Source organism: Sinomonas halotolerans, from assembly GCF_039615075.1.
Lineage (GTDB): Bacteria > Actinomycetota > Actinomycetes > Actinomycetales > Micrococcaceae > Sinomonas > Sinomonas halotolerans.
The window spans coordinates 1-86,318 of record NZ_JBDFRB010000012.1 but is presented as its reverse complement, the minus strand read 5'-3'; the positions used below and the strand labels follow the sequence as shown (position 1 = coordinate 86,318).

The 86,318-nt window shown below is 72.1% G+C and carries 74 protein-coding genes, 1 tRNA gene and 1 pseudogene; 49 read left to right on the top strand and 27 right to left on the bottom strand.

Annotation, left to right across the window (positions count from 1 at the left end):
• Window positions 1–39: 39 nt before the first annotated feature.
• The 3 genes from ABCQ75_RS12900 to ABCQ75_RS12890 all read right to left on the bottom strand — a co-directional run bounded on the left by ABCQ75_RS12900 (window position 40) and on the right by ABCQ75_RS12890 (window position 1,946).
• Entirely contained in the window at window positions 40–894 is an 855-nt protein-coding gene (locus ABCQ75_RS12900) for an IS3 family transposase (RefSeq protein ID WP_345883780.1), read from the bottom strand.
• A complete protein-coding gene (locus ABCQ75_RS12895) occupies window positions 891–1,220 on the bottom strand; it encodes a helix-turn-helix domain-containing protein (RefSeq protein ID WP_345883781.1) in 330 nt (109 codons plus the stop codon). The genes ABCQ75_RS12900 and ABCQ75_RS12895 overlap by 4 nt, the downstream gene beginning before the upstream one ends.
• 462 nt (window positions 1,221–1,682) lie before the next feature.
• A complete protein-coding gene (locus ABCQ75_RS12890; protein ID WP_345885786.1) occupies window positions 1,683–1,946 on the bottom strand; it encodes a GlsB/YeaQ/YmgE family stress response membrane protein in 264 nt (87 codons plus the stop codon).
• A gap of 180 nt (window positions 1,947–2,126) precedes the next feature.
• Between ABCQ75_RS12890 and ABCQ75_RS12885 the strand changes: the two genes are divergently transcribed.
• On the top strand, window positions 2,127–3,029 hold the full coding sequence (locus ABCQ75_RS12885; protein WP_345885784.1) for a diacylglycerol/lipid kinase family protein: 903 nt from the start codon (window positions 2,127–2,129) through the stop codon (window positions 3,027–3,029).
• A 120-nt stretch (window positions 3,030–3,149) separates the two neighbouring features.
• Here the strand turns inward: ABCQ75_RS12885 and ABCQ75_RS12880 are convergent, their stop codons facing one another.
• Window positions 3,150–3,458 carry a PLD nuclease N-terminal domain-containing protein gene (locus ABCQ75_RS12880; RefSeq protein ID WP_345885781.1) on the bottom strand — a complete coding sequence of 103 codons (309 nt, stop codon included), beginning with the start codon at window positions 3,456–3,458 and terminating at the stop codon, window positions 3,150–3,152.
• Between the two features lie 97 nt (window positions 3,459–3,555).
• On the opposite strand from ABCQ75_RS12880, the gene ABCQ75_RS12875 reads away from it, so the two are divergent.
• Window positions 3,556–4,641 carry an inositol-3-phosphate synthase gene (locus ABCQ75_RS12875; protein WP_345885780.1) on the top strand — a complete coding sequence of 362 codons (1,086 nt, stop codon included), beginning with the start codon at window positions 3,556–3,558 and terminating at the stop codon, window positions 4,639–4,641.
• A gap of 231 nt (window positions 4,642–4,872) precedes the next feature.
• On the opposite strand, the gene ABCQ75_RS12870 is transcribed toward ABCQ75_RS12875, so the two are convergent.
• Both ABCQ75_RS12870 and mshA read right to left on the bottom strand, forming a co-directional pair.
• Window positions 4,873–6,588 (bottom strand): formate--tetrahydrofolate ligase, encoded by a 1,716-nt coding sequence (locus ABCQ75_RS12870; RefSeq protein WP_345885778.1) that lies wholly within the window; start codon window positions 6,586–6,588, stop codon window positions 4,873–4,875.
• Window positions 6,589–6,597: 9 nt separating this feature from the next.
• The gene (gene mshA / locus ABCQ75_RS12865) at window positions 6,598–7,890 is read right to left on the bottom strand and encodes a D-inositol-3-phosphate glycosyltransferase (protein WP_345885777.1); all 1,293 of its coding nucleotides are present in this window, start codon (window positions 7,888–7,890) and stop codon (window positions 6,598–6,600) included.
• A gap of 74 nt (window positions 7,891–7,964) precedes the next feature.
• Between mshA and ABCQ75_RS12860 the strand changes: the two genes are divergently transcribed.
• The 7 genes from ABCQ75_RS12860 (at window position 7,965) to ABCQ75_RS12830 (ending at window position 14,178) form a co-directional block, all read left to right on the top strand.
• Window positions 7,965–8,720: a nuclear transport factor 2 family protein gene (locus ABCQ75_RS12860; protein ID WP_345885775.1), complete on the top strand. Its 756-nt coding sequence runs from the start codon at window positions 7,965–7,967 to the stop codon at window positions 8,718–8,720.
• A 51-nt stretch (window positions 8,721–8,771) separates the two neighbouring features.
• Window positions 8,772–9,950, top strand: coding sequence for an alanine racemase (gene alr, locus ABCQ75_RS12855; protein ID WP_345885772.1), 1,179 nt, complete (start codon window positions 8,772–8,774; stop codon window positions 9,948–9,950).
• Window positions 9,951–10,027: 77 nt separating this feature from the next.
• Window positions 10,028–10,729 (top strand): tRNA (adenosine(37)-N6)-threonylcarbamoyltransferase complex ATPase subunit type 1 TsaE, encoded by a 702-nt coding sequence (gene tsaE / locus ABCQ75_RS12850; protein WP_427916100.1) that lies wholly within the window; start codon window positions 10,028–10,030, stop codon window positions 10,727–10,729.
• Window positions 10,726–11,499: a tRNA (adenosine(37)-N6)-threonylcarbamoyltransferase complex dimerization subunit type 1 TsaB gene (tsaB, locus tag ABCQ75_RS12845; RefSeq protein ID WP_345885771.1), complete on the top strand. Its 774-nt coding sequence runs from the start codon at window positions 10,726–10,728 to the stop codon at window positions 11,497–11,499. The genes tsaE and tsaB overlap by 4 nt, the downstream gene beginning before the upstream one ends.
• A 44-nt stretch (window positions 11,500–11,543) precedes the next feature.
• Window positions 11,544–12,008: a ribosomal protein S18-alanine N-acetyltransferase gene (gene rimI / locus ABCQ75_RS12840; protein WP_345885791.1), complete on the top strand. Its 465-nt coding sequence runs from the start codon at window positions 11,544–11,546 to the stop codon at window positions 12,006–12,008.
• The gene (tsaD, locus tag ABCQ75_RS12835) at window positions 12,005–13,084 is read left to right on the top strand and encodes a tRNA (adenosine(37)-N6)-threonylcarbamoyltransferase complex transferase subunit TsaD (RefSeq protein ID WP_345885769.1); all 1,080 of its coding nucleotides are present in this window, start codon (window positions 12,005–12,007) and stop codon (window positions 13,082–13,084) included. Before rimI ends, tsaD begins: the two co-directional genes overlap by 4 nt.
• Window positions 13,085–13,269: 185 nt before the next feature.
• On the top strand, window positions 13,270–14,178 hold the full coding sequence (locus ABCQ75_RS12830) for a DUF559 domain-containing protein (protein ID WP_345885767.1): 909 nt from the start codon (window positions 13,270–13,272) through the stop codon (window positions 14,176–14,178).
• A 29-nt stretch (window positions 14,179–14,207) separates the two neighbouring features.
• On the opposite strand, the gene ABCQ75_RS12825 is transcribed toward ABCQ75_RS12830, so the two are convergent.
• Complete coding sequence (locus ABCQ75_RS12825) at window positions 14,208–14,504, bottom strand: hypothetical protein (protein ID WP_345885765.1); 297 nt, start codon at window positions 14,502–14,504, stop codon at window positions 14,208–14,210.
• A complete protein-coding gene (locus ABCQ75_RS12820; RefSeq protein WP_345885790.1) occupies window positions 14,501–15,646 on the bottom strand; it encodes a glutamate--cysteine ligase in 1,146 nt (381 codons plus the stop codon). The genes ABCQ75_RS12825 and ABCQ75_RS12820 overlap by 4 nt, the downstream gene beginning before the upstream one ends.
• 120 nt (window positions 15,647–15,766) lie before the next feature.
• Here ABCQ75_RS12820 and ABCQ75_RS12815 point away from each other — a divergent pair, with 120 nt between their 5' ends.
• From ABCQ75_RS12815 to ABCQ75_RS12805, 3 genes are all read left to right on the top strand, one after another.
• The gene (locus ABCQ75_RS12815) at window positions 15,767–16,876 is read left to right on the top strand and encodes a GTP-binding protein (protein ID WP_345885763.1); all 1,110 of its coding nucleotides are present in this window, start codon (window positions 15,767–15,769) and stop codon (window positions 16,874–16,876) included.
• Between the two features lie 40 nt (window positions 16,877–16,916).
• The gene (ykgO, locus tag ABCQ75_RS12810; RefSeq protein WP_345885761.1) at window positions 16,917–17,039 is read left to right on the top strand and encodes a type B 50S ribosomal protein L36; all 123 of its coding nucleotides are present in this window, start codon (window positions 16,917–16,919) and stop codon (window positions 17,037–17,039) included.
• 71 nt (window positions 17,040–17,110) lie between these two features.
• Entirely contained in the window at window positions 17,111–17,962 is an 852-nt protein-coding gene (locus ABCQ75_RS12805; RefSeq protein ID WP_345885760.1) for a shikimate 5-dehydrogenase, read from the top strand.
• A gap of 229 nt (window positions 17,963–18,191) precedes the next feature.
• On the opposite strand, the gene ABCQ75_RS12800 is transcribed toward ABCQ75_RS12805, so the two are convergent.
• The gene (locus ABCQ75_RS12800) at window positions 18,192–19,466 is read right to left on the bottom strand and encodes a class I SAM-dependent methyltransferase (protein ID WP_345885759.1); all 1,275 of its coding nucleotides are present in this window, start codon (window positions 19,464–19,466) and stop codon (window positions 18,192–18,194) included.
• Between the two features lie 78 nt (window positions 19,467–19,544).
• Between ABCQ75_RS12800 and ABCQ75_RS12795 the strand changes: the two genes are divergently transcribed.
• From ABCQ75_RS12795 to guaB, 5 genes and pseudogenes are all read left to right on the top strand, one after another.
• Window positions 19,545–19,973: a hypothetical protein gene (locus ABCQ75_RS12795; RefSeq protein ID WP_345885757.1), complete on the top strand. Its 429-nt coding sequence runs from the start codon at window positions 19,545–19,547 to the stop codon at window positions 19,971–19,973.
• 200 nt (window positions 19,974–20,173) lie between these two features.
• Window positions 20,174–20,470: a co-chaperone GroES gene (gene groES, locus ABCQ75_RS12790; RefSeq protein WP_208709675.1), complete on the top strand. Its 297-nt coding sequence runs from the start codon at window positions 20,174–20,176 to the stop codon at window positions 20,468–20,470.
• Between the two features lie 67 nt (window positions 20,471–20,537).
• On the top strand, window positions 20,538–22,151 hold the full coding sequence (gene groL / locus ABCQ75_RS12785) for a chaperonin GroEL (protein WP_345885755.1): 1,614 nt from the start codon (window positions 20,538–20,540) through the stop codon (window positions 22,149–22,151).
• A gap of 152 nt (window positions 22,152–22,303) precedes the next feature.
• Window positions 22,304–24,404, top strand: a pseudogene (locus ABCQ75_RS12780) (acyltransferase family protein).
• A 248-nt stretch (window positions 24,405–24,652) separates the two neighbouring features.
• Complete coding sequence (gene guaB, locus ABCQ75_RS12775; RefSeq protein WP_345885753.1) at window positions 24,653–26,170, top strand: IMP dehydrogenase; 1,518 nt, start codon at window positions 24,653–24,655, stop codon at window positions 26,168–26,170.
• A gap of 287 nt (window positions 26,171–26,457) precedes the next feature.
• On the opposite strand, the gene ABCQ75_RS12770 is transcribed toward guaB, so the two are convergent.
• Entirely contained in the window at window positions 26,458–27,465 is a 1,008-nt protein-coding gene (locus ABCQ75_RS12770; protein WP_345885752.1) for an ABC transporter substrate-binding protein, read from the bottom strand.
• A gap of 151 nt (window positions 27,466–27,616) precedes the next feature.
• On the opposite strand from ABCQ75_RS12770, the gene ABCQ75_RS12765 reads away from it, so the two are divergent.
• The 4 genes from ABCQ75_RS12765 (at window position 27,617) to ABCQ75_RS12750 (ending at window position 33,044) form a co-directional block, all read left to right on the top strand.
• Window positions 27,617–28,699, top strand: coding sequence for a FecCD family ABC transporter permease (locus tag ABCQ75_RS12765; RefSeq protein WP_345885751.1), 1,083 nt, complete (start codon window positions 27,617–27,619; stop codon window positions 28,697–28,699).
• Window positions 28,696–29,895, top strand: a complete 1,200-nt coding sequence (locus tag ABCQ75_RS12760; RefSeq protein ID WP_345885750.1) for a FecCD family ABC transporter permease — start codon at window positions 28,696–28,698, stop codon at window positions 29,893–29,895. Before ABCQ75_RS12765 ends, ABCQ75_RS12760 begins: the two co-directional genes overlap by 4 nt.
• Window positions 29,892–30,773 (top strand): ABC transporter ATP-binding protein, encoded by an 882-nt coding sequence (locus ABCQ75_RS12755; RefSeq protein WP_345885749.1) that lies wholly within the window; start codon window positions 29,892–29,894, stop codon window positions 30,771–30,773. The genes ABCQ75_RS12760 and ABCQ75_RS12755 overlap by 4 nt, the downstream gene beginning before the upstream one ends.
• A gap of 120 nt (window positions 30,774–30,893) precedes the next feature.
• Window positions 30,894–33,044 carry an acyltransferase family protein gene (locus ABCQ75_RS12750; protein WP_345885748.1) on the top strand — a complete coding sequence of 717 codons (2,151 nt, stop codon included), beginning with the start codon at window positions 30,894–30,896 and terminating at the stop codon, window positions 33,042–33,044.
• A gap of 100 nt (window positions 33,045–33,144) precedes the next feature.
• Here the strand turns inward: ABCQ75_RS12750 and ABCQ75_RS12745 are convergent, their stop codons facing one another.
• Window positions 33,145–35,046 carry a S8 family serine peptidase gene (locus ABCQ75_RS12745; RefSeq protein WP_345885747.1) on the bottom strand — a complete coding sequence of 634 codons (1,902 nt, stop codon included), beginning with the start codon at window positions 35,044–35,046 and terminating at the stop codon, window positions 33,145–33,147.
• A 240-nt stretch (window positions 35,047–35,286) separates the two neighbouring features.
• On the opposite strand from ABCQ75_RS12745, the gene ABCQ75_RS12740 reads away from it, so the two are divergent.
• From ABCQ75_RS12740 to ABCQ75_RS12710, 7 genes are all read left to right on the top strand, one after another.
• Window positions 35,287–36,423, top strand: a complete 1,137-nt coding sequence (locus ABCQ75_RS12740; protein WP_345885746.1) for a GuaB3 family IMP dehydrogenase-related protein — start codon at window positions 35,287–35,289, stop codon at window positions 36,421–36,423.
• A 260-nt stretch (window positions 36,424–36,683) separates the two neighbouring features.
• A complete protein-coding gene (locus ABCQ75_RS12735; protein ID WP_345885745.1) occupies window positions 36,684–38,405 on the top strand; it encodes a glycerol-3-phosphate dehydrogenase/oxidase in 1,722 nt (573 codons plus the stop codon).
• A 4-nt stretch (window positions 38,406–38,409) separates the two neighbouring features.
• Window positions 38,410–38,904 (top strand): PTS sugar transporter subunit IIA, encoded by a 495-nt coding sequence (locus ABCQ75_RS12730; protein ID WP_345885744.1) that lies wholly within the window; start codon window positions 38,410–38,412, stop codon window positions 38,902–38,904.
• A gap of 135 nt (window positions 38,905–39,039) precedes the next feature.
• Window positions 39,040–39,930 carry an SURF1 family protein gene (locus tag ABCQ75_RS12725; RefSeq protein WP_345885743.1) on the top strand — a complete coding sequence of 297 codons (891 nt, stop codon included), beginning with the start codon at window positions 39,040–39,042 and terminating at the stop codon, window positions 39,928–39,930.
• Window positions 39,927–40,415, top strand: a complete 489-nt coding sequence (locus ABCQ75_RS12720; protein WP_345885742.1) for a DUF3817 domain-containing protein — start codon at window positions 39,927–39,929, stop codon at window positions 40,413–40,415. Before ABCQ75_RS12725 ends, ABCQ75_RS12720 begins: the two co-directional genes overlap by 4 nt.
• A gap of 146 nt (window positions 40,416–40,561) precedes the next feature.
• Entirely contained in the window at window positions 40,562–42,172 is a 1,611-nt protein-coding gene (gene guaA, locus ABCQ75_RS12715) for a glutamine-hydrolyzing GMP synthase (protein WP_345885741.1), read from the top strand.
• Window positions 42,173–42,298: 126 nt separating this feature from the next.
• Window positions 42,299–46,681 (top strand): DUF4011 domain-containing protein, encoded by a 4,383-nt coding sequence (locus tag ABCQ75_RS12710; protein WP_427916099.1) that lies wholly within the window; start codon window positions 42,299–42,301, stop codon window positions 46,679–46,681.
• Here ABCQ75_RS12710 and ABCQ75_RS12705 read toward each other — a convergent pair.
• From ABCQ75_RS12705 to ABCQ75_RS12695, 3 genes are all read right to left on the bottom strand, one after another.
• Complete coding sequence (locus ABCQ75_RS12705; protein ID WP_345885740.1) at window positions 46,650–47,405, bottom strand: SAF domain-containing protein; 756 nt, start codon at window positions 47,403–47,405, stop codon at window positions 46,650–46,652. The genes ABCQ75_RS12710 and ABCQ75_RS12705 overlap by 32 nt on opposite strands.
• A gap of 164 nt (window positions 47,406–47,569) precedes the next feature.
• The gene (locus tag ABCQ75_RS12700) at window positions 47,570–47,860 is read right to left on the bottom strand and encodes an FmdB family zinc ribbon protein (RefSeq protein ID WP_345885739.1); all 291 of its coding nucleotides are present in this window, start codon (window positions 47,858–47,860) and stop codon (window positions 47,570–47,572) included.
• Between the two features lie 176 nt (window positions 47,861–48,036).
• A complete protein-coding gene (locus ABCQ75_RS12695; RefSeq protein WP_345885738.1) occupies window positions 48,037–48,678 on the bottom strand; it encodes a 5-formyltetrahydrofolate cyclo-ligase in 642 nt (213 codons plus the stop codon).
• 61 nt (window positions 48,679–48,739) lie between these two features.
• Here ABCQ75_RS12695 and galU point away from each other — a divergent pair, with 61 nt between their 5' ends.
• The 4 genes from galU to ABCQ75_RS12675 all read left to right on the top strand — a co-directional run bounded on the left by galU (window position 48,740) and on the right by ABCQ75_RS12675 (window position 51,482).
• On the top strand, window positions 48,740–49,660 hold the full coding sequence (galU, locus tag ABCQ75_RS12690; RefSeq protein WP_345885737.1) for a UTP--glucose-1-phosphate uridylyltransferase GalU: 921 nt from the start codon (window positions 48,740–48,742) through the stop codon (window positions 49,658–49,660).
• An 8-nt stretch (window positions 49,661–49,668) separates the two neighbouring features.
• Window positions 49,669–50,289, top strand: a complete 621-nt coding sequence (locus tag ABCQ75_RS12685) for a GNAT family N-acetyltransferase (protein ID WP_345885736.1) — start codon at window positions 49,669–49,671, stop codon at window positions 50,287–50,289.
• Between the two features lie 90 nt (window positions 50,290–50,379).
• The gene (locus ABCQ75_RS12680; protein WP_345885735.1) at window positions 50,380–51,342 is read left to right on the top strand and encodes a hypothetical protein; all 963 of its coding nucleotides are present in this window, start codon (window positions 50,380–50,382) and stop codon (window positions 51,340–51,342) included.
• Window positions 51,343–51,409: 67 nt separating this feature from the next.
• Window positions 51,410–51,482: transfer RNA gene (locus ABCQ75_RS12675), tRNA-Ala, on the top strand.
• A gap of 78 nt (window positions 51,483–51,560) precedes the next feature.
• Here the strand turns inward: ABCQ75_RS12675 and ABCQ75_RS12670 are convergent.
• The 3 genes from ABCQ75_RS12670 to ABCQ75_RS12660 are packed head-to-tail and all read right to left on the bottom strand — an operon-like array spanning window position 51,561 to window position 53,620.
• Window positions 51,561–52,082 (bottom strand): hypothetical protein, encoded by a 522-nt coding sequence (locus ABCQ75_RS12670; protein WP_345885734.1) that lies wholly within the window; start codon window positions 52,080–52,082, stop codon window positions 51,561–51,563.
• Window positions 52,073–53,071: a magnesium/cobalt transporter CorA gene (gene corA / locus ABCQ75_RS12665; RefSeq protein ID WP_345885733.1), complete on the bottom strand. Its 999-nt coding sequence runs from the start codon at window positions 53,069–53,071 to the stop codon at window positions 52,073–52,075. Before corA ends, ABCQ75_RS12670 begins: the two co-directional genes overlap by 10 nt.
• Before the next feature lie 36 nt (window positions 53,072–53,107).
• Window positions 53,108–53,620, bottom strand: coding sequence for an Lrp/AsnC family transcriptional regulator (locus ABCQ75_RS12660; protein ID WP_345885732.1), 513 nt, complete (start codon window positions 53,618–53,620; stop codon window positions 53,108–53,110).
• A 103-nt stretch (window positions 53,621–53,723) separates the two neighbouring features.
• Here ABCQ75_RS12660 and ABCQ75_RS12655 point away from each other — a divergent pair, with 103 nt between their 5' ends.
• Window positions 53,724–55,016, top strand: a complete 1,293-nt coding sequence (locus tag ABCQ75_RS12655; RefSeq protein WP_345885731.1) for an MFS transporter — start codon at window positions 53,724–53,726, stop codon at window positions 55,014–55,016.
• A gap of 148 nt (window positions 55,017–55,164) precedes the next feature.
• On the opposite strand, the gene ABCQ75_RS12650 is transcribed toward ABCQ75_RS12655, so the two are convergent.
• The 3 genes from ABCQ75_RS12650 to ABCQ75_RS12640 all read right to left on the bottom strand — a co-directional run bounded on the left by ABCQ75_RS12650 (window position 55,165) and on the right by ABCQ75_RS12640 (window position 58,157).
• Window positions 55,165–55,680, bottom strand: a complete 516-nt coding sequence (locus ABCQ75_RS12650; RefSeq protein WP_345885730.1) for an Lrp/AsnC family transcriptional regulator — start codon at window positions 55,678–55,680, stop codon at window positions 55,165–55,167.
• Window positions 55,681–55,834: 154 nt separating this feature from the next.
• Entirely contained in the window at window positions 55,835–57,178 is a 1,344-nt protein-coding gene (locus ABCQ75_RS12645) for an MFS transporter (protein ID WP_345885729.1), read from the bottom strand.
• Window positions 57,153–58,157 (bottom strand): nitronate monooxygenase, encoded by a 1,005-nt coding sequence (locus ABCQ75_RS12640; RefSeq protein WP_345885728.1) that lies wholly within the window; start codon window positions 58,155–58,157, stop codon window positions 57,153–57,155. Before ABCQ75_RS12640 ends, ABCQ75_RS12645 begins: the two co-directional genes overlap by 26 nt.
• 94 nt (window positions 58,158–58,251) lie before the next feature.
• Here ABCQ75_RS12640 and ABCQ75_RS12635 point away from each other — a divergent pair, with 94 nt between their 5' ends.
• From ABCQ75_RS12635 to ABCQ75_RS12610, 6 genes are all read left to right on the top strand, one after another.
• Window positions 58,252–59,184, top strand: a complete 933-nt coding sequence (locus tag ABCQ75_RS12635; RefSeq protein WP_345885727.1) for an N-acetylglucosamine kinase — start codon at window positions 58,252–58,254, stop codon at window positions 59,182–59,184.
• 84 nt (window positions 59,185–59,268) lie between these two features.
• The gene (locus ABCQ75_RS12630) at window positions 59,269–60,210 is read left to right on the top strand and encodes an ABC transporter substrate-binding protein (RefSeq protein ID WP_345885726.1); all 942 of its coding nucleotides are present in this window, start codon (window positions 59,269–59,271) and stop codon (window positions 60,208–60,210) included.
• A 109-nt stretch (window positions 60,211–60,319) separates the two neighbouring features.
• Window positions 60,320–61,540, top strand: coding sequence for a pyridoxal phosphate-dependent aminotransferase (locus tag ABCQ75_RS12625; protein ID WP_345885725.1), 1,221 nt, complete (start codon window positions 60,320–60,322; stop codon window positions 61,538–61,540).
• Window positions 61,541–61,604: 64 nt separating this feature from the next.
• On the top strand, window positions 61,605–62,456 hold the full coding sequence (locus ABCQ75_RS12620) for a PPK2 family polyphosphate kinase (protein WP_345885724.1): 852 nt from the start codon (window positions 61,605–61,607) through the stop codon (window positions 62,454–62,456).
• A gap of 55 nt (window positions 62,457–62,511) precedes the next feature.
• Window positions 62,512–63,060 carry an LpqB family beta-propeller domain-containing protein gene (locus ABCQ75_RS12615; RefSeq protein WP_345885723.1) on the top strand — a complete coding sequence of 183 codons (549 nt, stop codon included), beginning with the start codon at window positions 62,512–62,514 and terminating at the stop codon, window positions 63,058–63,060.
• A complete protein-coding gene (locus ABCQ75_RS12610; protein ID WP_345885722.1) occupies window positions 63,057–64,718 on the top strand; it encodes a DUF5671 domain-containing protein in 1,662 nt (553 codons plus the stop codon). The genes ABCQ75_RS12615 and ABCQ75_RS12610 overlap by 4 nt, the downstream gene beginning before the upstream one ends.
• A gap of 2 nt (window positions 64,719–64,720) precedes the next feature.
• On the opposite strand, the gene ABCQ75_RS12605 is transcribed toward ABCQ75_RS12610, so the two are convergent.
• A complete protein-coding gene (locus tag ABCQ75_RS12605) occupies window positions 64,721–64,942 on the bottom strand; it encodes an exodeoxyribonuclease VII small subunit (protein ID WP_345885721.1) in 222 nt (73 codons plus the stop codon).
• Window positions 64,935–66,344: an exodeoxyribonuclease VII large subunit gene (xseA, locus tag ABCQ75_RS12600; RefSeq protein WP_345885720.1), complete on the bottom strand. Its 1,410-nt coding sequence runs from the start codon at window positions 66,342–66,344 to the stop codon at window positions 64,935–64,937. Before xseA ends, ABCQ75_RS12605 begins: the two co-directional genes overlap by 8 nt.
• 149 nt (window positions 66,345–66,493) lie before the next feature.
• On the opposite strand from xseA, the gene ABCQ75_RS12595 reads away from it, so the two are divergent.
• Window positions 66,494–67,348 (top strand): hypothetical protein, encoded by an 855-nt coding sequence (locus ABCQ75_RS12595; protein ID WP_345885719.1) that lies wholly within the window; start codon window positions 66,494–66,496, stop codon window positions 67,346–67,348.
• 9 nt (window positions 67,349–67,357) lie between these two features.
• Entirely contained in the window at window positions 67,358–68,443 is a 1,086-nt protein-coding gene (locus tag ABCQ75_RS12590) for a 4-hydroxy-3-methylbut-2-enyl diphosphate reductase (RefSeq protein WP_345885718.1), read from the top strand.
• A 121-nt stretch (window positions 68,444–68,564) separates the two neighbouring features.
• On the opposite strand, the gene ABCQ75_RS12585 is transcribed toward ABCQ75_RS12590, so the two are convergent.
• A complete protein-coding gene (locus ABCQ75_RS12585; RefSeq protein ID WP_345885717.1) occupies window positions 68,565–69,383 on the bottom strand; it encodes an alpha/beta hydrolase in 819 nt (272 codons plus the stop codon).
• Window positions 69,384–69,426: 43 nt separating this feature from the next.
• Window positions 69,427–70,689, bottom strand: a complete 1,263-nt coding sequence (locus ABCQ75_RS12580; RefSeq protein ID WP_345885716.1) for a DNA recombination protein RmuC — start codon at window positions 70,687–70,689, stop codon at window positions 69,427–69,429.
• A 78-nt stretch (window positions 70,690–70,767) separates the two neighbouring features.
• Between ABCQ75_RS12580 and ychF the strand changes: the two genes are divergently transcribed.
• Window positions 70,768–71,853 (top strand): redox-regulated ATPase YchF, encoded by a 1,086-nt coding sequence (gene ychF / locus ABCQ75_RS12575; RefSeq protein WP_345885715.1) that lies wholly within the window; start codon window positions 70,768–70,770, stop codon window positions 71,851–71,853.
• Window positions 71,854–71,926: 73 nt separating this feature from the next.
• Here the strand turns inward: ychF and ABCQ75_RS12570 are convergent, their stop codons facing one another.
• Window positions 71,927–72,727 carry an SDR family oxidoreductase gene (locus tag ABCQ75_RS12570; RefSeq protein WP_345885714.1) on the bottom strand — a complete coding sequence of 267 codons (801 nt, stop codon included), beginning with the start codon at window positions 72,725–72,727 and terminating at the stop codon, window positions 71,927–71,929.
• Window positions 72,728–72,983: 256 nt separating this feature from the next.
• Here ABCQ75_RS12570 and ABCQ75_RS12565 point away from each other — a divergent pair, with 256 nt between their 5' ends.
• Window positions 72,984–73,196 (top strand): hypothetical protein, encoded by a 213-nt coding sequence (locus tag ABCQ75_RS12565; RefSeq protein ID WP_345885713.1) that lies wholly within the window; start codon window positions 72,984–72,986, stop codon window positions 73,194–73,196.
• Between the two features lie 54 nt (window positions 73,197–73,250).
• Here the strand turns inward: ABCQ75_RS12565 and ABCQ75_RS12560 are convergent, their stop codons facing one another.
• Window positions 73,251–73,901: an HNH endonuclease family protein gene (locus ABCQ75_RS12560; RefSeq protein WP_345885712.1), complete on the bottom strand. Its 651-nt coding sequence runs from the start codon at window positions 73,899–73,901 to the stop codon at window positions 73,251–73,253.
• A gap of 271 nt (window positions 73,902–74,172) precedes the next feature.
• On the opposite strand from ABCQ75_RS12560, the gene ABCQ75_RS12555 reads away from it, so the two are divergent.
• The 4 genes from ABCQ75_RS12555 to ABCQ75_RS12540 all read left to right on the top strand — a co-directional run bounded on the left by ABCQ75_RS12555 (window position 74,173) and on the right by ABCQ75_RS12540 (window position 81,404).
• Window positions 74,173–76,629: a phosphoketolase family protein gene (locus ABCQ75_RS12555; RefSeq protein ID WP_345885711.1), complete on the top strand. Its 2,457-nt coding sequence runs from the start codon at window positions 74,173–74,175 to the stop codon at window positions 76,627–76,629.
• A gap of 288 nt (window positions 76,630–76,917) precedes the next feature.
• On the top strand, window positions 76,918–78,693 hold the full coding sequence (locus ABCQ75_RS12550; RefSeq protein WP_345885710.1) for an ABC transporter family substrate-binding protein: 1,776 nt from the start codon (window positions 76,918–76,920) through the stop codon (window positions 78,691–78,693).
• 109 nt (window positions 78,694–78,802) lie between these two features.
• Window positions 78,803–80,341, top strand: coding sequence for an ABC transporter permease (locus ABCQ75_RS12545; protein ID WP_345885709.1), 1,539 nt, complete (start codon window positions 78,803–78,805; stop codon window positions 80,339–80,341).
• Between the two features lies 1 nt (window position 80,342).
• Complete coding sequence (locus tag ABCQ75_RS12540) at window positions 80,343–81,404, top strand: ABC transporter permease (protein ID WP_345885708.1); 1,062 nt, start codon at window positions 80,343–80,345, stop codon at window positions 81,402–81,404.
• On the opposite strand, the gene ABCQ75_RS12535 is transcribed toward ABCQ75_RS12540, so the two are convergent.
• On the bottom strand, window positions 81,391–82,020 hold the full coding sequence (locus ABCQ75_RS12535) for a PH domain-containing protein (RefSeq protein WP_345885707.1): 630 nt from the start codon (window positions 82,018–82,020) through the stop codon (window positions 81,391–81,393). The genes ABCQ75_RS12540 and ABCQ75_RS12535 overlap by 14 nt on opposite strands.
• A gap of 74 nt (window positions 82,021–82,094) precedes the next feature.
• Here ABCQ75_RS12535 and ABCQ75_RS12530 point away from each other — a divergent pair, with 74 nt between their 5' ends.
• Entirely contained in the window at window positions 82,095–83,966 is a 1,872-nt protein-coding gene (locus tag ABCQ75_RS12530) for an ABC transporter ATP-binding protein (RefSeq protein WP_345885706.1), read from the top strand.
• 298 nt (window positions 83,967–84,264) lie between these two features.
• Window positions 84,265–86,190: a translational GTPase TypA gene (typA, locus tag ABCQ75_RS12525; protein ID WP_345885705.1), complete on the top strand. Its 1,926-nt coding sequence runs from the start codon at window positions 84,265–84,267 to the stop codon at window positions 86,188–86,190.
• Window positions 86,191–86,318 lie beyond the last annotated feature (128 nt).

Below are 86,318 nucleotides of genomic sequence, written 5' to 3'. Positions count from 1 at the left end.
TGAACTGGTCCCCGATAGTTGGACTGGTTTATTGAGATCCTAGGCGGGCAGGGCCTGTGCGCGGTATTCGACCGGGCTCAGGCCCTGGAGCCGTTGCGAGGTGCGTTCGTTGTTGTACCAGCGGATGTAGTCGTGCAGGGCGTGCTCGAGTGCCTCGATGCTGAGGTAGCGGACGTGGTGGAAGCACTCTTCCTTGAGGTGGCCGAAGAAGTTCTCGATCACGGCGTTGTCGAAGCAGTTGCCCTTGCGGGACATCGACTGTGTGGCGCCGGCGTCGGCGAGCAGCTTCCGCCAGGTGCGGTGCTGGTACTGGAACCCCTGGTCGGAGTGCACGACCGGATGTTCCCCGGGCCCTAGGGCGGTGAGTGCCTGGCGCAGTGACGAGGTGGCCAGCTGCAGGTTCGGTGATCGGCCGGTGGAGTAGGCGATGATCTCGCGGTTGAACAGGTCCATGACCGGGGACAGGTAGAGCTTGTCGTTGCCGACCCGGAACTCGGTCACGTCGGTGACCCACTTCTGGTTCGGGGACTCGGCGCTGAACTGGCGGTCCATGATGTTCTCTGCGACCGGGCCGGCCTCGCCCCGGTAGGAGGCGTAGCGGCGTTTCCGGCGGACGTGGCAGGCCAGGCCGAGCTGGCGCATGAGCTCCAGCACCGTCTTCTTGGCCACCTGCCAGCCGGCCTTGACGAGCTCCCGGTGCACCCTGCGGTGCCCGTAGCGTCCGCGCGCGGCCTCGAACGCCGCCCGGACCGCGTCCTTGAGGCCGGCCCGGGGGTCCGCCCGGTCGAGCCTGGCCTGATGGTAGAAGAACGTCGACCGGGCAAGCCCGGCCACCTCGAGCAGCACCGGCAGGCGGTGCTCGGCCTTGAGGGAGGCGACAGCGTGGGCCTTCACTGCCGTCCGTGCGCCCTCAAGGCCCGCAATTTTTTCAGGTAGGCGTTCTCAGCCTGCAGCCGCTCGTTCTCCGCCCGCAGCCGCTCCAGCTCGGTCAGCTCGCCCGCGGCGGCGCCGCCGGCCCGGGCCGGACGGCCCCTGGGCCGGGGCCGCAGCGCGTCCTCACCGCCGTCCCGGAACGCGCGTGCCCACGCCTCGACCAGCTTCCCGGAGGACAGGCCATGCTCCCTGGCCAAGGCCGCAGCAGAGCCCGCGCCCGCGAGGTAGCCCTTCACCACCGCCAGCTTCAGCTCGAACGAGTACGACCGCTTCGTCGTCTTGGCCACCAGCGCTCCTCTGCCACGGATCACCCAACGCCGATACAGCCGCTGCACCGGCCACCGGGACACCCCCAGCCGCGTCGCCGCGGCACGATCAGCGAGACCCTGCTCGAACAAAGCTACAGCCGCCGACCGCTGCCCCACGGACAACGAACTCTCCACACGCATGCACTGCTCCCCAGAAGACGGAACGGAATTTCACGGTCCAACTTCCCGGGAGCAGTTCATGTGGGGGACGCAGGGACCCCGTGTGGGGGTGGCAGGGACCCCGTGTGGGGGCGGCAGGGACCCCGTGTGGGGGTGGCAGGGACCCCGTGTGGGGGTGGCAGGGACCCCGTGTGGGGGTGGCAGGGACCCCGCAACGGGGAGGGCCCGCCCGGCAACTGCCGGACGGGCCCTCCAGCGGCGCCTGTGGCCCTCTCGCGACCGCTGTCCTGCGCGCTGTGGTGGCGCGCTGGGATCCGGGTGCTACGCGCGGCGCCTGGTGACAGCGCCCCAGATGAGCAGCACGATCAGCGAGCCGACGATCGCCGTGATCCAGGTGCGGATCTCGAAGAAGTTGCCCAGCGTGTTCCCGCCGAAGATGAGCCCGCCGATCCAGCCGCCGAGCAGGGCGCCCACCACGCCGATCAGAAGCGTGACGAGCCAGCCGCCGCCCTGCTTGCCAGGCAGGATCGCCTTGGCGATCGCGCCGGCGATGAGACCGAGGATGAGGAAACCGAGAAAGCCCATGTCTACTCCTTGTGGTTCGATCATGTTCAGTTGTCGCTTGCTCGCAAGGCCAAGCTGACACTTTCCTAGCACTGGGGCTACTGCCCCGCCACGGGGACGCGAAGAGTGTCACCGCATTTTTATAACGCCACGATTGGGTAACGTTGCGGGCAACGACTCCCGGCGAGAGGGGAAACGCAGGTGAAGAGCTGTGCGCTCGTCGTGAATCCGTCCAAGGCGCGGGCCGAAGAGATCGCGGAGGCCTTCCGCGGCCGCTGCGCCGAGGTCGGCGCCGAGCCGATCGTCCTGAGGACCACGGTCGAGGACCCAGGCGGCGGGATGGCCCATGAGGCCCTCGAGCGCGGTGTCGACCTCGTGGTGGTGGCCGGGGGCGACGGCACGGTGCGGGCCGCCGCCGGCGAGCTCACGGGCACCGAGGTGCCGCTCGGCGTCGTGCCCCTCGGGACCGGCAACCTCCTGGCGCGCAACCTGGGCCTGCCCATCGACGACACCGCCGCGGCCCTGGACATCGTGTTCGGGGCGGCGGAGCGGCGCATCGACGTGGCGTGGGCGCGGATCGACGGCGGCGAGGAGAAGGCCTTCGTGGTCATGGCCGGCATGGGCCTGGACGCGACAATCATGGCCAACACCGACGACGACCTCAAGGCCAAGGCCGGCTGGTTCGCCTACATCGCCTCCGCTGCGAAGACCGTGGTGGGGGAGTCCTGGCGGATGCGCGTGGACGTGGACGGCAAGCCTGCCATCGAGCGGCGCCAGCGCGGGGTCATGGTGGGCAACTGCGGCAAGATCCAAGGCGACGTGGAGGTGTTCCCGGGCGCGAAGATCGACGACGGCATCCTGGACGTGCTCGCTGTGGCGCCGAAGGGGGTGGTCGGCTGGCTCCGCGTGGCCACCGCCCTGCTGAGCAGGGTCCGCCGGCACTCGCCCCCGGACCTCGGGCACTTCACGGGCCGCATGGTGCGGATCGCGGCGGTCCGGCCCCACGACGTGCAGCTCGACGGCGACCACCTCGGCGAGGGCAGCACGATGACGTTCCGGGTGGACGACAAGGCCCTCCTCGTCCGGGCCGCTGCCGGGGACTGACCGGACACGCTGACCCGACGGGCTGGCCGGCCGCTGCCTGCAGCCCGCTGCCGACCCTGCGCGAGGCGAGCCGGACGTGAGGCGGCGCCGCCCGCGCGAGGCGGGCGGCGCCGTCGTGCATCAGGAGATGCGCTTGCCGATGTTGACGCCGAGCGCCGTCTTGAGCCCTGCCGAGGACGCGGTCTGGCCCGAGCCCGGCGTCCGCGCGACGTCATGCCGGCGGCCGAACAGGAAGTACGCGATCGGGCCGGCGCCGTTGACGAGCGAGGCGAGCGCCCACGCCGCCTTGGGGCCCTTGACCTGCTCGGCCGGGCGCTTCGCGAGGTCCCGCAGCGCCGCGCCCTGCAGGGCCAGCTGCGAGGCGACCCCGAGGATCATGCCGAAGCGCTGGCGTCCGTTGAGTTCACTCCACTTCTTCTTGCGTCCCATTGCGCCAGTCTAGGCAGGGCGGGGCCGCGCAGGGAGAGCCCGCGCCGATAGGATGGATCTGCTCTCCGCGAGCGGAGACCGAGACCCGAGGAGTGACGTGTCAGAGAAGAAGATCCGAGTCGCCATCGTGGGCGTGGGCAACTGCGCCGCCTCCCTCGTGCAGGGCGTGCACTACTACAAGGACGCCGACCCGGCCGATTCGGTCCCGGGCCTCATGCACGTCCAGTTCGGCGACTACCACGTGGGCGACCTCGAGTTCGTCGCCGCGTTCGACGTGGACGGCAAGAAGGTCGGCGTGGACCTCGCGGATGCCATCCTCTCGAGCGAGAACAACACCATCAAGATCGCCGACGTGCCCCCGACCGGCGTCACGGTGCAGCGCGGCCACACCTTGGACGGCCTCGGCAAGTACTACCGCGAGACCATCGAGGAGTCCACGGCGGAGCCCGTAGACGTCGTCGCCGCGCTCCGCGAGGCACAGGCCGACGTCCTGGTCTGCTACCTCCCCGTCGGCTCGCAGGACGCCGCGCTGTTCTACGCGCAGGCCGCGATCGACGCCGGGGTTGCGTTCGTGAACGCCCTGCCCGTGTTCATCGCCGGGACGCCCGAGTGGGCCGAGAAGTTCCGCGCCGCGGGGGTGCCGATCGTGGGCGACGACATCAAGAGCCAGATCGGCGCCACCATCACGCACCGCGTGCTCGCGAAGCTGTTCGAGGACCGCGGCGTGACCGTTGACCGCACGTACCAGCTCAACGTGGGCGGCAACATGGACTTCAAGAACATGCTCGAGCGGGACCGCCTCGAGTCGAAGAAGATCTCCAAGACGCAGGCCGTGACGTCCAACGTCGAGGCCGAGCTCGCCGAGCGGGACGTGCACATCGGCCCGTCCGACTACGTGCAGTGGCTCGACGACCGCAAGTGGGCGTTCGTGCGCCTCGAGGGCCGCAACTTCGGCGACGCGCCCGTTTCCCTCGAGTACAAGCTCGAGGTGTGGGACTCGCCCAACTCTGCAGGCGTGATCATCGACGCGGTCCGCGCCGCGAAGATCGGCCTGGACAGGGGGATCGGCGGGCCGCTGACCTCCCCGAGCGCCTACTTCATGAAGTCCCCGCCGCAGCAGATGAACGACGACGCCGCGCGCGAGGCCGTCGAGGCATACATCCGGGGCGAGCTCGAGCGGTAGGCCGGCCCGTCAGGATCGGCACAACTCGCGGCCCTTCTGCCCCGTTCCGGGGCGCGGGGGCCGCGAGTTGTGCCGTTCCTGGCCTGAGAGCGTCCCCAACCGCACAACTCAGGTCCGTCCGGGCCCTTGGAGGGGCCCTTCTCGGCCCGAGTTGTGCAGTTCGGGACGTTGTGCAGTTCGGGACGCTGTGCTGTGCAGTTCGGGACGCTGTGCAGTTCGGGACGCCCTGGGCTAGAAGAGCCCGGTGACCCGCCCCTGGTCGTCGAGGTCCATGCGCATCGCCGCCGGCTCCTTGGGCAGGCCGGGCATGGTCATGATCTGCCCGGTCACGGCCACGATGAACCCGGCCCCGGTCCGCGGCCACAGCTCGCGCACGTGCACGGTGAAGCCCTCCGGCGCCCCGAGCAGGGCCGGGTTGTCCGAGAACGAGTACTGCGTCTTCGCCATGCACACGGGCAGCCCGTTCCACCCGTTCTCGCGGATCTGGGCGAGGGTGCGCCGCGCCTGCTCGGAGTACTCGACCGCGGCCCCGCGGTACACCTCCCGCACGAGCGTGGCGATCTTCTCCTCCACTCCCAGTTCGAGCGGGTACAGCGGCCGGCACGTCCCGGGGGACTCGAGCGCGGCGAGCACCTCGCGCGCGAGCTCGTCGCCGCCGTCGCTCCCGCCGCCGCGGCCCCACACGTCCGCGATGGCGGCCCGGACGCCGGCCGACCGGGACAGGCGCAGCACTGTCTCGAGCTCCTCGGCCGTGTCGGTGCCGAAGCGGTTGAGCGCCACGACCGGCTCGAGCCCGAACTTGCGCACGTTCTCCACGTGCCGGACCAGGTTCTCGAACCCGCGCTCCACCGCCGCCGTGTCCGGCGCCGTGAGCTGGTCCTTCGGCACGCCGCCGTGCATCTTGAGCGCGCGCACGGTGGCCACGAGCACGACGGCGGCCGGCGCCACGTCCGCGTACCTCGCCTTGATGTCGATGAACTTCTCCGCGCCGAGGTCCGCCCCGAATCCGGCCTCGGTCACGACGACGTCGGCGAGCCGGCGCGCGGTCATGGTCGCCAGGGCGGAGTTGCAGCCGTGCGCGATGTTCGCGAACGGGCCGCCGTGCACGAGCGCCGGGGTGCCGGCGATGGTCTGGACGAGGTTGGGCTTGAAGGCGTCCTTGAGCAGCATGGCCATGACGCCGGCGGCGCCGAGGTCTGCCGCGGTGACGGGCTGACGGGCGTAGGTGTAGCCCACGGTGATGCGGCCCAGGCGCTCCCTGAGGTCCGCCACCGAGGACGCGAGGCAGAACACGGCCATGACCTCGGAGGCCACCGTGATGTCGAACCCGGTCTCGCGCGGCACGCCCTGCCCTGGCCCGCCGAGCCCGGTGACGATGTCCCGCAGCGAGCGGTCGTTCATGTCCATGACCCGCCGGACGGCGACCCGGCGCGGGTCGATCCCGAGGGCATTGCCCTGGAAGATGTGGTTGTCCACGAGCGCGCAGAGGGCGTTGTTGGCGGCCGTGATGGCGTGGAAGTCGCCGGTGAAGTGGAGGTTGATGTCCTCCATGGGCAGCACCTGCGAGTGGCCGCCGCCGGTGGCTCCGCCCTTCATGCCGAGGATGGGCCCGAGGCTGGGCTCCCGCAGGGCGATCATGGTGCGCTTCCCCGCGCGGGCGAGGGAGTCGGCGAGGCCCACCGTCAGGGTGGACTTGCCCTCGCCGGCAGGGGTCGGGGAGATCGCGGAGACCAGCACCACCTGGCCGAGCGGGCCGGGGGCCGGGAGGCGGCCCACGTCGATCTTCGCCTTGTAGCGCCCGTACAGCTCGAGGGCGTCGGCCGGGATCCCGGCGGAGGCGGCGATCTCGTCGATGGGCCGCAGGGTCGCTGCGCGCGCGATCTCGAGGTCTGACAGGACAGGAAAGCCCGACGCGTTGGCGCTGGGCGACGATGCCGTGGCGGTCATGCCGCCACCCTACCCCCGCGCGGCCGGGGCCAGCGGAAGCGGGTGGTGTTCCCGCAGCGCTCTCTGGTGCTCCCGCAGGGCCGCCCGGTACGCGGCGCGCGTGGCCTCGGCCGTCTGCTCCCATCCGAACCGCTCGGCGTAGATGGACGCGGCGCGGCCCAGGTCGTGCCGCGTCTCGGGGTCGTCGTGGAGCTGCTCGAGCACGGCCGCCCAGTCCGCGGGCTCGAGGCTGTCCACGAGGAACCCCGTCCGCCCGTCGCACACGGCACGCGTGAGGCCGCCCACCCGCGCGGCAACCACCGGCGTCCCGCACGCCTGCGCCTCGAGCGCCACGAGCCCGAAGGACTCCGAGGCACTCGGCATCGCCACGGCGTCGGCCGCGCGGTACCACTCGGCGAGCCCCTCGGCGGGGACGGGGGGCAGGCGGTGCACCACGGCGTCGAGCCCCTCCTGCTCCACGAGCACGTCCAGGTCCAGCCCTGCGGACCCGCTCGGCGCGCCCACGAGGGTGACCCGCAGGGGGATGTCGGGGCGGCGGCGCATCAGCTCCCCGGCGGCGGCCACGAGCACGTGCGGGCCCTTGAGCCGCTGGATCCGCCCCGCGAACAGCACATGGAACTCCTCCGGCCCGATCCCGCGCGCAGCCCGTGACCGCCCCCGGAACGCGGGCCGGAACACCGCCAGGTCCACGCCGGGGGAGACGATCTCGATCCGGTCCTCGTCCGCCCCGTAGTGCCGCACGAGCTCGTCCCGCTCCGCCGGCGTGTTGGCCGTGAGCCGCGCCGCCGTCAGGGTGAGGGCCTGCTCGCCGCGCTCGCGGTTGGTCGGCTCGGGGGTGTCGCCCTCGGGGAGGTGGTGGTTCTTGACCCGCGCCATGGTGTGCATGGTGTGCACGAGCGGCACCCCCAGCTCCCGCGCGACCTCGGCCCCCGCCATCCCCGAGACCCAGTAGTGGGAGTGCACGACGCCGGGCAGGTCGCCGCCCGCCGCCGCCTCGCCGCGGATGCGGGCCAGCATGGCGGCGGCGAACTCGGCCGCGAGCGGGGGCATCTGCTCCTTCGCGAGCCGGCGGCGTGGGCCGGCCTCGACGTGGTGGACGAGGACGCCCGGGGCGAGCTCCACGGTGTCCGGCTGGTCGGGGGCGGTGGCGCGCGTGTAGATGTCCACCGCGAGGCCCGCGGCGCCGAGGGCCCGCGCGAGGTGGGAGATGTAGACGTTCATGCCGCCGGCGTCCCCGGCCCCGGGCTGTTCGAGCGGGGACGTGTGGAGGGAGATCATCGCCACTCGGTCAAGGTGCTGCACGCAGTCAAGGCTACGCACCCGCCGGTAGTGCACGGAGTCTTGTGAACCCTCGCGGCCGGGCGGACCATGGCCGGATGAGCAAACTCGAGCACCTCCGCGCCGGCTTCCAGGCGGCCTTCATCGAGCGGGACCTCGACGCCGTCGACGAATACTGGGCGGAGGAGTACATCCAGCACTCGACCCTCGCGCCGGACGGCCGCGAGGGACTCAAACAGGCTCTGCGGCAGATGCCCGAGGGCTTCTCCTACACCCCTGTCAGGGCTCTCGAGGACGGCGACTTCGTGGCCCTGCACGGGATCTACGAGGGCTTCGGGCCCGTCCCGCTGGTCGCCTTCGACCTCATGCGGGTCGTCGACGGGAAGAACGCCGAGCACTGGGACGCGCTGACCCCCGTGGTCGAGAGCACGGCGAGCGGCCGGACGCAGACGGACGGGCCGACGGACCCCGAGGACCTCGGGCGCACCGAGGAGAACAAGGAGCGGGTGAGGGAGTTCCTCGAGAGGGTCCTGGTGGGCGGGGACCATCGGGCGCTGGCGGACTACATCTCCCCCGAGCAGTACGACCAGCACAATCCGGAGGTCCAGGACGGGATCGAGGGCCTGCGACGTGCCATGGCCGCCATGGCGGCCGCCGGGAGGGAGCTCGTGTACCGGAAGGTCCACCGGATCGTGGGACAGGGGAACTTCGTGCTGGCGGTGTCCGAGGGCGAGCTCGGGGGGCCCGTGGCGTTCTGGGACCTCTGGCGGCTCAAGGACGGCAGGCTCGTGGAGCACTGGGACGTGGTCCAGCCCATTCCCGAGGAGCTCCCGCACGGCAACGGGGTGTTCTGAGCCCGCCGGTGTCCCCGCGGGGCCAGCGGGCGCCGCGAGTAGACTTCTGGGGTGACTTCCCCAGCCCCCCAGATCCACCCCACCAGCGAGCCTGTGCGCCTGCCCGAGCGTGCCGCGATCGTGGACCTCGCCGCGATCCGCCACAACGTGGGCGTCCTCGCGAAGGTCGCCGCGCCGGCGCGCGTCATGGCCGTGGTGAAGGCGGACGGGTATGGGCACGGGGCCGTCCCGGTGGCGCGGGCGGCGCTCGCGGCGGGGGCCTCGTGGCTCGGCGTGGCGCACATCAGCGAGGGGCTCGCGCTGCGCGCGGCCGGGATCGAAGCGCCGATCCTCGCGTGGCTGCACACGCCGGACTCGAACTTCTCGGCCGCCGTGGCCGCGGGGATCGACCTGGGCTGCTCGGGCTGGGAGCTCGAGCGGATCGTGGCCGCTGCCCGCGAGCAGGAGCGGCCCGCCCGGGTGCACCTCAAGATCGACACCGGCCTGGGCCGCAACGGCGCCACGGCGGACCGCTGGGACTCGCTCGTGGGCGAGGCCGTCGAGTACCAGGACGAGGGCCTCCTGCGCGTGGTGGGCGTGTTCAGCCACCTCGCCGTCGCGGACGAGCCGCAGCGCCCCGAGACCGACGAGCAGCTCGCCGCCTTCCGCGACGCCGTGGCGCTCGCCGAGGACGCCGGCTGCGACCTCGAGGTGCGGCACATCGCCAACTCCCCGGCCGTGTTCTCCCGCCCCGACGCGCACTTCGACCTGGTCCGGACCGGCATCTCCGTGTACGGGCTCTCGCCGTTCGCGGGCCAGAGCGCCGCCGACCTCGGCCTGCGCCCGGCCATGACCCTGCGCGCCACCCTCTCCCAGGCCAAGCGTGTCCCGGCCGAGCACGGCGTGAGCTATGGGCTCCTGTACAAGACTCCGGGGGAGTCCACGCTGGGGCTCGTCCCGCTCGGGTACGCGGACGGCGTGCCGCGGGTCTCGGACCGGGGCCCGGTCCGGATTGCGGGGGAGACGTACCGCGTGGCCGGGCGCGTGGCCATGGACCAGATCGTGGTGGACCTCGGTCCGGACGCGGACCCGGACGCGTTCGCGGGCGCCGAGGCCGTGCTCTTCGGCTCCGGCGAGGAGGGCGGCCCGACCGCCGAGGACTGGGCCCGCGCCGCGCAGACCATCAGCTACGAGATCGTGACCCGGATCAGCCCCCGCGTCCCGCGCTTCTACGTGGGGGAGGACGCGTGAGCGCGCGTTCTGGCGGCCCTGCCGGCCCTGCCGGCGCTGCCGGCCCTGCCGGCCGTGGCGGTGGGGCCGGCGCCCCGGTGTGGGAGGCCGCCTTCGCTCCGACGACGGCGGAGCAGACCCAGGCGCTCGGCGCTGCCCTCGCCGAGGTGCTCCGGGCGGGGGACCTCCTCGTGCTCACGGGCGAGCTCGGCGCCGGGAAGACGACCTTCACCCAGGGCCTCGGCGAGGGCCTCGGCGTGCGGGCAGGGATCATCTCGCCCACGTTCGTGCTCGTGCGGATCCACCCGAACCTGCCGGACGGCCCGCGGCCGGGCGGCCCGGACCTCGTGCACGTGGACGCGTACCGGCTCTCCGGCGCGGGCGAGGTGGACGACCTGGACCTCGAGAACTGGGCCGACTCCGCCGTGACCGTGGTGGAGTGGGGCCGCGGCCGCGTGGAGCACCTGGCCGAGAGCTGGCTGGACATCGAGCTGCGCCGCGCCGGGGCCCCCGAGGCGGCGTTCGGGGACATGGCCGGCCCGGTCCTGGACTTCGACGCCGAGGACGACGACGAGCCCCGCCTCTTCGTGGTCCGCGCCTTCGGCCCCCGCTGGGCCGAGCACCCGCACATCCCCTGGCCCGCGGTGGACCGCGCCGAGATGGGGGACTTGACCGCCGAGATGGGGGACTTGACCGCCGAGATGGGGGGCCTGACCGCCGAGGTGGGGGGCCTGACCGCCGAGGTGGGGGCCCCGCGCCCGGCCGGCACAGACCCCGACGCCGAGAAGGAGGCCCCGTGATCATCCTCGCCATCGACACCTCGGCGATCGCCTCCGCAGCCCTCATCCGCTGCCACGGGACCGCCGAGTCGCCGGCAGCGGACGCCGCCGTGCTGGCCTCCTTCGCCACGGAGGACACCCGCTCCCACGCAGAGGTCCTCGCCCCCGGCATCCGCGCCCTCCTCGCGGAACAGGGGGTGACGGGCCAGGACATCGCCCGCATCGTGGTGGGCACCGGCCCCGGCCCGTTCACGGGCCTCCGCTCGGGCATCGCGACCGCCCGCGCGCTCGCCTTCGCCTGGCAGGCCCCGCTCAGCGGCGTCATGAGCCTGGACGCCCTCGCCTGGGACGTCCTCGCCTCGGCCGGCCGGGAGGGCACCCCGGCAGGAGGCACGACGACGGCGCCCGCCGGCCCTGCGGCGTCGTCCGCCACCGCGGCGGCAGGCCACGCGGACGGCTTCCTCGTCGCGACCGACGCCCGCCGCAAGGAGCTCTACTGGGCGAGGTACGGCGCCGACGGCACCCTCGCGGACGGTCCCCACGTGGGCGCGCCGGGCGAGCTGCCCGCGCTGCCCGTGTACGGTGCGGGCGCCTCGCTGTACCCGGAGCAGCTCGACGCGGCCGGGGCGCGCCCGGTCGAGGAGTTCGCGCAGGCGCAGCCCACGGCGGCCTCGCTCGGACTGGTCGCGGCCGCACGGCTCGCGGCGGGCACCGAGCTGGACGGCACCGCGCCGCGCTACCTCAGGGAGTCGGACGCCCAGGTGCCCGGCCCGCGGAAGAAGGCGCTGTGAGCGCGCCCCGGCGGGAGCTGCCGCCCGGCGTCGTGCTGCGGGACATGGCCGAGGCGGACGTGCCCGAAGTGCACGCCCTCGAGCGGCTGCTGTTCCCCGTGGACGCGTGGCCGGAGCACATGTTCCGCGAGGAGCTCGCGCAGCCGGAGACGCGGCGCTACATCGTGGCCGAGGAGCGCGCCGAGGAGGGGACGCGGATCGTCGCCTACGCCGGCCTCATGTGCGTGCCGCCGATCGCGGACGTGCAGACCATCGCGGTCGTGCCGGACCGCGAGGGGCGCGGGATCGGGTCGGTGGTGCTCGCCGAGCTGATCGAGGAGGCGCGCCGGCGCGGCGCGGCGGACGTGCTGCTCGAGGTGCGCGCGGACAACCCCCGCGCGCAGGAGCTCTACGGGCGCTTCGGGTTCGTGCAGATCCATGTGCGGCGGGGGTACTACCGCGACGGCGTGGACGCGCTCATCATGCAGCTCCCGCTCGCCGGGACCGGGGCACAGGAGGATGCCGAATGAACCGCACGGAGCCGCTGGTCCTCGGAATCGAGTCCTCGTGCGACGAGACCGGCGTGGGGATCGTGCGGGGCACGCGGCTGCTGGCCAACACCGTCTCCTCGTCGATGGACGAGCACGTGCGGTTCGGCGGGGTGATCCCTGAGATCGCCTCCCGGGCGCACCTCGACGCGCTCGTGCCGACCCTGCACGAGGCGCTCGAGACCGCGGGGGTGGCGCTCGAGGACGTGGACGCCCTCGCCGTCACGTCCGGGCCGGGGCTCGCCGGGGCGCTCATGGTGGGCGTGTGCGGGGCGAAGGCCCTAGCCGTGGCCACCGGGAAGCCGCTGTTCGCCGTCAACCACCTCGTGGCGCACGTGGGTGCGGGGCTCATGGACGACGGCGTGTACGGCGGCGCGCTGCCGGCCGACCTCGGGGCGCTGCTCGTCTCGGGCGGGCACACCGAGGTGCTGCGGGTGCGGAACATCGCCGGGGACGTGGAGCTGCTGGGGTCCACGATCGACGACGCCGCGGGCGAGGCGTACGACAAGGTGGCGCGGCTGCTCGGGCTCGGGTATCCCGGCGGGCCGGCGATCGACAGGATTGCGCGCGAGGGGAACCCGCGCGCCGTGCGGTTCCCCCGCGGCCTCACGCAGCCCAAGTACATGGGGACGGCGGAGGAGCCGGGGCCGCACCGCTACGACTGGTCCTTCTCGGGGCTCAAGACTGCCGTGGCGCGGTGCGTGGAGCAGTTCGAGGCCGCCGGGCAGGAGGTGCCCGTGGCGGACATCGCGGCGTCGTTCCAGGAGGCCGTGGTGGATGTCATCACGTCCAAGGCGGTGCTCGCGTGCCGGGAGCAGGGGATCCGGAACCTTCTCCTGGGCGGCGGGGTCGCGGCCAACTCGCGGCTGCGGGAGCTCACCCGCGCGCGCTGCGGGTCTGCGGGGATCTCCCTGGCCGTGCCGGAGTTCTCCCTGTGCACCGACAACGGGGCGATGGTTGCTGCGTTGGCGGCGCGGGTCATCATGGACGGCGGCGAGCCCAGCGATCTGGACTTCGCGCCCGAGTCCTCGCTTCCCGTGACCGCGGTGACGGTGTAGGCGCGCGGGCGGATCTTTCGGCGTCCCGAAGTGCACAACTCGGAGCCTGAAGGGGCCTCTGGGACCCTCCGGCGGCTGTGAGTTGTGCAGTTGGGGACTGCACTCCCTTCGCTGGACGAGGAAGGTTGTCCACAGCTCTCGTGGAACGGCCCACGAGGACTGCCCGCCGCGGCAGGATGGGCGGTGTGGACCACCTCATCGCCTACATGACCGGGCTGGGCGGAAGCGCCAGTGCCGCCCAGCTGCGCACCTACTTCACCAAGCGCCAGCTCTCCCGCGCGGTGGGTGCAGGGGCCGTGGTGCGCTCGGCGCGGGGAATCTACTCGCTCGGGGCCCTGGGGGATGCAGAAAGGCTCTCCCTGGAGGCGCGGGCGGCACTGTTCGGCCGCTCTGCTGCCCTGGCCCATGGTCTCGGAATCCTGCACCAGCCGCCCGCAGTCGAGCTTGCGGTTCCCCGTGGGCGCCGTGTGCGGCGTATTCCCGGAACAGCCATTGCCACGAGGCTCCTTCCGCCGGCTGATCTTGTGGGCGTCGGGGCTGTCCGTGCCACGTCTCCTGTGCGGACCGTGCTGGACTGCGCAGCCATGCTTCCGTTCGCCGAAGGACTTGCGATCGCTGATTCAGCGCTGCGCCAGGGGCTGGCGAACCGTGAGGAGCTGGAAGCCGGGGCGGGCCAGTGGGTGGGCCGCAACAAGGCGGCCCTTCGCCGGGTGCTGAGGCATATGGACCCGCGCGCGGCCAACGCCTTCGAATCGGGGCTGCGGGCAGCATGCCTGGAAGCGGGGGTGCATATGGAACCCCAGGCGACGATTCGGACTGCTCGTCGGGACTACCGTGTGGACCTTGCGAAGAAGCTCCGGCTGGTGGCTGAGGCCGACAGCTTCGAGTGGCATGGCGGCCGGGAGGCACTGCACCGCGACTGCACGCGATACAACGAGTTGGTCCGCGCCGGCTGCACGGTGCTCCGTTTCAGCTGGGAGCACGTCATGTATGAGCGAGAGTGGATCGGGGAGGTCGTCTCCGAGGTGGAGAGCCGGGCCGAAGTGCACAACTCACGGCTGGTACTGCCCAGATCACTGCCTCTGACGGCCTGAGTTGTGCACTTGGGGACCGGTCCCCGGTGCTAGCGCCGCGAGATGAGCCACTCGGCCCCCGCGTACACCCCCGCCGCGATGGCCACCCAGAGGGCCGCCGTCGGATGGGAGGTCACCGCGAGGACAATCGCGGCGAGCGCCAGGAGGAGGACGATCCGCGCCGGGGAGCGCCGCCGACGCCCGTGCTGCCGCGCGCCGGTGGGCCCGCGACCGGCCGGGGTCCCGCGACCGGCCGACTCCCCGTGACCGGCCGAGTCCCCGGAGCCGGCTCGGCGCCGGTGCTCGGCGTCCCGGGGCCCGTCCTCGCGTCCCGCGCCGCGGCTCACTCGCCGTATCCCTCGCGCATGAGCCGGGCCTCCTCGAGCACTACGGCCCTCAGGTCCCCGCCATGGGCCTCCGCGACCCGGCGCTGCCGCTGGTACCCGGCCCCGCGGCGGATGATCTCCTCGACCCTGAGCAGCTCCCGCTCGCAGCCCAGGTCCCGCGCGATCGGCGCGAGCCGCTCAAGGGTGCTGGCGAGGTGCTCGGTGACGAGCTGCTCGTTGCCCGCGGCGTCGAGGATGATGATGGCGTCCAGCCCGTACCGCGCTGCCCGCCACTTGTTCTCCTGCACGTGCCATGGCGGCATGGTCGGGATGGACTGGCCGGCGTCGAGGGCCCGCGAGGCCTCCTCGACGAGGCACTGCGTGAGCGCGGCGACCGCAGTGATCTCCTCAAGGGTCGAGAGGCCGTCGCACACCCTCATCTCGATGGTCCCGAGCCGGGGGACCGGCCGGATGTCCCACCGGATCTCGTTGATCGCGTCGATCACCCCGGTCGTGAGCATGTCCTGCACGTACCCCTCGAACTCGGCCCAGGAGGGGAACTGGAAGGGGAGCCCTGCCGTGGGCAGCTGCTGGAACATGAGGGCGCGCTGCGATGCGTAGCCGGTGTCCTCGCCGCCCCAGAAGGGGCTCGAGGCGGAGAGCGCCTGGAAGTGGGGGAAGTAGTTCACGAGGGCGTCGAGGACGGGCATGGCCTTGTCCCGCCGGTCCAGCCCGATGTGCACGTGCACGCCGTAGATGACCATCTGCCGGCCCCACCACTGCGTGCGGTCGATGAGCTTTGCGTACCGTTCCTTGTCCGTCACGGGCTGGAGCCGGGGCTGGCAGAAGGGGTGGCTCCCGGCGGAGAACAGCTCGATCCCGAGCCGGTCGGTCACGCTGCGCACCGCGGCGAGGGACTCGGCGAGGTCCGCGGCGGCGCCGCCCACCGTGCGGTGCACCCCGGAGACGATCTCCACGGTGTTGAGGAGGAGCTCCTGGTGGATGCGGGGGAGTTCGCCGAACAGCTCGGGGTGCTCGGCCTGCAGCCTCTCGAGCACCTGGGGGGCCATCGAGACGAGCTCGCCGCCGTGCTGGTCCACGAGCGCGAGCTCCCATTCGAGCCCGATCGTGGACTGCTGGGACTCGGCGAAGTCGATCTTCAGTGTCCACCCCCGGGTCAGGGCCGGCGTGGCCGCCGGCGGGTCCAATCGAGTCCCCCCAGTGTACGGTCCCGGCGGGCACCCCGAATCGCGGATGAGAACCATTCGCATTAGAATGGCGGCATGCATGTCTCCCTCCTGAGCTCCCTCGACCCGCACTCGCGCGAGGCCGCGGCGTCCCGGCTCGCCTCCGCGCACCCCGGCTCGGTCGTCGTCCAGCACGACCTCCTCGACGGCGGCGTCGTCCTCCGCACCACCCACGGCGCCGGCCGGGCCGCCGAGCGCTCGAGCACCACCCTCGAGCACGGGTGCCTCGCGTGCACGGTCCGCCTCGACGTGGTCCCCACCATCGAGCGCCACCTCGAGTCCGGCACAGCGCACCTCGTCGCGGCGCTGCCGGCGGGCGTGGGCACCGGGATGGTGCTCGCCGCCCTCGGGGAGGCGTTCGGCCTCGACGCGCGCGGCCGGGGGATCCACGCCCCACTGTGCATCGACACTGCGGCCTTCGCGGTGGACCCCGCCGCGCTCGAGGAGGCGATCTGGGACCGCAGCACCCTCTACGAGGCGCAGATTTCCGCCCATCCCGAGGACGACCGCACCCCCGGCGAGTTCGTCATCGCCGAGCTCGCCGCCGCGGACACCGCCTTCGCCGCACCGGGGCTCGGGGCGACGCTCCTCGCGCACGACGACGACGCGCACCCCGCCCGGGTGCGTGGCACCGAGCTGCTGGCCGAGCTCGCGCCGCATGCCGCCGTCGTCCGCCCCGGGGACCCGTACCGCCCCGGGTGCTTCGACGGGCCCGAGGCTGCGGCACGCTCGCGGCGCGGCGAGGTGCGCGTGCCGGCCGCGCGGGTGTCCGAGCGGTTCGCGACGCTGCACCACCGGCTCGAGCGCCCGCTGCACCCGGGGCGGTTCCGGGACGCGCTGCCGGAGCTCGCCGCGGGGAGCCATTGGCTGCGCGGACGCCTGTGGGTGGCCTCCGCGCCCGGTCGGCGGATAGCGCTCAGCGGCGTGGGGCCGCGGGTGTGGTTCGAGTCCACCGGGCCGTGGCCGGCGCTGCCGGAGGTCCCGGGCGCGCCGCGGCGCTGCACCGAGCTGGCCGTGACGGCGGACGCCGAGGACCTCGGCCCGAGCGCGTTCCGCGACCTCCTGGATGGCTGCCAGCTCACCGCGCAGGAGGCCGCGGCCGGGCCGGACGCCCTGGCCGACCCGTTCGACTTCGCCCACACGTGACCCACGGCCCCTCCCGACAGGCCCCAACGAAAGGAACACCATGAAGGTCCGCAACTCGCTGAGAGCGCTCAAGGAGATCCCGGGGGCGCAGGTCGTGCGCCGGCGCGGGAAGACGTTCGTGATCAACAGGAAGAACCCACGGTTCAAGGCGCGGCAGGGATAGCGGCCCGGCGGGCGACGTCCCGCCCGGCTTCACGCAGTGCACGGGGATCGGCACGGCACTAGCCTTGTGCCGTGCCGATCCTCAACAAAGACATGACGCTGTGCATCTCCCTCTCGGCCCGGCCGAGCAACAACGGGACGCGCTTCCACAACTTCCTCTACGAGGCCCTCGGGCTCAACTGGATCTACAAGGCCTTCGCACCCACGGACCTCGCGAACGCGATCGCCGGTGTGCGCGGCCTCGGGATCCGAGGCTGCGCGGTGTCGATGCCCTACAAGGAGGACGTGATCGCCCTCGTGGACCGCATGGACGCCTCGGCAGCGGCGATCGACTCGGTGAACACGATCGTCAACGATTCGGGCGTCCTCACGGCGTACAACACGGACTACACGGCGATCGCGCAGCTCATCGAGGGTGCGCGGCAGCAGGGCCGCATCGACCCGTCCTGGTCCGTACTGCTGCGCGGCTCCGGCGGCATGGCGAAGGCCACCGCCGCCGCGTTCCGGGACGCCGGGTTCGCCGACGTGACGGTCATCGCCCGCAACGAGGAGACTGGCCGGGCGCTCGCGGACCTGTACGGGTTCCGCTGGGAGCCCTCGGTCGAGGCCGCGCTGGCGGCTGCGGGCGAGCGCGGTGCGGACGTGCTCGTGAACGTCACTCCGATCGGCATGGCCGGCGGTCCTGAGGCGGACGCGCTGTCCTTCCCCCAGGAGGCGGTCGACGCCGCGCGGCTCGTGTTCGATGTCGTTGCCGTCCCCGCCGAGACCCCCCTCATCCGCGCGGGCCGGGGCGCGGGGAAGACCGTCATCACGGGCGCCGAGGTCATGACCATCCAGGCCCTCGAGCAGTTCGTGCTCTACACCGGCATCACGCCCACCCCGGAGCAGGTCCGAGAGGCGGAGGAGTTCATGCGGGCCCAGTGACCTCCTGTTGTGGGGTCGCGTCCCGCCTGTTGTGGGGTCGCGTCCCGCCCGTTGTGGGGTCGCGTCCCGCCTGTTGTGGGGTCCCGTCCCGCCCGTTGTGAGGTCCCGCCGCCCCCTGGGTCGGGACGGGACCCCGTATGGGTCGGGACGGGACCCCACAACGGGTTGGGGATGTGACCCCGCAATGGGGTCGCGGGGAGGTGACCCCGCAACGGGGTTTGGTGCGGGGTCAGACGGGCTCGACGACCGCGGCCACGCGGTCGTCCCCGATGCGCGTCAGGACGAGGGTCGCGTGCCCGGCAGCGCCCTTCTTCTGGCCCGCGAGCAGGAGCCTGCGGAGCTCCTCGGGCGTCACCGACGTTCCCCGCTTCTTGATGTCGAGCACCCCGATGCCCTGCTCCCGCACCCACGCGCGCAGCGCCTTGACGCTGTACGGCCGCACCTCGAGCACCCGGTAGGCCCGCGCGAACGCGGTGGGCACGTGCTCGTCGGCGCAGATGTAGGCGATGTGCGGGTCCACGAGGTGCCCGCCGAGCCGCTCCGCGAGCTCGGCGACGAGCCCCGCCCGGATCACGGCGCCGTCGGGCTCGTAGAGGTACCCCGCGAGCGGGCCGATGCGCGGCTCGGCGCCGTCCCCGAAGTCCGTCTCGGCCACGAGCTCCGCCGAGCCCCCGCCGCCGGCCCCGCCTGAACCTCCGGCTGGCCCGCCGGCACCGCCCGAGCCCCCGTCCAGCAGGAGCGCCGCGCGCCGCACGCTCGGCCGGCGCAGCGAGTTGAAGTACAGCGAGACCTCCGCCACATCCCCGTCGACGGACACCCACTGCGCCTCGCACCCGGCCGGAATCGACTCGTGCGGGATGCCGGGCCCGAGCTTGACCCCCACGGGCAGCCCGCGGGCGGCGAGCGCCTCCACGAAGGAGAGGGGCGGCGAGAACGCCTCCGGGTCCCAGATCCGCTCGGTGCCCGACGTGGAGGTGGTGCGGCGGGCGGGGTCCAGCCACACGCCGTCGACCTCGTCCAGCGGAACGGACTCCGCGTTGGCGTGCACCACGCGGGCGGAGGGGAACGGCATGAGGTTCACGGTCGCGCACGCGGCGGTCGTCTCGTCGAGCTCGACGGCGGTGACCTCCAGGTCGAGGGACGCGAGCGCGAGCGCGTCCGCGCCGAGGCCGCACCCGAGGTCTGCCACGCGCCGCACGCCGGCGTCCTTGAACCGGCCCGCGTGCCGCGCGGCGACCGAGAGCCGGGTGGCCTGCTCGAGACCCGCGCGCGTGAACAGCATGTGGGATGCGAACTCGCCGAACTTCGCCTGCGCCCTGGCCCGGAGCCTCGCCTGGCTGAGGACGGCGGAGACGAGCTCGGGGGAGTGGCCCTCCTTGCGAAGCCGCGTGCTGAGCGCGAGCGCGTCCTCTTCCCGGTACGGTCCCACCGCGTTGAGGAGGGCCCAGCCCTCGGGGGTCAACAGCTGCGCGAGCTGCTCCGGGGCGTTGTTCTCGTGGGCCATGCGCTCCAGCCTACCGGCGCCGTCACAGGCGGGATCCGGCGGCCCCTGGGCACGTGCGGATTGGATAGGGTTGACGGCATGGAGCCCATGCCGTCCCGCCGCCGCCCGTCCGAGAAGAACGCGTCCGAGAGCCTGGCTTCCGGGGGCCGCCGGCCACGGTCGGGCGCCCTGTCCGGTGACGCCGGGCTGCTCCGCTCCGTCCGGCCGGCCCTCATCGTGGGGATCGTGCTCGCGTCGATCTCGGCCGTGCTGCTCGCGGTGGTGCTGGGCCTGGACGCGTTCACGGCGGGCGTGTACTCGATGGGGGGCAAGGACATCTCGGATCCCACCGAGGAGGCGGCCGCCCTCCGCGACCAGTACGCGGGCGCGAAGGCCGCCGCGATCGTGGGTCTGGTCCTCGGCGGGCTCGCGGTGGTCGGCTCGGTCGTGGCGCTGTATCTCACGCGCGGGCGGGTTGCGGACGACGACGAGGGCGGCCTGAGCTTCGACGAGCTCGCCGGGAGCTAGGGCCGGCACGCGCGGCGCCCGCCGCGAGTACGCCGCCGGTTGGCACTCGCCTTGACCGAGTGCCAAGTGCCTCACTAGAGTCGGCAATGGCACTCGGCATGGTCGAGTGCTAACCATGTCAGGCACGCTCCCGGCACCCGCGACGACGGTTGCTTGCCCGGCTCCCTATCCGTGAACCCGTTCATGAAAAGGAGAGATCCGTGTCGGTCTCCATCAAGCCTCTCGAGGATCGCATCGTCGTCAAGCCGCTCGAAGCCGAGCAGACCACGGCCTCCGGCCTCGTCATCCCGGACACCGCCAAGGAGAAGCCGCAGGAGGGCGAGGTCGTCGCTGTCGGCCCCGGCCGCGTTGACGACAACGGCAACCGCGTCCCGGTGGACGTCGCCGTGGGCGACGTTGTCCTCTACTCGAAGTACGGCGGCACCGAGGTCAAGACCGGCGGCGCCGAGTACCTCGTGCTCTCCGCCCGCGACGTCCTCGCGATCGTCGTCAAGTAGCGCTGTGTGTGACACCCCGGCCGCCTGAGCGCGGCCGGGGTGTCCCGCATTTGAGAAGGAGAAGCGAATGGCCAAGCAGCTCGCATTCAACGATGACGCCCGGAAGGCCCTCGAGGCCGGCGTCGACAAGCTCGCCAACACCGTCAAGGTGACGCTCGGCCCGCGCGGCCGCAACGTCGTCCTGGACAAGAAGTGGGGCGCGCCCACCATCACGAACGACGGCGTCACGATCGCCCGCGAGGTGGAGCTCGAGGACCCGTACGAGAACCTCGGCGCCCAGCTCGCCAAGGAGGTCGCGACCAAGACCAACGACGTCGCCGGCGACGGCACGACGACCGCGACCGTCCTCGCCCAGGCACTCGTCAAGGAGGGCCTGCGCAACGTTGCCGCGGGCGCAGCCCCGGGCGAGATCAAGCGCGGCATCGAGGCGGCCGTCGAGGCCGTCGTCGCCCGCCTCGCGGAGAACGCGCAGGAGGTCTCGGGCCGCCAGGTCGCGAACGTCGCGGCCATCTCGGCCCAGTCCGAGGAGATCGGCGACCTGCTCGCCGAGGCCTTCGAGAAGGTGGGCCAGGACGGCGTCATCACGATCGAGGAGTCCTCCACGACCCAGACCGAGCTGGTCCTCACCGAGGGCATGCAGTTCGACAAGGGCTACCTCTCGCCGTACTTCGTGACGGACGCGGAGCGCCAGGAGGCCGTCCTCGAGGACGCGCTCATCCTCATCAACCAGGGCAAGATCTCCTCGCTGCAGGAGTTCCTGCCGGTGCTCGAGAAGGCCCTGTCCGCCTCGAAGCCGCTGTTCATCATCGCGGAGGACATCGACGGCGAGGCCCTGTCCACGCTGATCGTCAACAAGATCCGCGGCACGCTCAATGTCGTGGCCGTCAAGGCCCCGGGCTTCGGCGACCGCCGCAAGGCCATGCTCCAGGACATCGCGACCCTCACGGGCGCGCAGGTCGTCTCCCCGGAGGTCGGCCTGAGCCTGGACCAGGTCGGGCTCGAGCAGCTCGGCACGGCCCGCCGCATCACGGTGACCAAGGACACGACCACGATCGTGGACGGCGCCGGGTCGCACGAGGACGTCGCCGGCCGCGTCGCGCAGCTGCGCGCCGAGCTCGCCCGCACGGACTCCGACTGGGACCGCGAGAAGCTCCAGGAGCGCCTCGCGAAGCTCGCCGGCGGGATCGGCGTCATCAAGGTCGGCGCCGCGACCGAGGTCGAGCTCAAGGAGAAGAAGCACCGCATCGAGGACGCCGTGTCCTCGACCCGCGCGGCCCTCGAGGAGGGCATCGTGGCCGGCGGCGGCTCCGCCCTGGCCCACGCGGTCCGCGTCCTCGACGAGGACGAGGCGGTCAAGGCCCTCACGGGCGATGCGGTGGCCGGCGTCGGGATCGTGCGCCGCGCCCTCGTCCAGCCGCTGCGCTGGATCGCCCAGAACGCGGGGTTCGACGGCTACGTCGTCGCCGCCCGGGTGGAGGAGGCCGAGGTCAACCACGGCTTCAACGCCAAGTCCGGCGAGTACGAGGACCTCATCGCGGCCGGTGTCATCGACCCGGTCAAGGTGACCCGTTCGGCGCTGCGCAACGCGGCCTCGATCGCGGCCCTCGTCCTCACCACCGAGACCCTCGTGGCGGACAAGCCGGCCGAGGACGCGGACGACCACGCGGGCCACAGCCACTAGCCCTGGCCCCCAGCTCGCACGCGAGCACCCCAGCGGCGGGCCCCCTTCCACGCGGAAGGGGGCCTGCCGCCGTCGTGCGTCCTCCAGCCCCAGCCGAGCCGGCCCACCACGGCGCACCCCTGATTCGAGTCCTCCACGCCCGCACCGCTAGCATGGAGGCTCCGATTTCTCAGGCTGGAGGGTGCGGTATGGCTGCGGTGGCGGGTCACGCGACGACCGCAGCCCAGCCCTCCCGCCTCCCGGGCCGGGGGTACCGCACCGAGATCCAGGGGCTCCGCGCGCTCGCCGTTCTCATGGTCGTGGCGTACCACGTGTGGCTCGGGCGGGTCTCGGGCGGGGTGGACGTGTTCCTCTTCGTCTCCGCCTTCCTCATCACGGGCCAGTTCGTGGGGCGGTACGGGCGGGACTCGCGCCAGACGCCGGCGGAGCACGCCATCGGACTCGTCAGGCACTGGCTGCACCTGTTCAAGCGGCTCCTGCCCGCGGTGGTCGTGGTGGTCTTCGCCATCCTGGCGGCGGGGGCGGTGATCCTCCCCGAGACGCGCTGGAAGCAGCTCGCGGACCACGCCCTCGCCTCCGCGGCGTACGCGCAGAACTGGCTCCTCGCGTCCGAGTCCGTGGACTACTACGCGCAGCAGAGCAGTACTGCGAGCCCCTTCCAGCACTTCTGGTCCCTGTCCATCCAGGGGCAGGTGTTCATCCTGTGGCCGCTTGCCTTGGTGGCTGTGGCGTGGGCGTCCCGCCGCTTCGGCCTGGACTACCGGGGGATGCTCCTGCTGCTCTTCGCGGGGGTGTTCGCGGCGTCCTTCGCGTTCTCGGTGTGGGAGACGGGCGCCGACCAGGCGTACGCGTACTTCGACACCCGGGCGCGGCTCTGGGAGTTCGCCCTCGGCTCCCTCCTCGCGCTCGTCCTGCCGGCGTTCGCGCTCCCGCGCTGGTTCCGGGTGCTGCTGGGCTGGGCCGGCGTCGCGGCGATGCTCGCGTGCGGGATCGTGCTCCAGGTGGACCAGGCCTTCCCCGGGTACGTCGCGCTGTGGCCCACGCTCTCGGCCGCCGCCGTGATCGTGGCCGGCGCCACCGGCAGCCGCGCGGGGGCGGACCGGTTCCTCTCGGCGCGGCCGCTCGTGCGGCTCGGGGACATCTCCTACGCGCTGTACCTGTGGCACTGGCCCGTCCTCGTGCTCGGGCTCGCGTGGGCGGGCGCGGACGACGCCGGGTGGCTGGGCGGCCTCGCGGTCGTCGCCGTCTCGCTCGTCCTGGCCGCCGTGACCACCCGCTGTGTCGAGAAGCCGCTGCGCACCCTGCCGGCGCTCGAGAAGGGGCTCGTCCGGCCCGCCGCCGCGATCGCGGTGAGCCTCGCCCTCGTGGCCGTGCCCGCCCTGGTGTGGAAGACCGCCGTCGTGCGCGATGCCGCCGAGCGCGCCGACGCCGCGGGCCCCGAATTCCCCGGCGCGGAGAGCGTCTTCGGCCAGCCCACCCCGGAGGTGGAGCGGTTCGCGCCGGCTCTCGGCGACCTCGAGCCGCAGTGGCCGGAGTTCGCCGAGTGCACCGGGGACCCGGAGCTGGACACGCGCTTCTGCAGCAACGGCGTGACGGACCCCGCCCGCACTGTCCTCGTCCTCGGCAGCTCGCATCCGTACACGTGGGCCACGCCGCTGCTCAACCTCGCCGCCCAGCACGGCTGGCGGGTCGAGACCGCGACCCGCGGCCGGTGCCCGCTCACGCGCGGCGCCGACCCGGACCCGTTCGTGCCCGCCGACTGCGCCGACTGGCAGCAGGAGCGCGTCCAGGAGGCGATCGCGGACCCGCCGGACGTCGTCGTCACCACGAGCACGCGCGCCGCGCACGCGGGGCGGCCCGGCGAGTACCTCGACTCCGGCTGGGCGGACCTCGTGGGCCAGCTCGACCGGGCGGGGATACCCGTCGTCGCGATCCGGGACAACCCGCGCGCCCTGGACCGGACGGTGTTCGGCGCCGAGTGCGTCGCGGCGCACCTCGACGACCCGTCGGTGTGCACGATCCCCCGCGGCGAGGCCTACGCGGAGGCCGACCCCGCGGCTCCGCTGCGCCCGCCTGCCGCGCACCTCGTTCCTGGACTTCAGCGACGTGCTCTGCCCGGACGGCACGTGCCCCTCGGTGATCGGGAACGTCGTGGTCTACAAGGACGAGAACCACCTGAGCAGGGCGTTCCTCAACACGCTCACGCCTGAGTTCGCCGAGCGGTTCTTCGCCGCGACGGGCTGGCCGCGCTGAGCGGGGCCGCTGAACCGGCCGCACTGAACCGGGCGCGCTGAGCCGCGCGCTGAACCGGCCGCGCTGCGCAGCGGGGCCGGATTCGCGCATGTGCGGTTCGTCACCGTCACCGGGGCCGGGAATGAGACGGCCCGCCGCGAAAGCTACGATAGAAGCCACTGCAGCAGACCAGACCCGTAAGCACTGGCTGGTCATCAGCGCAACCGCCTCACACCTGCCGCCCCCCGGCACACGGCCAAGGAGCACTCATGACCACGCCCCCCGCCCCTGAGCACGACCCGTTCGGCTTCCTGGGCCTGACCTATGACGACGTCCTCCTCCTCCCCGGCCCCACGGACGTGATCCCGTCCGAGGCGGACACGTCGACCCGCCTCACGCGCCGCATCCGCCTCGGCGTGCCGATCCTCTCCGCCGCGATGGACACCGTGACCGAGGCCCGCATGGCCATCAGCCTCGCCCGCCAGGGCGGCATCGGCATCCTGCACCGCAACCTGTCCATCCAGGACCAGGCGGAGCAGGTGGACCAGGTCAAGCGCAGCGAGTCCGGCATGATCACCAAGCCCGTCACCGTGGGCCCGGACGCGACCCTCCGCGAACTGGACGACCTGTGCGCGCACTACCGCGTCTCCGGCCTGCCGGTGGTGGACGAGAACCGCAAGCTCCTGGGCATCATCACCAACCGGGACATCCGCTTCATCCCCGGCGAGGAGTTCGCCACCCGTCGCGTGCACGAGGTCATGACGCGCATGCCGCTCGTCACCGCGAAGGTCGGCGTGCCGCGGGACGAGGTCATCGGCCTCCTCGGCAAGCACCGCATCGAGAAGCTCCCGCTCGTGGACGACGAGGGGATCCTCCAGGGCCTCATCACGGTCAAGGACTTCGAGAAGGCGGACCAGTACCCGAACGCGACCAAGGACGAGGCCGGCCGCCTCCGTGTCGGCGCGGCCGTGGGCTTCTTCGGCGACGGGTTCGAGCGGGCGATGGCGCTCGTGGACGCGGGCGTGGACGTCCTGGTCGTCGACACGGCCAACGGTCACAGCCAGGGGGTGCTGGACATGATCGCGCGGCTCAAGAAGGAGCCTGCGGCGGCGCACGTCGACGTGATCGGCGGCCAGGCCGCGACGCGCGAGGGCGCCCAGGCGCTCGTCGACGCGGGCGCGGATGCCATCAAGGTGGGCGTGGGCCCGGGCTCGATCTGCACCACCCGCGTCGTCGCCGGCGTCGGCGTCCCGCAGGTCACGGCGATCTACGAGTCCTCGAAGGCGGCGATCCCCGCCGGCGTGCCGCTCATCGCCGACGGCGGCCTGCAGCACTCGGGGGACATCGGCAAGGCGATCGTGGCCGGCGCCGATTCCGTGATGCTCGGCTCGCTCCTCGCCGGCACGGCCGAGGCCCCCGGCGACCTCGTCTTCATGAACGGCAAGCAGTTCAAGTCCTACCGCGGCATGGGCTCGCTCGGCGCCATGCAGACCCGGGGGAAGAACACCTCGTACTCGAAGGACCGCTACTTCCAGGCGGACGTCCCGAGCGACGAGAAGCTCATCCCCGAGGGCATCGAGGGCCAGGTCCCGTACCGCGGCCCGCTCTCTGCCGTCGCGCACCAGCTCGTGGGCGGCCTGCGCCAGACCATGTTCTACGTGGGCGCGCACACCATCGACGAGCTCAAGGCCAAGGGCAAGTTCGTCCGGATCACGTCCGCGGGCCTCAAGGAGAGCCACCCGCACGACATCATGATCACGGCCGAGGCGCCCAACTACCGCCGCTGACCCGTGTGGGGTCCCGTCCCGGCGGATGCGGGGTCCCGTCCCGGCGACGCGGGGTCACCTTTCAGGGATGCGGGGTCACCTTTCAAGGATCCGGGGTCACCTTCGTTTGGGAGGTGACCCCGGGTGGCAGGGAGGTGACCCCGGGTGGCAGGGGGGTGACCCCGGGTCGCAGGGGGGTGACCCCGGGTGGCAGGGAGGTGACCCCGGGTGCCGCGGTGGGGCGCACGACGGCGACCCCCACCGTGGGCGGGAGTCCTCGCCGTGGGTGGGGGCCGCCGTCGTGGAGGCTACTTCTGCGCCAGATGCGGGTCCACGCCGTACTTCTCGGCGAGGGCCGTCAGCACGCCGTGCGCACCCTGGAGGCTGACCGAGGTCGCGAAGACGCGGTCGTCCACTTCGAAGACGTCGCCCTTGATCTTCTTCCACAGCGGGTTCGCCATGAACTCCTTCTGCTGGGTGCGGGACTTCTCGCCCTCAGCGGTGTCCTGGCCGAAGGCCGAGACGATCACGAGGCCTGCGTCCGCGGCGGGGAGCTGCTCCTGCGAGAGCGGGACGAGGATCTTCTCCTGCGAGTCCGGCTGGCCCTTGGGGCGGGGGATCCCGGCGTCCGCCATGATCTCGCCGAGGAAGGACTTCGAGGAGTACAGGCGCGCGGTGTCCTCGCCGGCGAAGCGCAGGTAGGAGTAGGTGAGCTCCGGGTTCTTCTTGAGGATCTCCTCGCCGACCTTCTTGGCGCGCTCCTGATACTCCGCGACGAGCTCCTCGGCGAGGTCCTTCTTGCCGATCGCATCGCCGAGCATGACGATGTTCTGCTTCCACGTGGGGCCCGTGGTGACGGAGAAGATGGTGGGCGCGATCTTGCCGAACTGGTCGTAGAGGGCCTCGTGGCGGACCTTGGCGGACACGATGAGGTCCGGCTCGGCCTCGAGGATCTTGTCCAGGCTGGGCTCGGCGAGGGAGCCGGCGTTGACGGCGTCCTTCGTGAGGGCGCTCACGTCCCCGAGGTAGGAGGGGAAGCTCTCGTCGCCGTCACGGTAGGTCGTGTAGGCGGCGATCTCGGCGCCGAGGGCGAGGGCGGCGTCCGTGTAGGAGGCGTCGAGGGTGGCGATCCGGACCGGCTTCGCCTCGATCTCCGTGCTGCCCATGGCGTGCTCGATGGTCTTGGGGAACTCGCCGGCGGCGGCGGACCCGCTCGGGCCCGTGGCCGCGGTCTGGCCGCCGCAGGCGGTGAGGGCGAGGAGGCCGACAGCGGCCAGGGCTGCCGAGGCGGCGCGCGTGAATCGGGTGCTGATCATTTCTGCTTTCGGGTCGGACAAACGTCATTGAGGGTTCGACTTAGGCAAGCCTTGCCTCTGTCGTCGTAGACTGTATCCACCCTTCGGAAATACGCGCAATTTGGATAGCGTAATTGTGACCGAGCGACCGTCCGCCCACTTCAGGAGAGCTGTGACCCTGACCGACCCGGCCGCAGGCCCTCCCGCCGCGGGGGCGAGCCGCACCCCCGCGCCGCCCGCACCGAAGCCGGCCCCACGCCGTCGTCCCTCCCGGGGCCTCCTGATCGCCCTCGTGGGCCTCGCCCTTGCCCTCGCGCTGAGCCTGTCCTTCGGCGGCCGCCCCACGACCCTCGCGGAGCTGGTCCACGCGGTGTGGACGCCCACCGGGACGGTCGCGGACGTCGCGATCCGCGAGCTGCGCTGGCCCCGGACGCTCACGGGCCTCGCCGTCGGCGCGTGCCTGGGCGTCGCCGGGTGCCTCAGCCAGGGCCACACGCGCAACGCGATCGCGGACCCGGGGCTCCTGGGCATCTACCCCGGGGCGGCGCTCGCCGTGGTGGGCGGCTCGATGGTCCTCGGGCTGGAGGCCGGGACCGGCAGCCCGCTCCAGGCAGTCCTCGCGTTCGCCGGAGCGGTCGTCGCGTGCGCGCTCGTCTTCGCCGTGGGCTCGGCCACGAGGATCGGCGTCACGCCGGTCACGCTCGTGCTCGCAGGCGCCGCGGTCTCCGCCCTGGCCGGCGGCCTCGTCTCCTTCATCGTCCTCAGCTCGGACGCCGCGCTGGACACGCTGCGGTTCTGGCAGCTCGGCTCGATCGCCGTGCGGGGCGGGCTCCTGCCGGACCTCGTGCCGTTCATGGCGCTCGGCCTCGCGCTCGCCGCGGCCAACATCGGCCCCCTCAACGCCCTCGCCCTCGGGGACGACACGGCCCGCTCGCTCGGCGTCTCGGTCACGCGCGCACGCTCGCTCGGACTCGGCGCGCTCGCGGTCCTCGCCGCGTGCGCCGTGACGCTCGCCGGACCCATCGCGTTCGCCGGGCTGCTCGTCCCGCACATGGCACGTGGGCTGCTCGGCTCGGACTACCGCTGGCAGATGCCCGGCTGCGCGGTCATCGGCGCCGCAGTCCTGCTCGCCGCGGACACGGCCGGCCGGGTCATCGCGCGCCCGGGCGAGCTCTCGGTGGGGGTCGTCCTGGCCGTCGTCGGGGCGCCCTTCTTCGTCTACCTCGCACGACGCCGCCGGATGGCCGCGCTGTGAGCGCCCCCGCACGCACGGCCGCGGCCGGCGGCACGACGGCGGCGGAAGGCACCGCGGCAGGCGGGACGACGGCGCAAGGCGCCCGCCCGGCGTCGCGCGCCACGGGTGCCGGGCCCTTCGCGCGGCTGGGCGGCACGCGGCCCGTGCGCGTGGGCGCCGTCTCCGTGCTCGTGCGGCCCCGCGCGGTGTGGGTGGGCGCGGCGGCGCTTGCGGTGCTCGCCGCGGCGGTCCTGGGCCACCTCTCGCTCGGCGGGCGGCCCCTCGCGCCGGACCAGGTCCTCGCGGCCCTCGCCGGGGACCCGGCAGTCCCCGCGCGGGTGCAGCTCATGGTGGTGGAGTTCCGCCTCCCGCGCACTCTGGCCGGGATCGTCGCGGGAGCCTGCCTCGCCGTCGCCGGAGCCATCACGCAGACCGTGGCCCGCAACCCCCTCGCCACGCCGGAGATCCTCGGCGTCACCTCCGGGGCGTCCGTCGGCGCGGTGGGCATCCTCGTGCTCGCGGGTGCGGGCCACGGCGGCGCGAGCGGCGTGGCCGAGTCCGTCGGGATGCCGGTGGCGGCCGCGGCGGGCGCGCTCGGGGTGGGCTGCGCGGTGTTCCTCCTCGCCTACCGCCGCGCGCAGCAGAGCCTGGACAGCATGCGGCTCGTGCTCGTGGGCCTCGGCGCCGCAGGCCTGGCCACGAGCCTCACCACGTGGCTGCTCACGCTCGGCGACGTGTCCAACGCCTCCCAGGCCCTCACGTGGATGATGGGATCGCTCAACGGCAAGGACTTCTCCGCCACGCTCCCCGCGCTCGCCGCGGCCGTCCCGCTCATGGTGCTCGCCGCGGCGTGCGGGCGCTGGCTCGTGCTCAGCTCGTTCGACGACGACACGGCCCGGGGCCTCGGCCTGCCCCTCGGGCGCAGCCGCCCGCTCCTGCTCCTGCTCGCCGTCCTGCTCGCCGCGGTGGGGACGGTCCTCGCGGGGCCGGTCGCGTTCGTCGCGCTCGTGTGCCCGCTCGCGGCGCGCTCGGTGGCCCGGGCCGTCGTGCCCCCGCTCGGCCTCACCGCGGTGGTCGGCGCCGCGTTCACCGTGGCGTGCGACCTCCTCGCGGGGTTCGCCCTCCCGCAGTCCCTGCCCGTCGGCGTCGTCACCACGGTCCTCGGCGCCCCCGTCCTGATCGCGCTCGTCGCGCGCAGCCAGAGGAGGAGCGCATGAGCGCCCAGCCCGCCCCCACCACCGCCCCGGATCCCGCGCAGGGCCTCGCCACGCCCGGGCAGGGCATGGCGCACGACGCCGTCCTGGCCGCCGAGGCGCTCTCGCTCGGCTTCGACGGGCGCACCGTGGTGCACGGCGTGGACCTCGCATTCGAGCGCGGCACCGTCACCACGGTGATCGGGCCCAACGGCTGCGGCAAGTCCACGCTCCTGCGCGGGCTCGGGCGCCTCCTGCGGCCCACCGCCGGGCGGGTGATGCTCGACGGCGGCGACCTCGCCTCGGTGCCGCCGCGCGCCGTCGCACGCCGCATGAGCATCCTCCCGCAGACGCCGCAGGCCCCCGCGGGACTCACGGTGGGCGAGCTCGTGGCGAGGGGCCGCCACCCGCGCCAGCGCTGGTACGAGCAGTTCTCCCGAGGGGACGGCGCCGCCGTGGCGGACGCGCTCGCGGCCACGGACATCGCCGAGCTGGCCGCGGTGCCGCTCGAGGACCTCTCGGGCGGGCAGCGGCAGCGGGCCTGGATCTCCATGACGCTCGCCCAGGAGACCGAGCTCGTGCTCCTGGACGAGCCGACCACCTACCTGGACCTCGCCCACCAGGTCGAGGTGCTCGAGCTCGTCCAGCGGCTCAACCGCGACCTGGGCCGCACCGTGATCATGGTCCTGCACGACATCTCCCTCGCCGCGCGGTACTCGGACCGGATCGTTGCGATGCGGGACGGGCGGATCGTCGCTTCGGGGACGCCCGCGGAGGTCATCACGCCCAAGCTGCTCTGGGAGGTGTTCGGGCTCAAGGCCGAGGTGATCACCGAGCCCACCGAAGGGCGCCCCCACGTCGTGCCGATCGGGGGCTGCCGGGTGGTGCGGGCGGTCACCTGAGACGGGCGGATCCCCGCGCGGGCGGGCGGATGCAGGCCGACTGCGCTGGCTCTGATAGGCTTTCGGGGGCCTTTTCCGGCCCGCATGCCCGTACAAGCGAGCCCCGAGGATCCTCCGCGCGTGACCATCGCACTCTCCCCAGCCCGGCCTGATGTCCACGCCAGCGGCCGCGCCCGCCGCACTGCTGAGCCAGCCCATGGTATCCGTGGCGACATCCAGGGCCTCCGTGCCCTCGCGGTGGCCCTCGTCGTGGTGTACCACCTCTGGCCCCACCGGCTGACCGGGGGATTCGTCGGGGTCGACGTGTTCTTCGTCATCTCCGGCTTCCTCATCACCTCGCACATCGTCGAGAACCCGCCGGCGACATGGCGGGACCTCGTGGCCTTCTGGGGGAAGCGTGTTCGCCGGCTCCTCCCTGCCTCGCTCCTCGTCCTCGCGGTGACCGCGGTGGCGACGAGGCTCCTCGCGCCGTCCTCCCGCTGGGAGGACATCGCGGCGCAGACCATCTCGGCCGCCCTCTATGTGCAGAACTGGGCCCTGTCCGTGAGCTCGGTCGACTACCTTGCGGCTGAGAACGCGCCCTCCCCGGTCCAGCACTTCTGGTCCCTGTCCGTCGAGGAGCAGTTCTACCTCCTCTGGCCGGTCCTGTTCCTCGTGGTCTTCGCGCTCAGCGCGCGGTGGGGGATGCGCCGGCTCCGGGCCTCGGGGATCGCCCTCGGCGTGGTCTTCGCGGCGTCGCTTGCCTACTCGGTCTACGCCACCGCCCAGACTCCGCCGAGCGCCTACTTCGTCACGCCGACCCGTGTCTGGGAGCTGGCCCTCGGCGGGCTCGTCGCCGTCGCCGTCGCCGCCCGGGGGAGGCGCAGCCTTCGGGGCGGGCATGCGGCGAGTGCCCGCGCCGGGGACACCGCCGTCGTCTGGGCCGGCCTCGCGTGCATCCTCGCCGCCGCCGTCCTGTACACGGGCAGGACCCCTTTCCCCGGCTACACCGCCCTCCTTCCCGTCCTCGGGGCCGCCGCGGTGATCTGGGGCGACGCTCCCCGGCACGGGTTCTCGCCAGCCCCGCTCATGGGGCTGCGGCCCGTCCGCTTCCTCGGGGACATCTCCTACTCGGTGTACCTGTGGCACTGGCCGCTCATCGCCCTCGTGCCCTTTGTGAGCGGAGGGAGCCTCGGACCGCTCGACAAGGCGGCAATCCTCGTCGCCACCCTCTGCCTCGCCTGGCTCACCAAGACGTTCGTCGAGGACCGCCTGCGCCGTGCGCCGCGGCGTCGCCCGGTGTTGCTGACCTTCGGACCGGCAGCCATCGCGACCGCGCTCGTCGTCGGCCTCGCGTGGGGCCAGATCGCGGAGGTGCGGGCGAGCAGCGAAGCCTCCGCCCAGGCCGCCGCGGACCTCGCCGACGGCGCATGCTTCGGTGCAGCGGCGCTCGCAGACGGGGCAGATGGCTGTTCAAAGGAGCCGTCCGGGCCTGTGGTCCCGGTCCCGGAGGCCGCCGTCGCCGACCGCTCCGACGCCTACGAGGACGGGTGCTGGGCCCAGGAGCCCGACTTCGCCGAGCGCCCCGTGTGCACGTACGGCGACGGCCCCACCCGCGTGGCACTCGTGGGGAACTCCCACGCCGGCCAGTGGCTCCCTGCGCTCCAGAAGCTCGCCGAGGAGCGCGGGTGGACCATCACCACCTACCTCGCCTCCGCGTGCAATGCCACCGATGCCACGCTGACCTTCGCCACGGCGACTGCCACCCAGGGCTGCCGCGCCTGGGGCCAGTGGGCGCTCGAGCAGACGAAGGGGACCGCGTACGACCTCGTGGTGACCTCCGAGCGCGTTGCGCGCCCCGTGGCCGGGGTGCCGGCCGGCGCGGCGAACCTCGCAGCGGCCAGGAAGGCCTATGCGGGCTACCTCGCGAAGTGGGCGGAGTCCGGCACCCGCGTCCTCGTGCTCAAGGACACGCCCAACGCCCAGGCCACCGCGGGACCTGTGCCGGACTGCGTCGCGCTCAACGAGGACGATCTGGCCGCATGCTCCGGGACCGCCGCGCAGTGGCGCCAGCCGGACCCGCTCTTCGAGGCGGCGAAGGCGGCCCCGTCCGCAGGTCCCAGGGGGATCTCCACCGCGGACCTGGACCGCTACTTCTGCTCGGACGGCCGGTGCCACAGCGTGATCGGCAAGGTGGTGGTGTACTTCGACGGGCACCACATGACCGCGACTTACTCCCGCACCCTCGCGCCCTACCTGGGCAGCGCCGTCGAGCGCGCGCTGGAAGGCTAGCGGCGCGAACCGGCCACCCGTCCAAGCACGCGACGGCCCCCGCCGGGACAGGGCGGGGGCCGTCGTCGTGCTCGGGCCTCGGCGTGCTGGGGCCGGCGCCTCAGCCCACGGTGAGCGAGGTGCTGTCGATCCGGAACACGGTGGCCACGGAGGAGTCCTCCACGCCGAGGAACCTCAGCGTGACGGTCTTGCCCGTGAACTGGGACAGGTTGAGGGACTTGGCCGCATAGGCGGTGTTCTTCTCCCTGTTCGAGTAGGTGGCCAGTGTCGTGGTCGTGGAGCCGTCGATCACCTGGACCCTGAGCGTGTCGTAGGCGTAGGCAGTGCCCTCGTTGCTCGCGATCCGCAGCTGGAAGCCGAGGGTCGCGGAGGAGCCGGCCGGGACCGTGACCTGCTGGTCGAGGGTGTAGGTCGTGGACTTGCCCCACCCGTTCAGGGCTGCATAGCCGCTGCCCTCGTAGGCGTTGGCGCCGCTCTCGAAGGTGTCGGCGTAGTTCGAGCTCCATGAGGTGCCCCCGGACTCGAAGCCGGGGTTGAGCAGGAGGTTTCCAGACGGCGGGGGAGTGCTCCCGCCGCCGAGGAGCGCCATCGTGGCGGTGGCGTCGGAGAGGCCGGCGCCGCAGCCCAGCGAGCATCCGGCCGGCATGGCCCGGGTGCCCTGCTTGAGCGTGGACTCGACCTGGGACGGGGAGAGCGAGGGGTCCCGGGACTTCATGAGCGCGGCGAGGCCCGCGACGTGCGGCGTGGCCATGGACGTGCCCTGGTAGAACGCGTAGCCCGCGCCGGCCGGCGTGCTGGTGCCGGTGTTGAGGGTCGAGAGGATCCCGCCGCCGGAGGTGCGCACGTCGCCGCCGGGGGCTGTGAGGTCAACGGCCGAGCCGTAGTTGGAGTAGTAGGAGAGGCCGCCGCTGGGGTTGCTCGCGGCCACGGTGACGACGTTGGAGCAGTTGGCCGGGCGCACGTTGGCCGCGTTCTGGGCCTCGTTGCCGGCCGCGACCACCACGGTGGTCCCTCGGGAGACCGCCGCGTTGATCGCGTTCTGGTACGTGGTGCCGCACGTTCCGCCGCCGCCCAGGCTCATGTTGATCGCCTGGGCCGGGTTGGCGTTCGCGGGGATGCCGGCGACGCTCCCGCCGGAGGCCCACACGATCGCGTCGGCGATGTCGGAGAGCATGCCGCCGCACTTGGCGAGGACGCGCACGGGGACCACCTTGGCGTCGGGGGCGACGCCGGCCACCCCCGTCGCATTGTTGGTCACTGCCGCGACCGTGCCCGACACATGGGTCCCATGCCAGGACGAGTTGGAGCCCTGGCTCTGGCCGCATTCGCCGGCTGCGTACCAGTCGCCCTCGTCGCGCGGGTTCGAGTCGCGGCCGTTGCCGTCCCGCGCGGCCGCGCTGTCGGAGACGAAGTCGTAGCCGCCCACCATGTTCGCGTCGAGGTCCGGGTGCGCAGTGATGCCCGTGTCGAGCACCGCCACCACCGCGCCGGTTCCCGTGGAGGTGTCCCAGGCGCCGGGGATGCGCATGCCATTGGGGCCCGTGAAGTCCCACTGCTCGCCGTAGCGCGGGTCGTTGGGGGAGAGGCTGGGCTTCATGAGGGCGTCCGGCTCGACATACTCGAGCGCCCCGGAGGCCGCGAACTCGCTCATGAAGGAGCGCGCGTCGGCGGCGCCGAGCGCGCGGTCGAGCCGGATGAGCGTGGCCCCGGTCGCAAGGGTGCGCACCTCCTTGGCGGCGACGCCGTGCTTCTGGGCCGCCTTCTGCCACGCCATGGCCCGGGCGGCGGGGGTGGCGCCGGCTGCGCCGGGCCGGTACTGGGCAATGAACTGCGTGTACTGCTCGCCGTCCAGCGCGTTCTGGGTGAACGCGGTCGACGGCGGGGTCCCCGCGCCCGGGTCGGGCGCGGCGGTGCTGGGCGCGGCGCCGAGGGCCGCCGTGACGATGACTGCTGCCAGCGAGAGTGCGAGGGATCTGCGCATTCTCTTCGCGGTGTTCCCCATGGGTTCTCCTCGTCTTCCGGCGCGGGGGGCCGCCCCGGAGGGTTGGTGTGGGGGTGCTGCGGCTGCGGGGCCATCCCGCATCCGGGAGTAATCTATGAGCTCTGTCACAATCCGTAAAGCGTATGCTTCAGATGCGAGCACATCTCCCGACTCCCATTGTCACGTCTTCGTCACGTCAAGTCACCCCCTGCGCGATCCCGTCCGGGGCCAGCGCAGGGCACGTCCCGTAAGCTAGGGGCCGTGACTTACGAGATCGAGATCGGCCGCGGCAAGCGCGGGCGCCGTGCCTACTCCCTGGACGACATCGCGATTGTCCCGAACCGCCGCACCCGCGACCCCGAGGACGTCTCGGTGGCCTGGCAGATCGATGCGTACCGTTTCGAGATGCCCGTCATTGCCGCACCCATGGACTCGGTCATGTCCCCCGCGACGGCCATCGCGCTGGGCCGTCTCGGCGGCCTCGGCGTCCTGGACCTCGAGGGCCTGTGGACCCGCTACGACGATCCGGAGCCGGTGCTCGAGGAGATCTCCGCGCTCGAGGGCGGCCCCACCAGCCCTGCCGTGACGCGCAGGCTCCAGGAGCTGTACTCCGAGCCGGTCCAGCCCGAGCTCATCACTGCCCGTCTGGCCGAGATCCGCGCGTCGGGCGTCACCGTCGCGGGCGCGCTCACGCCCTCCGGCACGGTCCAGCACTACAAGACCGTCCTCGCCGCGGGCGTGGACGTCTTCGTGATCCGCGGCACCACCGTCTCCGCCGAGCACGTCTCGAAGAACCAGGAGCCGCTGAACCTCAAGAAGTTCATCTACGAGCTCGACGTCCCCGTGATCGTCGGCGGCGCGGCCGGCTATACCCCCGCGCTGCACCTCATGCGCACCGGCGCGGCCGGCGTGCTCGTCGGGTTCGGCGGGGGTGCCACCACCACCACGCGCCGCGCCCTCGGGATCCACTCGCCGCTCGCCTCCGCGATCAGCGACGTCGCCGCGGCCCGCCGCGACTACATGGACGAGTCGGGCGGCCGGTACGTGCACGTCATCGCCGACGGCGGGATGGGAACCTCGGGAGACCTCGTCAAGGCCATCGCGATGGGCGCGGACGCCGTCATGCTCGGCTCCGCCCTCGCCCGCGCCGACGAGGCGCCGGGCCGCGGCTGGCACTGGGGCGCCGAGGCGCACCACCCTGAGACCCCCCGCGGCGAGCGCGCCCGCGTCGGCACGGTCGGCCCCATGGAGGAGGTCCTCTTCGGTCCCGGCCACCAGGCGGATGGCACGAGCAACCTCATCGGCATGCTGCGCCGCTCCATGGCGACCACGGGCTACTCGGACCTCAAGGAGTTCCAGCGGGTCGACGTCGTCGTCTCGCCGTACGCGGGCCGCTAGGGGCGCAGCCGGGTGTTCCTCCGGCGCACGACGCCGGCACTCGCCTCGCGCGCGCGGCGTCCCCTCCCACGGTGTCGCGCCACAGAGCCGCACGACGCCGGCACTCGCCTCGCGCCCGCGATGTCCCCTCCCGCGCGCGGGGCCGCGCCGATGCGTCCTCGCCACGGGCGGGGGGCCATGCCTAGACTCGTGAGCACGCGGCGAGAGGCGCCGCCCGAGGGGCCGACGGGCCCGAGGGTGCACACCAGGATGGGGCAGCGATGACCGGGCAGCTGAGTCCAGAGTTCCGTGAGGAGTCGATCGCGCGGATGCGCGCAAGCGCCGAGGCCGGCCGCGAGCTCGACGTCCTGATTGTGGGCGGGGGGATCGTGGGCGCCGGAGCCGCGCTCGACGCCGCCTCTCGAGGGCTCGACGTGGGCATCGTCGAGGCCCGCGACTGGGCCTCGGGCACCTCCTCGCGCTCCTCGAAGCTCATCCACGGCGGCCTGCGCTACCTCGAGATGCTGGACTTCGGCCTCGTCCAGGAGGCCCTCAAGGAGCGGGGCCTGCTCCTGCAGAAGATCGCCCCGCACCTCGTGCGCCCCGTGCCTTTCCTGTACCCCCTGACGCGCCGCTTCTGGGAGCGCCCCTACGTGGGCCTGGGCATGCTGCTCTACGACACGCTGGGCCTCACGAGCGGCCACGCCAATGGCGTTCCGTTCCACAAGCACCTGTTCCGGCGGGGCACGCTGCGCGCCGCCCCGAGCCTGCGGCCGGATGCCATGATCGGCGCGGTCCGGTACTACGACGCCCAGGTGGACGACGCGCGCATGGTCGCCGCCCTCGTCCGCACTGCCGTGCACTACGGGGCGCACGCGGCCAACCGCGTCGCCGTGGTGGACTTCCTCCGCGAGGGCGAGCGGGTGGTCGGGGCGAAGGTCAAGGACCAGGAGAGCGGCAGCGAGTTCCGGGTGCGGGCCAAGCAGGTCATCAACGCCACGGGCGTGTGGACGGACGAGACCCAGGCCATGGTCACCGACCGCGGCCAGCTCAAGGTCCGGGCGTCCAAGGGCATCCACCTGGTGGTGCCCCGGGACCGCTTCCAGTCCACCGTGGGCCTCATCCTCCGCACCGAGAAGTCCGTCCTGTTCGTGATCCCGTGGGGCCGGCACTGGATCATCGGCACCACGGACACGGACTGGAAGCTCGACAAGGCCCATCCCGCGGCCTCGAGCAAGGACATCGACTACGTGCTCGAGCGCGTGAACACCGTGCTCCGGCGCCCGCTCACGCGCGAGGACGTCGAGGGCGTCTACGCGGGCCTCAGGCCGCTCCTCGCGGGCGAGAGCGACTCGACGGCGAAGCTCAGCCGGGAACACGTCGTCGCCCATCCCGTGCCGGGACTCGTGGTGGTGGCCGGCGGCAAGTACACCACGTACCGGATCATGGCCCGGGACGCCGTGGACGAGGCGACGCGCGCCATGGACGAGCGCGTCCCGGCCTCGTGCACCGACCGCGTCCCGCTCCTGGGGGCGGAGGGGTTCCGGGCCGTGTGGAACCGGAGGCAGCGGCTGGCCCAGTCCGCGGGGATCCACGTGGCGCGGGCCGAGCACCTGCTCCAGCGCTACGGCTCGCTCGCGGGCGAGGTCCTGGACCTGATCCGCTCACGCCCGGAGCTCGCCGAGCCCCTCCCCGGCGCGGACGACTACCTCGGGGCCGAGGCCGTCTACGCGACCACGCACGAGGGCGCGCGCCATGTCGAGGACGTCCTCACCCGGCGCACGCGCATCTCGATCGAGGCCTGGGACCGCGGCGTCTCTGCCGCCCCCGTCGTCGCGGACCTCATGGCGCCGCTCCTGGGCTGGAGCAGTGCCCAGCGCGACGCCGAGGTGGCGCACTACCTGGCCCGCGTCGAAGCCGAGCGCCTGAGCCAGCAGCAGCCGGACGACGAGTCCGCGGACGCGGCGAGGATGGGTGCCGAGGACATCGTGCCGGTAAGGTGATCCCATGCCCCAGCCCGGACCGTTCGACCGCTATGACGCCCAGCTGACGACCCCCGGCCTCGTGGTCCTCGAGATGGTCGCGCAGGACCGGACGGACGCCGCCCGCCAGCTCGCAGAGCGGCTCGAGGCCGAGGGGCGCATCGACGACCTCGCCGCCTTCCTCGCGGACGTCGGCGCCCGCGAGCACCAGCTGGCCACGGGCCTCCCGGGCGGGATCGGGCTCCCGCACGCCCGGAGTGTGCATGTCACGCGGCCCTCGATCGCCGTGGGCGTGGCCAAGTACGGCCATCCCGTGGACTTCGGCGCGGCGGACGGCCCGGCACACGTCGTCCTCCTCATAGCGACCCCCGCCTCCTCGTACTCGGACCATCTCGAGGTCCTCGCGACCCTAGCGCGCTCGCTCTCCAAGGACGGCTTCCGCGAGTCCCTCCGGCGTGCAGGGGACGCGGGGATCATCTCCGAGCTCATCAACTCTTCGCTCGTCTTCGCCGACCACTGACCCTTGTGGGGTCCCGTCCCCTCCGTTGTGGGGTCCGGTCCCCTCGGTTGTGGGGTCCGGTCCCCCGATCCCGCGCCCGATCCTGCGCGGGCGCCCGTTTGCGTTTTCTACAGCGTGTCGGAGTACCGTTGAGTCGTGCTCCGGACCGCTCTGAAACCCCAGTGGATCGCCGCGCTCCTCGGAGCGCTCGTGGTCTCCGGCGTCTTCGTCCTCCTGAGCCAGTGGCAGTTCTCGCGCTCGGTCACCGAGGCCCCGCCCGTGGTCCGCAGCACCGAGGAGGTGCGGCCGCTCACCGATGTCCTCGAGCCCGGCCAGCCCTTCACGGCCCAGGTCGCAGACCAGATGGTGGGCGCCCGGGGGTCCTTCGACGCGTCGCGCCAGGTGCTCGTCCGCGACCGCCTCCAGGACGGGCGTGCGGGCTGGTGGGTGGTCACCGCCTTCACGGTCGACGGCGCACCCTCCGTGGGAGGTGAGTCCGGCGTCGTGATCCCCGTGGCGCGCGGCTGGGTGCCCTCGCCCGAGGAGGCCGACCCGCCGCCGTCGGGCATCCTCGAGCTCACCGGGCGGCTTCTTCCCTCGGAAGGTCCCGAGCCCGGGCGGGACCTCGCCCCGGGGCAGGTCGCAACCCTCTCCGTCGCGCAGCTCGTGAACCTGTGGGATGCGCCGAGCTACACGGGCTTCATCGCCTCGATGTCCGAGGAGGGACCAGACGGGGACGTCTCCGCGGCAGCAGGGTCGGGCGCTCTCGAGCCCCTCACGATCGCCCCGCAGCCGATCGAGCAGCCGGTGAACTGGCTCAACATCTTCTACGCAGTCGAATGGGTGGTCTTCGCCGGTTTCGCCGTCTTCCTGTGGTGGCGCCTCGTCCGTGACGACTGGGTGCGGACCCAGGAGGCCCTCGCCGACGAGGCGGAGGCCCGCGAAGCGGAGGCGCGCGCGGCCGGCACCCAGCCATCCAGCACCCCTCACCGAACCGACCCGGAAGCCCAAGAAGCACCGGAAGAGAACAGCAGAGGACTCCAGTGATCGATCCCCAGCCGGCCATGGGCCGCAGCACCCCCTCCAAGCGCCGGTTCGGCGGCACGGTCGCCCAGATCCGCTCCGCGCTCACCGCCTACCGCGTCCTCGCCTGGTCCACGGGCGCCATGCTCCTGCTCCTGTGCGCCGAGATGGTCGCGAGGTACGCGTTCGGCAAGTTCCTCTACGCCGGGGGCACGGATGCGTTCACAGGGGAGCCGTTCGCCTTCGGCCTCGCGGACGCCGAGCCGGCGGGGGTTGTGGGGGGAGCCAATCTCTCGGTGGCCATCCTCATCGTCCACGGCTGGATGTACGTCGTGTACCTCCTGACGTGCTTCCGGCTCTGGTCTCTCATGCGCTGGCCGTTCCTGCGGTTCGTCCTCATGGCCCTCGGCGGCGTGGTGCCGCTCCTGAGCTTCTTCGTGGAGCGCCGCGAGCACGCCGAGGCCGAGCGCGAGCTCGAGGCCCACCCCGAGGCCGCCGCCGGCTTCTGAGCCCTCGCGTGGCCACCTCTCGCCTGCCGCGTGGCCACCTCTGGCCTGCCGCGTGGCCACCCGCGCCCCCTGCACGCGGTGCATCGGGCTGAGGTGCGGGCCACACGCCGGGCCGACGCCGCGCGCAGTCCGGTAGGCTTGATCAGGTGACTACAGCTTCCCAGACCGCCTCTCAGGCCGCGGGCGCGCAGACCGCCCACCGGCCGGTTCTGGTGGTGGACTACGGTGCCCAGTACGCGCAGCTCATCGCCCGCCGCGTGCGCGAGGCCAAGGTGTACTCGGAGATCGTCCCCCACACCTTCACCACCGAGCAGATCCTCGCCAAGAAGCCCGCCGCGATCATCCTCTCGGGCGGTCCCTCGAGCGTGTACGCCGAGGGTGCACCGCGCGTAGGTGCGGACCTTTTCGAGGCCGGCGTCCCGGTCTTCGGCATCTGCTATGGCTTCCAGGCGATGGCCAATGCCCTCGGTGGAAAGGTCGCTCGGACCGGCCTGCGCGAGTACGGGGCCACCGTGACCACAGCGGTCGGCGAGCCCGGTTCCCTGCTCGCCGGCGTCCCCGCCGAGCAGAGCACGTGGATGAGCCACGGCGACTCGGTCCACGAGGCGCCCGCGGGCTTCGAAGTCCTCGCGACGACCGCGGGCGCCCCTGTGGCGGCGTTCGTCAACCGCGAGAAGGCCCTCGGCGGAGTGCAGTGGCACCCCGAGGTCAAGCACTCTGCGTTCGGGCAGAAGGTCCTGGAGAACTTCCTCTTCGAGGTCGCCGGCCTGGAGCCCAACTGGACCACGGGCAACATCGTCGAGGAGCAGGTCGAGCGGATCCGCGAGCAGATCGGTGACGCACGCGTCATCTGCGGTCTCTCGGGCGGTGTCGACTCCGCAGTCGCGGCCGCGCTCGTCCAGCGCGCCGTCGGCGACCAGCTCACGTGCGTGTTCGTCGACCACGGCCTGCTCCGCGAGGGCGAGGCCGAGCAGGTCGAGCGGGACTACGTCGCCGCGACCGGTGTGAACCTGTACGTCGCGAACGAGCAGGAGCGGTTCCTCAGCGCCCTTGCCGGCGTCTCGGACCCGGAGCAGAAGCGCAAGATCATCGGCCGCGAGTTCATCCGTGCCTTCGAGGAGGCGGAGCGGGCCATCATCGCCGAGGCGAAGGCCGCGGGCGAGCAGATCAAGTTCCTCGTCCAGGGCACCCTCTACCCGGATGTCGTCGAGTCGGGCGGCGGCGAGGGCACCGCGAACATCAAGAGCCACCACAACGTGGGCGGCCTTCCCGAGGACCTGCGCTTCGAGCTCGTCGAGCCCCTGCGTGCCCTCTTCAAGGATGAGGTCCGCGCCGTCGGCCGTCAGCTCGGCCTCCCCGAGGTGATCGTCGGACGGCAGCCGTTCCCGGGCCCGGGCCTGGGCATCCGGATTGTCGGCGAAGTCACGGCCGAGCGGCTCGAGATCCTGCGCAAGGCCGATGCGATCGGCCGTGCCGAGCTCACTGCCGCAGGCCTCGACAACGAGGTGTGGCAGATGCCTGTCGTCCTGCTCGCCGACGTGCGCAGCGTGGGCGTCCAGGGCGACGGCCGCACGTACGGCCACCCGATCGTGCTCCGTCCCGTCTCGAGCGAGGACGCCATGACGGCGGACTGGTCGCGCCTGCCGTACGAGCTGCTCGCGAAGATCTCCAACCGCATCACGAATGAGGTGGACGGCGTCAACCGCGTGGTGCTGGACGTGACCAGCAAGCCGCCGGGAACGATCGAGTGGGAGTAGCCGCTGCGGCACTCTCATGAGCGAGACGGCCGGGGCCCAGGAATGGGCCCCGGCCGTTCGGCTATTTCGGGAGTCCCCAGCGTTGCTCCCCGCTGGAGCGGGATGGGACAGGCTAACCTCGACACTATGCCGAGATGGTCCACAGGCCGGCGGGCAGTCGCCCTCGCCGAAGCGGAGGAGAACACGGACGTGTCCGAGACGACGACAGGCGAGGCCGACGGCCGGCTCGCAGGCTGGCTGTCGCGGCTGCCTGGTGTGACCGGGCCGGACACCATGCTGGCCTTCCACCCCTTGCCTGAGGGCAGCATCGACCTCACGCACGGGCACGCCTCGGGCCTCGCCCAGCTGCTGGCAGGGCGCCGGACCCGGCTCTCGACGCTCCTGCGCGACCGGCAGGACTACACGGTGGCCGCCCGTGCCGCCCGAAGTCTCCGCGCCAAGTCCTACGAGCTCGCCAACGAGCGTGGTGTGGAGGCAGGCCACCTCGCCGCCGGCCTCGCGACCTGGACCTCTGCTGTGGGCGGCCGCCCGCGTCGCGTCAGCGCCCCTGTCCTCCTCGCCGCCGTCGCGCTCACGGTGCGTCCTGAGCAGGACGACTTCGAGCTCAAGCTCACCGAGCAGGCCCGCATCAACCCCGCCCTCGTGCGCCATCTCCGGTCGGTCCACGGGCTCACGGTCGAGGCCGCCGCGATCGAGCGCATGGCATACAGCACGGCTCGTTTGGACCCGCAGCCCGTCCTCGAGCGCGTCCGGGCGCTCATCGCGGGGATCCCGGGCGCCGACGTCGAGCCGCGGCTGCTCGTCTCCACCTTCGCCGACCTCGAGGAATCGCTCGACGACCCCTCGATCGCGGCGGGGCATCCTGTCATCACGGCGCTCGCTGCGGCGGACAGCGCCGTGTACCCGGCGCCGGCGCCCATCGACGCGCTGCGTTTCCCGCCGGTCGACGAACGCGATCCTGCCGACGAGTTCCTCGTCCTCGACGCCGATGAGGACCAGCAGCTCGTGGTCGATGCGGTGCGCGCGGGGGAATCCCTCGTGGTCGAGGCGCCGCCGGGAACGGGCCAGACGCAGACAGCAGTGAACGCCCTCGCCACGCTGGTCGAGTCCGGCAAGTCCGTGCTCGTCGTCGCCGAGCGCCGCGCGAGCCTCGCCGAACTGCACCGCGTCTGCGGGTCGCTGGGGCTCGGCTCCCTCGTCCTCGAGCTCGGCGGCACGGTGGGCGCCGGGCAGCTGCGCCAGCAGCTGGTCCGCGCGATCGTGCGCAACGAGAAGGCCGAGGAGCCTCGGCTCGAAGGCGTGTACCGCGTGCTGCGGGAGCGCCGCCACCAGCTCACGGACCACGTCGCCTCGTTGCACAATGTGCGCGAGCGCTGGGGCTGCTCGCCCTATGAGGCGATGCAGTCCCTCGCCCGGCTCACCTCCCTGCACCCGGCACCTTCCACCACCGTGCGGCTCAAGCGGAGCGTGCTGGACAGCATCCGCAGCCGCGCCGAGCTCGCGGAGCGACTCCACAGGGCCGCGGAACTGGGCAGCTTCAGCCGCGAGACCGCCAGCAGCCCTTGGCAGGGCGCCCGCCTGCTGACCCGGCGCGAGACGGAGGACGCGCGAGAGCTCGCCGTCCAGCTCGTGGCGGAGATCCCGGCGCTCAGGGAGCGCATGGAAGCGGTGACCGAGCATGCCGAGATCCGCCTCGAGGAGACTGTCGGCGGCTGGGGCGAGCAGGTCGAGCTCCTCGTGGCGGTCCGCGAGAGCCTGGACAAGTTCACGCCGGACATCTTCGACCGCCCCGTGACCGACCTCATCGCCGCGACCGCCTCGTCCGCGTGGCGGCGCGAGCGGGGCATTGAGGTGACCACGATGCAGAGGTCGCGGCTGCGCCGTGTGGCGAAGGAGTACGTCCGTCCCGGGGTTCACCTCGCGGACCTGCACAGCTCCCTCATCCTCGTCCAGGAGCAGCGGGCACGCTGGTCCGAGTACGCCACCTCTGCACGCCACCCCTCGGTACCGTCGGGTCTGGCCGAGCTGCGGAGCGCCTATCATTCGGTCGAGAAGGGCCTTGCGCGCCTCGGTTCGATCCTCGCCCGCACGGAGGCGGGTGGAGCGCTCCTCACGGAGCCCGTGCGCCAGCTCGTGACACGCCTCAAGCGCCTCGCGGAGGACACCGGGTCCCTCAGGACGCTGCCGGAGCGCACACTCCTCGCCGACCAGCTGCGTGAGCGTGGTCTCGGCGAGCTCCTCGACGATCTGGCCAGGCGCGAGGTCCCGGCGGGGGTGGTCGAGGCCGAGCTCGAACTGGCTTGGTGGCAGTCGGTCCTCGAGGCGATGATCAGCGGCGACGACTACCTCGCGATGTCTGACGGCGAGCAGCTGCGGCAGGCCGAGTCCGAGTTCCGTCGTGCCGACCAGGCCCACATCCGCAGCGGAAGCGCCCGGCTGCGCTGGAAGCTCGCCCGCGAATGGGCTGAGGGCATTGCCCGCCACCAGCGGGAGGCAGATGCGCTCCGGGGCCTGCTCAAGGATGGCCGCGTCAGCCTCGCTGCCCTCGAGGTCCAGGCGCCGCGGCTCGTGCGCACACTCGTGCCGGTCTGGACCTGCAGTCCGTACGCCCTCTCCGCCGCTGTGCCGAAGGACCACCGCTTCGATGCGGTCCTGGTGCTCGACGCTGATTCGATGCCGCTGCGCGCTGCCCTCCCCGCCATCGGCCGTTCCACTCAGGTCGTTGCGTTCGGCGACACGCAGGTGGCCAACCCGCGGCCCTTCTCGGTGGCGGTCGCGCCGCCTGTGAGGGACAGGCCGACTGGCCCGGTCGAGAGCGCGATGGCGGGACTCGCCCGCGTGCTTCCGACCCTCTCGCTGACTACCCTCTACAGGGGCGTGGACGAGGACCTCGGCCACCAGCTCAGCCGGCGCTTCTATGGCGGCGGCCTCCGACGGCTGCCTGATGGCATGTCCGTCACGGGGCTGGACCGGCCGTTCGTCCTCGAGTACCTTGCGGACGGCACGGGTCTTCCCAGCGGCGACGACGGCGGGGTCGAGTCGGTGGCCGCCGAGGTGAATCGGGCCGTGGACCTCGTGTTCGAGCACGCCCGCACCAGACCCGGCACGTCGCTCGCAGTCATCACTGCGAGCTCCCATCATGCAGCCAGGGTGGGCGAGGCGATCCGCCTCCAGATGGCGAATCATCCGGACCTCGCCGGCTTCTTCAAGGGGGGCGAGGAGCCTTTCCGGGTTGTCCATCTGGACCGGGCCGGGGGACTCGTGCGGGACCACGTGATCTTCTCCCTCGGCTTCGGCCGGACCCCGCACGGGCGGGCGATGCACCACTTCGGCCCGCTCAGCGAGCCCGGAGGGCGCCGCCGATTCGCGCTCGCCATGACCCGGGCGAGGTCCACGATGCACGTGCTGAGCTGCTTCCAGCCCAGCGAGCTGGACCCGGCGCGCCTGAGCGAGGGCGCCCATGACTTCTACGAGCTCCTCGACCGCGAACTCGGAGGCAGCACGGAGCTGGGCACCCGCGCCACACGCGCAGCGGAGAGCGCGGAGGCGCTCGGAGCCGATCCGCTCGTGACCGATCTCGGGGACAGGCTCTCCTCGCGCGGTGCACGGGTGTGGCACCACTATGACGGCACGGTCGACCTTGCTGCAGCAATCGATCCCCTGCTCACCATGGGCCGTGACGAGCACGAGACGAGCGTTCCGGTCGCCATCGAGTCGGACGGCACGGAACGCTACCGGTGCCTCAGCGTCCGTGAGCGCACCCGGCAGCGGCCGCAGATGTTCGAGCGGCTCGGCTGGCGGCATGTGACGCTGTGGACCATCGAGGTCTTCACCGATCCGAGCGGTTGTGCCGAGATGATCGCGGACGAGCTCGGCCTCGAACTGCCCTCCGACGAGGGCGGCCCGGCGGGCTTCCTCCTCGGTCCCGCCACGGTGGGCGCACGCGCTGGCGCGGAGGGCTTCTTGCAGGCCGAGGGCCCCGGCGCGTCCCAGCCCGGCAGCCAGGACGGGTACGGCCCGGAGGAGGGCAGCCTGGACGGCAGCTGGCACGAGGGCGCCGATGGCCAAGAGGACGGCAGCGTGGAGTACGGCCTGGACGGCAGCTGGCACGAGGGCGCCGATGGCCAAGAGGACGGCAGCGGGGAGCACGGCCCGCGCGCCGAGCAGCAGGCGGGCAGCGGCCAGTTTGGGCAGGGCGCGGCCGACGCGCCCGGCGAGGGCATCCGTGAGGACTCCCAGGACGGAACGGACGGGCGAATGGACGGAACGGACGAGGGAACGGACGGGTCGGACGACGGCGCACAGGGCAGCACCGGGGACGGCGCAGCAAGCCCGCGGGGTGCCCGTGGCTCCCGGCGGGTGAGCGTGCCGGGAACCGGCCCCGAGGACGCAGACGGTCCTGAGACCGCTGTGCCTGGCGGTCAGGGCGAGGATTCCGGCAGCTGGCGGAACGGCGAGGACGCGCATGAGCGGTGGCTCAGGGAGCAGCGGCCGCCGCACTGGGGCTGACAGTGCGGGGACTGACAGTCCGGGCGCCGGCGCCGACGAGCATGACGAAGACCTTGCCGCGGGCTGAGGCCCCCGCGAGGCGCAGTGCCTGGTCCGAGGACGCCGCGACGACGAGGAGCCCCTCGGCCTCCGGTGTTCCCAGCCAGGGGCCAGCGGTGCCAGCCCCTCCCGCCTGAGGAGTCCAGAGGACGGGCACACCGGAGGCCAGCGCAACGCCCCCGCCAGACGGTCCGCCGGTATCCGGGGTGAGGACCAGGTCCACAAGCTGGCCGGGAGTGAGCAGCTCGAGCGACGCCGGGTCTGCCACCCGGACAGGAACGGCAGCCGTGCCGGGGGGAGCGCCGGTGAGCAGACCCGCGCCGACGATCGCGGCGTCTGTGAGGGCCTCGCCGCGGCGCACGGCGCCGGAAAGCCGTTGGCCCACGAGCGCGCTGGTGTCCGCTGAGGCGTGATCCGGCACGGCATCCGCGGGAAGGCGTGCAAGCCGGACGTCCCCGGCTCCCAGAGCGGCGCCGGCCGGGAGGTCACGTGCGGCCACTGCGACAGGGACCATGGCAGCCGACGGCGGGGTGAGCTGGTAGACCGCGGCCCCGACTGCCGTGCACGCGAGGGCGGCAGCGAGTGTCCGCCGACGGCGCTCGAGGAATCGCCGTAGGGGGGACCGTGGACGTGCAGGCCACGGAGACGTGCCGCGGGCGGGCCGGGTGCGGGAGAAGCGGTCCATGCTCCCGACGCTAGGCGTCCGCGGTACGCTGCGTGGGCGCGTCGGCTGCTATGTGGACGACACGCCCACGCCTTCACCTGTGGAGGGCAAGACCGCCGCAGCGGAGCGGAGTGGCAGCGCAGCCGAGGGGACCACGTGCCCGCGCCACGAGGCGCGTCGCCGGATCAGTTCGAGGCTGCGGCCGCCGCGGGCGCCGGAGCGGACTTCTCCGAGGACGAGGAGCCCGACGACGAGGCCGGCGCAGACGAACCCGAGGCGGAGGGGACGCTGCTCCCTCCGCTGCGGGAGTCCGTGCGGTAGAAGCCGCCGCCCTTGAACACGACGCCCACGCTGTTGAACTTCTTGCGCAGGGCTCCGGAGCACTCGGGGCAGACGGTCAGGGAATCGTCGCTGAAGGACTGGACGATCTCGAACGCGTGCGTGCAGTCCTTGCAGGCGTAGGCGTAGGTGGGCACGGGAACTCCTTGCTTGGCCGGGCAGAGGAGGCCTCGCCGCCGTCCCCAGCGCTCGCGCGGGAGCGCCGCGTGAGTCCGCGCAGCGTGCGGCACGCCGCCTCCGGGAATTGGCAGTGTTGGCCTCCGAGTGCCAATTCTAACAGCCGTGCCCCGGGCTCCATTCCCCAGGCCGCCGGTCAGCGGGAGCGCGCCCGGAGGTCGACGAGGCCCGCCGGAGTGATCGCGGCTCCCACCCGCCGGTCCAGAGGCTCGTCGGGGACGCCGCCTGCGGGGAGGAGCTCGTCGTCGAACACCACCGCGGCGGTGGGCACCTGCGTGCCGGCGGCGTCGAGGCGCGCGAGGAAGCGGTCGTAGTAGCCGCCGCCCTGCCCCAGCCGACGGCCCTCGGCGTCCAGCGCCGTCGCGGGCAGCAGGATCGCGGCGAGGGGCGCGCGCCCTTCCGCGGCATCGCCCGCGACGAGTCCGTCCGTGTCCAGCACGGGCCCCACGGGCTCCTGGACGGGCGCGAAGCGGCTGCGCTCGAAGGCGATCCGCGGGTGCCAGCGGACCCAGCCGAGGCCGCGGCCGGGGAGGCAGACGGGGAGCAGCACCCGGTAGCCGTCCTCGTGAAGGCCGGCCAGGAGGGCTGTGGTCGGGGGCTCGGCGCCGACGCCGAGATAGGCCGTGAGCGTTCCGCCCTCGGGAACGTGGCCGTGGGCCCAGAGCCGGCCGTGCACAGCGATCGGCGTGCCCGCCTGGGCGACGTCGGCGGCGCTGCGCGCACGGCGGCCAGCCCAGATCCGGGCACGGAGGGCAGACTTCAGCTCAGCAGTTTCCACGCGTCGACTCTAGCCAGCCCCAGCCCGGCCGCTCCACGGCGTGTCATATAGAGTGGCTGGCGTGTCTACCACTTCTGCAGTCAGAAAAGCCGTCATCCCCGTCGCCGGACTGGGCACCCGGTTCCTGCCGATGACGAAGGCGATGCCCAAGGAAATGCTTCCGGTCGTGGACAAGCCCGCGATCCAGTACGTGGTCGAGGAAGCGGTCTCCGTGGGCATCGACGACATCCTCATGATCACGGGCCGCAACAAGCGCGCCCTCGAGGACCACTTCGACCGGGTCCCCTCGCTCGAGGCGACCCTCGAGGAGAAGGGCGATGCGAAGAAGCTCGCCGCGATCCAGGAGTCGAACAACCTGGGCGACATCCACTACGTCCGCCAGGGCGACCCGAAGGGCCTCGGCCACGCCGTCCTGTGTGCCGAGCGCCATGTCGGCAACGAGCCGTTCGCCGTGCTCCTCGGCGACGACCTCATCGACGAGCGGGACCCGCTCCTCGGGGAGATGATCCGGGTCCAGAAGGAGACCGGCGGCTCGGTCGTGGCCCTCATGGAGGTCCCGCAGGAGACGATCTCCTCCTACGGCTGCGCAGACGTCACGGCCGTGGCGGGCGAGGACTACGTCCAGATCAACGGCCTCGTCGAGAAGCCGGACCCCGCGGACGCTCCCTCGAACCTCGCCATCATCGGCCGCTATGTCCTGCACCCCGCCGTGTTCGAGGTGCTGCGGGAGACTGCGCCGGGCCGCGGCGGCGAGATCCAGCTGACCGACGCGCTCCAGACCCTCGCGCGCCGCGAGGGCGAAGGCGGTGGCGTGTACGGCGTCGTCTTCCGGGGCCGCCGCTACGACACGGGGGACAAGCTCTCGTACCTCAAGGCCGTCGTGACCCTGGCCTGCGGCCGCGACGACTTCGGCAGCGACCTGCGCACGTGGCTCAAGGACTTCGTGGCGGACGGGGCCGAGGCCCCCGTCACTGAGCGCTGACCCCACCAATGGGGGGCTCGGGCCTCTGGCCGGTGACGCTGCGGGCCGGCGACCTCGCTCTGCGCCCCCTGCGCTACCGCGACCGGTCTGAATGGATGGCGCTGCGCGCCCGCAACCGCGACTGGCTCGAACCGTGGGAGGCCTCCAACCCGCAGCCGGGTGGAGGCCTGCCCACGTTCGGGCAGATGGTCCGCTCCCTCTCGCACCAGGCCCGCGAGGGCTCCGCGCTCCCGTTCGTCATCACCCTCGACGACCCACGACGCCGCAGGGCACCCATGGTCGGCCAGCTCACCGTCTCCTCGATCGTGTGGGGGTCCGCGCTCATGGCGACGCTCGGCTACTGGGTGGACCGCGGGCACGCCGGCCGCGGGATCGCCCCCACCGCGGTGGCGCTTGCGACCGACTACTGCTTCGCGGATTTGGGCCTGCACCGGATGGAGATCAACATCCGCCCCGAGAACGCCCCGAGCCTACGGGTCGTGGAGAAGCTCGGCTTCCGGTACGAGGGCCTGCGTCCCCGCTACCTCCACATCAACGGGGCCTGGGCGGACCATGAGTCATATGCGCTGACCGCGGAGGAGGTCCCCGAGGGCGGGGTGCTCGGAAGGTGGCTCTCGTCGCGCGGATGATGTACCCATTCCGGCCGCACTCGGCGCCTTATTGCGACACACCGCACGGAATCCGGCGTGACCCTGCGCGGTCCTCCTACGGTTCTGGGTATGGACTTCGCCCTCAGCAGCTCGCCGGTACTCGGTGCCGCCGTGCTGCTGTGGCTGGTGTGGGTTGCTCCGTACGCCATGCGGCGTCGGCGCGCCTCGCTGCCCGAGGGGGCGCCGACGCTCCTCCTCGACGAAAGGGGCCTCGCGGACGGGAAGGGTTCGGTTCTCATGCATGAGGGGCCCCAGCGGGTCGGCACGGCGGCACGCGGCACCGGCCCGGCGCCCCGCCCAGGGGATCCCCGCGAGGCACCGGAGGGCCAACCGGCGTCCGCGCCCTCCAGCCCCTCCACCCCGCCCCGGCCCTTCCGGCCGCGGTGGGGGCGCATCGCGATCGCGCTGGCCGGCATGAGCTCGCTCCTCGCCATCCCGGTCACGCTGGTCCTGCTCCTCGTGGGCGCGCCTGGCTGGCTCCCGCTGCTCGCGCTTGCCGTCGCCGTGGGCTGCGTCGCCGCCCTGCGCGCGATGGCGGTCCGTGACCGCCGCAGCCGGGTCAACGCGGCGTTCAAGGCCGCCATGCACGCCGGCACGCCCTCGGCACATCCCGCGCCTGCGCGGCGGGGAGCCGACGAGGTGTTCGACGCCGGCTTCGAGCCCGAGCCCGCCCCCAAGCCCCTCAGCCGTGACGAGCTGCGCGCCGTTGCCCTCGAGGTGGCCCGGGCGTCGCAGGCGAGCGCGGATGCGGCCGCGAAGGCCGACGGGGAGACTGCGGGGGAGACGTGGGAGCCCGTCCAGGTGCCGAAGCCCGCGTACCTCGGGGCTGCCCGCGCGGAGCGCCCTGAGCCCGCCCCGCTGGAGACGCCCGCAGACCTCAGGCCGACCGCGAAGACCAGCCTCAAGCCGAAAGCCGAGGCTCCCGAGCCCGGCACGGTTCCCGGCGTCCCGTCCCTCGCGCCCCGTCCCGCCAAGCGCCCCGCGGGCGCTCTGGGCAACCTCGACGCCGTACTCCAGCGCCGGCGCGCATAGCCGCTCGCCGGGGGTGCCGCGGATTTGTCTTCGAGGCCCCTTCCCAGTAACGTAGATCCCGCGCCAAGGGGTCTTAGCTCAGTTGGTAGAGCGCTTCGTTCGCATCGAAGAGGTCAGGGGTTCAAATCCCCTAGGCTCCACGTCTGTGAAGTGCGTCCCGCGCGCTGCAGAAGCCCCCGGTCCCACGGACCGGGGGCTTCTGCACTTCCGGGGCAGCGTCAGCTTCCCCGGGCGCCCCGCGGGAGCACGGCGTCCTCCGCGGTCTGGACGGGGAGCGGCCCTGGATCGCTGCGGGCGACGACGACGAGCGCCACGTCCGCGTCGCGCAGCACCCGCATGAGTCCGGAGAACGCCCCGGCAGCCCCTTTTGGCGCGCGGGCGAGCACGGGGACCCCGTCCACGACCCACAGCGCGTGCCGGCCTGCCGCCGCTGCCCAGTCGAAGCCAGCGGCCCCCGCCCGGGCGACCTCGTCGAACCCGAGCCAGACCAGGCCGGGTTCTGCTGCGAGGGCGCGGAGCCCGGCGTCGTCCGTGGCTGGACCACCACCGTCGACGGCCCTGCCGCCAGCAGCATCCGCGTGCACGACGGTGCGGGCCCCCGGCGGCGGGACGAAGAGCCCGAGCCCGCCCAGCTGGGCCGCCGTTCCGGGGACGAGCACGCGCGAGGCGGCCCAGCCGCCGCCCTCCTGTCCTTCGGGGGCCCGGCCGCCTGCGCCTGCCTGCTCGTCGGCTACAGCCACCGCTTCGCCTTGAAGACGATGTACATGGCCAGCGCGACGAGGGCCATGAGGAAGAGGGCGAACGGGTAGCCGTTGACCCACTTGAGCTCAGGCATGAAGGTGAAGTTCATCCCGTAGATTCCCGCGACCACGCTCGGGGCGAAGATGATCGCAGCCCAGGAGGAGATGCGCTTGACCTGCTCGTTCTGCTCGGCGCTCGCCTGGTTCTGCCGGTTGGCCGTGAGGGTGCCGTCGAGGACGAGGGCGTTCTGCAGGATGTCGCGGAACGAGTCGGCCCGGGAGATGAGCTGCTCCACGTGGTCCTGGACGTCGCGGAGGCTGCGGCGCAGCTCCACGTCCACGCCGTACTTGTCGGATCCGCGCTCGAGGGAGTCGAACACGGGCCGCAGGGGATGGAGGGCGCGCTGGAACTGGATGACCTCGCGGGCGAGCTCATAGATGCGCCGCGAGACCGTGTGGTCGCCCGCGAAGAGCTGGTCCTCGATCTCGTCGATGTCGTTCTCGAGTCCCGCCACGACCGGCCCGTAGTCGTCCACCACCCGGTCCAGGAGCGCGTACAGCACGGCCTCGGGCCCCTGCCGCAGCAGCTCCGGCTCGGCCTCGAGCCGCCGGCGCACCTGCCCCACGCCCGCGGTCTCGGCATGGCGGATCGTGACAACGAAGTTCGGTCCCGTGAAGACGTGCAGCTCGCCGAATTCCACCGTCTCGGTCTCGTCCAGATAGCGGGCGGGGCGCAGCACGGTGAAGAGCACGTTGTCGTAGCGCTCCATCTTGGGCCGCTGGTGGGCGGTCACGGCGTCCTCGATCGCGAGCGGATGGAGCTCGAATTCGCGGGCCACAGCCTGGATCTCCGCCACGGAGGGGCGGTAGAGCCCGATCCACGCCATGCCGCCGGCCGTCTCGGCAAGGGTCTCGAAGGTCTGCTCGAGGCTCTCGGGGTGGGCCGCGCGCCGGCCTTCCACGTACACGACGTTGTCGATGATGGTCACGGGCCCATTATGTCCGGCGCGCGCCCGCCGCCGGCCTCACCCGCGCCTGTGGGCCTGGCTGGACGACGACGCCGCTGCCGCCGCCTCAGCGGTGCGGCGCACGAGGGCCGCGGTGCGGTAGGGGATGTGGGCGTGGAGCGCGAGGGAGGTCTCGGACCGGATCACGCCCCGGATCCGCAGCACGGCCCGCAGCGAGGTCTGGAGCTGGTGGGTGTCCGTGGCGACGAGCCGGCACCAGATGTCGCCCCGGCCGGAGGTCTCGTACGCCTCGAGGACCTGGGGGAGGAGCCGAAGCCCGGACACGACGGCGTCGAGCTCGCGGTGGACCACCTCGAGCGTGATGAACGCGACCACGTCGTAGCCGATCGCCGCAAGGTCCACCTCGCGCCCGCTCCCGCGCAGGACATTTGCCCGCTCGAGGCGCCGGAGCCTGCTCTGGACGGTGTTGCGGGCAACGCCGAGCCGTTCGGCGAGCTGGGCGACCTGGGCGCGCGGGTCCTCGACGAGGGCGAGGACGAGGCGGAGGTCTGTGGCGTCGAGTGAGCCCATGTGATCAGCTCCTGCTTCCGTGGTGGCCGTGATCTGAGCATAACGCTCAACTGCATGCCGAAACCCTGATCACGGGGCTTTCCCTGGCCGCACAGTAGGGCCCATGACCGTCCTCGCCGAGCTGCGCATGGTCCCGGCCGCCAGCGCCCGGGCCGGGTGGGACGCACCCCGCGGGGTGCGGCTCGTCCTCTCCGCCGCGGTGCTCTTCACGCTCCTCGTCGGCGCCAATCTCGCCACGCCCCTGTATGCCGGCCTTGAGGCCCGCCTCGGGTACGGGAGCCTCGGCACCTCGGTGGCGTTCGCGAGCTACGTCCTCACCCTCGTGGGCGTGCTGCTGGCGGCCGGCCACTGGTCGGACCACGTTGGCCGCCGGGCAGCGATGGTGCTCGCGGTGGTCCTCGGGCTGGCCGGGGCCGCGGTGTTCGCCGGCGCGGGCTCGCTCGCGCAGCTGTGCGCGGGGCGGGCGCTCCAAGGCGCGGCGGTGGGCCTCGCGATGGGCGCCTGCACGGCTGCCCTGCGGGAACTGCTCCCGCATCGCGGAGTGTGGGCGGGGCGCGTCACCCTCCTCGCGTCCTCCGCGGGGGTTGCGGCGGGCCCCGCGCTCGGCGGCCTCGCCGCGGAGGCGGCCGGTGGCCCGGGCGGCGCGGCGGTCCCGTTCGTCGTCCACTGCGGGGTGCTCGCTGCCCTCCTGGTGCCGCTCGTGGCGGTCCGGGCCCGCCCCGCGCTCCTGCCGGCCGCCGGGCCGGGCCGTGCGCGCCTCCTCGCCCCCCGCAGCCTGCGGCACGCGCTCCCAGACGGCGCCGCCCGCCGCACGTTCTCCCTCGCCGCGGGCGTGGGGTTCCTGAGCTTCGCGATGTTCGGCTACCAGCTCTCGTTCGCCCCGGGCTCGTTCGCCGCCGCCACCGGCCTCACGTCCCTTCCCGCCACCGGCGCGCTCGCAGGCCTGAGCCTCGCGGCCTCTGCGGCGAGCCAGCTCCTCGCCCCCGCACCCCGCGGCCTGCGCGCGGCGCGTGCCGAGGTCCCCGCGGCGCTCGCGGTGCTCGGCGTGTCCCTTGGCGCGCTCGCGTGGGGGACCGCGGCGGGCTCTGCCCCGGTCCTCGTCGCTGCGAGCCTGGCGGGCGGGCTCGGGCAGGGGGTGGCGTTCCGGTCGCTGTTCACCCGGGTCTCGCGCCTGTGCGGGCCGGCCTCCCTCGCCCAGACGGTCAGCCTGCTCTACGTCGTGACGTACCTCGGGAGCGCGGTCCCGGTCGTGGCGCTCGGTGCCGCTGCGGCACGGGTGGGCGTCGTGCCCGCATCGGTGGCCTTCCTCGTGGTGTGCGCTGCCACCGGCGTTGCACTGGCAGCCCTCGCGGCCCGGGTCCCCTCGACCACCCTGCAGGACGCCCAGGCTTCCTAGCCCTCCTGCCTCCGCGCGGCCACTCGGCGTCCGGTCCTGCTCACGATGGACCCGCGGCACGCCTCTCCCAGGCACGGCACGCCGGGGACACGAGGCTGCCGGTGGCCGAAACGAGCAGGAGCGAACAGGATCGCGCGCACGGGCCCGCTCACTCGGGCAGCGGCCCCCTGCCGGGGATCCGCTCGAAGACGAGGGTGGTCTCGGTGTGCCCCACCACGGGGTCGGTCGCGAGGTTGTCCAGCACCCAGTCGCGCAGCTCCTCGGTGCTGCCCACGGCGATGTGCAGGAGGTAGTCGACCGCCCCTGAGGTGTGGAACGTGGCCAGTACTCCCGGCAGGTGCGGGACCCGGGCGGTGAACGCGTCGATCTGGTCGCGGTCGTGCGCGCGGAGGCGCACCGAGATGAGCGCCTGGACGCTTCGGCCCACGGAGGCCAGGTCCACGATCGCCTCGTAGCCGGTGATGATCCCGCGCTCACTGAGGGCACGGGTGCGCATGAGGGCCGTCGACGGGGCGATCCCGACCATCTCTGCCAGCTGCTTGTTGGTGATGCGCGCGTCCTCGACAAGAGCGGCGAGGATACGGCGGTCCACCTCGTCGAGGGGCTCGCCCCCGGCGTTCCGATAGCCGACGGGCTGCGGACGGCCGGTGCTCGGCGTGGTCACGGGGGACTACCTCCTGCTCGGGAGCGCACCACCGCGCGGCGGGCAGCCGTCGCGGTGCGGCGGGGCAGCCGGCGCGAGGACCATGATAGGCGAGGCGCATCACGTGGCCCCGGAGGCGTCGCTGCGTGACCTCTCCTGCCCGCCCCCGCCGGGCTCAGCGCTCGGCACGGTGCACGGCGGAGGAGGCTGCCGCCGTCGTGAGCGCGGTGGCCGCAATGCCGAGCGCGAGCGCTTGCCAGCCCCAGGCATGGAACGCGAGGCCTCCGGCCCACCCCAGCACGCTCGAGCCCCCGTAGTAGCCGAGGTTGTACAGCGAGGCCGCCTGCGCGCGGCCCCCCGGGGCGAGCGCCCCGGTCCAGCCGGAGGCGATCCCGTGCGCGCCGAAGAACCCGGCCGTGAAGAGGACGAGGCCGGCCAGGACTGCGGGCAGCTGGTCGGCGGCGAGGACCACAGCGCCGGCGGCCATCGCGGCGGTGCTGGCCACGGCCACGGCGCGCCGGCCCAGCCGCAGGCTCAGCCGGGCGGCGAACCCGGAGCTTGCGGTGCCCGAGAGGTAGGCGAGGAAGACGAGGCTCGTGACGGAGGCCGGCAGGTGGAACGGCGACCCCTCCAGCCGGAAGCCGAGGTAGTTGTACACCGCCACGAACGCGCCCATGAGCACGAACGCCTGTGCGTAGAGCATCAGGAGGCGGCCACTGCGCAGCTGGTCCGCAAGGTGCACGACGACGTCCCTCGCCGCGGCGCCGACGCCTCGCCCGGAGCGCGCCACAGGAGAGAAGCCCCGGGATGCGGGCGCGAGCAGGATGAACCCGACCGCCGCGGCCGCCCCGAGGAGCGAGACCGCGATGACCCCGGCGCGCCAGCCGAGCGCGTCCGCGACGGGGCCGGCCACGAGGCGGCCCGCGAGGCCGCCGACCGTGGTCCCGGCGATGTACGTGCCCGCGGCCACGGCGGCGTGGGCCCGGGCGACCTCCTCGCTCAGGTACGCAATCGCTATTGCCGGCACGGCGCCGAGCGCCACGCCTTCGAGGAGCCTCAGGACGAGGAGGGATTCGAAGGTCGGGGCGAGCGGGCCGGCGAGGCCGAGCAGCGTGGCCGCGATGATCCCCGTCCGCATCGCGGCGAGGCGCCCGGCCCTGTCCGCGACGAACGACCACGGCAGCACCGCGAGCGCGAGCCCGAGCGTGGCGAGCGAGACCGTGAGGGCCGCGTCCGCGGGGGAGACCGCGAGCTCCCCCGAGAGCCGGGGCAGGAGCGCCTGGGGAGAGTAGAGCTGGGCGAACGTCGCGACGCCGGCGCACGCGAGCGCGGCGATGAGGCGACGGTAGCCCCGGCTCCCGCGGGCGTGTCCCGCCCAGGCCCCGGGGTCACTTCCCTGGGACCCGGGGTCACCTCCCCGCGTTCCGGGGTCACTTCCCTGGGACCCGGGGTCACCTCCTTGGGACCCGGGGTCACCTCCCTGGGACCCGGGGTCACCCGGCGAAGCGCGCCACGACATCCGCGGAAGCCTCCTCCCGTGCCTCCCCCCACGCCGTGCCCGCCCAGAGGCTGGTCCGCGAGGGGTCGCCCGCGCGCACGGACGCCGCCCGCAACGGTGCCGTGAGGTGGTGCACCACGGGGTAGGCGGCCGGGGCATCGGCGTGCCTGCGCATGAAGGCGTTCTCGAGCCCGCGCGCCCATTTGCCGGAGAACGCCCTCGTGGGCGCGGTGCGCGTGAACCCGGGGGACGCGAGCGCGGCGCGGTGCACCGGGTTCGTGCCCGCCTCGGGGGTGCGCAGGAACGCCGTGCCGAGCTGCACCCCGGCCGCACCGGCCGCGCGGGCCGCGGCGGCGTCGTCGGGCGTGCCGATCCCGCCCGCCGCGAGGAGGGGGAGCACGACGGCGGCACGCACCGCCGTGACGAGCTCGTCGAGGGTGCCCGTGAAGGGGGCCTCGCCGAGGAACGCGCCCGAGTGGCCGCCCGCATGCGGATGCTGGACCACGAGGGCGTCCGCCCCGAGCTCGGCCGCCGCCGTGGCCTCGGCGGGGGAGGTCACGGTCTGGACCACCACCGTCCCCGCGCGCCGGAGCGCGGCCACAGCGTCCCGCGAGGGCAGTCCGAACGTGAAGGAGACCGCCGCCGGGGCGTGCGCTAGGAGGAGGTCAAGCTTGGCCGGGTACCCGTCGTCGTCCGCCCAGCGCGGCTCCGGGAGCTGCACGCCGAGCTCCGCCGCCTCGGGCGCGAGCGCGTCGCGGTAGGCGAGGACCGCGGCACGGTCCACGGGCTCGGTGTTCGGGACGAAGAGGTTGACGCCGTAGCCGGCGCCCCCGGCGTCCGCCTCTGCGACCTGGGCAGCGAGGCCGTCCGGCGGGGCGAGCCCGCCCGCGAGGAAGCCGAACCCGCCTGCCTCCGCCGCCGCCGTGACCAGCGCGGGCCGGCTCGGCCCGCCGGCCATCGGCGCGGCCACCACCCCGGCTGCCCCTGCGATCTCCCTCATGCCGCTCCTCCCGTGCCGCCTTGCCCGTGCCGTCCCCAGTCCGCGGGGCCGTGCCCGTGCCGTCCCCGGATGCCCCTCCACGTACTCTAGGCACGTGGATACAGCGAGCGAGCACGGGCCCGGCACTGCAGTCTTCGAGGAGGCCCCGGCGGGGACCTTCGTGGGCCTGGACATCGGCGGGACCAAGACGCGCGGGATCAAGGTCGTGGACGGGCGGCTCGAGGCGGACCTCGAGGTGGGCAGCGCGAACGTGCAGAACGTGACGCGCCAGACGGCGGCGGCGAACCTCGCGGAGCTCTTCGGGCGGCTCGCGGCCGGGGAGGCGCACCACGTGTACGCGGGCTCGGGCGGGATCGACACCGCGGCCGACGCCGAGGCGCTCGCCTCGCTCATCCGCCCGCACGTGCCGAAGGCCCGCGTGAGCGTTGTGCACGATTCGCGGCTCCTGCTCGCGGCCGGGCGTGCCCGCACCGGCGTCGCCGTGATCGCCGGGACCGGGTCCGCCGCATGGGGCGTCAACGAGGCCGGCGAGGAGGCCCGCGCGGGCGGCTGGGGGTACCTGCTCGGGGACGAGGGCAGCGGCTACTGGCTGGGGCGCGAGGCCGTGCGCTACAGCCTGCACCGCATGAACCTGGGCCTGGAGCCAGACGAGCTCACGCGCGCGCTCCTGGCGAGCACGGGCCTGGCCGAGCCGGGCCAGCTCATCGCGCACTTCCACTCTCCCGAGACGGACCGGCGGTACTGGGCGCAGCGCTCGCGGGCCGTGACGGACGCGGCCGACGCCGGGCACGCCGGGGCGCGCTTCCTCGTCGCGCAGGCCGGTGGCGACCTCGCGCGGATGGCGGCGCAGGTGGCCGAGCAGCTGGGCCTGGCCGGCCCGGTGATCCTCGGCAGCGGTCTCGGCATGCACGTGGCGCTGCTGCAGGAGGCTTTCCGCGCGGGCCTGGCCGAGCGGGGCCTCGAGGATGTGCGCATCCTGGACCGCGACCCGATCTTCGGCACCGTGGAGCTCGCGGCGCGGGACTGACCCCCGCTCCCGGCCCGGCGCTCGTGCGGCGCGGCCGGACGACATCGTCGAGGCCGTCCTGGCCGACCCAGAGGAAGGAACCCGATGAGCCCTCTTGCCCTCCCGCGCCGCCGTGCGCTCGCCGTGCTCGCCGGAGCCGCCCTGTCCCTCAGCCTCGCCGCGTGCAGCGGCGGCCCTGCGCCGGCACCTACCACGGCCGGAGGCTCGCCGACGGGGAAGGCACTCGTGATCGGGTCCTCAGGCTCCACGGAGGGCAAGGTGCTCGCGGAGGTCTATGCCGGCGCTCTCAACGCGTCCGGGGTGAAGGCCAGTACCGGGCCGGACTTCGGCGCCCGCGAGGCGTACGTCAAGGCGCTCGAGGACGGCTCGGTGGACGTTGTCCCCGAGTACACCGGCGGCCTCCTGCTGTTCCTGGACCCGGAGGCCGGGCAGGCCAGCGCCGGGGACGTCGCCGAGGCTCTGGCGGACAGGATCCCCGAGGGCCTCGCGGTGCTCGACCGCTCCAAGGCGGAGAAGAAGGACGTCCTGGTCGTCACGCGGCTGACCGCCGAGAAGTACAGCCTCACGAGCATCGAGGACTTGGCGAAGGTGTGCTCGGAGCTCGTCTTCGGGGCTCCCGCGGCGTTCGCCGAGCGCGACGACGGCCTGCCCGGCCTCAAGGCGGAGTACGGGTGCGAGCCGAAGAGGCTCGCGCGGTTCACCGACCACGGCGGGCCCGTGACCCTCAAGGCCCTCCTGACCGACCAGGTGCAGGTCGCAGACATCTACACCACCGCCCCTTCGATCGAGGACAACGACCTCGTGGTGCTCGAGGACCCCAAGGACAACTTCATCGCCCAGCAGGTGGTGCCGCTCGTGCGCACCGAGACGGTCCCCGAGGCGGCCCGTGCGGTGCTCAACCAGGTCTCGTCCAAGCTCACCACGCAGGACCTCATGGACCTCAACCGTGCCGTTTCCGGCAACCAGAAGCAGAGCCCCGCAGCGGCCGCCAAGGCATGGCTCGCCGAGAAGGGATTCGCGTCGTAGAGCGCGCGGCAGCGTGCCAGGACCGCGCCACGGCAGGCGCCGGGCAGGGCCACAGGGTGTGAGCGGGATCTCGTGAGGGGCCCGCCACGCCCTGTGGCATATTTGGACAATGGCCCAGTTCACCCAGTCCTCCAAGCTCCACAACGTCCTCTACGACATCAGGGGACCGATCCTGGAGGCTGCGCAGCAGATGGAGGCCGAGGGCCACCGGATCCTCAAGCTCAACATCGGCAACCCGGCCCCGTTCGGCTTCGAGGCACCGGACGCGATCCTCGTGGACATGATCCGCCACCTGCCCCACGCACAGGGCTACAGCGACTCGCGCGGCATCTTCTCCGCCCGCACCGCGGTCTCGCAGTACTACCAGACCCGCGGCATCCAGAACATCCACGTGGATGACATCTACCTGGGCAACGGTGTCTCCGAGCTCATCACGATGTCCCTCATGGCGCTCCTCGAGCCTGGGGACGAGATCCTGATCCCGAGCCCGGACTACCCGCTCTGGACGGCGTCCGTCTCGCTGGCCGGGGGACGGGCCGTGCACTACACGTGCGACGAGGAGCTCGACTGGGAGCCGGACCTGGCCGACCTCGAGGACAAGATCACGCCCCGCACCAAGGGGATCGTGGTGATCAACCCCAACAACCCAACGGGCGCGCTCTACTCCGACGCCACGCTGCGCCGCATCTCGGAGCTCGCCGAGAAGCATGGGCTCATCGTCTTCGCCGACGAGATCTACGAGAAGATCCTCTACGACGGCGCCACCCACAGGAACATGGCCTCGTTCACGGGCGAGGACGTCCTGTGCCTGACCTTCTCCGGCCTGTCCAAGGCGTACCGCGTGTGCGGGTACCGCGCCGGGTGGATGGCCATCTCGGGGCCCAAGAAGGCCGCGGCGGACTACATCGAGGGCATCACCCTCCTTGCCAACATGCGCCTGTGCGCCAACGTCCCCGCGCAGCACGCCATCCAGACGGCCCTGGGCGGCTACCAGAGCATCAACGACCTCATCCTGCCCGGCGGGCGCCTCCTCGAGCAGCGCAACAAGGCATACGAGATGCTCAACGCGATCCCCGGCGTCTCCACCCGCCAGGCCAAGGGCGCCCTGTACCTCTTCCCGCGGCTCGATCCGGAGGTGTACCCGATCCGGGACGACGAGAAGTTCGTGCTGGACCTCCTGCGCGAGCAGAAGATCCTGGTCTCCCATGGGCGCGCCTTCAACTGGCACGCTCCGGACCACTTCAGGATGGTCACACTGCCGGCGGTGGCGGACATCGAGGAGGCAATCGGCCGCATGGGCGAATTCCTCAGCAGGTACAAGGGCAACTGACCGCACGAGGCACGGACGGAACAGGCACGCGCAGCACAGGCACACGCCAACCCCAGGAGGAAGCATGGGCTCGACGGCATTCGACGGTGAACTCGAGCAGGTCCTCCGGGTGGGGAGCGGATTCCGGCTCGCTGACGTGGACCCGGGGTCCACGCCCGCGTACAGCGGCGGCAAGGCGGACGGCGAGGCACTCCTGGACGAGCAGGACGCGGTCCTCGCGGAGCACCAGGAACGCCTCTACGCCGCGGGCCGCGACGGCGAGGCGCCCTCCGTGCTGCTGATCCTCCAGGCGATGGACACCGCCGGCAAGGGCGGGATCGTGAGCCACGTGGTGGGCGGCGTGGACGTCCAGGGCGTGCGCCTCAAGGCGTTCAAGGCACCCACGCCCGAGGAGAAGGCGCACGACTTCCTGTGGCGGGTGGAGCGCGAGCTCCCCGAGCCCGGGATGCTCGGCGTGTTTGACCGCTCCCACTATGAGGACGTACTCATCCACCGCGTGCACGGGTGGGCCGACCCGGCCGAGATCGAGCGGCGCTACCATGCGATCCGGGACTTCGAGGAGCGCCTTGTGGCCGGCGGCACCGAACTGGTCAAGGTCATGCTGCACATCTCCAAGGACGAGCAGAAGGACCGGCTCCTGGCGCGGCTCGACGACCCGGTGAAGCGCTGGAAGTACAACCCCGGCGACGTGGACGAGCGGCTGCACTGGGACGCCTACATGGATGCCTACCAGCGCGTTTTCGAGGAGACCTCCACCGCGGCGGCGCCGTGGCACGTGGTCCCGGCCAACCGCAAGTGGTACGCGCGCATCGCCGTGCAGGAGCTCCTCATCGGGGCGCTCAAGCGCATCGGCCCCGACTGGCCCACCCCCGCCTACGACGTGGAGCACGAGCGCGCCCGGGTCGCGGCCAGCTGAACCCTGAGTCTTCCGACTCTGGTCCGGCGCTCCGCGCGGCCGCGACACTGGGCCCATGGACGGCAAGGGCACGGCGGGCAATGGCCCCACGGGAAGCGGCACACCGAACGGTCCCGAGGCCAGGGGTCCGCACCGGCGGAGTGGACCGGGCAGGACCCTCATAGCGGTCCTGGCCGCCATCGGAGTCCTCGTGGCCGTCTCCCTTGTGCTGGTCCTGGCGAGGGGTGCGCCCGAGGCGATGGACCCCTCCTCGCCCGAGGGCGTGGTGCAGGACTATTCCCAGGCTGTGATCGACGGGGACACGGACCGGGCCTCATCGCTGCTGTCCGAGCGGCTGAAGGACCTGTGCGGCTCCTCGAGCGGGTACTACACGAGCTCGGAGTACCTCGAGGGACTGCGGATCGAGCTCCTCTCGAGCGCGGCACGCGACCAGACAGCGACCGTGAAGGTCGCCGTCGTGCAGACCTCGCCCGGCGGCATCTTCGGCCCGTCGGAGTACTCGACCGAATCCTCCTTCCAGCTCGTCCGCGATGACGGCGAGTGGCGGATCGACACGGTGCCGCCGATGATCTTGATGTGCCAGGGCAAGGAGCCGGCGTCATGAGCACGGCAACGGCCGCCGTACGGCGCATCATCGTCTACCTGCTCCTCGCTGCCCTCGTCGTGATCGCGGCGAGCGGGCTCAGTGGGCTGCTCGCCATGGCGCTGGACACCGGGACCGTCCTCGCCGGGACGCGGACGCGGGAGCTCGCGCTCTCGCTCGCGTTCACCGTGATCGGAGGCCCCCTCGCGGGGCTGCTCTGGTGGTTCGTGTGGCGCCGCCTCCCCGACCGGTCCGAGCGGGACTCGGTCGGCTGGGGCCTCTACGTCTCTGCCCTGTACACCGTCTCCCTGGCGATCGGGGCCTCGCAGCTCCTCGCCCTCGTGGCGGCGCTCATCCGCGGCGAGCTGCAGGACTGGGAGGACATGGTGGCCGGGGGGCTCGTGTGGTCCGCGGTCTGGGCCTGGCACCGGTGGATGGCGCGGCATCCGGAGCGGGGGCCGCTGCGCCTGCGCACGGTCCCGACGGTCTTGGGCGGCCTGTACGGCCTGATCCTCGGCGCCATCATGGGCGCGGTTGCCCTCACGGCGCTCGGCAGGCAGGCACTCACAGCCCTCCTGGACCTCCCCGCCCCTGTCGGCGAGGGGACCGTCTGGTGGCGGTCCGTCCTCGCCTCGGCGGTATGGTCGGCCGGCGGTGTGGGCGTGTGGGCCTGGCACTGGCTGCGCGAGGGCGGAAAGCACCTCAGGACGGCGTTCAGCGATGTCGCGCTGATCGGCGCAGGCATCTTCGCGGCGGCCGTCGCGGCGCTGGGAGGAATGGGGACGGCCCTGTTCACCGTCCTCAGGCTGCTGTTCGACCGTGGCACGGAGGACGCCTTGGCCTCGCTCCTGGCCCCCCTGCCGCCAGCCCTTGCCGCGGCGGCGGTCGGTTGGCTCGTCTGGGCGTACCACCGCCCCCTCGTCCACGGGCGCAGCGAAGCGGCGCAGCAGGCGGCCCGGCTCGTCACGTCCGCGGTGGCGCTCGCGGGTGCGGCCTCCGGCATCGGCGTGATCATCAACGCCACGCTCTCCCTCGCCACGCCCACGCTGGCGGGGGCGAACGCCCGGACGCTCCTCCTGGGCGGAATCGCCGCGCTTGCGGTGGGCGGGCCCGTGTGGTGGCTCGTGTGGAAGCCCACCACGGTCCTGTCCGAGCCGCTCACGGCCAAGCCGCCGGGGCGGCGCGTCTACCTGGTTGTCGTCTTCGGGGCATCTGCCGTCGCCGCGCTCGTGACCCTCCTGGTGATCGGCTACCAGGTGTTCCAGTCCGTGCTCGGGGTGCTGGACGTCCCGCTCGTGAGCCGCGTCCGCGCACCCCTCGGTGTCCTCGTGGCCACGGCCCTCGTGGCCGGGTACCACTTTGCCGTGTGGCGCCACGACAGGGCAGTCCTCTCCGCCGAACGGCGCGAGGTCCCGAGGGTGGGTCGTGTGGTCCTCGTGACCGCCTTGGACCCGGACCCGTATGCTCACGCCATCGCCGACAGCACCGGCGCGGTGGTCACCGCGTGGCGCCAGGCGGCGCAGCCGGCGGCCGCGCTGATGGCCACCCCAGCGCCCGCGTCAGAGCCTGCGCCCCGGGCTGAGGACGTGGTCCGAGCGCTCGAGGGCCTCACGGCACGGCGTGTGCTCGTCCTCGTGGGGCCCGGCCCACGGGTCGAGGCCGTGCCGCTCGCGGACTGAGCTCAGCCCTCGGCGTTCGGCTGCCGTGCGGCGTCGAGGCGCCGCCGTGCACCCTCGAGCCACTCCTCGCAGCGCTGGGCGAGCGCCTCGCCGCGCTCCCAGAGTGTGAGGGACTCTTCGAGGCTCACGCCCCCTGCCTCGAGGCGGGACACCACCGCAACGAGCTGCTCGCGGGCCTCCTCATAGGAGAGGCTCTCGAGCGATTCCTGCTGGTTCTCAGCCATGGGTCGATCCTTCCGTGGCCCGTTCCGGGGCCTCTGGCGGGTTGTGTCTGCTCGATGTCTGGCCGGGGCTGGCCGGTGCGTGGAGGGGGTCGGGCAGCTGGCCTTCGCTGCGGGCCGCAATGGTGCCGCGCGCGAGCCGGACCCGGAGCCCCGTGCCGGTCGGGGCGTCCTCGGGACCGCGCACCACGGTGGCACCCGGGCCGTCGAGGACCTGGACCACGGAGTACCCGCGGTCCAGCGTCTGCTGGGGCGAGAGCGCCCGCACCTGCGCGCGCAGGTGCGCTACGGCGTCGTGCCCCCGGACCACCGCGGTGCTCACCGCGGCGTGCGCCCGCCCGCGGAGGCGCACGAGCTCCTCGTGGCGCGCCTCGACCATCGCGAGCGGTGCCGCGAGCACGGGCCGGCTGCGCACCGCGGCGAGCCGGTCCGACTCCCGCTCCACGAGGAGGCGGATCTGCCGCTCGAGGCGTTCACGGCACTGGTGCACGCGGGCCAGCTCCTCGGTGACCTCGGGCACGATCCGCTTCGCCGCGTCCGTGGGGGTCGAGGCGCGCAGGTCGGCCACGTCGTCGAGGATCGGCCGGTCCGCCTCGTGGCCGATCGCGCTCACCACGGGCGTGGCAGCCTCCGCCACCGCCCGCACGAGCACCTCGCTGCTGAAGGGCAGCAGGTCCTCGAGCGAGCCGCCGCCGCGCGCGATCACGATGACGTCCACGCTGGCGTGCGCGTCCAGCTCACGCAGCGCCCCGAGCACCTCGGCCACGGCGTTCCCGCCCTGGACCGCCACCTCGCGGATCTCGAACTCGACCGCCGGCCAGCGCAGCGCGGCGTTGCGCAGCACGTCCTTCTTCGCGTCCGAGTCCCGCCCGGTGATGAGCCCGATCCGGTGGGGGAGGAGCGGAAGGCGCTTCTTGCGAGCCTCGGAGAAGAGGCCCTCCGCGCCGAGGGCCTGGCGCAGGCGCTCGATCCTGGCCAGGAGGTCGCCGAGCCCCACGGGGCGCATGTCCCGGACGGCCATGGTGAGCCGACCGGACTTGAGCCACATCTCCGGCTTCACCAGCGCCACCACGCGGGAGCCGCGGTCCACGGGCTCCTTGAGCCTGGCCATGACCGTGCCCCACACGGAGGCAGGGAGGGAGATCTCGTGGTCCACGTCCCGCAGGGTCATGTATGCCGTGGAGCCGCGCCGGTTGAGCTCGATCACCTGGCCCTCGATCCACACCTGCGGGGAACGCTCGATGTGCTCCTTGAGCTTGCGGGAGAGCAGGTGGAGGGGCCAGGGGTTCTCCGGCGTCGTGTCCGCGGCGCGTGCGGGAAGGCTCGTCGGCCCGTCGGTCCCGCCCGACGGCGTGGCCTCGGCCGCATCCTCGGACGGGTTCGCGGGGGAGTCTGGTGCTTCCATCTCTGCCACCATAGTTCAGGACTACCACGCCCCTCCGACGCTTCTCGCCGGGCCTCTCGTCCTGGCGCTCGCCGGGCCTCCCGACAGCGCGCGCCCGGGCCCGCGCGCCCCGCCCGCCCAGATGCCTGCCCGTCGCTACTATGGACGGGTTGCCGACCCCCGGGAAGTCCATGCGCACCGTCCTCTCCGCCCTGTCCGTGCTGCTCGCCGTCGTCCTCACGGCGGCCGCCGTGCCCGCCCTGTGGGCCGAGAAGACCCTCGTGGACGAGTCAGGGTTCGTGCGCCTGCTCGCCCCGATGGGCCAGGACGCCGAGGTGGTCAGTGCCCTCGGCACCTCCGTCGCCGCCTCGGCGCTCGGCTCGGCCCGGATCCCCGCGCCGCTCGAGCCCGCGGCGCAGCGCGCGGCCGCGGCGCTCGTCGAGGGCCTCGCGGAGGACGAGCAGTTCCCCGCGGCGTGGGAGGCCACGCTCCGGGAGAGCCATGCCCTCAACTTCGGTCCGGACAGCGCCGCCCTGACCGGGATCGCCCTCGAGCTGCGCCCGCTCGCCGGCCTGGTCCTCGACCGGCTCGGCGAGGGCGTCGGAGCCGACCTCGGGGACGCCCCGAGCGTCGTGGTCGAGGCCGGCTCCACAGTGCAGCGCGGCGCCCTCGGGTTCGTGCAGGACGCCGCGAGGCTCGCGGGACCCCTCGCTGCGGGTGCGGTGCTCGCCCTCGTGCTCGGGCTGCTCTTCGCACGACGGCGTGGCGCCGCCCTCGCATGGTCCGGCTTCGGGTTCATCGTGGTCGCCGCGCTGCTCGGCTCCGCCACCGTCCTCGCGGGCCCGGTGGCGAGCAGCGAGGCCGGGGGCGGGACCGCGGCGGGCGTGTTCGCGGGCCGGGCGGCCGCCCTCGCGGCGGACTCGTTCCTGCCCTGGACGCTCGCCGTGGGGATAGCGGGCGCTGTGTTCCTCATCCTGGGCTCCGTGCTCGCCGCCCGGCGCAGGCGTCTGATGGCGCGCCGGTAGCATGGAGCCATGACCTCCAGCCCCGTCGCCCTGTCCATGCCCACGGTCCCGCGGCGCCGCCGCTCGCCCGAGGATGTGGCGGCCGCGGCCCCTGTCGAAGGCCAGAAGAAGGTCCTCCTGGCCGCGCCGCGCGGCTACTGCGCCGGGGTGGACCGCGCCGTCATCGCGGTCGAGAAGGCCCTCGAGCACTACGGCCCTCCCGTGTACGTGCGCAAGCAGATCGTGCACAACCGCCACGTGGTCGAGACCCTCGAGGAGCGTGGCGCGATCTTCGTCGAGGAGACGGACGAGGTGCCCGAGGGCGCGCTCGTGGTGTTCTCGGCGCACGGGGTGAGTCCCGCCGTCGTGCGCTCCGCGGAGGACCGCGGGCTGCGCACCATCGACGCGACGTGCCCGCTCGTGACCAAGGTCCACCGGGAGGCCGTCCGGTTCGCGAAGGGCGACTACGAGATCCTCCTCATCGGCCACGAGGGCCACGAGGAGGTCGAGGGCACGTACGGCGAGGCGCCCGAGCACACGCAGATCGTGAACTCGCCCGAGGAGGCGGACACGATCCAGGTCAAGGACCCGGACCGGCTCATCTGGCTCTCCCAGACCACCCTCTCCGTGGACGAGACGATGGAGACGGTGCGGCGGCTGCGCGAGCGCTTCCCGAACCTGCAGGACCCGCCCAGCGACGACATCTGCTACGCGACCAGCAACCGCCAGGCCGCCATCAAGAAGATCGCCCCGCAGGCGGACCTCGTGATCGTGGTGGGCTCGGCGAACTCGTCCAATTCCGTACGGCTCGTCGAGGTCGCCCTCGAGTACGGGGCCCGTGCCGCCTATCGGGTGGACTTCGCGAACGAGGTGGACGAGTCCTGGTTCGAGGGCGTCACCACGGTGGGCGTGACCTCGGGTGCGTCGGTGCCGGAGGTCCTCGTGCAGGACGTCCTGCGGCTCGCCTCCGAGTACGGCTACGGCACGGTCGAGGAGGTCGTGACCGCCGAGGAGGACATCCTCTTCTCGCTCCCGAAGGAGCTCCGCGCCACGCTCAAGGAGGCCGGCGACGCGAGCCGCGGCCTCGGCGGCCGGGGCCAGCGCCCCCAGAGCTAGCCGCCGAAATGGGGGTCCTGACCGCCGAAATGGGGGTCCTGACCGCCGAAATGGGGGTGTGGACCGCCGAGATGGGGGTCCTGACCGCCGAGATGGGGGTCCTGACTGCCGAGGTGCGGGGCTACGACTCCGCGGCCTGCGCGAACAGGCCGTCGAGGAGCGCCCGGCACCTCTCGTACGCGTCCATCCCGGGAGTGATGATGGCGAAGTGGTCGCCGTCCACCGCGTGCAGTTCGGCTGGGTCCCCTGCCGCGCGGGCCGCCTCGACATAGTCCCTGGAGAGGGCCATCGGCACGGCTTCATCTGCCGGGGAGTGCACCGCGAGCACCGGGACTCCTGTGGGCAGCGCGCGCAGGGGGTCCGCCAGCGCGTACTCGTGCGGCCGCTCGTCCGCCGTGCCGTGCATCAGGTTGGCGGCGGCATCGTCGCTCAGCCTGAGGCGGTGCGCCGCCGCGAGGTCCAGGACACCGGCCTGGCTCACGACGCCGACCGGCACCACAGCGGGTCCCGCACCCGGTGCGTCGGCTGGCAGGCCCTGCCGCCCCGCCGCCCACACGGCGAGATGGCCTCCGGCAGAGTGGCCCAGGAGGGCGACCCGGGCCGGGTCCACCCCGTGCCCCGCCAGCTGGGCGACGTGGTCGATCCCCGCGGCGATGTCCTCGAACGTGGCAGGCCAGCCGCCGTCGCCACGGCCGTCCGGACCGGGGGCCCGCCTGTACTCGAGGTTCCAGGCGGCGAAGCCGTGCGCCGCGAGGTCCTCGGCGGCGGGCCGTCCGAGGTCGGCAGTCCACTGGTTGCGCCAGTAGCCGCCGTGGATCACCACCACTGTGCCCCTCACCGGCTGCCCGGGGACGGGAAGGTGGAGTTCGCCCCACTGGTCGGGATGCTCGCCGTACGAGATGCGCTGGACCTGACGGGACGCCGGGGAGGTGCTGGACATGGACCTACCGTAGCGCCCGGAGCACATGCGGTATGAGGCGGGATCAGGCCGAGTCGCGCACCTGTTCCATGCTGCCGTCCCCGACGCGGAGCCCGCTCGCATCCAGGATCTCCTCGTCCAGGAGCTCGCCGGCACTGAGGACCCGGGGCGTGGCCTCGACCGGGGCGAGGCCCGGGAGAGACTCGGGCGCGCCGGGGTCCAGGGCACTGATGCGCCGTGCCGTGGGGAGCACCCGGGTCTCGAGGGCGCCGACGAACGAGTTGTAGCGCTCGACCGAAGACTTGAGCGAGGAGCCCAGCTTGGCGACGTGGCCGCCCATCGTGCCGAGCCGGCCGTAGAGCTGCTGGGAGAGCTCGAACAGCTCACGGGCGTTCTCCGTGAGCAGTTCCTGGCGCCACCCGAAGGCGACGCCCTTGAGGAGCGCGAGGAGTGTGGCGGGGGAGGCAAGCGCCACATTGCGGGCGAAGGCGTGGTCGAGCAGGCCGGGGTCCGTGCGCAGCGCCTCGGCGAGGAACGATTCTGCCGGCAGGAAGCACACGACCAGCTCCGGGCTTGCGCCGACGGCATCCCAGTACTTCTTGTTCCCCAGAGTGTCGACATGGGAGCGGAGGGCCTTGGCGTGCTCGGCCAGGAGGCGGGACCGCTCCTGCTCGCCGCTGGCGCTCGCGTCCTGCGCGTGCTCCTGGGCCCGGAGGTAGGCGCCCAGCGGCACCTTCGAGTCCACGACGATCTGCTTGCCGCCCGGCAGAGAGACGACGAGATCCGGGCGCACGCCCCCGGCATCGCCGGAGGCGGTGACCTGCTCGCTGAAGTCGACCCTCTCGAGCATGCCCGCGGCCTCGACGACGCGGCGGAGCTGGACCTCGCCCCACGTGCCCCGGGACGCGTTGTTCGCGAGTGCTGCCGTGAGGGCGTGCGTGGTGGTCAGCAGGGCGGCGTCCGACTGCTGCGCGGCCTTGAGCTGCTCCGCGATCTGCCCGTACTGCTCGAGCCGGTCACGCTCGAGCAGCGCGACCTGCCGCTGGACCGCGCCGAGCTTCTCCGCGACCGGCGCGAGGGCTTGGAGCACGGTGTTCTCCTGCTCGTCGAGCGAGGTGAGGGCCGCGTTCTGCCGAGCGAGGAGGTCCCGCTCCGCAGCCGCCGCCGCGACCTGCGCCTCCGCCTGCGCGAGGCGGGCCTGCAGCGCGGGGAGGGAGCCGGCGTCGTGCGCCGAACGCTGCCGCTCCCGCCGCGCGCCGTACAGCGCGCCGATGACGAGCGCGAGCAGCGCCACGAGAACCACCACGAGTATCTGCGTTCCGTCCATGCGCCCACCCTCGCACGGGCCTCCGACAATCCTCGCGTGCGCCGGGCGGGCGCCGCCGCGGCGGTATGATGGATGACCGTGGCTCTCACTATCGGAATCGTCGGTCTCCCCAACGTCGGCAAGTCGACGCTCTTCAACGCCCTGACGCGCAACCAGGTCCTCGCAGCGAACTACCCGTTCGCCACGATCGAGCCGAACGTCGGCGTCGTGAGCCTCCCGGACCCGCGCCTCGGCCGCCTCGCCGAGGTGTTCGGGAGCCAGCGCATCCTCCCCGCGACCGTCTCCTTCGTGGACATCGCCGGGATCGTCAAGGGCGCCTCCGAGGGCGAGGGCCTGGGCAACCAGTTCCTCGCCAACATCCGCGAGGCCCAGGCGATCGCCCAGGTCATCCGCGTGTTCGACGACCCGGACGTGGTCCACGTGGACGGCAAGGTGGACCCGCGCTCCGACATGGAGACCATCAACACCGAGCTCATCCTCGCCGACCTCCAGACCCTCGAGAAGGCTCTCCCGCGCCTCGAGAAGGAAGTCAAGATCAAGAAGCGCGAGGCCGCCGAGCTCGCCGCGGTCGAGGCCGCGCAGAAGGTCCTCGAGCGGGGCGACACGATCTTCTCCTCCATCCAGAGCGACAAGCTGGACATGGAGCACCTCAAGGAGCTCAACCTCCTCACCGCCAAGCCCTTCATCTACGTCTTCAACGCGGACGAGGCCATCCTCGGCAGCCCCGAGAAGCAGGCTGAGCTGCGCGCGCTCGTCGCCCCCGCCGACGCCGTGTTCCTCGACGCGAAGCTCGAGGCCGACCTCGTGGAGCTCTCCGAGGAGGAGGCCCGGGAGATGCTCGAGATGAACGGCCAGGACGAGTCCGGCCTCGACCAGCTCGCCCGCGTCGGCTTCCACACGCTCGGGCTGCAGACCTACCTCACCGCCGGCCCCAAGGAGGCCCGGGCCTGGACGATCAACCGCGGCGACACGGCACCGCAGGCCGCAGGCGTCATCCACACGGACTTCCAGCGCGGCTTCATCAAGGCAGAGGTGGTCTCCTTCGAGGACCTCATGGACGCCGGCTCGATGGCGGAGGCCAAGGCCCGCGGCAAGGTCCGGATCGAGGGCAAGGAGTATGTGATGGCCGACGGCGACGTGGTGGAGTTCCGCTTCAACGTCTAGTCGCGTTCTGCTTGACGTTCGGCGCTTGCCCCGCCCCCGGGCGACTCGAGGTGCCCGCGTCCGCCGGACAGCGTCAAGGCAAATCGGGAGAGGCGGACTTCGACTCCTTCAGCCATTGCGCAAAGGTGATGGTTCCGAAGGCGCTCTCCGGAGCAAGATTCCGCCCTTGGGAGAGGTAGCGGCCCACGCCGCCGGGGGCCGGCAGCCCGACGATGCGGGCCCGGGAACCGACGATGTCCTTCCACTCCTCGGCGAAGTCCCGCACTGGCCGTGTCTCCGGTCCGCTCACGGTGCGGAGCGCGTGGCCGTCCCCCTCCTCGACCGCCGCATCCAGGAGTGCACGGGCGACATCCCGGACGTCAATGGGCGCAAGACGCGCGCGGCGCACCGATGGCACAATCCGCAGCGGGTGGCCGGCGGCGAAGATCTGCGCGAGCAGAGGGTGGAATTGCGCGGCGCGGACGACGGCGGAAGGCATCGGGGCGGCGTCGTACAGCTTCTCCTTGGCGACCTTCGAGCGGTAGTACCCGAAATCCAGCTCATCGCATTGGGCGATCGAGAGCATCACCGCGCGCCGCACGCCGGAGCCATGGGCCGCCGCGAGAAGCCTGCGGCCTGCCTCGGGAAACAGCTTCTGTGCTCGGAGGCGCCTGTCCTCGAGTGCATCGATGAGGATTTCCGCGCCGTCGAGCGCAGCTGCGAGCCCCTCGCCGGTGGCGGCATCCGCGACCGCGTAGTCCACGCCGTCGAGCGCGGTGCTCGGCTGCGGAAGCCGTCGGCTGAGCGAACGCACTGAAAAGCCTCGCGCGAGTGCCTCTCGAACCACCGCCGAACCGGCCAGGCCAGTTCCGCCCGCCACGGCAAGAATGTTCATGAGCACGACCCTATCCGCTCCGAAGGTGCCATATGCCTCGGGCTGCGCCGGAAAGGTGCGTTGTGGTTGTCAGGTTCAATGCGTAGCCGCATTCCTCTTTTCACATGCGCGCGGCGAATCCATGAACACTGTGACCGGCAGGCCGCCCTTCGCCGGTCACAGGCCCTTGTGCCCTGCCGCCTTCTCCGAGGCCAGGGCGACGATGGGACCACGAGGCGCGCCTGTGTGTGGCTGCGCCGTGCTGAGGGAGGCTCCCATGCGAATGCCCATGAAGCTGATGATCGTCGTGCCGCTGGCGAGTGCCGGCCTCTTCGCCGCCGGGCCGGCCGTGGCCGCGGATCCGAATGCCGACTTCGCCCAGCATGTGAGGATGTGCGTCGAGACGATGGGCTTCGACGGGACGCACAACCCCGGCATGCACGAGGGCAAGTCGGGCTGGGATCCCCTCCACATCTGCCCGGTGCACTGACCCCCCTGCCTGCGGCAGCCGCCGCGGGCCTTCACTCTGCCCGCAGAGTCCGGGTCAGACCCGCGTGACGGTCAGGATCATGGCCGGGCAGGAGTCCGCCCAGCGGACCAGTGCCGCCTTCTCGCGAGAGTCGGCCTTGAGGCCCCACCGGATCTTCACGGCGATCCATTCGGCGATGTAGCGGCACCGGTTGGCCGGCGGCATCCAGTCCTCAGGCCCCTTGGCCTGCTTGCTCGAGTTCAGCGCGGAGGTCTGGGCATTGAGGCTCCGCGCATCGCCGAGGTCGTTGTAGAAGGCGATGCGGCGCGCCTGGCTCCAGGAGCGCGCCCCGGATCCCCACGCCTCGTGCACGGGGACCATGTGGTCGATCTGCACGGCGCGCGGGTCGTAGTGGGTCCGGTTGTCCCAGCTCGTGACCCACTTGCCGCGGGTCACGGTGCACCGGGTCGAGCTCAGCCGCGGGCTGACCCGCGATTCTGCGATGAGCACCTCGTGCCGGGTGTTCTGGCAGTCCCGGTTGGTGTCCTTCCAGGAACCGAAGTACTTGGTGCGGTCGTAGCCCCAGTTCACCTCGGCGGCGACGGGCAGCGAGCGTGCAGCGGTGCGCAGGCTGGCCTTGTAGACGCTCGCGGCCTCGGCTGGCACGGCGGTGCCGGACAGCAGGAGGACGACGGCGACGGCCGCTCCGGAGATCTTTCCCCACATATTCGTTTGTTCCCCATATTCCTCGAAACCCGGGACCGGCCGAAGAAGTCATGGCCTTTGCGAACGCGCGGCCCCGGGAAAAAGAGCGTTCGGCTAAGTATCCACATGCGGGCAATTCGCGTCTACATTCCTCGCTGCGTGTCAGCCGCATTCCGCAGGTGCACGCAACGATTCAGCACGCGCACGGCGGGCGGGACACCGCGCGCCCGCGTCGCTACGCTGGGGCGTGTACGGCCGCGCGCCGCGGCAGGAGCCCAGGGGAAGGCGTCCCGTGACAGATCCCGACAGCACCGCCCAGCCCGAACCCACCGCCCAGCCCGACAGCACCGACCACCAGCCGGATCGGCACCGTTCCACAACACTGACCGACGCCGAGGTCGAGGACCTCGAGCGCTGGTGGCGCGCGGCGAACTACCTCTCGGTGGGCCAGATCTACCTCCGCGACAACCCTCTCCTGCGGGAACCCCTCGCGCCCGAGCACGTCAAGGCCCGCCTCCTCGGCCACTGGGGCACCACGCCGGGCTTGAACTTCGTCTACGCCCACCTCAACCGCGCCATCGTCGAGCGGGACCAGGCCATGCTCTTCGTCACGGGCCCCGGCCACGGCGGCCCGGCGAACGTGGCGAACGCCTATCTCGAGGGCACCTACTCAGAGGTCTACACGCGCTTCGGCGACAACGAGGACTCGCTCCGGCGCCTCTTCCGCCAGTTCTCGTACCCGGGCGGCGTCCCGAGCCATGCGGCGCCGGAGACACCGGGTTCCATCAGCGAGGGCGGCGAGCTCGGCTACTCCCTCGCGCACGCCTTCGGCGCCGCGTTCGACAACCCGGACGTCGTCGTCGCGTGCGTCGTGGGGGACGGCGAGGCGGAGACGGGCCCGCTCGCGGCGAGCTGGCAGTCCACCGCCTTCCTCGACCCGGTCCATGACGGCGCAGTGCTCCCCATCCTGCACCTCAACGGGTACAAGATCGCCAATCCCACCGTGCTGGCCCGCCGCCCGGAGTCCCAGCTCCGCGCGTACTTCGAGGGCATGGGCTGGGCACCGCGGTTCGTCGCGGCGGACGACGGCGAGGACCACGCCGCCGCGCACCGCGCCTTCGCGTCGGCGCTGGCAGAGTGCCTCGACGCCATCCGCGGCATCCAGGATCGCGCGCGGTCGGGGGAGGGCCGCGGGCCGGGCGACTCCGCGGAGCCGTGGCCGCTCATCGTGCTCCGCTCGCCGAAGGGCTGGACCGGCCCTCCCGAGGTGGACGGCGTCCCGGTCGAGGGCACCTGGCGTGCGCACCAGGTCCCGCTCTCCGGAATCCACGAGGAACCGGGGCACCTCGCGCAGCTCGAGGCGTGGCTGCGCTCGTACCGTCCCGAGGAGCTGTTCGCGCACGACGGCGGGCGCTCGCCGGAGCTCGTCCGCCTCGCCCCGCGCGGGGACCTCCGGATGAGCGCGAGCCCGCACGCGAACGGGGGCCGCCTCCTGCGCGACCTCACGCTGCCCGACGCCCGGGCGCACCTGCAGGCAGTGGAGGCGCCCGGCGTCGTGCGCGCAGGGGCGATGGGCGTCCTGGGCGAGTGGCTGCGGGAGGTGGTGCGCGCCAACCCGGAGACGTTCAGGCTGTTCGGGCCGGACGAGACCGCCTCGAACCGCCTGCAGGCCGTCTATGCGGCCACCGACAAGGTGTGGCAGGAGCGGATCGAGGGCGTCGACGAGCATCTGGCGCGGGCCGGCCGGGTCATGGAGGTGCTCAGCGAGCACCTGTGCCAGGGCTGGCTCGAGGGGTACCTGCTCTCGGGGCGGCACGGCGTGCTGAACTCCTACGAGGCGTTCGTGCACATCGTGGACTCGATGTTCAACCAGCACGCGAAGTGGCTCAAGGTGCACCGCGAGCTGCCGTGGCGCCTGCCGGTCGCCTCGCTCACGTACCTCCTCTCGAGCCATGTGTGGCAGCAGGACCACAACGGGTTCTCGCACCAGGACCCGGGGTTCATCGACCATGTGGTGAACAAGAAGGCCGAGGTGGTGCGGGTCTACCTGCCCGTGGACGCGAACACGCTCGTGTGCACGATGGACCACTGCCTGCGCAGCCGCGACTACGTCAACGTGGTGGTGGCGGGCAAGGCGCCGGCGCTGCAGTGGCTGGGCCCCCAGGAGGCGCGCGAGCACTGCGCGCGGGGGATCGGGGTGTGGGACTTCGCCGGCAGCGAGGTGGCGGGGGAGGAGCCGGACGTGGTGCTCGGATGTGCGGGGGACGTGCCGACCGGGGAGGCCGTGGCCGCCGCGCAGCTCCTGCGCCGTGACCTGCCGGGCCTCAGGGTGCGCGTCGTGAACGCGGTGGACCTGATGCGGCTCCAGGACCCGCGTGAGCATCCGCATGGCCTCCCGGACGCCGAGTTCGACGCGCTCTTCACGGTGGACCGGCCGATCGTGTTCGCGTACCACGGCTATCCGTGGCTCATCCACCGGCTCACCTACCGGCGCACCAACCACGGCAATCTCCATGTGCGCGGGTACATCGAGGAGGGCACGACGACGACGCCGTTCGACATGTGCCTGCGGAACCGGATCGACAGATACCACCTCGCGATGGACGTGATCGACCGCGTGCCCGGCCTCGGCCCGCGCCACGCCTCGCTGCGGCAGCGGTACGCCGACGCCGCGTTCAGAGCACGCGACTACACGCGCAGGCATGGCGAGGACCCGGCAGAGGTGAGCGGGTGGACGCTCGGCGACTGATTGGACGGGAGCCGCCTACCAGAGCGTAGGTGCCGAGATCAAGGGCAGGGATTGATTGGGAAAAGCCAATCGCGAGCCCGGAGCCGAGACCGCAGCCATCAGAACGTGAAAGATATGTTGCAGCTTCATAACGACGATGATCTGAAACGGAACTTTCGTAGCCACGGGGGCGGGGCCGCGTCTAGGCTGTCCAGCATGTGAGGCGCGCCACGTCTTCTCTCGGGGGAAGGGCCGTCTTGCCGGGGCAGTTCCCCGGCGCCATCACACATACGCAGATTAGGAGGCGGAATGCGTTTCGGGCGTATTTCCAAGGCGATCGGCGTCGCTGCGGCGGCTGCTCTCGCGCTCAGTGCCTGCGCGACCCAGGGGTCGGGGCAGGCCGGGGCGAGCGGCGAGGCGGATGCCAAGCAGGGCGGCACGGTCACCGTGGTCGAGGTGAACGCGTTCAACACGTTCAACCCCAACACGGCTGACGGCAACACCGACATCAACTCGAAGATCAGCTACCCGACGCACTCGGGCTTCTTCTACATCGACAACCAGCTCAACGTCGTCCACAACGAGAAGTTCGGCAAGTTCGAGAAGGTCTCCGAAGACCCGCTGACCGTCAAGTACACGATCAACGAGGGTGTCAAGTGGTCCGACGGCACGCCCGTCACGGCACACGACCTCTTCCTGCAGTGGGCCGTGTACTCGGGCTACTACGCCGACGCGGACGCCGAGGGCAAGAAGGGCAACGCCTACTTCTCGTACGCCGGTGACACGACCGGGCTCAACGCAACCGAGGTCCCGGAGCTGTCCGACGACGACCGCACCCTCACGGTCAAGTACACCAAGCCGTTCGCCGACTGGGAGATCGCCCTGGGCGGGCCCGGCATCGACATCCCGGCCCACGTCGTTGCGAAGAAGGCCGGGCTGGAGGATGCCAAGGCCCTCACGGACCTCATGAAGGGCATGAAGAAGGGCGACCCGGCCAAGCCGGCACCCGTCAACGAGACCCTCAAGAAGGCCGCTGACTTCTACAACACGGGCTTCGAGACCAAGACGCTGCCCTCGGACACGAGCCTGTTCCTCTCCAACGGCCCGTACATCGTCAAGGACATCGTCCCGGACCAGTCCATGACGCTCGTCAAGAACAAGGACTACACGTGGGGCCCCGAGGCGCACGTGGACGAGATCGTGGTCCGCTACATCGGTGCTGCCCCCGCCCAGGTCCAGGCCCTCAAGAACGGCGAGGCGGACATCATCGCCCCGCAGGCCTCCGCCGACACGGTGGAGCAGCTCAAGGCGATCCCCGGGGCCGAGGTGCTCCAGGGCAAGCAGCTCTCCTACGACCACCTCGACCTGAACTTCTCGGGCCCGTTCAAGGACAAGGACGTCCGCACGGCGTTCATGCTCACGGTCCCGCGCCAGGACATCGTGGACAAGCTCATCAAGAAGATCGACCCCGAGGCGAAGCCGCTCGACTCGCAGTTCTTCGTGCCGGACCAGGCTCCGTACGAGAACTCGGTGAAGAACAACGGCTCCTCCGCCTACCAGAAGGTGGACATCGCCAAGGCGAAGGAGCTCCTGGGCGGCAAGCAGCCCGAGATCCGCATCATGTACAACAAGGACAACCCGAACCGTGTCGACGCATTCTCGCTCATCCGCGAGTCGGCGCAGAAGGCCGGGTTCAAGATCGTCGACGGCGGGCTGGGCAAGTCGGACTGGGGCAAGGCGCTCGGCTCCGGCACCTACGACGCCACGATCTTCGGCTGGATCAACTCGGGCGTGGGCGTCTCCGGCGTCCCGCAGATCTTCAAGTCGGGCACCGACTCGAACTTCAACGGGTTCTCGAGCCCGGAGGCGGACAAGCTCATGGAGGAGCTGGTCGTCACCACCGAGAAGGAGAAGCAGGACGAGCTCATCACGCAGATCGACAAGCTCGTGTGGGAGTCCTCGTACGGCCTGCCGCTCTTCCAGTCGCCGGGCGTCGAGGCGCACAGCGACAAGGTCGAGGGCGTGAAGTACATGCCGAACCAGACCGGTGTCTGGTGGAACTTCTGGGACTGGTCGGTCAAGTAGCCGGTCCCGCGTTCTGACACACGGAAGCGCCGGGACCAAGCACCACGGTCCCGGCGCTTCCGGGCGTCCCGGCTCCCGACAACCGACTCACCACGAGGTACTTCACACCATGGTCACCTACGTCGTCCGGCGGCTCATCACAGCCGCCCTCATACTCCTCGGCGCGTCCTTCCTGGTCTACAACCTGACGGCGCTGTCGGGAGACCCCCTCGAGGAATTCCGTGCGAGCAGCGCCCCCAACGCCAAGCAGCTCATGGAGGCCAGGGCGCAGCTCCTGGACCTCGAGACGCCCGCGCCCATCCGCTACTTCAAGTGGCTCGCCGGTGCCGCGCAGTGCCTCATCCCCTTCGCGGGGCGGTGCGATCTCGGCACGAACCTCGCCGGGCAGCCCATCACCGAGGCGCTCGGCATCGCCCTCGTGCAGACGCTCACGCTTGTCACGGCAGCGACCGTCCTCGCCATCCTCATCGGCGTCTCCCTCGGCATCATCACGGCCCTCCGCCAGTACAGCTCGCTGGACTACGGCGTGACCTTCATGGCCTTCCTCTTCTTCTCCCTGCCGATCTTCTGGGTCGCCGTCCTGCTCAAGGAGTACGGCGCCATCGGCTTCAACAACTTCCTGCGCGAGCCGGAGATCCCCTGGTACGTGGCGGCGCTCATCGGCCTCGCCGCCGGCGCCGTGGCCGCGGCAGCAGTCGGCGGAGAGCCCAAGCGGCGGGCCGTGGTGGGCGGCAGCGTCTTCGCGTTCACCACCGTGGTCCTGGTCCTCGCCTCCGTGACGCGCTGGTTCCGCTTCCCGGGCCTCGGGCTCGCCGTGATCCTCATCGCCGGGGTGGGCATCGCCTTCGCGACCACGGTCCTCGTCTCCGGCCTGCAGAACAGGCGCGCCCTCTACGCCGGCCTCACCGCCGTCGGCGTGGGACTGGTCGCCTACTTCCCGGTCCAGGGGCTCCTCAACCTCGCCACTCCGCTCATGGTCATCATCCTCGCGGTCGTGACCGTCGGCGTCGGCGTCGGGCTCGGCTGGGCGTTCGGCGGCTACGACCGCGGCCAGAACATGCGCGTGGGCGGCATCACGGCCTTCCTCGTGGGCTTCGTGATCCTCCTGGACCGCTTCATGCAGGCCTGGCCGGCCTACTTCGACCACAGCAAGATCCGCGGCCGTCCCATCGCGACAATCGGCGCCGAGACCCCCAACCTCGCTGGGGACTTCTGGATCGAGGGCATCGACTCCTTCACGCACCTCATCCTGCCGACCATCGCGCTCATCCTCGTCTCGCTCGCGAGCTACACGCGCTTCACGCGCTCCTCGATGCTCGAGGTCATGAACATGGACTACATCCGGACGGCGCGTGCCAAGGGCGTGAGCGAGCGGGCCGTGGTGATGCGCCACGCGTTCCGCAACGCGCTCATCCCGATCGCCACGGTCGTTGCGTTCGACATCGGGGCGCTCATCGGCGGCGCCGTCATCACCGAGACCGTGTTCTCGGTGCGCGGCATGGGCTTCATGTTCATCGACGGGATCTTCCATGTCGATCCCAACCCGGTCATGGGCGTTTTCCTCATGGTGTCCATGACGGCCCTGGTGTTCAACCTCATCGCGGACCTCGTCTACTCCGCTCTCGACCCCCGCGTAAGGGTGAAGTGATATGTCCCAGCCAACCCAGCAGAACGAGCTCCTCGCCGAGCGGGAGGCACTCCCGCCCACACCGGCGGCCGGCGTCGAGGACGTCATCGAGGCCAAGGGCCTGAGCCAGGGGCAGATCGTCCGGAAGCGCTTCTTCGGCCACACCGGGGCGCTCGTGGGCCTCGTGGCCTTCTTCGCGATCCTGCTGCTCGCCTTCACCTCGGTCGGATGGGGTCCCATTCCGGGATGGTGGCGGTACAGCCACGTGGACGTCACCCCGCTCGTCAATGACGGCGCGCCCACCATGTCCCTCGCGCCCCTGCAGTTCGGCGAGCACCCGTTCGGCCAGGACAGGATCGGCCGCGACCTCTTCGCCATGACGATGCGCGGGGCGCAGCAGTCCATCACCGTCATGCTCATCATCGGCCTCATCGCCGGCCTGATCGGCGTGGTGGTCGGGTCCCTCGCAGGCTACTTCCGAGGATGGGTCGAGGCCGTGCTCATGCGCCTGACCGACGTCGTCATCATCATCCCCGCGCTCCTGCTCGCGGCGGTCATGTCCCAGCTGGCCGGCCGGCGCGACTCCGGGAGCTGGTTCGCCTCCTTCGCCGCGGACAACGGCGTGGTGGTGCTCGGCGTCTTCCTCGGCTTCGTGGTGTGGGTCGGCCTCGCGCGCCTCGTGCGCGGCGAGTTCCTCACGCTCCGCGAGCGCGAGTTCGTGGACGCCGCACGGATCTCGGGTGCGTCCAACCTGCGCATCATCTTCAAGCACATCCTGCCCAACGCCGTGGGCGTCGTGATCGTGAACGTCACGCTGACCATGAGCGCGGCCATCCTGCTCGAGACGGCGCTCTCCTACCTCGGCGTGGGCGTCAAGGCGCCGGACACCTCCCTGGGCCTGCTCATCTCGCAGAACCAGGAGGCGTTCTCCACGCGCCCGTGGCTGTTCTGGTGGCCGGGCCTGTTCATCGTCCTCATCTGCCTGAGCATCAACTTCATCGGCGACGGCCTGCGCGATGCGTTCGACCCGCGCCAGAAGAAGTTCAACGCCAAGAAGGCGAAGGCCCGTGTCAGCCGGCGGTGAGCGTCACCGCGCTCACGACGCCGAGCAGCACCGTGAGCGCGAGGGGCACCCAGGCGATCCGGCGCACGGCGTGCGCCTCCTCGGTGCGGCCGGCGACGGCCGCGCCCGAGTCCAGGGCGTCCGCCCAGCGCGTGCGGACCAGGGCCGCGGCCTGGCCGGAGTCGGTGTTGCGGAGGTCTCCCGGGCGCACCGATCGTGCGGGTCCGTAGGTGGTCTCGGGCAGCCCGTCCAGATGTTCCGGCGACGCGTGGCGGGCGCCCCAGATGCCGGGGGCCGGAGCTGCCCACGCCGTGAAGCGCTGCGAGCCGGTGGCGAGCGTGAGCGCGTACTTCGTGTCGACGTAGGCGAGGGCGTCCCAAGGGATCCCGATGCTGCGGAACGGGTTGCGCAGCTCCACGCCCGCGTCGCTCACCACGACCGCCGGTCGCCAGAACAGGACCCAGCCCGCCACGGCGAGCAGCGCGAGGGGTGCGGCGAAGCGCAGGCCGGCGAAGCCCGCCGTCGTGAGCGTCATGGCCACCCCGAACCCGGCGATGCCCCACACTGCCGCGGCGAGGACCCTGTTGCTGCGAGCGGTGAAGGTCTCGATGCGGCCGGTGTGCGTCAGGGCGTCCATGCCCCCATGATTCAGGATTCGCCCCGCGGCGGCCAAAGCGGCCGGGCGGGGATGTGCGGAAGGAAGCAGTGACCATGTCGGAGAACCTCGGGCGGGCAGGGAGCCCGCGCACTCAGGGCCAGGACACCGTTGGCACCACCCCGGGCGGGTCGGGGCTGACCAAGGGCGAGCCTGTGCTCGAGGTCCGCGGGCTCAGCGTGGACTTCGGGGTGGACAAGGAGTGGATCCCGGCCGCGATCGGCCTCGACTACGAGGTCCGCGCGGGCGAGGTCCTCGCCATCGTGGGGGAGTCGGGTTCGGGCAAGTCCGCGAGCTCCATGGCGCTCCTGGGCCTCCTGCCCAGCAACAGCCGGGTCTCGGGCAGCGTGAAGCTCTCGGGCCAGGAACTGCTCGGCAAGGACGTCAACCGCGTCCGGCAGGTGCGCGGCAAGGACGTCGCGGTCATCTTCCAGGAGCCCATGACGGCGCTCAACCCGGTCTACACGATCGGCAGCCAGATCGTGGAGACCATCCGCCTCCACAACCCGGTCTCGCCGGCGCAGGCGAAGGCGAAGGCGCTGAAGATGCTCGAGCTCGTCGAGCTGCCGGACCCCCAGAAGGCCTTCAGGTCCTATCCGCACCAGCTCTCGGGCGGCCAGCGGCAACGTGCGATGATCGCCCAGTCGCTCTCGTGCGACCCCAAGCTGCTCATCGCAGACGAGCCCACGACCGCGCTGGACGTCACGGTGCAGGCCGAGATCCTCGACCTCATGCGGCACCTCAAGGACAAGCTCAACTCCGCCGTCATCCTCATCACGCATGACATGGGCGTGGTCGCGGACCTCGCGGACCGCATCGCCGTCATGCGCAAAGGCCTCATCGTCGAGACGGGCACGGCCGAGCAGATCTTCGCCGCGCCCCAGCACCCCTACACGCAGGCGCTCCTCGCCGCGGTGCCGCACCTCGGCCAGGGCGGCGAGGGGGCCGGCGACGACGTCGACATCACCGCGGCGCTCGCCTCGGCCACGGGCGTGGAGCTCGAGGGCGTCGACTCGGCCGAGCTCGTTGCCCGGGAGCGGGCCAACGAGGCCGCGCTCGCGGCCGCGGAGACCGAGGGAGCCGGGCGGGGCACCGCCGTCCTCGAGCTGCGGGACGTGGCGATCGAGTATCCCAAGCAGGGCCGGGTGCCCGCGTTCCGCGCCGTGGAGGGGGCGAACCTGACCGTGTACCCCGGCCAGGTGGTGGGGCTCGTGGGGGAGTCCGGCTCGGGCAAGACGACGATCGGCCGGGCGGCCGTGGGGCTGCTGGACGTGGCCGAGGGGTCCCTCAAGGTGGTGGGCCGCGAGATCGCCGGGCTCAAGAAGAATTCGCGCGAGCTGCACGAGCTGCGCCGGAGCGTGGGCATGGTGTTCCAGGACCCCTCGTCATCGCTCAACCCGCGCCTTCCCATCGGGGAGTCCATCGGCGAGCCCATGCTTCTGGCCGGGGTCGCGAAGGGCGCGGACCTCCACAAGCGCGTGGAGACGCTCCTCGACCAGGTGGAGCTCCCGCGCTCCTACCGTAACCGCTACCCGCACGAGCTCTCGGGCGGGCAGAAGCAGCGCGTGGGAATCGCCCGCGCCCTCTCGCTCAAGCCCAAGCTCATGGTCGCGGACGAGCCGACGTCCGCGCTCGACGTCTCAGTCCAGGCCAAGGTGCTCGAGCTCTTCCAGTCGCTCCAGCGCGAGCTCGGGTTCGCGAGCCTCTTCGTCACGCACGACCTCGCGGTCGTCGATGTGCTGGCGGACTACATCTGCGTCATGCAGCGGGGCAGGATCGTGGAGCAGGGGACCCGGGACGCGATCCTGCGCAATCCGCAGGAGGCCTACACGCAGCGGCTCCTCGCGGCCGTGCCGCTGCCGGACCCGCAGAAGCAGCGCGAACGGCGCGAGCTGCGCGAGCTGCTGGCAGGCAGCGGGGTGGTCTGACCCGGACCGCGGCCCTGCGCATCGACGTGTTCTTCGTCACGGACCGCTCCCTGTTCCTTGGGGAGCGTCTCGGACGCAGCAGGGCCGACGGGGCGGAGCCGCGCCCGCCCTGTGGCGCCGACCGCTGCCAGTGCCGAGCGGGCAGCCGCGTGCGGGCGCGACCGGACCTGCAGCCGTGCGGGTAAAATAGGAGGGCTGGCCCTGAAGAGGGTCCGTTCAGCTGTGCCTCGCGGACGGTCCGTTCCGTTGCGCGTGAGGCCGCTGACCGCCGAACCCACTCGAATCGAGCCTCACTCGCATGACTGAAACCGTGTCCACCGCTTCACGCACCGACCTCCGCAACGTCGCCATCGTGGCGCACGTCGACCACGGCAAGACGACCCTCGTCGACGCCATGCTCAAGCAGACGAACTCGTTCGCCTCCCACGGCGAGGTCGAGGACCGGGTCATGGACTCGGGCGACCTCGAGCGTGAGAAGGGCATCACGATCCTCGCGAAGAACACGACCGTCCGCTACGCGGGTCCGGCCGCCGCTGAGGTCGGGGAGCCCGAGGGCATCACGATCAACGTCATCGACACCCCCGGCCACGCGGACTTCGGCGGCGAGGTCGAGCGCGGGCTCTCGATGGTGGACGGCGTCGTGCTCCTCGTGGACGCGTCCGAGGGCCCGCTCCCGCAGACCCGCTTCGTGCTCCGCAAGGCGCTCGCCGCGCACAAGCCCGTGATCCTCGTGGTCAACAAGACCGACCGCCCGGACGCCCGCATCGACGAGGTCGTCCACGAGACGATGGACCTCCTGCTCGGCCTCGCCTCCGACCTCGCGGACGAGGTCCCGGACCTCGACCTCGACACGGTCCTGGACGTCCCGGTCGTCTACGCAGCGGCACGTGCCGGCGCCTCGTCCCTCGAGCAGCCCGCGGACGGCTCGGTCCCGGCGAACGACAACCTCGAGCCGCTCTTCGAGACAATCCTCAAGCACATCCCTGCGCCGACGTACAACCCCGAGGGCGTCCTCCAGGCGCACGTGACCAACCTCGACGCCTCGCCGTTCCTCGGCCGCCTCGCCCTCCTGCGCATCTACAACGGCACGCTCCGCAAGGGCCAGCAGGTCGCCTGGGCCCGCCAGGACGGCACGCTCAAGACCGTCAAGATCACCGAGCTCCTCGCCACCAAGGCGCTCGACCGGGTCCCGGCCGAGTCCGCCGGCCCCGGCGAGATCGTCGCCGTCGCAGGCATCGAGGACATCACCATCGGCGAGACGCTCACCGACGTCGAGAACCCGCAGCCGCTGCCGCTCATCACGGTCGACGACCCCGCGATCTCGATGACCATCGGCATCAACACGTCCCCGCTCGCGGGCAAGGTCAAGGGCGCCAAGGTCACCGCGCGCCAGGTCAAGGACCGCCTCGACAAGGAGCTGATCGGCAACGTCTCGATCCGCGTCCTGCCGACCGAGCGCCCCGACGCTTGGGAGGTCCAGGGTCGCGGTGAGCTGGCCCTCGCCATCCTCGTCGAGCAGATGCGCCGCGAGGGCTTCGAGCTCACGGTCGGCAAGCCGCAGGTCGTGACGAGGAAGGTCGACGGCCAGGTGCACGAGCCGATGGAGCACATGACGATCGACGTCCCCGAGGAGTACCTCGGCGCGGTCACGCAGCTCCTCGCCGCCCGCAAGGGTCGCATGACCAACATGTCCAACCACGGCACCGGGTGGGTGCGCATGGAGTTCATGGTCCCCGCGCGCGGCCTCATCGGCTTCCGCACGCGGTTCCTCACGGACACCCGCGGCGCCGGCATCGCGTCCTCGATCTCCGAGGGCTACGAGCCGTGGGCCGGCGAGATCGAGTACCGCACCAACGGCTCGCTCATCGCCGACCGTGCAGGCGTTGCCACCCCGTTCGCGATGATCAACCTCCAGGAGCGCGGGACGTTCTTCGTCCAGCCGACCGCCGAGGTGTACGAGGGCATGATCGTGGGCGAGAACTCGCGCGCCGACGACATGGACGTCAACATCACCAAGGAGAAGAAGCTCACCAACATGCGCTCCTCCACGGCGGACTCCTTCGAGGGCCTCACCCCGCCGAAGACGCTCACGCTCGAGGAGTCCCTCGAGTTCGCCCGCGAGGACGAGTGCGTCGAGATCACCCCGGAGCACATCCGCATCCGCAAGGTCATCCTGGACTCGAACGAGCGCCTCAAGGCCGCGCGCAACCGCTCCCGCGCCTGACGTTTCGGGTACACATAAGGGGCTCAGAACCCCTTTTCGGGTACACATAGGGGACCCAAAATCCACCTTCGGGTACGGATAAGGGGCCCAGAAGCCCCCTTCGGGTACGACGACGGCCGGTGCCTTCC

Bases quoted from the DNA above. Each gene is read 5' to 3' on its own strand.
- ABCQ75_RS12890 (WP_345885786.1), bottom strand. From the start codon at position 1,946: ATGGGCTTTCTCGGTTTCCTCATCCTCGGTCTCATCGCCGGCGCGATC.
- ABCQ75_RS12880 (WP_345885781.1), bottom strand. From the start codon at position 3,458: ATGGGACGCAAGAAGAAGTGGAGTGAACTCAACGGACGCCAGCGCTTC.
- ABCQ75_RS12870 (WP_345885778.1), bottom strand. From the start codon at position 6,588: ATGACCGCCACGGCATCGTCGCCCAGCGCCAACGCGTCGGGCTTTCCT.
- ABCQ75_RS12860 (WP_345885775.1), top strand. From the start codon at position 7,965: ATGAGCAAACTCGAGCACCTCCGCGCCGGCTTCCAGGCGGCCTTCATC.
- rimI (WP_345885791.1), top strand. From the start codon at position 11,544: ATGGCCGAGGCGGACGTGCCCGAAGTGCACGCCCTCGAGCGGCTGCTG.
- tsaD (WP_345885769.1), top strand. From the start codon at position 12,005: ATGAACCGCACGGAGCCGCTGGTCCTCGGAATCGAGTCCTCGTGCGAC.
- ABCQ75_RS12815 (WP_345885763.1), top strand. From the start codon at position 15,767: ATGCATGTCTCCCTCCTGAGCTCCCTCGACCCGCACTCGCGCGAGGCC.
- ykgO (WP_345885761.1), top strand. From the start codon at position 16,917: ATGAAGGTCCGCAACTCGCTGAGAGCGCTCAAGGAGATCCCGGGGGCG.
- ABCQ75_RS12800 (WP_345885759.1), bottom strand. From the start codon at position 19,466: ATGGCCCACGAGAACAACGCCCCGGAGCAGCTCGCGCAGCTGTTGACC.
- ABCQ75_RS12795 (WP_345885757.1), top strand. From the start codon at position 19,545: ATGGAGCCCATGCCGTCCCGCCGCCGCCCGTCCGAGAAGAACGCGTCC.
- groL (WP_345885755.1), top strand. From the start codon at position 20,538: ATGGCCAAGCAGCTCGCATTCAACGATGACGCCCGGAAGGCCCTCGAG.
- guaB (WP_345885753.1), top strand. From the start codon at position 24,653: ATGACCACGCCCCCCGCCCCTGAGCACGACCCGTTCGGCTTCCTGGGC.
- ABCQ75_RS12770 (WP_345885752.1), bottom strand. From the start codon at position 27,465: ATGATCAGCACCCGATTCACGCGCGCCGCCTCGGCAGCCCTGGCCGCT.
- ABCQ75_RS12755 (WP_345885749.1), top strand. From the start codon at position 29,892: ATGAGCGCCCAGCCCGCCCCCACCACCGCCCCGGATCCCGCGCAGGGC.
- ABCQ75_RS12745 (WP_345885747.1), bottom strand. From the start codon at position 35,046: ATGGGGAACACCGCGAAGAGAATGCGCAGATCCCTCGCACTCTCGCTG.
- ABCQ75_RS12735 (WP_345885745.1), top strand. From the start codon at position 36,684: ATGACCGGGCAGCTGAGTCCAGAGTTCCGTGAGGAGTCGATCGCGCGG.
- ABCQ75_RS12730 (WP_345885744.1), top strand. From the start codon at position 38,410: ATGCCCCAGCCCGGACCGTTCGACCGCTATGACGCCCAGCTGACGACC.
- ABCQ75_RS12710 (WP_427916099.1), top strand. From the start codon at position 42,299: ATGCCGAGATGGTCCACAGGCCGGCGGGCAGTCGCCCTCGCCGAAGCG.
- ABCQ75_RS12705 (WP_345885740.1), bottom strand. From the start codon at position 47,405: ATGGACCGCTTCTCCCGCACCCGGCCCGCCCGCGGCACGTCTCCGTGG.
- ABCQ75_RS12685 (WP_345885736.1), top strand. From the start codon at position 49,669: ATGGGGGGCTCGGGCCTCTGGCCGGTGACGCTGCGGGCCGGCGACCTC.
- ABCQ75_RS12680 (WP_345885735.1), top strand. From the start codon at position 50,380: ATGGACTTCGCCCTCAGCAGCTCGCCGGTACTCGGTGCCGCCGTGCTG.
- ABCQ75_RS12660 (WP_345885732.1), bottom strand. From the start codon at position 53,620: ATGGGCTCACTCGACGCCACAGACCTCCGCCTCGTCCTCGCCCTCGTC.
- ABCQ75_RS12655 (WP_345885731.1), top strand. From the start codon at position 53,724: ATGACCGTCCTCGCCGAGCTGCGCATGGTCCCGGCCGCCAGCGCCCGG.
- ABCQ75_RS12645 (WP_345885729.1), bottom strand. From the start codon at position 57,178: ATGTCGTGGCGCGCTTCGCCGGGTGACCCCGGGTCCCAGGGAGGTGAC.
- ABCQ75_RS12640 (WP_345885728.1), bottom strand. From the start codon at position 58,157: ATGAGGGAGATCGCAGGGGCAGCCGGGGTGGTGGCCGCGCCGATGGCC.
- ABCQ75_RS12630 (WP_345885726.1), top strand. From the start codon at position 59,269: ATGAGCCCTCTTGCCCTCCCGCGCCGCCGTGCGCTCGCCGTGCTCGCC.
- ABCQ75_RS12625 (WP_345885725.1), top strand. From the start codon at position 60,320: ATGGCCCAGTTCACCCAGTCCTCCAAGCTCCACAACGTCCTCTACGAC.
- ABCQ75_RS12620 (WP_345885724.1), top strand. From the start codon at position 61,605: ATGGGCTCGACGGCATTCGACGGTGAACTCGAGCAGGTCCTCCGGGTG.
- ABCQ75_RS12615 (WP_345885723.1), top strand. From the start codon at position 62,512: ATGGACGGCAAGGGCACGGCGGGCAATGGCCCCACGGGAAGCGGCACA.
- ABCQ75_RS12610 (WP_345885722.1), top strand. From the start codon at position 63,057: ATGAGCACGGCAACGGCCGCCGTACGGCGCATCATCGTCTACCTGCTC.
- ABCQ75_RS12605 (WP_345885721.1), bottom strand. From the start codon at position 64,942: ATGGCTGAGAACCAGCAGGAATCGCTCGAGAGCCTCTCCTATGAGGAG.
- xseA (WP_345885720.1), bottom strand. From the start codon at position 66,344: ATGGAAGCACCAGACTCCCCCGCGAACCCGTCCGAGGATGCGGCCGAG.
- ABCQ75_RS12590 (WP_345885718.1), top strand. From the start codon at position 67,358: ATGACCTCCAGCCCCGTCGCCCTGTCCATGCCCACGGTCCCGCGGCGC.
- ABCQ75_RS12585 (WP_345885717.1), bottom strand. From the start codon at position 69,383: ATGTCCAGCACCTCCCCGGCGTCCCGTCAGGTCCAGCGCATCTCGTAC.
- ABCQ75_RS12580 (WP_345885716.1), bottom strand. From the start codon at position 70,689: ATGGACGGAACGCAGATACTCGTGGTGGTTCTCGTGGCGCTGCTCGCG.
- ABCQ75_RS12570 (WP_345885714.1), bottom strand. From the start codon at position 72,727: ATGAACATTCTTGCCGTGGCGGGCGGAACTGGCCTGGCCGGTTCGGCG.
- ABCQ75_RS12565 (WP_345885713.1), top strand. From the start codon at position 72,984: ATGCGAATGCCCATGAAGCTGATGATCGTCGTGCCGCTGGCGAGTGCC.
- ABCQ75_RS12560 (WP_345885712.1), bottom strand. From the start codon at position 73,901: ATGTGGGGAAAGATCTCCGGAGCGGCCGTCGCCGTCGTCCTCCTGCTG.
- ABCQ75_RS12550 (WP_345885710.1), top strand. From the start codon at position 76,918: ATGCGTTTCGGGCGTATTTCCAAGGCGATCGGCGTCGCTGCGGCGGCT.
- ABCQ75_RS12545 (WP_345885709.1), top strand. From the start codon at position 78,803: ATGGTCACCTACGTCGTCCGGCGGCTCATCACAGCCGCCCTCATACTC.
- ABCQ75_RS12540 (WP_345885708.1), top strand. From the start codon at position 80,343: ATGTCCCAGCCAACCCAGCAGAACGAGCTCCTCGCCGAGCGGGAGGCA.
- ABCQ75_RS12535 (WP_345885707.1), bottom strand. From the start codon at position 82,020: ATGGACGCCCTGACGCACACCGGCCGCATCGAGACCTTCACCGCTCGC.
- ABCQ75_RS12530 (WP_345885706.1), top strand. From the start codon at position 82,095: ATGTCGGAGAACCTCGGGCGGGCAGGGAGCCCGCGCACTCAGGGCCAG.
- typA (WP_345885705.1), top strand. From the start codon at position 84,265: ATGACTGAAACCGTGTCCACCGCTTCACGCACCGACCTCCGCAACGTC.